This window comes from Photorhabdus kayaii (genome assembly GCF_025384895.1).
Classification (GTDB): Bacteria; Pseudomonadota; Gammaproteobacteria; order Enterobacterales; family Enterobacteriaceae; genus Photorhabdus; species Photorhabdus kayaii.
Window position 1 is genome coordinate 1 of the sequence record NZ_JAJAFZ010000013.1, and the last position, 88,472, is coordinate 88,472.

The 88,472-nt window shown below is 44.9% G+C and carries 97 protein-coding genes and 5 pseudogenes; 38 read left to right on the forward strand and 64 right to left on the reverse strand.

What is annotated here, in order from left to right; all coding sequences use genetic code 11:
* Nucleotides 1–33 precede the first annotated feature (33 nt).
* Complete coding sequence (gene murI, locus LGZ98_RS07080) at nt 34–897, reverse strand: glutamate racemase (protein WP_112878932.1); 864 nt, start codon at nt 895–897, stop codon at nt 34–36.
* The gene (gene btuB, locus LGZ98_RS07085) at nt 842–2,701 is read right to left on the reverse strand and encodes a TonB-dependent vitamin B12 receptor BtuB (RefSeq protein WP_113042951.1); all 1,860 of its coding nucleotides are present in this window, start codon (nt 2,699–2,701) and stop codon (nt 842–844) included. Before btuB ends, murI begins: the two co-directional genes overlap by 56 nt.
* Before the next feature lie 183 nt (nt 2,702–2,884).
* On the opposite strand from btuB, the gene trmA reads away from it, so the two are divergent.
* On the forward strand, nt 2,885–3,985 hold the full coding sequence (gene trmA, locus LGZ98_RS07090; RefSeq protein WP_223121506.1) for a tRNA (uridine(54)-C5)-methyltransferase TrmA: 1,101 nt from the start codon (nt 2,885–2,887) through the stop codon (nt 3,983–3,985).
* A gap of 62 nt (nt 3,986–4,047) precedes the next feature.
* Here trmA and LGZ98_RS07095 read toward each other — a convergent pair whose 3' ends face one another.
* Nucleotides 4,048–4,419, reverse strand: coding sequence for a YijD family membrane protein (locus LGZ98_RS07095; protein ID WP_113043069.1), 372 nt, complete (start codon nt 4,417–4,419; stop codon nt 4,048–4,050).
* 23 nt (nt 4,420–4,442) lie between these two features.
* Nucleotides 4,443–5,087: an HTH-type transcriptional repressor FabR gene (gene fabR, locus LGZ98_RS07100; protein ID WP_011148806.1), complete on the reverse strand. Its 645-nt coding sequence runs from the start codon at nt 5,085–5,087 to the stop codon at nt 4,443–4,445.
* Between the two features lie 374 nt (nt 5,088–5,461).
* Between fabR and sthA the strand changes: the two genes are divergently transcribed.
* On the forward strand, nt 5,462–6,859 hold the full coding sequence (sthA, locus tag LGZ98_RS07105) for a Si-specific NAD(P)(+) transhydrogenase (protein ID WP_113042952.1): 1,398 nt from the start codon (nt 5,462–5,464) through the stop codon (nt 6,857–6,859).
* Here sthA and oxyR read toward each other — a convergent pair.
* The 5 genes from oxyR to argC form a co-directional block, all read right to left on the reverse strand.
* Nucleotides 6,851–7,756 carry a DNA-binding transcriptional regulator OxyR gene (oxyR, locus tag LGZ98_RS07110; RefSeq protein ID WP_113042954.1) on the reverse strand — a complete coding sequence of 302 codons (906 nt, stop codon included), beginning with the start codon at nt 7,754–7,756 and terminating at the stop codon, nt 6,851–6,853. The two genes, sthA and oxyR, sit on opposite strands and share 9 nt — an antisense overlap.
* Nucleotides 7,757–7,911: 155 nt before the next feature.
* The gene (argH, locus tag LGZ98_RS07115; protein ID WP_228900143.1) at nt 7,912–9,291 is read right to left on the reverse strand and encodes an argininosuccinate lyase; all 1,380 of its coding nucleotides are present in this window, start codon (nt 9,289–9,291) and stop codon (nt 7,912–7,914) included.
* 152 nt (nt 9,292–9,443) lie between these two features.
* Nucleotides 9,444–10,658, reverse strand: a complete 1,215-nt coding sequence (locus LGZ98_RS07120; RefSeq protein WP_113042958.1) for an argininosuccinate synthase — start codon at nt 10,656–10,658, stop codon at nt 9,444–9,446.
* Nucleotides 10,659–10,726: 68 nt separating this feature from the next.
* Nucleotides 10,727–11,500 carry an acetylglutamate kinase gene (argB, locus tag LGZ98_RS07125; protein WP_113042960.1) on the reverse strand — a complete coding sequence of 258 codons (774 nt, stop codon included), beginning with the start codon at nt 11,498–11,500 and terminating at the stop codon, nt 10,727–10,729.
* A 25-nt stretch (nt 11,501–11,525) separates the two neighbouring features.
* Nucleotides 11,526–12,530 (reverse strand): N-acetyl-gamma-glutamyl-phosphate reductase, encoded by a 1,005-nt coding sequence (gene argC, locus LGZ98_RS07130; RefSeq protein WP_113042962.1) that lies wholly within the window; start codon nt 12,528–12,530, stop codon nt 11,526–11,528.
* Between the two features lie 102 nt (nt 12,531–12,632).
* Here argC and argE point away from each other — a divergent pair, with 102 nt between their 5' ends.
* From argE to LGZ98_RS07145, 3 genes are all read left to right on the forward strand, one after another.
* Nucleotides 12,633–13,790, forward strand: a complete 1,158-nt coding sequence (gene argE / locus LGZ98_RS07135; RefSeq protein WP_113042964.1) for an acetylornithine deacetylase — start codon at nt 12,633–12,635, stop codon at nt 13,788–13,790.
* A gap of 282 nt (nt 13,791–14,072) precedes the next feature.
* Nucleotides 14,073–16,709, forward strand: a complete 2,637-nt coding sequence (ppc, locus tag LGZ98_RS07140) for a phosphoenolpyruvate carboxylase (RefSeq protein WP_262977868.1) — start codon at nt 14,073–14,075, stop codon at nt 16,707–16,709.
* A 306-nt stretch (nt 16,710–17,015) separates the two neighbouring features.
* The gene (locus LGZ98_RS07145; protein WP_262977869.1) at nt 17,016–17,597 is read left to right on the forward strand and encodes a YolA family protein; all 582 of its coding nucleotides are present in this window, start codon (nt 17,016–17,018) and stop codon (nt 17,595–17,597) included.
* Nucleotides 17,598–17,902: 305 nt separating this feature from the next.
* Here LGZ98_RS07145 and LGZ98_RS07150 read toward each other — a convergent pair whose 3' ends face one another.
* Both LGZ98_RS07150 and LGZ98_RS07155 read right to left on the reverse strand, forming a co-directional pair.
* Nucleotides 17,903–18,298, reverse strand: coding sequence for a type III secretion system chaperone (locus LGZ98_RS07150; protein WP_228900137.1), 396 nt, complete (start codon nt 18,296–18,298; stop codon nt 17,903–17,905).
* An 11-nt stretch (nt 18,299–18,309) separates the two neighbouring features.
* Nucleotides 18,310–18,984, reverse strand: coding sequence for a hypothetical protein (locus LGZ98_RS07155; protein WP_262977870.1), 675 nt, complete (start codon nt 18,982–18,984; stop codon nt 18,310–18,312).
* A 582-nt stretch (nt 18,985–19,566) separates the two neighbouring features.
* On the opposite strand from LGZ98_RS07155, the gene LGZ98_RS07160 reads away from it, so the two are divergent.
* Entirely contained in the window at nt 19,567–19,836 is a 270-nt protein-coding gene (locus LGZ98_RS07160; RefSeq protein ID WP_158536575.1) for a type II toxin-antitoxin system TacA family antitoxin, read from the forward strand.
* A gap of 179 nt (nt 19,837–20,015) precedes the next feature.
* Here the strand turns inward: LGZ98_RS07160 and metF are convergent, their stop codons facing one another.
* The 3 genes from metF to metB form a co-directional block, all read right to left on the reverse strand.
* The gene (gene metF, locus LGZ98_RS07165; RefSeq protein ID WP_113043071.1) at nt 20,016–20,900 is read right to left on the reverse strand and encodes a methylenetetrahydrofolate reductase; all 885 of its coding nucleotides are present in this window, start codon (nt 20,898–20,900) and stop codon (nt 20,016–20,018) included.
* Between the two features lie 322 nt (nt 20,901–21,222).
* Entirely contained in the window at nt 21,223–23,658 is a 2,436-nt protein-coding gene (locus tag LGZ98_RS07170; RefSeq protein ID WP_262977871.1) for a bifunctional aspartate kinase/homoserine dehydrogenase II, read from the reverse strand.
* A gap of 2 nt (nt 23,659–23,660) precedes the next feature.
* Nucleotides 23,661–24,821, reverse strand: a complete 1,161-nt coding sequence (metB, locus tag LGZ98_RS07175; RefSeq protein ID WP_113042978.1) for a cystathionine gamma-synthase — start codon at nt 24,819–24,821, stop codon at nt 23,661–23,663.
* Nucleotides 24,822–25,108: 287 nt separating this feature from the next.
* Here metB and metJ point away from each other — a divergent pair, with 287 nt between their 5' ends.
* Nucleotides 25,109–25,426, forward strand: coding sequence for a met regulon transcriptional regulator MetJ (metJ, locus tag LGZ98_RS07180; RefSeq protein ID WP_113042979.1), 318 nt, complete (start codon nt 25,109–25,111; stop codon nt 25,424–25,426).
* A 129-nt stretch (nt 25,427–25,555) separates the two neighbouring features.
* On the opposite strand, the gene rpmE is transcribed toward metJ, so the two are convergent.
* The gene (rpmE, locus tag LGZ98_RS07185) at nt 25,556–25,771 is read right to left on the reverse strand and encodes a 50S ribosomal protein L31 (RefSeq protein WP_112878949.1); all 216 of its coding nucleotides are present in this window, start codon (nt 25,769–25,771) and stop codon (nt 25,556–25,558) included.
* 220 nt (nt 25,772–25,991) lie between these two features.
* On the opposite strand from rpmE, the gene priA reads away from it, so the two are divergent.
* The 7 genes from priA (at nt 25,992) to rraA (ending at nt 34,227) form a co-directional block, all read left to right on the forward strand.
* On the forward strand, nt 25,992–28,190 hold the full coding sequence (priA, locus tag LGZ98_RS07190; protein WP_113042981.1) for a primosomal protein N': 2,199 nt from the start codon (nt 25,992–25,994) through the stop codon (nt 28,188–28,190).
* 326 nt (nt 28,191–28,516) lie between these two features.
* A complete protein-coding gene (gene cytR, locus LGZ98_RS07195; protein ID WP_113042982.1) occupies nt 28,517–29,545 on the forward strand; it encodes a DNA-binding transcriptional regulator CytR in 1,029 nt (342 codons plus the stop codon).
* Between the two features lie 69 nt (nt 29,546–29,614).
* Nucleotides 29,615–30,436, forward strand: a complete 822-nt coding sequence (gene ftsN / locus LGZ98_RS07200; RefSeq protein WP_113042984.1) for a cell division protein FtsN — start codon at nt 29,615–29,617, stop codon at nt 30,434–30,436.
* Between the two features lie 124 nt (nt 30,437–30,560).
* Entirely contained in the window at nt 30,561–31,091 is a 531-nt protein-coding gene (gene hslV, locus LGZ98_RS07205) for an ATP-dependent protease subunit HslV (RefSeq protein WP_036780122.1), read from the forward strand.
* Nucleotides 31,092–31,102: 11 nt separating this feature from the next.
* Complete coding sequence (gene hslU, locus LGZ98_RS07210) at nt 31,103–32,434, forward strand: ATP-dependent protease ATPase subunit HslU (RefSeq protein ID WP_113042985.1); 1,332 nt, start codon at nt 31,103–31,105, stop codon at nt 32,432–32,434.
* Between the two features lie 219 nt (nt 32,435–32,653).
* On the forward strand, nt 32,654–33,571 hold the full coding sequence (locus LGZ98_RS07215; protein WP_262977872.1) for a 1,4-dihydroxy-2-naphthoate polyprenyltransferase: 918 nt from the start codon (nt 32,654–32,656) through the stop codon (nt 33,569–33,571).
* 149 nt (nt 33,572–33,720) lie between these two features.
* Nucleotides 33,721–34,227 (forward strand): ribonuclease E activity regulator RraA, encoded by a 507-nt coding sequence (gene rraA / locus LGZ98_RS07220; RefSeq protein ID WP_113042989.1) that lies wholly within the window; start codon nt 33,721–33,723, stop codon nt 34,225–34,227.
* 68 nt (nt 34,228–34,295) lie between these two features.
* Here rraA and zapB read toward each other — a convergent pair whose 3' ends face one another.
* Nucleotides 34,296–34,538, reverse strand: a complete 243-nt coding sequence (gene zapB / locus LGZ98_RS07225; protein WP_113042990.1) for a cell division protein ZapB — start codon at nt 34,536–34,538, stop codon at nt 34,296–34,298.
* Between the two features lie 304 nt (nt 34,539–34,842).
* Between zapB and LGZ98_RS07230 the strand changes: the two genes are divergently transcribed.
* Together LGZ98_RS07230 and glpK are read left to right on the forward strand one after the other, a co-directional pair.
* Nucleotides 34,843–35,673, forward strand: coding sequence for an MIP/aquaporin family protein (locus LGZ98_RS07230; RefSeq protein WP_113042991.1), 831 nt, complete (start codon nt 34,843–34,845; stop codon nt 35,671–35,673).
* Between the two features lie 30 nt (nt 35,674–35,703).
* Entirely contained in the window at nt 35,704–37,227 is a 1,524-nt protein-coding gene (gene glpK, locus LGZ98_RS07235) for a glycerol kinase GlpK (protein WP_112895294.1), read from the forward strand.
* Nucleotides 37,228–37,289: 62 nt separating this feature from the next.
* Here glpK and LGZ98_RS07240 read toward each other — a convergent pair whose 3' ends face one another.
* A complete protein-coding gene (locus LGZ98_RS07240; RefSeq protein WP_146748101.1) occupies nt 37,290–37,499 on the reverse strand; it encodes a hypothetical protein in 210 nt (69 codons plus the stop codon).
* 211 nt (nt 37,500–37,710) lie between these two features.
* Here LGZ98_RS07240 and fpr point away from each other — a divergent pair, with 211 nt between their 5' ends.
* The gene (gene fpr / locus LGZ98_RS07245; RefSeq protein ID WP_113042993.1) at nt 37,711–38,457 is read left to right on the forward strand and encodes a ferredoxin--NADP(+) reductase; all 747 of its coding nucleotides are present in this window, start codon (nt 37,711–37,713) and stop codon (nt 38,455–38,457) included.
* A gap of 2 nt (nt 38,458–38,459) precedes the next feature.
* On the opposite strand, the gene LGZ98_RS07250 is transcribed toward fpr, so the two are convergent.
* Nucleotides 38,460–38,894, reverse strand: coding sequence for a DUF805 domain-containing protein (locus LGZ98_RS07250; protein ID WP_112878960.1), 435 nt, complete (start codon nt 38,892–38,894; stop codon nt 38,460–38,462).
* Nucleotides 38,895–38,961: 67 nt separating this feature from the next.
* On the opposite strand from LGZ98_RS07250, the gene LGZ98_RS07255 reads away from it, so the two are divergent.
* Together LGZ98_RS07255 and tpiA are read left to right on the forward strand one after the other, a co-directional pair.
* Nucleotides 38,962–39,564, forward strand: a complete 603-nt coding sequence (locus LGZ98_RS07255; protein WP_387491436.1) for a YiiQ family protein — start codon at nt 38,962–38,964, stop codon at nt 39,562–39,564.
* Nucleotides 39,565–39,698: 134 nt separating this feature from the next.
* Nucleotides 39,699–40,466, forward strand: a complete 768-nt coding sequence (gene tpiA / locus LGZ98_RS07260; protein ID WP_113042996.1) for a triose-phosphate isomerase — start codon at nt 39,699–39,701, stop codon at nt 40,464–40,466.
* A gap of 52 nt (nt 40,467–40,518) precedes the next feature.
* Here tpiA and LGZ98_RS07265 read toward each other — a convergent pair whose 3' ends face one another.
* The 7 genes and pseudogenes from LGZ98_RS07265 to LGZ98_RS07295 all read right to left on the reverse strand — a co-directional run bounded on the left by LGZ98_RS07265 (nt 40,519) and on the right by LGZ98_RS07295 (nt 46,742).
* Nucleotides 40,519–41,514, reverse strand: coding sequence for a sulfate ABC transporter substrate-binding protein (locus tag LGZ98_RS07265; RefSeq protein ID WP_113042998.1), 996 nt, complete (start codon nt 41,512–41,514; stop codon nt 40,519–40,521).
* Nucleotides 41,515–41,685: 171 nt separating this feature from the next.
* On the reverse strand, nt 41,686–42,657 hold the full coding sequence (pfkA, locus tag LGZ98_RS07270) for a 6-phosphofructokinase (RefSeq protein WP_113042999.1): 972 nt from the start codon (nt 42,655–42,657) through the stop codon (nt 41,686–41,688).
* Between the two features lie 465 nt (nt 42,658–43,122).
* A pseudogene (locus LGZ98_RS07275) lies at nt 43,123–43,278 on the reverse strand (plasmid stabilization protein); the annotation flags it as partial.
* A gap of 178 nt (nt 43,279–43,456) precedes the next feature.
* Complete coding sequence (locus tag LGZ98_RS07280; RefSeq protein ID WP_191214902.1) at nt 43,457–44,401, reverse strand: phosphatidate cytidylyltransferase; 945 nt, start codon at nt 44,399–44,401, stop codon at nt 43,457–43,459.
* Nucleotides 44,398–45,000 carry a lysophospholipid acyltransferase family protein gene (locus LGZ98_RS07285; RefSeq protein ID WP_113043072.1) on the reverse strand — a complete coding sequence of 201 codons (603 nt, stop codon included), beginning with the start codon at nt 44,998–45,000 and terminating at the stop codon, nt 44,398–44,400. The genes LGZ98_RS07280 and LGZ98_RS07285 overlap by 4 nt, the downstream gene beginning before the upstream one ends.
* A gap of 1,156 nt (nt 45,001–46,156) precedes the next feature.
* On the reverse strand, nt 46,157–46,462 hold the full coding sequence (locus LGZ98_RS07290; protein ID WP_113043002.1) for a type II toxin-antitoxin system RelE/ParE family toxin: 306 nt from the start codon (nt 46,460–46,462) through the stop codon (nt 46,157–46,159).
* 1 nt (nt 46,463) lies between these two features.
* A complete protein-coding gene (locus tag LGZ98_RS07295; protein WP_113043004.1) occupies nt 46,464–46,742 on the reverse strand; it encodes a damage-inducible protein J in 279 nt (92 codons plus the stop codon).
* 27 nt (nt 46,743–46,769) lie between these two features.
* On the opposite strand from LGZ98_RS07295, the pseudogene LGZ98_RS07300 reads away from it, so the two are divergent.
* The 6 genes and pseudogenes from LGZ98_RS07300 to LGZ98_RS07325 form a co-directional block, all read left to right on the forward strand.
* Nucleotides 46,770–47,012: pseudogene (locus LGZ98_RS07300) on the forward strand (transposase); the annotation flags it as partial.
* 205 nt (nt 47,013–47,217) lie between these two features.
* Entirely contained in the window at nt 47,218–47,460 is a 243-nt protein-coding gene (locus tag LGZ98_RS07305; protein WP_113043006.1) for a type II toxin-antitoxin system ParD family antitoxin, read from the forward strand.
* Entirely contained in the window at nt 47,453–47,737 is a 285-nt protein-coding gene (locus LGZ98_RS07310) for a type II toxin-antitoxin system RelE/ParE family toxin (RefSeq protein WP_113043008.1), read from the forward strand. Before LGZ98_RS07305 ends, LGZ98_RS07310 begins: the two co-directional genes overlap by 8 nt.
* Nucleotides 47,738–47,754: 17 nt before the next feature.
* Complete coding sequence (locus tag LGZ98_RS07315; RefSeq protein ID WP_262977873.1) at nt 47,755–47,904, forward strand: hypothetical protein; 150 nt, start codon at nt 47,755–47,757, stop codon at nt 47,902–47,904.
* Nucleotides 47,905–47,930: 26 nt separating this feature from the next.
* A pseudogene (locus LGZ98_RS07320) lies at nt 47,931–48,145 on the forward strand (site-specific integrase); the annotation flags it as partial.
* 713 nt (nt 48,146–48,858) lie between these two features.
* Entirely contained in the window at nt 48,859–49,299 is a 441-nt protein-coding gene (locus LGZ98_RS07325) for a type II toxin-antitoxin system PemK/MazF family toxin (protein ID WP_262977874.1), read from the forward strand.
* 137 nt (nt 49,300–49,436) lie between these two features.
* Here LGZ98_RS07325 and LGZ98_RS07330 read toward each other — a convergent pair whose 3' ends face one another.
* Both LGZ98_RS07330 and mobC read right to left on the reverse strand, forming a co-directional pair.
* Nucleotides 49,437–49,682 carry a hypothetical protein gene (locus tag LGZ98_RS07330; RefSeq protein ID WP_036811429.1) on the reverse strand — a complete coding sequence of 82 codons (246 nt, stop codon included), beginning with the start codon at nt 49,680–49,682 and terminating at the stop codon, nt 49,437–49,439.
* Nucleotides 49,683–49,763: 81 nt separating this feature from the next.
* The gene (gene mobC, locus LGZ98_RS07335; RefSeq protein WP_262977875.1) at nt 49,764–50,489 is read right to left on the reverse strand and encodes a MobC family replication-relaxation protein; all 726 of its coding nucleotides are present in this window, start codon (nt 50,487–50,489) and stop codon (nt 49,764–49,766) included.
* A gap of 135 nt (nt 50,490–50,624) precedes the next feature.
* On the opposite strand from mobC, the pseudogene LGZ98_RS07340 reads away from it, so the two are divergent.
* Both LGZ98_RS07340 and LGZ98_RS07345 read left to right on the forward strand, forming a co-directional pair.
* A pseudogene (locus tag LGZ98_RS07340) lies at nt 50,625–50,930 on the forward strand (ISKra4 family transposase); the annotation flags it as partial.
* Between the two features lie 227 nt (nt 50,931–51,157).
* The gene (locus tag LGZ98_RS07345; RefSeq protein WP_113049739.1) at nt 51,158–51,433 is read left to right on the forward strand and encodes a helix-turn-helix domain-containing protein; all 276 of its coding nucleotides are present in this window, start codon (nt 51,158–51,160) and stop codon (nt 51,431–51,433) included.
* A 79-nt stretch (nt 51,434–51,512) separates the two neighbouring features.
* Here LGZ98_RS07345 and LGZ98_RS07350 read toward each other — a convergent pair whose 3' ends face one another.
* Nucleotides 51,513–51,728, reverse strand: coding sequence for a helix-turn-helix domain-containing protein (locus LGZ98_RS07350; RefSeq protein WP_113049738.1), 216 nt, complete (start codon nt 51,726–51,728; stop codon nt 51,513–51,515).
* 410 nt (nt 51,729–52,138) lie between these two features.
* Between LGZ98_RS07350 and LGZ98_RS07355 the strand changes: the two genes are divergently transcribed.
* The gene (locus tag LGZ98_RS07355) at nt 52,139–52,414 is read left to right on the forward strand and encodes a helix-turn-helix domain-containing protein (RefSeq protein WP_113049737.1); all 276 of its coding nucleotides are present in this window, start codon (nt 52,139–52,141) and stop codon (nt 52,412–52,414) included.
* A gap of 144 nt (nt 52,415–52,558) precedes the next feature.
* On the opposite strand, the gene LGZ98_RS07360 is transcribed toward LGZ98_RS07355, so the two are convergent.
* The 25 genes from LGZ98_RS07360 to LGZ98_RS07480 form a co-directional block, all read right to left on the reverse strand.
* Entirely contained in the window at nt 52,559–52,777 is a 219-nt protein-coding gene (locus tag LGZ98_RS07360) for an ogr/Delta-like zinc finger family protein (RefSeq protein WP_262977876.1), read from the reverse strand.
* A 54-nt stretch (nt 52,778–52,831) separates the two neighbouring features.
* Nucleotides 52,832–53,941 (reverse strand): phage late control D family protein, encoded by a 1,110-nt coding sequence (locus tag LGZ98_RS07365; protein WP_387491422.1) that lies wholly within the window; start codon nt 53,939–53,941, stop codon nt 52,832–52,834.
* Nucleotides 53,938–54,402 carry a phage tail protein gene (locus LGZ98_RS07370; RefSeq protein ID WP_262977877.1) on the reverse strand — a complete coding sequence of 155 codons (465 nt, stop codon included), beginning with the start codon at nt 54,400–54,402 and terminating at the stop codon, nt 53,938–53,940. Before LGZ98_RS07370 ends, LGZ98_RS07365 begins: the two co-directional genes overlap by 4 nt.
* Entirely contained in the window at nt 54,399–57,041 is a 2,643-nt protein-coding gene (locus LGZ98_RS07375; protein ID WP_262977878.1) for a phage tail tape measure protein, read from the reverse strand. Before LGZ98_RS07375 ends, LGZ98_RS07370 begins: the two co-directional genes overlap by 4 nt.
* The gene (locus LGZ98_RS07380; protein ID WP_051560792.1) at nt 57,034–57,153 is read right to left on the reverse strand and encodes a GpE family phage tail protein; all 120 of its coding nucleotides are present in this window, start codon (nt 57,151–57,153) and stop codon (nt 57,034–57,036) included. The genes LGZ98_RS07375 and LGZ98_RS07380 overlap by 8 nt, the downstream gene beginning before the upstream one ends.
* Nucleotides 57,154–57,167: 14 nt before the next feature.
* A complete protein-coding gene (locus tag LGZ98_RS07385; RefSeq protein WP_149616303.1) occupies nt 57,168–57,485 on the reverse strand; it encodes a phage tail assembly protein in 318 nt (105 codons plus the stop codon).
* Between the two features lie 45 nt (nt 57,486–57,530).
* Nucleotides 57,531–58,046, reverse strand: coding sequence for a phage major tail tube protein (locus LGZ98_RS07390; RefSeq protein ID WP_036811406.1), 516 nt, complete (start codon nt 58,044–58,046; stop codon nt 57,531–57,533).
* A gap of 10 nt (nt 58,047–58,056) precedes the next feature.
* Nucleotides 58,057–59,229 (reverse strand): phage tail sheath protein, encoded by a 1,173-nt coding sequence (locus tag LGZ98_RS07395; RefSeq protein ID WP_262977879.1) that lies wholly within the window; start codon nt 59,227–59,229, stop codon nt 58,057–58,059.
* A 313-nt stretch (nt 59,230–59,542) separates the two neighbouring features.
* Entirely contained in the window at nt 59,543–59,989 is a 447-nt protein-coding gene (locus LGZ98_RS07400) for a tail fiber assembly protein (protein ID WP_262977880.1), read from the reverse strand.
* Nucleotides 59,990–61,513 carry a phage tail protein gene (locus tag LGZ98_RS07405; protein WP_262977881.1) on the reverse strand — a complete coding sequence of 508 codons (1,524 nt, stop codon included), beginning with the start codon at nt 61,511–61,513 and terminating at the stop codon, nt 59,990–59,992.
* The gene (locus tag LGZ98_RS07410; RefSeq protein ID WP_262977882.1) at nt 61,510–62,118 is read right to left on the reverse strand and encodes a phage tail protein I; all 609 of its coding nucleotides are present in this window, start codon (nt 62,116–62,118) and stop codon (nt 61,510–61,512) included. The genes LGZ98_RS07405 and LGZ98_RS07410 overlap by 4 nt, the downstream gene beginning before the upstream one ends.
* On the reverse strand, nt 62,111–63,019 hold the full coding sequence (locus LGZ98_RS07415; protein ID WP_262977883.1) for a baseplate assembly protein: 909 nt from the start codon (nt 63,017–63,019) through the stop codon (nt 62,111–62,113). The genes LGZ98_RS07410 and LGZ98_RS07415 overlap by 8 nt, the downstream gene beginning before the upstream one ends.
* A 2-nt stretch (nt 63,020–63,021) precedes the next feature.
* Nucleotides 63,022–63,363 carry a GPW/gp25 family protein gene (locus tag LGZ98_RS07420; protein ID WP_214089435.1) on the reverse strand — a complete coding sequence of 114 codons (342 nt, stop codon included), beginning with the start codon at nt 63,361–63,363 and terminating at the stop codon, nt 63,022–63,024.
* Entirely contained in the window at nt 63,360–63,998 is a 639-nt protein-coding gene (locus tag LGZ98_RS07425) for a phage baseplate assembly protein V (protein ID WP_262977884.1), read from the reverse strand. Before LGZ98_RS07425 ends, LGZ98_RS07420 begins: the two co-directional genes overlap by 4 nt.
* A gap of 37 nt (nt 63,999–64,035) precedes the next feature.
* Nucleotides 64,036–64,701, reverse strand: a complete 666-nt coding sequence (locus tag LGZ98_RS07430) for a phage virion morphogenesis protein (RefSeq protein ID WP_046974474.1) — start codon at nt 64,699–64,701, stop codon at nt 64,036–64,038.
* 1 nt (nt 64,702) lies between these two features.
* Complete coding sequence (locus LGZ98_RS07435) at nt 64,703–65,119, reverse strand: phage tail protein (RefSeq protein ID WP_046974475.1); 417 nt, start codon at nt 65,117–65,119, stop codon at nt 64,703–64,705.
* A gap of 7 nt (nt 65,120–65,126) precedes the next feature.
* Nucleotides 65,127–65,288 (reverse strand): Rz1-like lysis system protein LysC, encoded by a 162-nt coding sequence (lysC, locus tag LGZ98_RS07440; protein WP_228939934.1) that lies wholly within the window; start codon nt 65,286–65,288, stop codon nt 65,127–65,129.
* Nucleotides 65,260–65,601 carry a DUF2570 family protein gene (locus LGZ98_RS07445; protein ID WP_262977885.1) on the reverse strand — a complete coding sequence of 114 codons (342 nt, stop codon included), beginning with the start codon at nt 65,599–65,601 and terminating at the stop codon, nt 65,260–65,262. Before LGZ98_RS07445 ends, lysC begins: the two co-directional genes overlap by 29 nt.
* A 31-nt stretch (nt 65,602–65,632) precedes the next feature.
* On the reverse strand, nt 65,633–66,028 hold the full coding sequence (locus LGZ98_RS07450; protein ID WP_262977886.1) for a structural protein: 396 nt from the start codon (nt 66,026–66,028) through the stop codon (nt 65,633–65,635).
* Nucleotides 66,021–66,344: a phage holin, lambda family gene (locus LGZ98_RS07455; protein ID WP_262977887.1), complete on the reverse strand. Its 324-nt coding sequence runs from the start codon at nt 66,342–66,344 to the stop codon at nt 66,021–66,023. The genes LGZ98_RS07450 and LGZ98_RS07455 overlap by 8 nt, the downstream gene beginning before the upstream one ends.
* A gap of 3 nt (nt 66,345–66,347) precedes the next feature.
* A complete protein-coding gene (locus LGZ98_RS07460) occupies nt 66,348–66,551 on the reverse strand; it encodes a tail protein X (protein WP_262977888.1) in 204 nt (67 codons plus the stop codon).
* Nucleotides 66,551–67,138, reverse strand: coding sequence for a head completion/stabilization protein (locus tag LGZ98_RS07465; RefSeq protein ID WP_262977889.1), 588 nt, complete (start codon nt 67,136–67,138; stop codon nt 66,551–66,553). The genes LGZ98_RS07460 and LGZ98_RS07465 overlap by 1 nt, the downstream gene beginning before the upstream one ends.
* The gene (gene gpM / locus LGZ98_RS07470; protein WP_262977890.1) at nt 67,098–67,763 is read right to left on the reverse strand and encodes a phage terminase small subunit; all 666 of its coding nucleotides are present in this window, start codon (nt 67,761–67,763) and stop codon (nt 67,098–67,100) included. The genes LGZ98_RS07465 and gpM overlap by 41 nt, the downstream gene beginning before the upstream one ends.
* Nucleotides 67,763–68,866 carry a phage major capsid protein, P2 family gene (locus LGZ98_RS07475; protein WP_262977891.1) on the reverse strand — a complete coding sequence of 368 codons (1,104 nt, stop codon included), beginning with the start codon at nt 68,864–68,866 and terminating at the stop codon, nt 67,763–67,765. The genes gpM and LGZ98_RS07475 overlap by 1 nt, the downstream gene beginning before the upstream one ends.
* Before the next feature lie 12 nt (nt 68,867–68,878).
* A complete protein-coding gene (locus LGZ98_RS07480) occupies nt 68,879–69,715 on the reverse strand; it encodes a GPO family capsid scaffolding protein (protein ID WP_262977892.1) in 837 nt (278 codons plus the stop codon).
* A 142-nt stretch (nt 69,716–69,857) separates the two neighbouring features.
* Here LGZ98_RS07480 and LGZ98_RS07485 point away from each other — a divergent pair, with 142 nt between their 5' ends.
* Both LGZ98_RS07485 and LGZ98_RS07490 read left to right on the forward strand, forming a co-directional pair.
* On the forward strand, nt 69,858–71,615 hold the full coding sequence (locus LGZ98_RS07485; RefSeq protein WP_262977893.1) for a terminase ATPase subunit family protein: 1,758 nt from the start codon (nt 69,858–69,860) through the stop codon (nt 71,613–71,615).
* The gene (locus tag LGZ98_RS07490; RefSeq protein ID WP_262977894.1) at nt 71,615–72,649 is read left to right on the forward strand and encodes a phage portal protein; all 1,035 of its coding nucleotides are present in this window, start codon (nt 71,615–71,617) and stop codon (nt 72,647–72,649) included. Before LGZ98_RS07485 ends, LGZ98_RS07490 begins: the two co-directional genes overlap by 1 nt.
* Before the next feature lie 315 nt (nt 72,650–72,964).
* On the opposite strand, the gene LGZ98_RS07495 is transcribed toward LGZ98_RS07490, so the two are convergent.
* The 10 genes and pseudogenes from LGZ98_RS07495 to LGZ98_RS07540 form a co-directional block, all read right to left on the reverse strand.
* Nucleotides 72,965–73,270: a helix-turn-helix domain-containing protein gene (locus LGZ98_RS07495; protein ID WP_051691050.1), complete on the reverse strand. Its 306-nt coding sequence runs from the start codon at nt 73,268–73,270 to the stop codon at nt 72,965–72,967.
* Between the two features lie 8 nt (nt 73,271–73,278).
* Nucleotides 73,279–73,614, reverse strand: a complete 336-nt coding sequence (locus LGZ98_RS07500) for a type II toxin-antitoxin system RelE/ParE family toxin (protein WP_036773962.1) — start codon at nt 73,612–73,614, stop codon at nt 73,279–73,281.
* 388 nt (nt 73,615–74,002) lie between these two features.
* Nucleotides 74,003–75,100, reverse strand: a pseudogene (locus tag LGZ98_RS07505) (DNA cytosine methyltransferase); the annotation flags it as partial.
* Complete coding sequence (locus LGZ98_RS07510; RefSeq protein WP_387491402.1) at nt 75,094–77,232, reverse strand: replication endonuclease; 2,139 nt, start codon at nt 77,230–77,232, stop codon at nt 75,094–75,096. The pseudogene LGZ98_RS07505 and the gene LGZ98_RS07510, both read right to left, overlap by 7 nt.
* Entirely contained in the window at nt 77,229–78,044 is an 816-nt protein-coding gene (locus tag LGZ98_RS07515; protein ID WP_315901987.1) for a DNA adenine methylase, read from the reverse strand. Before LGZ98_RS07515 ends, LGZ98_RS07510 begins: the two co-directional genes overlap by 4 nt.
* A gap of 4 nt (nt 78,045–78,048) precedes the next feature.
* A complete protein-coding gene (locus tag LGZ98_RS07520; RefSeq protein WP_262977896.1) occupies nt 78,049–78,270 on the reverse strand; it encodes a TraR/DksA C4-type zinc finger protein in 222 nt (73 codons plus the stop codon).
* Entirely contained in the window at nt 78,263–78,457 is a 195-nt protein-coding gene (locus tag LGZ98_RS07525; RefSeq protein ID WP_036773977.1) for a DUF2732 family protein, read from the reverse strand. The genes LGZ98_RS07520 and LGZ98_RS07525 overlap by 8 nt, the downstream gene beginning before the upstream one ends.
* 73 nt (nt 78,458–78,530) lie before the next feature.
* Complete coding sequence (locus LGZ98_RS07530; protein WP_149616323.1) at nt 78,531–78,890, reverse strand: DUF5347 family protein; 360 nt, start codon at nt 78,888–78,890, stop codon at nt 78,531–78,533.
* 122 nt (nt 78,891–79,012) lie between these two features.
* Nucleotides 79,013–79,240 (reverse strand): hypothetical protein, encoded by a 228-nt coding sequence (locus tag LGZ98_RS07535; protein ID WP_036811332.1) that lies wholly within the window; start codon nt 79,238–79,240, stop codon nt 79,013–79,015.
* Between the two features lie 10 nt (nt 79,241–79,250).
* Nucleotides 79,251–79,541 carry a Cox family DNA-binding protein gene (locus tag LGZ98_RS07540; RefSeq protein ID WP_036811329.1) on the reverse strand — a complete coding sequence of 97 codons (291 nt, stop codon included), beginning with the start codon at nt 79,539–79,541 and terminating at the stop codon, nt 79,251–79,253.
* A gap of 196 nt (nt 79,542–79,737) precedes the next feature.
* On the opposite strand from LGZ98_RS07540, the gene LGZ98_RS07545 reads away from it, so the two are divergent.
* Both LGZ98_RS07545 and LGZ98_RS07550 read left to right on the forward strand, forming a co-directional pair.
* Nucleotides 79,738–80,031 (forward strand): helix-turn-helix domain-containing protein, encoded by a 294-nt coding sequence (locus LGZ98_RS07545; protein WP_036773984.1) that lies wholly within the window; start codon nt 79,738–79,740, stop codon nt 80,029–80,031.
* Between the two features lie 66 nt (nt 80,032–80,097).
* A complete protein-coding gene (locus LGZ98_RS07550) occupies nt 80,098–81,066 on the forward strand; it encodes a phage integrase (protein WP_262977897.1) in 969 nt (322 codons plus the stop codon).
* A gap of 230 nt (nt 81,067–81,296) precedes the next feature.
* Here LGZ98_RS07550 and cpxP read toward each other — a convergent pair whose 3' ends face one another.
* Nucleotides 81,297–81,791, reverse strand: coding sequence for a cell-envelope stress modulator CpxP (gene cpxP / locus LGZ98_RS07555; protein WP_113043010.1), 495 nt, complete (start codon nt 81,789–81,791; stop codon nt 81,297–81,299).
* A gap of 157 nt (nt 81,792–81,948) precedes the next feature.
* Here cpxP and cpxR point away from each other — a divergent pair, with 157 nt between their 5' ends.
* The 6 genes from cpxR to LGZ98_RS07585 all read left to right on the forward strand — a co-directional run.
* On the forward strand, nt 81,949–82,644 hold the full coding sequence (gene cpxR, locus LGZ98_RS07560; RefSeq protein ID WP_112877772.1) for an envelope stress response regulator transcription factor CpxR: 696 nt from the start codon (nt 81,949–81,951) through the stop codon (nt 82,642–82,644).
* Nucleotides 82,641–84,011 carry an envelope stress sensor histidine kinase CpxA gene (gene cpxA / locus LGZ98_RS07565; RefSeq protein WP_228902739.1) on the forward strand — a complete coding sequence of 457 codons (1,371 nt, stop codon included), beginning with the start codon at nt 82,641–82,643 and terminating at the stop codon, nt 84,009–84,011. Before cpxR ends, cpxA begins: the two co-directional genes overlap by 4 nt.
* Nucleotides 84,012–84,411: 400 nt before the next feature.
* Entirely contained in the window at nt 84,412–85,722 is a 1,311-nt protein-coding gene (locus LGZ98_RS07570; RefSeq protein ID WP_262977898.1) for a nucleotide sugar dehydrogenase, read from the forward strand.
* 14 nt (nt 85,723–85,736) lie between these two features.
* Nucleotides 85,737–86,786 (forward strand): Gfo/Idh/MocA family protein, encoded by a 1,050-nt coding sequence (locus tag LGZ98_RS07575; protein WP_113043015.1) that lies wholly within the window; start codon nt 85,737–85,739, stop codon nt 86,784–86,786.
* Nucleotides 86,787–86,804: 18 nt separating this feature from the next.
* Nucleotides 86,805–87,392: an acyltransferase gene (locus LGZ98_RS07580; RefSeq protein ID WP_113043017.1), complete on the forward strand. Its 588-nt coding sequence runs from the start codon at nt 86,805–86,807 to the stop codon at nt 87,390–87,392.
* A gap of 14 nt (nt 87,393–87,406) precedes the next feature.
* A partial coding sequence (locus LGZ98_RS07585; protein ID WP_262977899.1) for a DegT/DnrJ/EryC1/StrS family aminotransferase occupies nt 87,407–88,472 on the forward strand: 1,066 nt, incomplete at its 3' end.

The following is an 88,472-nucleotide window of genomic DNA, read 5'->3' on the forward strand; positions in this document are numbered from 1 at the left end:
TTAACGACCGATGATTATTTCATCAAATTTAACTTAAGTTATCAATTTTTCTAGTTTTGAAAATCCATACTCCTGCAAAACGGGGATTAATGCATCAGTATCAGCATTCACTTTCATACAATAAGCAAGACTATCTGCTGAAGTGCAAACAAGATTATTCTGATGTTTAACCAACCAAGCCGTTCTTCGAGCAATAGCAACACCAGAATCAATTAAACGCGTGCCATCAGGTAATATCTGAACTAATTCTTCTGCTAATAGTGGAAAATGGGTACAACCCAATACCACTGTATCAGGTGGTTTTTTCATTCTAAGCCACGGTTTCAGTATCTTTTTTAAAATATCGGAAGAAACCTTACCACCATGCAGTTTAATTTCAGCTAATTCTACTAATTCAGAAGAACCTATAGATTCAATCCTGCAACCTGTCGCAAACTTTTCGATAAGTTCTTTTGTATAGGAACGATTAACTGTTGCTCTAGTCGCCAATAATCCAACGACACCATTACGAGTTAACTTTGCAGCAGGTTTTATCGCTGGAACCACACCAACAACCGGAAAGCTGAACCGCTCACGTAGAGCTGGCAAGCTGACTGTACTGGCAGTGTTACATGCAATAACCACTATTGTCAGAAGGTGTTTTTGCTGAACAGCACCAACAATTTGAACGACTCGTTCAACAATAAACTCTTCCGATTTTTCACCATAAGGGAATGCTTCGTTATCAAAAACATATATATAATGGAGATCTGGTAATAATTGTCGGATCTCTTGGTAAATAGATAAGCCGCCTACCCCAGAATCAAACACTAAAACTGTTGGGCGTGCGGCTTTATTTAAATCAGAAGTTATAGCTCCCAGTGAGGTAGTATTCACGTCCTGGAATGCGATAGCCATAAACTGTCTCGTAATCTTTATCAAGCAGGTTGGCTATTCTAGCACGAATTGTCAGATAAGAAGTGATTGGATATGAAACTGTTAAATCCCAAAAGCTGACGCCACCTAATTTCACACTCTTAGCCGGGAATGTACTGAAATCCTTGTCATAACGCCGCCCTAGATATTGATAAGTTAACCCCCAATCAAAATCATATAACTGCCAGTCAAGTTGATATTTCACTTGCTGCTTCGCACGACGAACTAAAATTTCATTAGTTTCACTATTACGGGGGTCAATATACTGTATTGTCAATTGATGCTGAAATATGCCAGTGTCTATTAAGCTAGTCCACTCAACACCTTTAATTTTTGCTTTACCAATATTGTAGTAGCGACTATTTGCATAATCGATCAATTGCTCAATCTCATTGCGATATACAGTCAGACGCCAATTTAGCTGGCCTGTGACGCCTTCAATACCGCCTTCCCATTGTTTACTTTCTTCCGGCTTCAAATCATGATTACCACCAAAACCATACATCTGGCTAAGCGTTGGAGCCTTAAATGCCGTACCATAAGAAGCGATCAAGCGATAATCTTTAATAAACTCCCAACCTAAACTGGCTTGCCATGTAGTATTCCAGCCAGCTTCTGAATGTTTATCTGAACGAATTGCACCTTCTAAAATAAAATCTTTCAGCTGTTGCTGTGCTGTCAGATACATTCCTGTATTACGTACTGTTTTACTCTTCGGAATATAACTGGTTCCAGCTTCTATCGATTGTTCTTGGAAATCCACACCGGTACTGACCATGCCCTGATATAGCTGAAAAGTATTCCCCCATTGCAAGTTATATTGTTCAGAATCATTAAGGCTAGCAGACTTATCATAGCGTCCATATTGAGGATCAAAGTTATAATCTTTTGTATGACTATAACTGGTAATTAACTGGGATGAGTAGATCCCTTGGTTAAATCTGACTCCCATGTCATAGTGGCGACTATAAAGTTCACGAGTATCAGGTCTGGCATATGGATAGCTCCAATTAATATCCGCATCATAAGATGTTCTATTGTTATAGCCATAAGCTCGAACAAATCCACTGACTTGCTCATTAAATTTTTGATCGACTCCCAACCAAAGCATTTTGCTCATGAAGCCATCACGATCAGGTTGTCTAAAACCACCGGTATTACCATCAGCAACAACATCGTATCCTTTGGTATAAGTATAGTTGGCTGCTGCTGTCAGAACTGTATTTTCAGCTATCGTTTGTTGAGTTGCACCATCATAAGTTTGATAACCATGTGAGCCGATACCTACATTAAGGCTGGTTCCTAGTTTCTCTCTAGTAGTGATGATATTAATAACACCACCAATAGCATCAGAACCATAAACAGCGGAACGTGGCCCACGGATATATTCAATTTTCTGAACCAATGATACAGGTATTTGGCTTAAATCAGAGGAGCCACTGATGCCCGCTTGATTCAAACGTATTCCATCTATCAGTACCAATACATGACTAGCATGAGTACCACGTATAAACAAAGAGCTTAACTGCCCAATACCTCCATGCCGCGCAATATCAACACCGGGTAGACGACGCAAAATATCGGCTACACTATTTGACTGCCAACGATCAATTTCATCCCGTGTTACAACAGTATAAGCAGCCAGTATGCTTGATACCGGCTGTTTAAAACGACTCGCCGTCACAACCAATGAATCCTGCGACTCCACCGCAACAGAGGCTTGATTCCAACCAGAAATTACCATGATTGAAACAGTGGATAATAATAACCGCTTTTTATTTATCATGAGAGAAAACATCCCACAATTTATTGTTAGAAGGACACGCTACGATGAAGCGTTGAACCTATTCATAATAGTAAGCATAGACAGGATCGTGTATGAGTAATAAGAAAACTGGACATTCTTTGCTCTTCCCCTACAATTTTGCACGAAAATTTTTCTTACTACAGATATAAGAGAACAAACATAATGCAAAATCTCCTGCCAACGGAAAGCTATGAACAGCAACTGACGGAGAAAGTCAGCCGTTTAAAAAACATGATGGCGCCTTTCCAACCCCCGGGGCCAGAGGTTTTCCGCTCACCGCTATCTCATTACAGAATGCGAGCAGAATTTCGAATCTGGCATGAGCAGGATGATTTGTACCATATTATGTTCGATCAACAGACGAAACAGCGTATTCGCCTTGTTCAATTCCCTGTCGCCAGTAAGTTAATCAACAAAATGATGGTAGTATTAATTGACTCCATTAGATCTGAACAGATCTTGCGTCATAAGCTATTTCAAATTGATTATCTGTCTACTTGCAGTAATAAAATCCTTGTTTCTCTGCTTTATCACAAAAAATTGGGTGATGAATGGACACAACAGGCATTAAGACTGCGTGAAGCGTTAAGAAATAAAGGATTTGACGTTGAGTTAATTGGCAGAGCCGCTAAAACCAAAATCACATTGGATCATGACTATATTGATGAGGTTTTACCTGTTGCAGGCCGAAAAATGATTTATCGCCAAGTGGAAAACAGCTTCACCCAACCAAATGCTAGCGTCAATATTCATATGCTTGAATGGGCAATTAATATTACCAAAGATTCAAAAGGTGATTTACTTGAGCTCTATTGTGGTAATGGCAATTTCTCTCTGGCATTAGCTCAAAATTTTGAACGAGTATTGGCAACAGAAATTGCCAAGCCATCCGTTGCTGCCGCTCAATACAACATTGCAGCCAACGGTATTGATAATGTACAAATTATCCGAATGTCAGCAGAGGAGTTCACCCAAGCAATGAATGGTGAACGCGAATTTAATCGCCTTCAGGGAATCAATTTAAAAAGCTATCAATGTGAGACTATCTTTGTCGATCCGCCACGTAGCGGCCTTGATGAAAAAACGCTTGAGATGGTCCAAACATATCCACGGATTCTTTATATTTCCTGTAACCCGGAAACCCTTTGCCATAATCTGGAAACATTAACCCAAACGCATAAAATTAGCCATCTGGCTCTGTTTGATCAGTTTCCTTATACTCATCATATGGAATGCGGCGTGCTTCTGGAAAAATTAAACTGATACTTGACGAACATATAAAACAAAAACGCCGGCAGATAGATCTCTCCGGCGTTTTTCATCAATTAATGGCAATTTTCTGTAATTGCTTTGTTTTTACGAATTTTTACCTTTCTGTAAATCCAAAATACCAGTACGGTACCCATTACTGCGGGCAGAAAATTAGAGCCAATTTCAGGGTATTCAACTCTGATAATCGCACTATAACTAAATAATCCTAAGAGGAAACAGGCGACAACCAACTTAGGCATCCCATCTGGCATTGAGTAATTCAAATAGCGCTGGTGGATACAATAAATTGATAAAATCAATGTTATCAATGGGAAAACTGAAAAAGAAACAACTGAGCTAAAAACTGCTGAAAACGTTCCATTCGTTGCTAATCCGACAATAAAAGCGAGTAACAATGTACTTTTGTCCTGGCGATATTGTTCCATCATTTCGTTCTCCTCCTTCATAGTTATTTAAGTTTAGGGTTCGGTGGGTTCATTTCTTTGCGATACCAATAATATGCACCTTTAGCAATCATCCGTAGCTGCAAGACTAAACGTTCTTCTAAACGCTGTCTTTTCTCCAAATCAATATCCAGTGCTTCTGCACCTGCACTGAATACTATTGTTACCATTGCCTCTGCCTGCACTTCAGTAAAATGCCTCGGCATACAGCTTTCCTGTTCTAAATAGTCTGCCAGCTCAGCAATAAAATGTTGTATTTCCCGTGCGACAGCGGCACGAAATTCAGCAGAAGTCCCTGAACGTTCACGTAATAATAATCGGAATGCATTTGGGTTATTACCGATAAATTCCATAAAAGTTGAAACAGACGTACGGATGACACTGCCACCTTTAGCAATACGTTGCCGGGCTTGCCTCATTAACTGACGTAACATCAAACCACTTTCATCCACCATAGTGAGCCCAAGCTCATCAACATCGCGGAAATGACGATAAAATGAAGTAGGTGCAATACCTGCTTCACGGGCGACTTCACGCAAGCTAAGGCTGGTAAAACTCCTTTCGGCACTCAACTGGCTGAAAGCAGCTTCAATCAGTGAACGACGAGTTTTTTCTTTCTGTTTCGCTCTGATGCCGATAATGTTACTCACACGAATCCTGACTCTTTATCTGAACTACATGTTAGGAAATATACCAAATTTTAACGCGTTTGCCGTAATGATATGCTTGTCATGTCATTTATAATGATCCATGTCATTTTCTCAGCGCATTTTCTTATTAGATATTAAGATGATAAAAGTGACTACGCGTAGTCAGAAAATCATTAAGGGAGCATTCCCCCTTTGTTAATTCGATCGTTAGATAATTATTTTTTTTCCAAAAACTTCATGGTATTAGCATAGCGAGTAAAACTATGTTCAATTCACCCTAAACGATGACATAAACTCCTTATGAGGATTGGGTTATTAAGTCAACCGATGTTAATATAGCGTTGTAATTTTGTGTAAAAACAGGTATTTCCTCTATGCAACATATTCATTTTGACGCCATTGTCATTGGTTCTGGTCCCGGTGGAGAAGGAGCAGCAATGGGATTGGTGAAACAGGGTAAAAGCGTTGCTGTTATTGAACGCTATAATAATGTCGGCGGTGGTTGTACTCATTGGGGTACCATCCCGTCGAAAGCCCTCCGCCACGCCGTCAGTCGTATTATTGAATTTAACCAAAACCCTCTGTACAGTGATAATTCCCGCATTCTTCGCTCTTCATTTGCTGAAATCTTACGCCGTGCTGAAATGGTAATTAATCAGCAAACTAGAATGCGTCAAGGATTTTACGAACGTAATGGGTGTCGTATGTTTTCCGGGGAAGCAACATTCATTGATGACCACCGGGTGAGTGTGCGCTATGCCGACGATAACCACGATATTTTAAGCGCAGATAAAATTATTATCGCAACGGGTTCTCGCCCATATTGTCCGCCAGATGTCGATTTCACTCATTCCCGTATTTATAACAGCGATTCCATTCTGAAACTGGATCATGAACCACGGCATGTCATTATTTACGGTGCCGGAGTGATTGGTTGCGAATATGCTTCAATCTTCCGTGGATTAGGCGTAAAAGTTGATTTGATTAACACGCGTAATCACTTACTCGCTTTCCTTGATCAAGAGATGTCAGATGCACTTTCTTACCATTTCTGGAATAGCGGTATAGTGATCCGCCACAATGAAGAATATTCTAAAATTGAAGGTGTTGATGATGGTGTTATCGTTCACCTTAAATCCGGTAAAAAAGTCAAAGCTGACTGTCTGCTTTATGCTAATGGTCGAACAGGTAATACGGATACTTTAGGACTAAAAAACGTTGGTCTAGAAGCAGATAGCCGCGGTTTACTGAAAGTTAATAAGATCTATCAAACTAGCAACGAAAATATTTACGCTGTAGGAGATGTTATCGGCTATCCAAGCCTGGCCTCAGCTGCTTATGATCAAGGTCGAATTGCCGCCCAAGCGATGACGAAAGGAAACGCCGAAGTTCATCTGATTGAAGATATTCCAACGGGTATCTATACCATTCCTGAAATTAGCTCTGTAGGTAAAACCGAACAACAATTAACAGCAATGAAAGTGCCTTATGAAGTTGGACGCGCGCAATTTAAACATCTTGCGCGCGCGCAAATTGCGGGGATGAACGTAGGAAGTTTGAAAATACTGTTCCACCGGGAAACAAAAGAGATTCTTGGCATTCATTGTTTCGGGGAACGTGCGGCTGAAATTATTCATATCGGCCAAGCGATTATGGAACAGAAAGGTGAAAGTAATACTATCGAATATTTCGTCAATACTACTTTCAACTATCCAACTATGGCTGAAGCCTATCGTGTCGCGGCTTTAAACGGGCTTAACCGGCTATTTTGATTGCCCGTAATAAGTGCCCATTTTAGCTCTAATAGCCTCTGCTAGTTGCTCATAGCGACCACGCAGAGGTGAACCAGGACGATAAATCAAAACAACAGACCGCTTAGGTTCAGGGCTGCTACACTCCAGATAACAGACGCCATCACGTTTTTTCTCTTGTGGCACTGCCAGATCAGGCAATAAGGTTATTCCACTACCGGCAGCAACCATATTACGCAGGGTTTCCAAACTGGTTGCACGAAAATGGGTATCTTCCTTCGCGCCCGCCTGAAAACAGAACCCCATTGCCTGATCACGCAAGCAATGACCATCTTCTAACATCAACAATTTTTCACCTGCCAATTCATCCATAGCGATTTTTTTACGCTCTGCCCAAGGATGACCATCATAGATAGCTAGTTTCATGGGTTCTTCAAACAATGGCACTTCAATGAAAGCTCTTGTCTCCTTAACCATTGCCAGAATCGCACAGTCCAATTTTCCACTATCCAACTGGGCTAACAGACTTTGAGTCTGGGCTTCATATAGATACATTTCCAACTTAGGAAACAAACTATGAAGCCCAGGGATAATATGAGGCAACAGATATGGACCAACCGTCGGGATCAAACCAATATGCAGAGGACCAGACATGTTTTCCCCTTGAAGTGACGCCATTTCCTGCAAAATCCTCACCTCGCGGAGAACTGTTCTGGCTTGTTCTACTAATAACATCCCTTGTTGCGTGAACAAAACTTTACGGCTGGTGCGCTCCAATAACATGACACCCAGATCATCCTCAAGCTTACGAATTTGCCCGCTTAACGTAGGCTGGCTAACGTGGCAAGAATCAGCAGCATGGCGGAAGTGCCGATGCTCCGCAAGCGCCACAAGATATTCCAGATCGCGGATATTCATTCCCACCTCAACATATTTAATATAAATGATAGAAACTACCAATAGATAATTATATCAATGTGAGGAAAAGACTATCAGATAATCCTTAAGAACTTATATATAAAGCTCTCATTTATTTTATAGGGGATAAATTAATCCCCCTACTATTATGATGACTAACTTAATTTTAGCCTCTGTTTAGCCTCTGCAATCGCTTTCATAACCTGTTTTTGCGACACTCCCCCCTTTGCAAGGCGTTTGTCCAGACAAGATTGCAAAGACAAAATATCATATACATCTTCAGTAATTGCACTACTGAACTTCTGCAACTCTGCCAATGACAACGCTTCCAATGCCTGCCCCTGGGCAAGCGCCATAATCACAATTTCCCCAACAATATGGTGAGCTTCTCGGAATGGAACACCTTTTGCAACCAAATAATCAGCTAATTCGGTCGCGTTAGCATAGCCCTGTTTAGCTGCTTCCGCACAACGTGAACGCCTGACCTGAATACCATCTAACACCAACGCGGACATATGTAAACAATCCAGCCAAGTATCCAGCGCATCGAATAGCCCTTCTTTATCCTCCTGCATATCTTTATTGTAGGCTAGCGGCAAACCTTTCAAGGTCATCATCATACCGGTCAATGCCCCCTGCACCCGGCCACATTTCCCACGAATTAACTCCAGTGCATCCGGGTTTTTCTTCTGTGGCATCAGAGAAGAACCGGAAGTGACTCGATCTGACAGTTCAATAAACCCGGCTTCACCGCTATTAAAGAAAATTAGGTCTTCCGCAAAACGGGAAAGATGGATCATACTGATACTGGCATTAGATAGCAGTTCCAATACATGGTCACGATCTGAAACGCTATCCAAACTGTTACGCGTCGCTGAAACAAAACCTAGCCATGATGCTAGTTGTTCGCGGTCAATATCATAAGCGGCTCCAGCCAATGCACCACACCCAAGCGGGCTGGTATCCAGCCGTTTCAAAGTATCCTGTAACCGACTTTCATCTCGGACCAACATTTCTACATATGCCAAGCACCAGTGAGCAAATGTGATAGGCTGCGCTCTTTGCAGATGGGTATAGCCCGGCATCACTGCATCCTGATTATTCTCCGCAGTAATCACCAATGCCTGCTGTAACTCCACAATTGCCTGATGGAGATGTGATATGTATTCTTTACACCAAAGTTTGAGATCTGTTGCCACCTGATCGTTACGGCTACGACCAGTGTGGAGCTTCTTACCCAAATCGCCAACTTTACTGATCAACTGCCCTTCTACCCAACTATGGATATCTTCTGCACCACTTTGCAAGATGGCTTGTGGGTTAGCCTGAACCTCATTCAACAATTCATTTAATGCCAGCTCCAGTCTTTGTTGTTCTTCAACGGTCAGCACACCAACCGTTATCAACGCTTTCGACCATGCAACTGAACCGGTAATGTCCTGTTCCGCCAACCGATAATCAAAGCGAAGTGAATCGTTAAATTGTTTAAACCGTTGATCTGCTTTCTGACTGAAACGCCCGCCCCAGAGTGCCATATTTTCGTTCCTGATTATCTGATGTCTGAGTGATTGATTACCTTTCATAAACAGCAATTTCATTCGCAACATGGAGATAATAGACTCGATAAATCAAATACAAGGATGAATTCACGATCTGGTCATTACCTCCATAACTACGAACGATGAAATTACTCTTTACTATTTAATGCTCGAATGCGCGAAGGGAGAGAATACAGACGGATAAATCCTGCTGCATGGCTGTGATCGTAAACCTCATCTTCACCAAACGTTGCAAACGCTTCAGAATAAAGGCTATTTGTTGATCTTTTCTGGATCGCTGTTACCTGACCTTTATAGAGTTTCAGTACTACTTCACCGCTGACATCCGCAGCCAACGTCTCAGCCGCGGCCTGAATAGATTGACGTAGCGGGGCAAACCAACGTCCGTCATAAACGACATAAGACATTTCTAGCCCAAGCTGCTGACGCCATTTAAAGCTATCACGGTCCAGAACCAGTTGTTCAACACCACGCAACGCAGCCATCATGATGGTTCCTCCCGGCGTCTCATAACAACCACGAGATTTCATTCCCACCAGCCGGTTTTCCACGATATCGATACGGCCGATACCATGTTTTACGCCCAGAATGTTCAGCGCTTCAAGGCATTGATATGGAGACATCACCTTGCCGCTAACCCCAACAACCTCGCCTTTCTCAATAGTGACACTGACCAATTCAGCTTCATCTGGTGCCTCTTCTGGATCGACTGTCCACACCCAACAATCTTTATTAGATGCATTCCAAGTACTTTCCAGTACGCCACCTTCGGTAGAGATATGCCACGCATTCTCATCACGGCTGTAAATTTTCTCCAATGTTGCGGTGGTTGGAATATCTCGCGCTTTCAGATAATCCAGCAACGCTTCACGGGAACGCAAATCCCACTCTCTCCACGGTGCAACTACTTTTAGCTGGGGGGCTAATGCCGTATAAGTGCTTTCAAACCGAACCTGATCGTTACCCTTACCTGTTGCACCATGAGCAAGTGCATCTGCTCCCACTTTCAGTGCCAATTCAACCTGTGCTTTAGCAATAATGGGGCGTGCCATTGAAGTGCCCAACAAATAGCTACCTTCATACAGAGCACCGGTTTTCAGTACCGGATAAACATAATCTTTAATGAATTCCTCACGCAGATCCACAACGTGACATTCTGATGCGCCAGAACGCAAAGCTTTCTGCTCCACGCCTTCCAAATCTTCACGGCTTTGCCCCACATCGGCAACAAACGCAACAACTTCACAGTTGCCATAATGTTCCTTCAGCCAAGGAATAATGGCAGAAGTATCCAGACCACCAGAATAAGCAAGAACGATTTTTTTAATATCTTTAGTATGCATGAAGTTACCCTTTGAAATTCCGTTGTTATTTATCAGCAAAGATTTGCCGAAAATTAATCAAACTTAATTTAAGCCAGAATACGAGTACCGACGGGAACACCGTTAAATAGATCGGTCAGTTGATCTGCATGACGCCAACTGGCGATATCTACCGGACGATCTAATGTTCTAGCTGCATCTAGAGCGGCATTCACCTTCACAATCATGCCGTCAGTAATGATGCCGTGAGCAATAAGTTGTTCTGCTTTCTCAACATTTATGTCAGGGATTCTCTGCCCTTTACCATCCAAAATACCACTAACATCAGAGAGCAATATCAAATCAGCACCTAGTGTCTGAGCTATCGCCGTTGCTGCCTGATCGGCATTCACATTCATCAGCTCCCCTTTATCCGTTACACCAATCGAGCTGATAATAGGCATATAACCCGCATCCAATAACATTTTCAGCAACTTAGCATCGCCCGGCATCGCTTTCCCCACATGCCCCAACTCTTCACTCAGTTGGGAAACCATGACCACATTACCATCTCCTAAATATAATCCAACTGATGCAAGTTGATATTTAGTCGCCCACGACAACAAGGTCTTATTGGCGATACCAGCCAATGCGCCAGTGATAATCCCAATCTGATCAGCGGGTGTTACTCGTAATCCTTGTTCCTTCACTATCGGTAGCTGCAACTTTTCCATCAGCTCATCCACCAGATACCCCCCCCCATGAACAATAACCAACTGGCGTTCGTGTGTTTGCCGATATTCCTGTAATGCAGTAAACACACGTTCCAATGCTTCTTCATTGTCCAGTAACACGCCACCTAACTTTATGACTAAAGGTTCCATCTGCTCTACTCCTTCACGTCAATAATTAAAATAATGCCTGAGTTTCTTCAAACCCAAAACGTATATTCATACACTGAACTGCCTGAGCTGCCGCGCCCTTCAAAAGATTATCCTCAGTACCCACAATAATCAGATGGTCACCCTGTACAACAAAACCGATATCACAGAACGGTAACCCAACAACGGATTTCAATGCTGGCACTCCTTTGCTATAAAGCCTTACCAATGGCTTATCTTTGTATGCTTGACGATACACCTCATCTATCTGTCCTACGGTAACACCCGGCTTCAACTTACAGGTAATTGTGGCAAGAATACCCCGCGCGAAATTGCCAAGATGTGGAGTAAAAACCACTTTGGTTCCCAGATGTTCCTCAATCTCCGGTTGATGACGATGGGTAAATATTCCATAAGGTTGCAAACTGATTTCGCAGAAACTGTTGGTCATGCTGGCTTTCCGGCCTGCTCCACTTACACCACTAGTAGCATTAATCACCGGCCAATGGCTGGTATCCAGCAAACTATTTTCCAACAACGGTTTTAGGGAGAGTTGAGAAACTGTTGGGTAACATCCCGGTACAGCAACTAATTGGGCCTGTTTGATTTTTTCAGCCTGCCATTCGGCAAGTCCATATACTGCTTGTGCTAACCATTCAGTATGCTTATGTTTGAATCCGTAGTATTGTTGATAAATCTGAGCATTTTGTACGCGGTAGGCACCGGAGAGATCGAATACAATGCAACCTGCTGCCAGAAATAACGGCGCAATGTCATGACTAACTTCATGGGCGGTGGCAAGGAAAACCACATCAATCCCTTTAGCAGCATTAATAATATCAGTCAGCGGTTGCAGCGGTAGATCAACAATGCCTTTATACTGTGGATGTAAATCTGAGAAGCATTTATCTGCATCAACGCTCTGAGCAGAAACCATGAGTCTAATCAGATTCGTATGCGGATGACGATGCAGATATGCTGCCAGTTCTGCTCCGGTGTAACCACTTGCACCAACAACCAACGTATTCAACATAGGATATCTTTACCTTATGCTCAGTATTCAAACGGGATAATGTATTTTTATTCAAAAAAAATGCATGAATATTGATACTATCATGAATAAAGGCTGTCAACAGTGAATATTAAATTACCTCCATTTATTGAGCTATTTCGGCAATTAATCGCGACGCCATCTATCAGCGCCACCGATGTCAGTATTGACCAAAGTAACGAGTCTCTCATCAACCTATTGGCAAGTTGGCTGAAAGAAATTGGTTTCGAGATTGAGATACAGCCCGTCCCCGAAGCCCTCGGAAAATACAATCTACTAGCAACATTGGGGCGTGGCCTAGGTGGATTACTATTGTGTGGACACACTGATACCGTACCCTTTGACGAAGGGCTCTGGACTAAAGATCCGTTCACCCTGACAGAACGCGATAACAAACTGTACGGTTTAGGTACAGCAGACATGAAAGGCTTTTTCGCCTTTATTATTGATGCGTTGCGGGACATTGATGTCAGTAAAATAACCCGTCCGCTGTACATTCTGGCAACCGCAGATGAAGAGACGACAATGGCGGGAGCCCGCTATTTTGCTGCAAGTACCACTATCCGCCCAGATTTCGCTATTATTGGTGAACCCACTTCATTGCATCCTATCTGTGCACACAAAGGACATTTATCGAACGCTATCCGCATTGTTGGCCAATCCGGGCACTCCAGTGATCCAGACCGTGGTATAAACGCCATTGACTTGATGCACGAATCTATTGGTCACCTGATTGAACTACGCAATACGCTAAAAGAGCGTTACAACAACCCGGCATTTACCATTCCACACCCAACCATGAACTTCGGCTATATTCATGGAGGTGACGCAGTAAACCGTATTTGTGCCCATTGTGAATTGCATATGGATATTCGCCCGTTACCGGGACTAACGTTACAGGATCTGAACGGACTGCTAAATGAAGCACTGGAACCAGTGAAGCAACGCTGGCCTGGCCGCTTAACTATCGATGAATTACATTCCCCTATTCCCGGTTATGAATGCCCAACTGATCACAAGATGGTTGACGTGATTGAGAAACTGCTAGGCCGCAAAGCTGAAACGGTCAACTACTGTACCGAAGCACCATTCATTCAGAAAGTATGCCCAACTTTAGTCCTTGGCCCTGGTTCTATTGAACAGGCACATCAACCGGATGAGTTCATTGATATGTCATTTATTAAACCCACCAGAAAGATAATTTCTCAGTTAATAGATCATTTTTGTCTAAGCAATGATTAATTGTTTTACTCGTCCCCCAAAAGTCAGGGGGACTCAAGCATCATAACAATTAACAAAAGTACTCTTCCCAAGCTTCCTGATACATAAGTAATACTTATAGACCATGACCTACCATTAAATTTTAGAAATTTCGCCCAAACTGATTATTTTCTGATATGAATATGAGGGCTTAGGGTCAATGCAACACTGTGGCGCCACAAAAAATAACTTCCCGCCACTTAAATAAAATTTTTCTACAGGAACAGAATCAACATTCTGCCAGCAATAAAGGCTAAGAGTCACATGAACCAACAATATTCTGCAATGCGTAGTAATGTCAGCATGCTAGGTAAGCTGCTCGGAGACACGATCAAAGAAGCTTTAGGGGAAGATATTCTCGATAAAGTTGAGACTATCCGCAAATTATCCAAATCGTCCCGCGCAGGTAATGAAGCACACCGCCAGCAGCTATTATCTACATTGCAAAACCTATCTAATAATGAATTGCTACCCGTTGCCCGTGCTTTCAATCAATTTCTCAACCTGACAAACGTCGCAGAACAATATCACAGTATCTCCCCGCATGGTGAAGCTGCCAGCAACCCCGTTGCGTTAGCGAAATTATTCACCCGCTTAAAAGAAAAAAATTTCAATAATGACGATCTGAAAAAAGCGGTAAATGAACTGTCTATTGAACTGGTTCTCACCGCTCACCCAACTGAAATCGCTCGTCGTACATTGATCCATAAACTGGTAGCCGTTAACACCTGTCTATCGCAACTCGATCACGATGATCTGGCGGATTATGAGCGTAATAACATTATGCGCCGCCTGCGCCAGTTAATTGCCCAATCATGGCATACCGATGAAATCCGCAAAATCCGTCCTACCCCAATTGATGAAGCGAAGTGGGGGTTTGCTATGGTGGAAAACAGCTTGTGGGAGGCTGTGCCAGCATTCCTGCGTGAATTCAATGAACAACTGGAAGAGTCAATTGATTACAGCCTGCCAGTTGAAGCGGTACCTGTCCGCTTTACTTCCTGGATGGGCGGCGACCGAGACGGCAACCCGAATGTCACCTCTGAAGTCACTCGTCATGTATTACTGCTTAGCCGCTGGAAAGCAGCCGATCTATTCCTAAAAGACATTCAGGTTCTGGTTTCTGAGCTATCCATGTCTGAATGTACACCAGAAGTTCGTAAATTAGCAGGTGGTGATGAAATTCTAGAACCTTACCGAGAAATTGCTAAAAAGTTGCGGACACAACTCAGCAATACATTGACCTATTTGGAGAAACAACTGAAAGGAGAACAAGTTCTGCCACCAACTGATTTGCTGGTGGATAACGAACAGCTTTGGCAACCACTTTACGCCTGTTATCAGTCACTAAAAACCTGCGGGATGGAAATCATCGCCAACGGTCAATTATTAGATATCTTACGCCGTATCCGTTGTTTCGGCTTATCGCTGGTACGTATTGATGTACGCCAAGAAAGCACTCGCCATACAACTGCCGCTTCTGAACTGACGCAATACCTAGAATTAGGTGACTACGCCAGTTGGTCAGAAGAAGAAAAACAGGCTTTCCTACTGTATGAACTGCACTCCAAACGTCCATTGATCCCACATAACTGGCAACCAAGCGCTGAAACGCAAGAGGTTTTCGCAACCTGTAAAGTCATTGCCGAGTCACCTCAAGACGCTATCGCCGCTTACGTTATCTCAATGGCTAAAGTACCTTCTGATGTATTAGCGGTTCACTTGCTACTGAAAGAAGCCGGTTGTCCGTTCACTTTACCCGTTGCCCCATTGTTCGAAACCCTTGATGACCTGAATAATGCCGAAAATGTCATTCAGCAATTAATGAATATTAAATGGTATCGCACTCTGATTCAGGACAAACAGATGGTGATGATTGGCTACTCTGACTCGGCAAAAGATGCCGGGGTGATGGCTGCGGGATGGGCGCAATACCGCGCACAAGATGCACTAATCAAAGCTTGTGAAAAAGAAGGCGTCACGCTGACCTTGTTCCACGGTCGCGGCGGTACCATTGGCCGTGGCGGCGCACCAGCACATGCTGCTCTGCTTTCCCAACCACCGGGAAGCCTGAAAGGTGGCCTGCGCGTGACTGAACAGGGTGAAATGATCCGCTTTAAATTCGGTCTGCCACAGGTCACTATCAGTAGCTTAGCCTTATATGCCAGTGCGATTCTGGAAGCAAACCTCCTACCACCGCCGGAGCCTAAACCAGAATGGCATCAGGTGATGGATACCCTGTCTGATGTTTCCTGCAAGATGTATCGCGATTATGTACGTGAACAGCCCGATTTTGTACCTTATTTCCGTGCGGCAACACCAGAACAGGAATTAGCTAAACTGCCTTTAGGTTCTCGTCCAGCCAAACGTCATCCGGCGGGTGGAGTAGAAAGTTTACGCGCTATCCCGTGGATTTTCGCCTGGACACAGAATCGCCTAATGTTGCCAGCCTGGTTAGGTGCAGGCACCGCGCTACAACAAGTTATAAATGATGGGAAACAGGATGTATTAGCAGAAATGTGCCGTGATTGGCCTTTTTTTACCACTCGGATTGGTATGTTGGAAATGGTCTTCGCCAAAGCTGATTTGTGGCTAGCGGAATATTATGATCATCGTCTGGTAGATAAGAACTTATGGCCGTTAGGTCAGAAACTGCGCGAGCAACTTTCCGCAGATATTAAGACGGTATTAACCATTTCTAAAGATGAACACCTGATGGCAGATCTACCATGGATTGCAGAATCAATCGCCCTACGTAATGTTTACACTGATCCACTCAACGTCTTACAGGCAGAACTATTACTGCGTTCCCGTCAGCAGCAACATCCCGATCCTCAGGTTGAACAAGCGTTGATGGTCACCATTGCCGGTATCGCAGCAGGAATGCGAAATACAGGTTAGTTGCTGTCAGGAGGAAACAACCTCCACGCGATTATAGTGACACTATTGAGCACAGTACTGGAATCTTTCCCAAACAACCCAGCACAAAATGTGCTCAATAGACAACGAAAAAGGAGTTATTTCTCACCAGGCGAAGCAATTAAAGAAAAACTCCTTATTATTTGTCCACCTTTGTTCCTCAGTGAGATAAGCAAGCAAACAATAACCCCCGCAAAAATTTCGATCATTACATAAATAAAATTTAATAATGTGATTTTCGCCCACTTCCCTAGAATTGTGCTTTTCCATTTCTAAGAGGATTCAGTCGTGAAGAAAAATAAACTTGCCATGTTGTTATCTCTTGCTTCCTTGTTTGGCGTTAATGCCTATGCCCAAACAGAGCAACCGAAGGAGGTCCCTACTGCTCAAAATGCCTTGGCAGCTCAACCTCAGCTACTGCCTAACCCTGAGAGCCCTATCCGGGCTGAAGAAGAGAAAAAGCTCGACGCTAAATCTGGGGTAGCTTACGTCGCCGCACCTCCGCTAACCAATATGTGGGTCTATGCCGTTGGCTCAACGAATTGCGGATGGGAATACACTTCCAACTTGCCGGTGACAAACTGCAATCACGGAGGACAACAGCTCCGCGCCGCCGTTCTGGAAATTGGCTACGGCTACAATTCCTTTGCTTGGATGAACGGCGCTACACTGCCATACTCACTGTACTCTTCTACACCAGTTTGCATTACAAACGGGCACTACAATTGGCCATGTGCTGCGGGCCAAATTGTGGTTGGCTTCCTGAAAGAATACAGCCTCGATGGCTACCAGAATGGTATCTTCAGTTACCAGAACACTTCTGCTAATTGGCCTCGAAATACCATGTCAACGCAGATCAGCATTCTTTGACCTGCTAAAACCCATTTAGGCGTCTATTAAGAGGGGCGGGAAACCGCCCTTGTTTATTTTTACGTACAGGTATCGACGCCGATGGTTTAGCCTCGTAATTAGGCAAATATATAAAATTAATTTAAAAGTTTACCTAGGTGAATTTCTCACAAATTATTTCCGTTAGGCTCCCTCTGTAGGAGTGCCTGTACCCAGTAATAAAGTCATTAATCAACGAATGGTATAACGAATGCACAAAATAATATCGCTCGTGGCTTGCAATAATACACCTGATTAATCTCTTAAAGCTTCTTAAGGTTTTTCACCTAAACTTTGTGCCACGAACTCCCTTGAATACTTAACGGCGGCCACTCTTGGCTTTCAGTGATAGGCGCCGTAGCCGTAAGGTCCCTGGCTTGCTGTAACATCCGCTCGACCAAGTTGGTCAACAGCTCAGCATCCAGCCTCTCCAACCATTCACGGCTCCAAAGCAGAGTCTCTCCCTCACCACTACGGCTCAGTTGCAATGTTGGCCAATCGGCCAGTGTAGCCAACGAACAAAGTTCGACATCACCTAGTGGAATAAACAAAGTTACCAACTCATCGCGTTGGCGGATATGCAAACTAAAAGGGCCGAGAGGTAGATCGAGCCCCTCCGAATGCAGAGACTCTTCGGTCTGCCCAAGGCGTCGGCACAGTTCCGATAATAAGGCATTGAACATAGTTACCCTGGTTACCTTTTATGGTTGTCAAACACAGATTCAGTCGGCGGCCACAGGTTAGCGATCGGAGGATTACTCGACGTGCCTTGCAGTTTACCACCTATGGTCGCAGCCCAAGGATCGATGACATATGCCTGGGAGCCCCAAGTTTCGGGTTTGCTGAGCTCACTATTGGGATCACGACCGACCACCACGAAGCAGTGGGTCTGGCTATGCCCCTTGGCGCCACGATGAGCGACTACCTCAATGCGCTGCTGGTCATCTTGATTGTGCTTCATCAGTTCGGCTGCCGCAGAGTAGGCTAAAGTGGTGCAACAACCAGCCTGAGCTTGAGCGACCCGGGCGGCGATAGATTGCAGTTGGTTGAAACTGACGTTGCCTTGTCTAGCGGCGATAGCCGCCATGTTGGACATCATATTGGCCTGGCTGTTACCCCTCAGGCGGTCCGGGTTGTCATTGAATAACCTCAATCTCTCCATGATTTGCTGATAATGAGGATTCTGCTTGCTAACGAAAGTGCCGGCATCAGTGCATGCGTAAGTTCCCATCTTCTGTAAAGCTGGCATAGCCTGCTGCAACATCGCTTGGGGACCGGCCGTCATCACCTTTGGCTGGAGAGTGCGCACCACAGCGCCTTGTTCTGCCAGAGCCTGTTTAAGCTCGGTAAGGCGGGAGCTACGGGCCACCACCTCTTTAGGGTGGTGGTTCTCCCAGTGCTGGATAGCATCCTGCACCCGTTGGGCTTGCGCACTGTTGGGAGCACTCTGCAATTGGCGCAGTTCGGTGATCAAATGCTTGAGATCCGAACTCTGGAAATGCAAAGGACCTCGCCGAACAGACTGTTCGAACAAGCGGTTACCTTGTTCGAGTAGAGGAGAAGATGCCGTGTGCTGAGGAGCTTGCGTTTGGCTAAGCGGTGTATGGCCGCCAATATGCTGAATATGCATTATTCTTTCCAAAATAGGTTGAGTTGATTAAGAGTATCTTAGTATTTCTCCTACCCTGCTTATGTAAAAAAGTGACCCGATTTTTATCTATTTTAGGTGTCAGAAGAGAAGGGTTATCCGGGGATAGATGCCCAGAATTATTGAACCACAACAGTTCATACTGGACGAAGGATTATGGCGAACTTTACTTATTAAACCGAGATGATCTAACAATGATAATGTAGTGTGGGGATACAAACTCAATATTAAAACTTGCTTACTCAATTTTTATACAGAAAAATACCGTATACGTTAATTTGCCGTATTTAAAGAGGAATGATAATGACTGCTATCGCTCGATTTGATTTAAAGATGGACACAGATGAAAAGGAAGTTATTTCTCGCGCCGCAGCTTTAATGGGCACAACAATGGCTGCATTCGTGCGCACAGCAGCTAAAGAGAAAGCACGTGAGCTATTAGATAGAGACTCTCGCATAACAATGACAGTCCAGGATTTTCAGGCATTCACAACCGCTTTGAATGACGCTTTCGCTCCCAATGCTGCTTTACAAAACGCAATAAATGCTGCGCGCAAGGTGAAACGTGTTTGAAAAGCAATTCCTTGATCCAAGCTAAGTAAATCAGTAAATTTTATGCAATAATGTATTAATTTCAACTTATTTTAATTAATTTATCCGGTAGATTCACATAATAAGAATTCACTCTTTATAACAATACTGCGAAAAAAATATGCTCTTACTAAGCAACATTTCTTAATAAGAGCCAATGATTAAGGACGAACACCCAAAGTATGACAAATTGCATAACTCAGTTCTGCACGGTTTAAGGTATAAAAATGAAAATCCTTCACACCTTCGCGGCTTAAAATCTTCACCATATCCATTGCGATAGAAGCACCAACTAAATTTGCGCTTTCAGGATCATCATCCAGTCCATCAAACATTCTGGTCATCCAACTTGGAATACGCACATTGGTCATTACAGCAAAACGTTTAAGCTGACGGAAATTGGATACCGGCAAAATTCCCGGTACAATTTCCACATCAATCCCGGCAGTCACACAGCGGTCACGAAAACGTAGGTAACTTTCCACATCAAAGAAGAATTGAGTAATAGCACGGTTCGCCCCCGCATCAATTTTTCGTTTCAGGCTAATCAGGTCAGCCTGAGAACTTTTTGCCTCAGGATGCACCTCAGGGTAAGCCGCAACGGAAATATCAAAATCAGCTTCTTTCTTAAGTAATTCAACCAGATCAACTCCATACATTTTAGGTTTTTCACCGTTTTCCGGTAAATCACCCCGCAAAGCCACAATATGGCGAATACCATTTTTCCAATAATCACGGGCAATTTCGCACAATTCATCGCGACTGGCATCAATACAAGTAAGGTGCGGAGCCGCTTCAAGGCCGGTTTTTTCTTTTATTCCCTTGATTATGCTATGGGTACGATCACGCTCGCCAGAGTTAGCACCATAAGTAACAGAAACAAATTTAGGCTTGAGGGTGCTCAGACGACCAATGGATTTCCACAGGGTTTTTTCCATCTCGGCTGTACGCGGTGGAAAGAATTCAAATGAAACACGGATCTGTCCTTCCAGTTCAGCCAGATTCTGATTCAGCGCCTCGCGCTGATTTGCGTGAAAAAAACTCATATCCTGCACCTCGTTAACAAACGGAATAATTTCCCATCTTAATAATTTGCCAGTTACTTTTATTTGCACATCTAAACACCTATACGTTTAGACGTCTAAATAAAATGAGGGATCGGCATTTTTTAGTCAACAACAAAGTTGAGTTAAATCGGTGAGGAATATTCACCCTGAATCGGAAAAAAATTCATCGAGGAATCTTTAGTAGATCGATGCCTAAAACAGCAATGAGGAAAGATGCCCTGTTCAGAGCATCCACCCTCTCGTTACCTCAAATATCAAGCGAAGGAAATCACATTTGATCAATCAGTGGAGGCTAGAAAGCTTAAAGCAGTTGTGACAAGCGGTTAAGATCAGACTGAATCGCTCCGGCGGTCACGTCACGACCAGCCCCCGGCCCACGGATCACTAACGGATTATCACGATACCAACGGCTCTCAATCGCAAACACGTTGTCGCACGGTAGCAAAGACGCCAATGGGTGATCAGGACGTACCGCCTCAACACCCACCTTTGCCTTACCATTCGCATTAAAACGGGCAACATAACGCAGCACCATGCCCATTTCCTGCGCCGCGGCTAATCGCTGCACCATCTGCTCATTGATAGCACCGCTATTATCAAAGAATTGTTCAATAGAGCCTGACTCTGCGTCTTTCGGCACCAGTGACTCAACACGCACTTGCTCTGGCTCAATCTCATACCCTGCTTCACGGGCAAGGATAATCAATTTACGCATCACATCCTGACCAGACAAATCAATGCGCGGATCAGGTTCTGTCAATCCCTGTTGCCACGCCTGTTCAACTAAATCACTAAACGGTACTGAACCATCAAATTGCAGAAACAGCCAAGATAATGTGCCGGAGAAAATGCCACTAATGGACAAAATGGTATCACCACTCTCCCGTAAGTCCCTTACGGTATGATTGATAGGTAAGCCAGCGCCAACTGTTGCATTGTAAAACCAATGGCGACCTGTTTTGGTAAATGCATCACGAATGAAACGATAATCACTGCTATTGGAAGCACCCGCAATTTTATTGGCACTGATAACATGGAAACCATAGCTGGCGAAATCGCTGTAACATCGAGCTAGTTCTTCACTCGCCGTCACATCTAGGATCACCAAATCGTCATAAGGATGCGCTCGCATCCACAGAAATAATCCATCAACATCATATTCTGTCGCTTCGTCATCAAAAAAAGCTAATACTCGACTAGCATCAATCCCTTGATAGTCGAGTAAACTCCGGCGACTATCCGCCACACCGGCCAGAACAAATTCAAAATCACTGCGAGCCGAAATGTTTTTCTGCTCACGAGCGAATAACTCCAACCAACGAGAGCCAATATTTCCTTTACCAAACAAAATCAGACCAATCCGCTTTTCAGCCCGGAACAAACTCTGATGCAACCCCTGAATCACATGTTCAGTCTGATTAGTCCGCAACACAGCGACAAGACTGATACCATCCTCCGCATGCCAGATAAATTCTACCGGCTGATCTTTAAGTTGCTGATAAAAACGGTGGCAATGTAATGGGTTCTTGCATACACCAGCTCCAACCAGTGCCACCAGCGCCAAACCTTCTCTAAGGGAAAGTCTCCCCGGAAGCGTAGCATCTTCCAGCACACCCAATGCACTATTCACCACTTCGGAAGTGTAACAGAGCTGAATCAAATTACAGTCTAGATGGATACCTGTCGCCAATGGACGAATTTGTTCTCGCTTTAGCAACAGATCAATATCTTTGTATATCTGTTTAAAATCATGATGAGCGGCCACATGCAACTCAATTAGGCAAACATCATCATGACTAGTAACAATTTTTGCGCCAGTCCCAGAAGCCAAAACCCTTTCAATACGCGTTGATCCTTGCTCCGGTTGGTAGCTGCAACGTAGTAGCAAATCAATATCACTGAAGGAAACAGGCTGTAAGGTACGAGCATGCAACACGGGTGCGGCAAGACGAGCAAGTTCGCTAGCTTCATCTAAGCGTAATAATGGTAACAAACAGGCATCTTTGACTTTTCTCGGATCAGCACTGTAGACACCAGCAACATCACTCCAGATGGTTACCCGCCTCGCCCCTGCCAAAGCCCCAACCTGAGTTGCGGAGTAGTCACTGCCATTTCGCCCCAATAACACCGTTTCTCCATCATGATTACTGGAGATAAAACCGGTCACCACCAGTCGTTTATTTAGGTTTTGTGTTAGCAACTGATTTAGCAATGGTTGGGAAAGGGTAACATCAATTTGCGGCTGAGCTGCCCGTTCCGCGCGTAAAAACTGGCGAGCATCCACCCAAGCGCTAGGAATACCCTGAACTTCAAGCACAGCCGACATCAAACGCGCGGACCAGATCTCTCCGTGCCCCACCACTTCTGCATAAGTCACATCACTAACGGGTTTATCCAGTAATGCACTTAGCTTTTCAAGATCGGCAATAAAACGCTTCACCAACTCTTCAGCAACAGTTTCAGGTAGCAAACCTCTAATCAGATCCTGCTGATAACGGCGCAGAACCTGCTGTACCTGATGGGCAGAAATACGGTCGCTCTGGCTAAGTTTAAGCCAATTAATTAACTGGTTAGTCGTGCTGCCTGCCGCGGATACCACCATTAAATCACCGGGTTGGCTGTAATTAGCCATAATCTTGGCCACCCGTTGATAACATTTCACATCCGCGAGACTACTTCCACCAAACTTATGTAATTGGCGGTCATTTTCCGCCGTTGCAACTACCAGTGTACTCATGGTCACTCCTTTACTACTGCCTGAAATGCATTTTCCAAATCAGCGATTAAATCCTGACTATCTTCAATACCCACAGAAACACGCAATAGTGAATCCGTAATCCCCGCTTCCGCCCTTGCCTGTGCTGACATGCCAGCGTGAGTCATGGTAGCCGTATGAGAAATTAAGGTTTCCACACCGCCCAGTGATTCCGCCAAAGTAAATAACTTTAACTCAGACAGAAAACGGCGTATCGCCTGTTCACCACCATCGAATTCAAAGCTTATCATTGCACCAAAACCAAATTGTTGCTTACGAGCAATTTCATGCCCAGGATGATCTTTCAAAGCAGGATAAAAAAGTTTTTTCACTAACGGTTGCTGTTGAAGATAATTGACGATCTCCAATGCATTCTTTTGCTGTAACAGGACCCGTGGCGATAAAGTGCGCATGCCGCGCAACAGCAGGTAGCTATCAAACGCCGCACCGGTCACACCAATATTATTCGCCCACCAAGCGAGTTCCGTTGCAACCTCTTCATCTTTTGCAATAATAGCTCCGGCAATCACATCAGAATGTCCATTAAGATATTTAGTACAGGAATGCACAACCAGATCTGCCCCCAATTCCAACGGCTTCTGTAGTACAGGGCTCAGGAAAGTGTTATCAACAATGACTGTCGCCCCTACCTCATGGGAAAGCTGGCATATATGAGCAATATCGACAATACGCAATAAAGGATTACTGGGCGTTTCAATCAATACCAACTTTGGTTTTTTGGACAAGACTTGCTTTAATGCCTGTTCATCACTCTGATCGACAAAAACCACGTCATAAGCACCGCGTTTAGTCTGGCTGTCAAATAAACGGTAACTGCCACCATAACAATCATGAGGCGCAACCAACAGATCGCCAGGTTGAAGGAAAACCGTGCATAACAGGTGAATGGCTGACATTCCACTGCTGGTCATGATAGCACCCGCTCCCCCCTCCAGCTCAGCTAATGCCTGTTGCACCATATCTCGACCCGGATTACTCCTGCGGGAATAATCATGTGTCCTTGGCTGATTAAAATCAGTAAAATTATATGTGCTGGAAAGATATATAGGCGGAACAACACAACCATACTGTTCATCATTATTCAGCCCATTGCGAACTGCTATTGTTGCCGGCTTGCGTGTCATATCAGCTACCACTATCTGTCATAAATTAAGTCAGGGAAGAATATCCGCTACCACAGTAGACGTCAATACATCTAGACATCCAAACCTCTTTACGGTTAGATTAGACAATGGGATAATTATTCATCATAACTAATGGTGCTTTATTTATTAGTAGCCATTAGTTTATCGCATATACTATAACTGTATAATTGATAAGGAAATCACGATAAAATGGCAATATGTCACAACGAAAGCTGGTGCTGTTATCTGGCTTAATTTTATGATTTTACGACTATTTAAGGTACCCCATGGCTGAGTGGAACGGTGAATATGTCAGCCCTTATGCTGAACATGGCAAAAAAAGCGAGCAAGTGAAGAAAATCACAGTTTCAATTCCTTTGAAAGTGTTGAGAATCCTCACTGATGAACGCACTCGTCGCCAGGTCAATAACCTGCGTCATGCAACTAATAGTGAATTGCTGTGCGAAGCATTCCTGCATGCATTTACTGGACAGCCGCTGCCCGATGATGCTGATTTACGTAAAGAGCGTAATGATGAAATCCCAGAGGTAGCCAAAAAAATCATGCGGGAATTAGGTATTGATCCTGATACCTGGGAATATTGATAGTAGCGAAAAAAACTCCTGTAAAAATTCAGGGATTTTTTATTTTGGCTAAAATGCAAAACGCCCGATGCAAAACACCGGGCGTTAGTACCAGTCGGCCTGTCATCATGGACAGGCTCAATTCTGCAACTATTTGCTGACACCTGGAACATTGAAACGTTTCTTAAAGCGATCAACACGACCACCAGTAGCAACATCACGTTGTTTACCCGTATAGAATGGGTGGCATTGGCCGCATACGTCTAGGTTCAAAGCGTGACCAGCGGTAGATCTGACTTGTATTACATTACCGCAAGAGCAGGTTGCAGTAATTTCTTCATATTTAGGATGAATACCTTTTTTCATGGGATAACCTCTGTTAAGGCCGTGTCGCTATCCAGCCCTGTTGCCGCCAGACACCACACGTCGTGTTGATAAAATGAGTTTGGTATCTTCCATACCAAAGGCGGCGGATCATACAGAAGATCTGCCTATCTCGCAATGAAATCCACTCAACACCTATGGTACTCTGTAATCAATTTTTGATTACATTCTAATTTACCCATTGATTTTACGGAATAATTTTATGGTTGTTATTCAGGTTGCTCTGCCTGTCCCTCTTACCCGCTCTTTTGACTATCTGCTACCCGCAGAAAGTCAATTACCCGTTGCAGGAATGCGGGTAACAGTCCCTTTTGGCAAACGTAAAGCGATTGGTATCATCACTGGGATAACTGACAACAGTGATATTCCGGCAGAACAACTGAAAACCATAGAATCTATTCTCGATACTCACTCTTTATTTCCAGAAAACCTTTGGCAATTATTGCTCTGGGCATCCAATTATTACCATTACCCCATCGGTGAAGTCCTGTTCCATGCATTGCCGGTGCTGCTTCGTCAAGGAAAACCCGCGGAATCAACTCCACTATGGCAATGGCAAGTCACGCCAACAGGCGCTGAATTACCGCTAGCGCAACTGAAACGCTCGCCAAAACAGCAGCAAGTACTGGCAACCCTACGCCGTAAAGCAATATATCGCCATCAGATTACAGAACTGGAACTGAGCGAAAGCGCTTTCCAATCGCTCAAAAAGAAGTCACTTATCGATTTATACCCTGTGCAACCTGAATCTGAGAACTGGCGAAATCACTTCCAAATCACCGGCGAACGCCTGAAATTGAATACCGAACAAGCCACAGCAGTTGGTGCTATCCGTGCAGAAGACCAGCAATTCTCTCCCTGGTTACTGGCGGGCATCACCGGATCAGGTAAAACAGAAGTTTATCTCAGTGTGTTGGAAAATATTCTGGAGCAAGGTAAACAAGCGCTGATACTTGTACCGGAAATTGGCCTGACACCACAGACCATCCGTCGCTTCCGTGAACGTTTCAACGCACCGGTTGATGTTCTTCATTCAGCCCTGAATGACAGTGAACGTCTTGCTGTATGGCTACGAGCGCGACAAGGTGAAAACGCCATTGTCATCGGTACACGCTCAGCCCTATTTACCCCTTTCGCCTGCCTTGGCATCATCATTATTGATGAAGAACATGACAGCTCTTATAAGCAACAGGAGGGCTGGCGTTATCATGCCCGTGATTTAGCGGTATTCAGAGCAAAAAAAGAGAATATCCCGGTGATCATGGGCTCTGCGACCCCAGCACTAGAAACACTTTACAATGTGCAACAAGGCAAATACCGTACGCTAACATTGTCCAAACGGGCAGGTTATGCTCAGCCAGCGACTCAGCATCTGTTGGACTTAAAAGGCTTACCACTCAAAATCGGGTTATCTCAACCACTAATAAAACGTATTGAAGAACATCTACAAGCCAATAATCAGGTCATACTTTTCCTTAACCGCCGCGGTTACTCACCTGCCCTACTCTGCCATGAATGTGGCTGGATTGCAGAATGCCAACGCTGTGACCATTATTACACGCTGCATCAATACCATCGTCAGTTACGTTGCCATCATTGTGACAGCCAGCGCCCCGTTCCCCGTCAGTGCCCGCAATGCGGTTCTACTCATCTTCAACCTGTTGGCCTTGGCACAGAACAGCTTGAAGACGGTATTTCAGCCCTATTCCCTAATGTACCCGTTACCCGCATTGACAGGGATACCACTAGCCGCAAAGGAACACTGGAACAACAACTGGCTGACATTCACGCCGGAAATGCCCGTATACTGATTGGCACCCAAATGCTGGCAAAAGGTCACCATTTTCCTGATGTCACACTGGTCGCGTTACTCGATGTTGATGGTGCCTTGTTTTCAGCAGATTTTCGGGCAGCAGAACGTTTCGCACAACTTTATACACAAGTTTCTGGTCGGGCTGGTCGGGCTGGTAAACGAGGAGAAGTGGTTCTTCAGACTCATCATCCTGACCATCCATTACTGCAAATTTTGCTCAATAAAGGCTACGATGCTTTCGCTATTCAAGCTATGGATGAACGTAAGAGTGTGTTTTTACCACCATTTACCAGCCATATTATCTTGCGGTCAGAAGATCACGATAATCAGCAAGCACCTGCTTTTTTACAACAACTGCGCCTGCTTTTTGAACACCACCCTTTGCGGGATGATAACTTATGGATCATGGGCCCGGTTCCTGCATTACAGTCAAAAAGAAGTGGTCGTTATCGTTGGCAACTATTAATTCAACATCCATCCAGAACTGTTTTACAAAAAATCATGGCACTGGTTTATCCACAGATAACAGCTTTACCGCAAACCCGAAAAGTGAAATGGAATATCGATGTTGATCCAACAGACAGTTAGTAATTAATCGCCTCTATTTTAAAACACATAACCTGAGCAGATTAAACATACTCTTATTTGCTATTTAAAAAATCACACCCAACAATCCGTAACCAATGAAAAATTACTCACTAATTTGCGAGCCATATCGAATAAATGATTTATATCACACTTTTTTACAAACTAAGGAATAAATGAATTTGCCAAACTGTTTAGAATGATCCCTTAATAACATTGTCATAACCTTAAACCGCATGTCGTTACTTTCCTTAAAGTCACTGACGGTTTCCCGGCAACCAGAAAATGACAATCATTTAACTAATCAGTCAGGAAATGAGGAGTGAGTTTTGGAGCAGAAAAAGAATGGCACCTCCGCAACAATGAAAGATGTCGCTGAAGTGGCTGGCGTTTCTACCGCAACAGTATCGAGAACACTCATGAATCCAGAAAAGGTTTCTTCCCAGACCCGACAAAAAGTGGAACAAGCTGTACTGGCTGTGGGCTATTACCCAAATAATTTATCCCGTAATCTTAAACGCGGTGAGTCAAAAACTATTTTAGTGATAGTGCCAAATATCAGCGATCCCTTTTTCACTGATGTGATTTGCGGCATTGAAGAGACAGCGGAACAACATGGCTATCTGGTTTTAATCGGTGATTGCCAACATCAGCAAAAACAGGAACACGCGTTTCTCAACCTGATTGTCACCAAACAAATTGATGGTCTGTTGCTACTGGGTTCGAATATCCCGTTTGATGCCAGCAAAGAAGAACAAAAAAACCTACCGCCAATGGTAATGGCAAACGAATTTGCACCAGAGCTAGAACTGCCGACTATTCATATTGATAACCTGACCGCCGCATTCAATGCGACTCATTATCTGCAAACATTGGGACATAAACGCATTGCCTGCCTCTCCGGTCCAGAAAATATACCGATTTGCCGCTATCGCCGTCAGGGATATATCCAAGCATTGCGTCGCTCTGGTGGGACAATTCGTGAAGATTATATTGTCCAAGGTCACTTTACCCATGAAAGCGGCGCAAAGCTGACTGAACAGTTGCTCTCTCTGCTGGATCCCCCTACAGCCATCTTCTGCCACAGCGATGTTATGGCAATTGGCGTGATGTGGCAGGCTAAAAGAATGGGCTTAAAAATACCGGAAGATTTATCAATCATTGGGTTTGATAACTTAAGTCTCGCCACGTACAGCGATCCGCCGTTGACAACCGTTGGACAGCCCAGTTATCAAATTGGTCACAAGGCAATGTTACTGTTGCTAGATCAAATCCAGGGTCACACAACTTCAGGCGGTTCTCAGTTACTGGAATCGGAATTAATTATTCGGCAAAGCACCTGTTCGCCTAAAAGCTAGGCAAATAACCGCAGGTTAAGTAACATATCGTTTATTTTCTTTTATTTAAATTACTCAGCGAATTAGACAGTGGCACAACGAGATTATGTGAGTCGCGGGCGTTCAAACACCCGCCGTAAAAATACCGATAAGAAAAAACACCAAGCCCAGGGGCTGCCAAAAGCAACGCTGGTCATCGCGATAGCCTTAGTCGTTATCTTTATTGGTGGCCTTTACTTTATTACCCACAATAAACAGAAAAGCGAACCAGAAATACTGCCAAAACATTCTCAGCAAAACAATGGATTACCACCAAAACCAGAAGAACGTTGGCGCTATATCAAAGAATTGGAAAATCGCCCCGTTGGCATCGAGACACCACGTGATCCCTCATCCGGGGGGCAAAGCAATTCACAAACTCAGCTGACCGCAGAGCAACGGCAGTTACTTGAACAAATGCAGGCGGATATGCGCCAACCGGCGACTTCACTACCAGAAGTGCCATACAATGGCGTTCAAGTGCCGCGTTCACAAGTGATCATCAAGCCATCAACGGAAACACAAAAACCGCTGGAAACAAGGCCACAACCTCAACAAACGTTACCACAACAACCCATGCAGACTCAGCCAGTTCAGCCACAAACTCTACCACCGGCTGAAACCAGTAAACCTAAGCCCGTAGAAAAGGCACAGCGTATGATTTTACAATGTGGTTCATTCCGCAATATGGACCAAGCTGAATCAGTACGTGCCAATCTGGCATTTGCGGGTATTGAAAGCCAGATCACAACGGGAGACGGCTGGCATCGTGTTGTTCTTGGTCCCTACAGTAAAAACACCGCAGAAAAAATGCGGGAACGTCTGAAAGGCGCTGGCGTATCAGGTTGCATTCTCCGTGTTACTGGGGGTTGAAAAATGATAATTCTCCCCCATCTATACTGCTAACACCGTGCACACGGTATTTTCGATAGCCGTATACCCTATGGGAAAGTACCATGCGTCACATTTATCTATTTTTGTAACCAAGGGCTTACTCGTGACTACAATCGTAAGTGTTCGCCGTAATGGCCAAGTCGTAATCGGTGGTGATGGACAGGCAACGATGGGTAATACCGTCATGAAAGGCAATGTCCGTAAAGTTCGCCGCCTCTATAATGACAAAGTAATCGCGGGTTTTGCCGGCGGTACAGCAGACGCTTTTACTCTGTTTGAACTGTTTGAACGTAAACTTGAAATGCACCAAGGGCATCTGACCAAAGCAGCGGTTGAGCTTGCTAAAGACTGGCGCACTGATCGCATGCTACGCAAACTGGAAGCTCTGCTGGCAGTCGCAGATGAAAATACCTCCCTGATCATTACAGGTAACGGCGATGTCATTCAGCCAGAAAATGACCTCATTGCCATTGGTTCCGGTGGCCCATACGCCCAATCTGCCGCACGAGCAATGCTGGAGAATACCGATCTCAGCGCCAGACAAATTGCAGAGAAAGCGTTAACCATTGCCGGTGATATCTGCATTTATACCAACCATAATCACAACTTCGAAGAACTTCCTTCAAAAGCGTAAGGGTAGATAGTATGTCTGAAATGACTCCACGCGAAATTGTCAGCGAACTTGACAAACACATTATTGGTCAGGACAAAGCGAAACGCGCTGTAGCTATCGCACTCCGTAACCGCTGGCGTCGTATGCAGCTAGATGAAACGCTGCGCTACGAAGTAACACCTAAAAATATCCTGATGATTGGTCCGACTGGGGTAGGTAAAACCGAAATCGCCCGTCGCCTGGCAAAACTGGCAAATGCGCCGTTTATCAAAGTCGAAGCGACAAAATTCACCGAAGTTGGCTATGTTGGTAAAGAAGTCGATTCTATCATCCGTGATCTGACCGATGCCGCGGTTAAAATGGTCCGCCTGCAATCCATCGAAAAAAACCGTTATCGGGCAGAAGAATTGGCAGAAGAGCGTATTCTGGATGTCCTGATCCCACCAGCCAAAAATAACTGGGGACAAACGGAGACGCAAGTCGAGCCATCAGCCGCACGCCAGGCATTCCGTAAGAAACTACGTGAAGGTCAACTTGATGATAAAGAAATCGAGATTGATGTTGCTACCACACCTGTGGGCGTCGAGATCATGGCGCCTCCGGGTATGGAAGAGATGACAAATCAGTTGCAATCTATGTTCCAGAACCTTGCCGGTCAGAAACACAAATCTCGTAAGCTAAAAATCAAGGATGCTTTCAAGCTACTGATCGAAGAAGAAGCCTCTAAACTAGTTAACCCGGAAGAATTGAAACAACAGGCTATTGATTCCGTTGAACAACACGGTATTGTCTTCATTGATGAAATCGACAAAATCTGCAAACGAGGCCAGACTTCAGGCCCTGATGTTTCCCGTGAAGGTGTTCAGCGTGACCTGTTACCATTGGTGGAAGGTTGTACAGTATCCACTAAACACGGCATGGTAAAAACAGACCACATCCTGTTTATCGCCTCAGGTGCATTCCAGGTTGCCAGTCCTTCCGATCTGATCCCTGAATTACAAGGGCGTCTGCCAATCCGAGTGGAGTTACAGGCACTCACTACAAAAGATTTTGAGCGTATTCTGACTGAACCGAGTGCATCCCTGACGGAACAGTACAAAGCACTGATGGAAACGGAAGGTATGATCATCAGTTTCACGGATGATGGCATTAGCAAAATTGCAGAATCCGCATGGCAGGTAAATGAATCGACCGAAAATATCGGGGCCCGTCGCCTACATACTGTGCTTGAGCGGCTGATAGAAGATATCTCCTTCGAAGCCAGTGAACGTCGTGGTCAGTCAGTTGATATTGATGCCGACTATGTTAAAAAGCATCTAGATGAATTGGTTGCAGATGAAGATCTGAGCCGCTTTATCCTATAATCGGTATATACGATTTCTGATCCGCTATACCCTATGGATTTCAAGATGCATCGCGACGGCAAGGGAGCGAATCCCCGGGAGCATAGATAACGATGTGACCGGGGTGAGTGAGTGCAGCCAACAAAGAGGCAACTTGAAAGATAACGGGTATATAATGAATGATGGGAGGCATGCCTCCCATCATTCATTATAAATTTACAGGAATAAGTGAACTCAGAAATGAACTCATCAACTTCCATCAGTCAAACTCAAGCATGGCTGGAAAGTTTGCGTCCTAAAACGCTACCACTCGCCCTTGCCGCCATTATTACTGGCTCAGCCCTTGCTGCCTGGACAGGGCATTTCAAGCTACCGGTCGCCTTACTAGCACTATTAACAGCAGCCATACTGCAAATTCTGTCCAATCTCGCCAATGATTACGGTGATGTTATCAAAGGCAGTGATACTGAAAAGCGTATCGGGCCACTACGTGGTATGCAAAAAGGCATTATTACCATCTCACAGATGAAAAAAGTGCTGAAGATTATTGTCCTGCTAACTTGTCTGTCTGGTAGCGCCTTGATTGCCGTTGCCTGTGAAGAACCTAGCGATATATTCGGTTTTTTGGCACTTGGCCTGCTAGCAATTATTGCCGCAATTACCTATACAGTCGGTACAAAGCCTTATGGCTATATGGGACTTGGCGATATTTCAGTACTGATTTTCTTTGGCTGGTTAAGTGTTGCCGGTACTTATTATCTTCAAGCAGGTTTTTTTGACTCAGTTGTCATACTCCCGGCGACAGCCTGTGGTCTTCTCTCTGCTGCTGTTCTGAATATCAATAACTTGCGTGATATTGAAGATGACAAACGGCATGGCAAAAATACCCTGGCAGTCCGTCTCGGCCCTAAAAAAGCCCGTTATTATCATGGATGTTTAATAATCACAGCAATACTCTGCTTGGTATTATTCACCATACAAAACCCGTCTGGCTGGTCAAGCTGGTTGTTCTTGCTCGCTCTGCCTTGGTTGTTCAAACATATGTGGTATGTACTTAATGAACCCACACCGGAAGGAATGCGACCAATGTTGGGACAGATGGTTAAGACGGCATTATTGACTAATATTCTATTTTCAGTTGGTCTTATTTTTAATTAGACAATATTTGTGCTGTTTTTCCGAAGGTGTTGTAACTTAATCATTCTGGATACCTGTTAACAATATCAATTTAATAATTGATGATTTTGCTAACATCGGCCTGAAAGGGATATACTGACTGTTCCATACCTTAACCAGACGTAAATCCTATGAAATATGATACTTCCGAGCTTTGTGACATCTATCAAGAAGAAGTAAATGTGGTAGAGCCTATGTTCTCCAATTTTGGCGGGCGTACTTCATTTGGTGGTCAAATCATCACGGTTAAATGCTTTGAAGACAACGGATTACTTTACGACCTGCTTGAAGACAACGGTCATGGACGCATTTTACTGGTAGATGGTGGTGGTTCTGTACGCCAAGCATTAATTAACGCTGAACTGGCACAACTCGCTGTGCAAAATGGATGGGAGGGTATTGTTGTTTACGGTGCTGTACGTCAGGTTGACCAGTTAGCAGAGTTCGACCTCGGCATTCAAGCTATAGCCGCTATTCCTGCTGGCTGTCGTGATGAAGGGACCGGCGCAAGCGATATCCGGGTGAATTTTGGTGGTGTCACCTTCTTCTCTGGCGATTATTTGTATGCCGATAACACCGGTATCATTTTGTCTGAAGAACCACTGGGACTTGATGATGAAGAAGATGAGATCATCTGATGATAATGTATGATAAAACTAAGGGCGATTTTTCAGATCGCCCTTCTTTTGTCTGTTGGAAATTTTAATTACTGAACATCTTCCATTTTGCCTAACAAGGCACGCAAACGTTCTTGCCATACTTGCTGCTCTTGTTTTAATTGCTCATTCTCATGAGCCAGAGACTCACGGCCGCTGGTTGCATTCTGGATCTCCTGAGACAAAGCTCGATTTTTTTCTTTTAATTCTTCAATTTCCATTTGTAGCAGGGTAATAGTATCAATCGCCTGCTGAACCTTGGCTTCCAGCTTTTCAAAAACTTCAAATGACATTCTCGGTTCCCCCTTATAAGCAATTGTCTGATTGTATGTAGCCAAAGCTCCCCTGTCTAGCAACATCCCCAACACATGAAAAATAACTACCAAATAAAAAGCTCAAAATGTCTCCCACTTTAATTTTTAGCAAAATAGCGGATAAATGCGGATTCGCTCATTTTGTTGACACAACACACACATTTTAATTTCGCTATTTCTCGTTTCCGCTCATTAACGATAAATTTACATAATCTCCTTTTCAATTTCTGAAAGGTGACAATAATAATTACGCCTCTAAAATCTTCTTTGTAGGATAGAACATATGAGCCAAACCACTAGCACGACATTAACCGGACAATGTATCTCTGAGTTTCTTGGTACCGCACTATTGGTTTTCCTTGGAGTAGGCTGTGTTGCCGCTGCACGTATTGCCGGCGCACAATTAGGCTTATGGGAAATCAGTATTATTTGGGGTATGAGCGTTGCGTTGGCTGTTTATCTCACCGCAGGTGTTTCCGGTGCTCACCTTAACCCAGCAGTGACGATTGCCTTATGGTTGTTTGCCCGCTTTGATGGCAAAAAGGTTATCCCTTTCATTATTGCCCAAATGATTGGTGGCTTCATCGCTGCCGTTCTCATTTACATGATGTACTACAGCGTATTCCTTGATTACGAACAAGTACACAATATCATTCGTGGCACGCCTGAAAGCCTGTTTACAGCAGGTGTATTCTCTACTTACCCAATGGCGCCACTGTCCATTTCTCAGGCTTTTATGATAGAAGTTATCATTGCCGCCATTCTGCTCTGTTTGATTCTATCGCTGACTGACGACGGTAACGGTATTCCCCGCGGTCCTCTGGCCCCGTTACTGATTGGTATTGTGATTGCCGTTATCGGCGGTGCATTTGGCCCATTAACCGGTTTCGCGCTGAACCCGGCCCGTGACTTTGGTCCCAAATTAGTTGCTTATCTGGCCGGTTGGGGAGATATTGCCCTGACGGGTGGGCGTGAAATCCCTTACTGTCTGGTTACTCTGACCGCCCCCATTATCGGCGGTATTGTGGGAGCATTTGGCTACCGCAAACTTATTGGTCGTAATTTACCATCTGATGTTCATAAGACTGAAGATCAGAAGAAAAAGAAAGCCTAAAGTAGAGCATTACCAGAACAGGTTATTATCATGACAACAGAAAATATGATTGAGAAAAAGTATATTGTCGCTCTTGATCAGGGAACCACCAGTTCCCGAGCAATAATTCTTGATCACGACGCCAATATTATCTCAATTTCCCAAAGAGAGTTTACGCAAATTTATCCTAAACCGGGTTGGGTAGAACACGATCCAATGGAAATCTGGGCAACCCAAAGCTCAACTTTAGTAGAAGTATTGGCGAAAGCGGATATTAGTTCTGATCAGATTGCCGGTATTGGGATTACCAACCAACGTGAAACAACGATTATTTGGGAAAAAGAAACCGGTAAACCTATTTACAATGCCATCGTTTGGCAATGTCGCCGTACCGCAGACGCGTGTACTAAACTCAAACAAAAAGAGGGATTAGAAGAATATATTCGCCAGAATACAGGGTTGGTAGTAGACCCTTATTTCTCCGGCACCAAAGTAAAATGGATCTTAGATAACGTCGCAGGCGCCCGTGAACGAGCTGAAAAGGGTGAGCTCCTATTCGGTACTGTGGATACTTGGCTGGTATGGAAAATGACTCAAGGCCGTGTCCACGTTACCGATTTCACAAACGCCTCCCGAACGATGCTGTTCAATATTCACAATCTGGAGTGGGATCAACATATTCTTGATGAGTTACAAATCCCGCGATCCCTACTGCCTAGCGTTCATTCATCTTCTGAGATTTATGGTCAGACCAACATCGGCGGTAAAGGCGGCACCCGGATCCCTATCTCAGGTATCGCAGGTGATCAGCAAGCTGCTCTATATGGTCAACTTTGTGTCCAACCGGGTATGGCGAAAAACACCTACGGGACAGGCTGTTTCCTACTGATGAACACGGGTACAGATGCCGTACGCTCCAATCACGGCCTACTAACAACCATTGCCTGTGGTCCTCGCGGCGAAGTGAACTATGCACTTGAAGGTGCGGTTTTCGTTGGTGGTGCCTCTATTCAGTGGTTGCGTGATGAACTGAAACTTATTGCAGATGCGGCTGACTCCGAATATTTTGCCACTAAAGTTAAAAATAGTAACGGCGTGTATGTGATCCCTGCTTTTACCGGCCTTGGTGCCCCCTATTGGGACCCCTACGCCCGAGGGTCAATTTTCGGCCTAACCCGCGGCACCAACAGTAATCACATCATTCGTGCGACGCTGGAATCTATCGCCTATCAGACCCGTGATGTACTGGACGCTATGCAAGCTGATGCAGGCACCCGGTTGCAAGCACTACGGGTAGATGGCGGAGCCGTTGCCAATAACTTCCTGATGCAATTCCAATCAGATATTCTTGGCACCCGTGTAGAACGCCCTGTGGTGCGTGAAAGCACTGCATTGGGCGCAGCATTCCTCGCAGGATTGGCAGTTGGCTACTGGAAAGACCTGGATGAAGTGAAAAGTAAAGCCACCATTGAAAAAGAATTCCGTCCAAGCATTGAAACCACTGAACGTAATTACAAATACAATGGCTGGAAAAAAGCAGTTGCCCGTGCGCAGGATTGGGAAGATAAAGGTTAATTAATATAAAGAAAGGGTGAAATTACCACCCTTTCTTTACTATATGATTAAACGACATATCCCTAGCGTTGCATTCTATACCCGTTATCTTTCAAGTTGCCTCTTTGTTGGCTGCACTCACTCACCCCGGTCTCATAGTTACCTATGCTCCCGGGGATTCGCTCCCTTGCCGTCGCGATGCATCTTGAAATCCATAGGGTATATGTGCCAATGGTAACCAACAAAGCAAGATCAAAACTGACGTAAAGAACATATTCCTGCACCAAAGACAAAAGTAGTGCATAATTTTATTTTCAGAAAAAATTGCAGTCAATTACGCCATATATGACAACAAATATGCACATATAAACCAAATATTAATAAAATTATGGTTAATTTTTCTATGACACAGAATCGATAATGGTATTTATCCCTATAGGACTAAAATAGCGACGTAAAAACAAACTGTTCGGAGATTTCTTTCGGGATAGGAGATAAATTCCAATGGCAAACTGGGTTACAGGAAAAGTTACACAAGTTATTCACTGGACGAATACCTTATTCAGCATCAGGATACATGCACCGGTTGAAGAATTTACTGCGGGTCAGTTTGCAAAACTGGCGATGGAAATAGATGATGAACGGGTGCAACGGGCCTACTCTTATGTTAATGCCCCGATAGATAATAATCTTGAATTCTACTTAGTCACGGTTCCAGAAGGCAAACTCAGCCCACGGTTAGCAGCTCTGCAACCGGGTGATGATCTCTTAGTAACAGAACAAGCCGCAGGCTTTTTTATTCTTGATGAAATACCTGATTGTGAAACATTATGGATGCTTTCAACAGGGACTGCCATTGGCCCTTATCTGTCAATCCTCCAGCAAGGAGATCATCTGGATAGATTCAAGAACATCGTATTGGTGCATGCAGTCAGACTAACACAAGATTTAAGCTATCTGCCCTTAATGCAGCAATTAGTTGAACGTCTCAATGGCAAGTTACGAATTCAGACTATCGTCAGTCGTGAACAAAACCCCGGCTCATTGACTGGTCGTATCCCAGCATTGATCGAGAACGGCGAACTTGAGTCCGCTGCCGGACTTACGATGAACAGTGACAACAGCCATATTATGTTATGCGGTAACCCTCAAATGGTGAAAGATACCCAGCAACTGCTAAAAGAGCGGCGTGGAATGACAAAACACTTACGCCGCAAACCGGGGCATATCACCAGTGAGCAATATTGGTAGTTTCAATCATCTTTGACAGAAATAAAATCCACTTTCTCTGTCGCCTCACCAAACCGGTTTGGCCCATCCGTACCACGGAATACACCGCAATCAAGCACCATCATTACAATGATCAATGTGGGGATAAAACGGCCAATCCCCCATTGCCAGAACGGTGCCATGCCACCCCAGTCAACAGCAATCAACAGCCCTGCCAGTAATAAAAGCAGCGACCAGCCTCCCCGCTTATTTCGATCATGCAGACGCTTAACCATCATTGCCGCTACGGGATACATCACCAAGACAAGTGCAAAAACAGCATAGTGCATGGTCAAAGAATTCATTCCCTGAATAGTCAAGATAACAAACATCAAAGCCAAGCAAACACCAATGCCAATCCAGAATTCACACCGCCCAATTCGTCCTTTGAATGAAAAACCCCATTGTTGTAATGTCATCTATTCTTTTCCAATCGTGTATTCTGTTTCTCTGCGCAGTTTAACCTAAGCGAGCGGCAACATGAAAATGGACGTTAATAAATTTCTAGCCATAATATTAGCGGCAAACAGCGTCGGTTTGCCATTGGTAGCCCATGCTGATAAATCCACAACCACAGAACCCACAGTACAAGCGACCTATCTTCTGCCGAATGCCCCCTCTTTCGATGAAACTATCCCGCGATTTCGCGAAAAATATAATCGCCACAACCCGACATTGCCACTACGCGAGTATCGGGTAATCATAAGTAAAAACATTTATCCGCCACTGACACGAGCTGCCAGTAAAATCAATGAAAAACTCTATTCTTCCGCCGTACTTGAGCGAGGAAGCGAAAAAATCAAAAGCCTGCAACTGACATTACTACCATCAGAAAATACCGCTGAAACTCAGCAAAACCAAATGCTGGCAGAGCAGTACATGATCGCCCTAATGCGCCACTTTAACCCAACGCTTTCACAGGAACAAAGCAAAGAGAATATTGATAACTTACTCATAAACAGCAAAAAATCGCCATTTTACAGCCACAACATCGGCGCTATTCGCTATATTGTGGTAAATAGTAGCGAAAAAACGCTTACTTTCGCTATTGAACCGATTAAGCTATGGTTATTTGAACCCGATAACTAATCAAATTTAGCAATAAAAAAAAGCTATTGTCGGCAATGATCACTATACTGTGGAGCGCCGATCTACCGAATCGATCTTAAGAATGAATTTCATTCAACTCACTACTTAAACATTCTCTGGTTGGAGGAAAAAACATGCGACATCCATTAGTTATGGGTAACTGGAAATTGAATGGCAGCACCCATATGGTTAACGAACTCATCACTGGCCTGCGTCAAGAATTAAGCAGTGTTACCGGCTGTGACGTCGCTATCGCGCCACCAGCGCTTTATCTCTCTCAGGCTAAACAAGCACTGGCTGGCAGCCGCATTGCTCTAGGTGCACAGGACGTTGACGTTAACCTGTCTGGTGCATTTACCGGTGAAACTTCCGCCACAATGTTGAAAGACATTGGCGCAGAATACATTATTATCGGCCACTCTGAACGCCGTACTTACCACCAAGAAAGTGATGAATTCATTGTGAAAAAATTTTCCATTCTTAAACAACAAGGTCTAATCCCTGTTTTGTGCATCGGCGAAACTGAACAGGAAAATGAAGCCGGCCAAACTGAAAGCGTATGTGCAAGGCAAATTGATGCGGTTCTGAACATATTGGGAGTAGAAGCATTCCAAAATGCGGTCATTGCTTACGAACCTGTTTGGGCAATTGGTACAGGCAAATCAGCAACACCGGCACAAGCTCAGGCTGTGCATAAATTCATCCGTGATCATATTGCGCAGAAAGATACAGCAATCGCACAACAAGTCATTATCCAGTACGGTGGCTCTGTGAACGCAGATAATGCCGCTGAACTATTCGCTCAACCAGACATTGACGGTGCATTAGTTGGCGGTGCATCTCTAAAAGCGAATGCTTTCGCTGTTATCGTAAAAGCCGCAGCCACTGCGAAAAAAGCCTAATTCATATTTCAACGATAATTGACCGCCGTACACCTACGGCGGTTACTCATTTTTATCGCTGAATAATCTCATCAAACACACCGCCAGTCGCAAAATGCACTTTTTGAGCTTCACCCCAACCGCCGAATATCTTATCGACAGTAAATAATTCCAACGCAGGAAAAGAGGAGCGGTACTTATCAGCAACCGCTTTATCACGTGGTCGATAATAGTTTTTAGCCGCTATCTCCTGCCCAACTGGCGAGTAAAGGTATTGCAGATATTCTGTTGCTAGCTCACGGCTATGACGTTTATCAACAACCTTATCAACAACAGAAACCGTCGGCTCAGCCAGAATTGACAGACTAGGTGTCACAATTTCGAATTTATCTTTATCAAGCACATTAATCGCTAATAATGCCTCATTCTCCCAGGCAATTAATACATCACCGATTCCACGCTCGACAAAAGTACTGGTCGCTCCTCTTGCGCCAGAATCGAGCACTTCAACATTCTGGTAAAGGGCTTTAACAAACGCTTTCGCTTTGTCCTGTTCCTGATTGTTATGAATCAACCCATAACCCCATGCAGCCAAATAATTCCAGCGTGCACCGCCCGATGTTTTTGGATTAGGTGTCACAACAGATACTCCTGGACGAACTAAATCTGACCAGTCTTTAATTTGCTTTGGATTACCTTTCCGCACTAAAAAAACAATGGTTGAAGTATAGGGGGCAGAATTCTCTGGCAAACGCTTAATCCATGCTTTCGCTATCCGGCCACGTTCCGCAATGGCATCCACATCATAGGCCAAAGCCAGTGTCACCACATCCGCCTCAAGGCCGTTGATAACAGAAGTTGCCTGTTTACCCGAACCACCATGAGATTGCCGGATTATCACTTTATCCCCTGTCTTCTGTTGCCAATAATCGCTAAAAGCCTGATTATACTGCTGATATAACTCACGGGTTGGATCATAGGAAACATTAAGAAGTTGAAGATCTTTTGCCCAGACGCTGCTATTGGTAATCAATAGTAACGCCAATGCCACACGCCATCTGACTTTCATTTGAATCTCTCCACAAGCTGTTTTAACTGTTATGAAATTCAAGGCTGACAGAAAGCGTTATCACTCAGAAATAATTAAAAGCATTTATTTATATGTGAAAGGAATATCTAAAGATAAATTACAGCCTCCAACGAGGCTGCAACGGATTTAGATTTGCCGGTATTGACGTGATCAATACAACTTTTTCGCGGTTTCCAACCAATCCTGTTTAAACACACGTTTCATATTTTGCACTGCATCAATGATGTCATGATGAACAAGTTTCTCGTTTTGAATACCAACACAACGACCACCATAACCTTCCAACAGCAATTGAATGGAATATGCCCCCATACGGGAAGCCAGAATACGATCATAGGCAACCGGGGAACCACCACGCTGAACATGGCCTAAGACTGTGGCACGGGTTTCATGATGCGTCTCTTTTTCGATATGTCTCGCAAGTTCATAAACATCACAAACATGTTCGGTAATTGCAACGATGGCATGGCGTTTGCCTTTATCGATACCCGCTTTAATTTCCGCTACGAGCTCATCACAACTAAATGAGACTTCCGGTAGAACAATAAACTCACAACCACCTGCAATAGCGGCTGACAAAGTGAGATCACCACAATAACGTCCCATGACTTCAACAATGGAAATACGTTTGTGGGAAGTCGAGGTATCACGCAGACGGTCAATCGCTTCAACCACAGTTTCCAGCGCCGTGAAATAGCCGATGGTATAGTCGGTACCCGCCACATCATTATCAATAGTGCCCGGTAGACCAATGCAGGGGAAACCCGCTTCTGTCAGTTTTTTCGCACCAAGATAGGAACCGTCACCGCCGATAACGACCAGAGCATCAAGACCGTTTTTTCTCATGTTCTCAATAGCGACAGTACGAACCTTCTCATCCCTGAACTCTGGGAAACGGGCTGAGCCTAGAAAAGTACCACCACGGTTAATCATGTCGGACACACTAAAACGGTCAAGTTTCTTCATGCGGTTTTCATACAAGCCAAGATAGCCATCATAAATACCGAAAACTTCCAACCCTTCGGTTAATCCCGCACGAACCACACCACGAATAGCTGCATTCATACCCGGCGCATCACCGCCACTCGTTAAGACACCGATTCTTTTGATCTCATTGCTCATGACGACCTCTGACTTGTAGATGTAATAATTGCAAACCCGCTAACGGCGGACTCCGTATGCGATCACTTTGCCTGAGAAATCTGCCTTTTTAACCTGCTACCACCCGGCGTACTGAAACAATCAAGCTGAATTGATTCAACTTTTCATATAATACGGTAAAAAACCAAGTCTGCATTAACAATAAGTCCCTTTTTGAGATCAAGTTGGCTAAAAAACCATTTAATTATGCTCCTATAGCTCTTAAGGTCATCAACCAACCTCCGAGAAATCCTATCCTTATATCCCCGCTCGCACTGGACAACTGTCTTGAGCGACAATTTATAAACCAAATCTCCGGCCCGTTTACCAATAGCAATGACGAGCAAGATAATCTCATTGTCGTTCACCTCATAAACCAAGTGGTAGCCAGAAGACCGCACCGGTTAACTCGACCACTTAGTCTTGCTGACGGCACATGAGGGGATAGTAAGCGAATAATTCAGGCGGCACACAATAAAACGCTGGTTCATTTCGGTTTAGGATTACGATAGCCTCACCTTTTCCCTGTAAATATGTTCCCATAGGGTTACGTTTCAGATCGGTAATACTCGCCGCTGTGTTTGTTAAGATTTGATATGCCATACACCACCTCATACAATTATATAATTCAACACTAGATCATTTATACTCAAGATACTTCAAAGTGCATGTTTGAAAAACGATTATGTTGTTGAATTTAAATGTTTTTATATCTGACAACTCAAGCATCTTGAAGTTCATTCGGTATAAGAGCACTACAAAATGATCTTTTATTTAATCTTTATGTATAAAAATAACGTGTCAGATGGAAAAAGACTGGGGCGGCAAAACACAACGAATCGATCCTATCTAACATGCCGCCATGACCTTCAATCATTTCACCGAAATCTTTAATGCCACTATCACGTTTTATCGCCGACATACACAAGCCACCAATAAAGCCCATCAGCGTAATCGCTAATGACATCAAACCTGCCTCCCACGGAGAAAATGGCGTTACCCAATAAAGTGACATTCCTAATAACACTGAAACCAAAATGCCACCAACAAAACCTTCAACTGTTTTATTTGGACTCAATTTAGGCACAATAGGATGTTTGCCAAATAATTTACCAAACACATATTGCAAGACATCTGACATCTGCACCACAATCATTAAAAACAACAATAACTCGACATTCTCCCCCTCATAACCTGGAATATCTAACATCAATAAAGCGGGGGCATGGCTAATACAAAATACAGCAACTAACATACCCCACTGTATTTTGGCTGTCCGTTCCAGAAAGTTCGTTGTATCTCCAGCCAATGCAATACGAGCAGGTAAAAACAGGAAAACATAAACAGGAATGAAAATAGAAAACACGCCATACCACTCAATACCAACGGCAACGTATTGCAATGGCATGAAAATAAAGAAACACCAGAACATGGCCTCATGGTCACTTCGTCGTGTTGGTGTCAAAGTGAAAAATTCCCGCAAAGCGAAAAATGACATACTCGCAAATAATAACACCGAACCGATTGGCCCAATAATCACCGACAACACACAAATAATACACATCCCCCACCAGCCACGGATGCGGGCATTCAGATTATCGATTGTCGCATTACTGTTATCCCTTGAATATTTGGAGGAAAGTATTGCACCAACAATACTGGCAATAATTAACGGCACGAACATACCTCCCAACAACAGGAGTAGTTTATTATTAAGCATAGTCATAATATTAACGCCTCCAATGCCTGACGAGCTCTCTGTAAAAAGTCAGCTTTTTCCTCTTTTGCACCTAACTTTTCCAAAGGTTGTCCAAATGTTGCCGAGCAAATAACAGGAACAACAAGTGCCGAGCCTTTTGGCAAAACCCTGTTTAAATTTTCCAGATAAACTGGAATAAGCTCAATATCAGGATATTTCTTCGCTAAATAATATAGCCCCCCTTTAAACTTATTGATTTGTTCCCCACTCCCTCGCGTTCCCTCCGGGAACAAAATTAAAGATTCCCCTCGTTTTAATACATCCTCCATGGGTGTCAGGGTATTTCCCTTTAAACAATCCTCTCCTTTACGATCAATAAGCACAGCCCGAAAAACTTTATTAATAAAATATCTGCGCAGATAAGTTTTACTCCAATAATCACGTGCAGCAACTGGATGCACCCGAGAACGTAACACCCGAGGAAATCCAGCCCAAATAACTAATCCATCCAGATGACTGCTATGATTAGCATAATAAATTCGGGAAACTACCGATGGCTTACACCCAATCCAACGAATTCTCACTCCTGTTAATAAACGGCAAAGCCCAGACAGAAACGAACCCATACCTTTACTTACCAATGTCACTTCTTGTGGTTTATACCCTATGGATTTCAAGATGGATCGCGACGGCAAGGGAGTGAATCCCCGGGAGCATAGGTAACTATGTGACCGGGGTGAGCGAGTGCAGCCAACAAAGAGGCAACTTGAAAGATGACGGGTATATTCATTACAAGCATCCTTCTCTTGTAATTCATTCAATATGACTCTGGTTCGCCGAACACATGTCCAAAGACAACCCAATGTGATAACGACTAATACCGCCAATAAAAGATACTGGCTCCATAACTGAGGTAAAAAAGCGGCAACAATTGAACTAACGGTAATTAATGCCATCCGATGCTGTTTCGCCATCGGACCGAGGAAACGCTGAGATAAACCACAAGTCCCACCTAACAAACGAATATAAGCGGTCAAAACAGCTAATAATGCAGCAATACAGCCAAGAGAAATCGCAAATGGAAAAAGCGTTAAACCATACCCTACCCCAATCAGAATAAAAGAATCAGCAATACGATCAGGAAGATCATTAAAAACAGTACCGGTAGCCGTCTTCAATCCCCCCTCAACAGCAACCATGCCATCCAATAAATTACACATTAGTCGGCCTTGAATAAGCAAGGCACCAATAATCAATAAAACTGAAGTCAACCAAGAAGACTCGACTAAAAAACATACGGCAAAACACACGCCAGCTAATACAGCAAAAACAACGCTGGCAACAGATATGCCATTTGGTGTCGCCCCTTTATATTGCAACCATTTAGCCATCTTACTGGCCCACACTGCATTGCGTGTCTTGATCGGACGCCGATCTTTTACCTCGTTACCAGACATACCTTTTCCCTTTTTGAGCACAAATGAACAATCAAATCTACTTAAGTTAAATGAAATAAGATAAACAGGATTGGTTAGAATAACAACAATAAAAAAACCTGCCGGTGGGAAGCGGGAAAACGAAGATGGCGTTCATTTTTACAACGCAATACTATGTAATAAAAGGATTTAAAAACAAAAATGTCCACACCGTGACCACATCGATATATAAAAAAGCCCTTCGCATGCCGAGGAGCTTTTTTATAATTCAGTTTACTGTCAGACAAAGAAATGCTCCCAGTTATCTGGCTGGAATATTTTTGAGATTCACCTCAAAGTTTTTTACTTAAAAAAGCCCGGTTATTCTTCTGGAGGTGTGCAATATTCTGAGAATTTTTATATTTTCTATATCCTCATCGTAACGGTAGAACATGATGAAAGGAAAATGAGGGACAACGAGTTTTCTATAACGTTCATCTGGGCCGTTACGAGCCTTTATGCCTGCATATGGGCTAACTTTCAGAAGTTCAGCCATTTCCGAAAATTTTGTATCAACTTTATCAGCCAATAACAGCCCAGCCTGTTCAAAGAAATAGAGATAAATTTGCTCCCGGTCAGTTTGGGCGGTTTCTTCCCATGAAATACGTATCACTTTATCCCCTGCTCAGCTTATTACGCAGTAGAGCCATCCGACGATGACTTTCAGAATCATCGATAAAATGAGCCAAGCCGTTTTCACATCGGTCAATTGCTTTCTCAATTTCCGCTTCTAACCAGTGAGCATGGGTATTTTTTTGATACTCACGTTCTTCATTCGCCAACTCTTCGGCTTTTTGTCTCATTAACTTTGTTAAGTCTGTCTGATGGCGTTTGGCAGCTTGCATGGCTAAGCGTTTGGTTTCTTCATCAATACGAAAATGAATCGTCTCCATTCACCCTCCTTCGTTCACTATTGCCTCAAAGCGTGTTGTCATTTGTGTTGTCATACTAGCACAATAGCCTATAACAACAATGTTGTTTTCAAAGAAAACAAAAAAATGATAACCCGCCATATCTGGGAGGCCAGTAAAGAGCAGGCCAGAGAAAACCGATTAACCCTATGGGGAAAAAAGATCTACAAACGACGAAAGGAGGCGATAGAGCGCGGTTTTGCGGATGCGAAGCAACATCACGGACACCGTTATACCCGTTTTCGTGAGTTGCACGAGAAATGAAAATAACGCCCTGGCGGGGGATTAGACCGGGTTAATGAGGAAAATGGAGACATTAGAAACAAACAAACCCCGTTATTTTCAACGAGGTTTGTCAGCGGTCTGAGCCCCGATTTTTTCGGGGCTTCAGAACGTTGGTAATGCGGCCTGATTTGCCGTACACTTGATGTATTAACTATTAATACATTGGTGAGATATGAGAAAAATTACTACTGTCAGTATGGGCGAACAGCTTGACAGGTTCGTACAGAATATGATTGAAAGTGGCCGTTATGGAAATGCCAGTGAAGTTATGCGTTCGGCGCTGCGTTTGCTGGAGCAACAAGAAGCTTACGATGAGATTGTACGCAAGGCGGTTATTGCTGGCTTGGAAAGTGGGGAAAGCTCGCTGACCCTACGGGATATAGCGGAACAACGGAAACGCAGACATAATGTATAAGCTCACGGATCAGGCTGCTGAAGATTTTGCTGGGATTTATGATTATACACTTTTGCAGTTCGGTGAAGCTCAGGCTGACCACTATACGGAGGCACTGGAAGCATTTTTTGACACGCTAGCTGAAATGCCACATATAGGGAGGGAATGCTCATCTGTCCCAGGTGTCATGCGGGTTGAGTTTCACCGCCACACGGTTTTCTATACTATCCGGGATACCGATATTCTGATTGCGCGTATCCTTCATCAACAGATGAATCACCCCCGTTATCTTCTTTAAGCGGGCGGGGGGCTACGTTGTGCTGTGCATCAAGCCAGCGTAGCTATCTCGTCCTGCGAGCTGCCATTGCTAATCGCAATGCTTTGTTGTTTTTATTTCTGGAGAACAAGCATTTTATTGCAGGAGAAGTGAAAATAACGCCCTGGCGGGGGATTAGACCGGGTTAATGAGGAGTTATAAGCCCTTTGCGGGAGAAATTTTTAACAAAACCCTCATGGGAAATTCCCCAAGCAAGCTGTTCAATGTTGACTACATAAATTTCTGCAAGATCTTACATGTAGTAAAGCCCGACTTACCAAAGGGCACGCCAGCATAATCCAAACAATGGTCTATGCCCACCTTGCCCCGGACTATTTGCAACATGCCATTACATTAAACCCTCTTAAGGGTGGGATAGAAGTAGAATAAAGCTAGAGAGTGTGGCGAACGTCCAACAAGCGTCCACACTCAAAAACTTTTGTATACATTCCAACCCCTTTATACTTTTTTATGTTGTTGTTTTACAAAGAAATACGTTGTAAGTGACTGAAAAAAAAGGCCCTAAAAAGGGCCTGAAAGACAGGGATGGTGTTTGTTTTTCAAACATAACACATTGTAATAAAAGGATTTATTTAAGTAAGTGTCCACACCTTGACCACATCGACATAAGCCCCGATTTTTTTCGGGGCTTTCATCCCCCCACTATATCTTTCTAACCACAACAATATGAAACTACCCAGACAATAATTCTTTTGAACTCATTAATGAGAAATCGTTAAAAATAAAGTTATCACCCCCTACCTTGTTTATAATGAAGATGCACAGAATATAAAAAGGTGTGGGCCAGACCGTAAACTTTAACTTTGGCTGATGAAAGCTAGCCATCCTTTTCGCCAACCCCGGTTCACTATTGAACATAGTGCTGGATGAAAAACAAGCACATCGTCAATAATCTGAATTATAGGCAATAAAAATATCTATCAACTATAATTTCCCATAAGTAGCATGTTATGATAGGATATCTTTATCGAACACTAGTAACGAACTATTGACCGTTAAAATTGTTCGTTTACACTGTTAGATATCTGACCTAACACATATACTAGGGTAGGAACTATTATTTTAGAGGGCTAATTAATTAAATGGCTATTAGATATCGCCCGCGTATCGGTGAAATATTAGAATGTGACTTTGGTTTACCGGCACAACCAGACCATTTTAATGGTCGCATCCCACCTGAGATGGTAAAAAAAAGAATGGTTGTAATCATGAATGCCCGTTTGTGTAGCAATGGTTATCTCGTTGTTCCGATTTCTTCAACTCTGAACAACGATGGTATTGCTCGTGGTTATCATGTCGAATTAGATCAATCTATTTTTCAAATAACTAATTTTTACGATCGCCGTAAACGCTGGGCGTTAGTTCATCATATGCAGATAATAAACACAAACAGACTCTTTAAATTAAGAGATAATAAACAAACATTTCAGCAATATTTGACGCGTGAAGATGTTGAAAAGATACAACGTTCAATAATCAAAATCATCGGCGCATCAAGTCTTATGAGTAAATCTGAAAGTTGACTTTTTGGATTCTATCAACTAAAGTATGATTATTCCCCATGAGGGCTTTGTTAAAAATTTCTCCCGCAAAGGGCTTAAAACCCCTCATACATGTATGAGGGGTTTTTGATTTAGTAGTCTACATCCACCTTATACGATTATGTACAGCTTGATAATTTTCCCATCAAAATAAGCTCGCCATCAACTGACAACTCGTGTAGTTTACTAGCGACGTCAATGAGACAACGACTAAGTGGCAAAAGTAAGAGCTGGGAAGACTGAACAAAATCTTCTTCATCTGGAAAAAGACAGAAAAATATGTCGAATGCTTCTGCAACTTCTATAACTCGCTCGATTAATTCTGCTAATTCCCGTCCAGTTATGGTACTATTTTTAATAGTCATATAAACACTTCCTCAAAGTGCTGTTTATGTGATCAGAGGGCACAGCGCTTGCCCGCGTTGTGTCCCTCGCCTGCTTTTTATTTATAAGGTGTTTTTCAACTCCTCATATGTAAAAAATTTAATAAAATTCCATGTCTGCTCATCAATCGTGATAGTCTCATTCCCAACTATCACACTGTTAATAGATTTATAAATTTTCTCAACTCTATTTTTCAAATTAACATCAGGTAATAAGTAATATACTTGGTCAAATTGCTTGTTTTGCTGCTGTTCGATGTACTGCCCTAATATTTTACGATAGTGTTCAAGGCTCTTAATTGTACGTTCAACTTTGACCGCAATTTTATTGACGGATTTAGATGTAATAATATAACCATCGAAAGCTTCGGGCTTTTTCTTTTTAGTACTATATATCGATAACCATTGATGACCCTTCGTCTCAACAACTATCCGAATCAACTGTATATCAAGTTTATGCCTAAGAACTGAGATTGTAGTCTTAGATGGATGGAATATATGAATGTCTGCAATATTATCGTTCTCATTCATGGCAAGCCCTGCCCCATGTGGTGTCAAACCGTATATGTTGATTTTGCCCGTGCCAAGATCACAGGAATATACACAAATTACACCTTCGGCTACTAGTTTCCTCAACAAAGTATAAACAGGGCTGATTGTTTTGAATTTTAACACACCTTTTAAAACATCCGCTGTAGTGAACGTTTCTGATTTGAGAAAACAAAGTACATCATTTATTTTCTTGTTTTTTCTTTGATTTCTAAGCGTGTAATCATTAATCAAATTCATAATTAGGCCGTTACTCAGTCAGTAATCTAACAGTATAAACGAACAATTTTAACGGTCAATAGTTCGTTACTAGTGTTCGATAAAGATAGCCTATCATAACATGATACTTATGGGAAATTATAGTTAGCAGGTCTGAATTGCAGCCTGATTTGTGATAACGACGATCTTCGATATGAAAATCATAAATTTCTTTTAAAACAGATAGATGAGATGTATATCTACATTAGAAATAATAGGGCAATGATCCTAAATTATGGGGAAATGTACCGATACGGAGAACCTATTTCTTCCGCATTCGTTGAATCCACGATCAATGAAGTCATATCTAAGCGCATGGTGAAAAAGTAGCAAATGCAATGAAGCCAACGGAGCACTCATTATTTACTACAGACTCGAACAGAGGTATTAAATGGTGATTTAAAAGCCAAATTTGAGCTTTGATATTCGGGTATAAAATTCGGGGATGACCATAGATTTTATGCTATCTTAAGTGTACGTAATGTGGTACTTACCTGACAAACTTTTTAGTAATGTTATTAAACACTATAATATCTTTGTTAGTGTCGTTAACACTATATGATTTTTGTTAAGTAAATTTTAACAAAAAAAGCACTAAGAAATGTTAAATATATCGCCAGCTACATTTCCAATAACTGACGGTTAACTTTATGATTAACAAACGCTTAAAATCCGCTCGCTTACGTGCAAATATCACACAAGAAAAACTCGGAATTGCGGCTGGCATAGATGAAAAGTCAGCACGAGCGAGAGTATCACAGTATGAAAACGGAACTCATCAACCAACCTTCGAAATAATGTGTGCATTTTCCAAAGTATTAAACGTTCCTGAGTGCTATTTTTATATTGTAGATGATGATTTTTCTGATGTTGTTTTGGCTATTCATCAGATTTTAGTGGATTATAAACACTCTCCTAAAGATTGAATACTGTTTGAGACAACTCTGATACCTAATAATGGCGCTAAAACTGTATTCAGCGCCATTCGCTTGAATTCACCTTTTTCTACCTTCCACGTGATGGCCAAATATCAGATGGATGTAAACCTAATTCGGTGGCAATCAGATTTTCTCCTTTTGGCCACGGACGATATAGCGCGTTACTTAATGTGGATGATGCTAATCCCGCTTTACGTGAAACGGCTGAAAGATTTGTTCCTTGTTTTCTTAGAGCGGCAATAATGTCTGCTGGATGCCAGTCATCAGAGATTTTTTTATGCATGATAGACTTCCTTTTAATTAATTTGATTTTTTTGCTAAGAATTCCTTAACAACATGTATGTTAAGGAATACTAAACATATCGTCAACATTCTTAAAGAAAATATAATGTGACTATCGTTAAAAATTTGGCTTTACATGTTAATAGCGAAAATTAAGGTATAAAAACACCCAAGACATTCGTTTTTATTAGCTGATATTTATGCCGCTTCACCTTGCCAAAAAATTTTTATGCGGTCTAAATCCATATTAAACTGCCAACTTAAGTAAGATATATGGCAATTAATTTCATATATGGCATAAAATAACAAATCAAACATTAAGATTCTTGTTAAGTGAATTTTGACAAAAAAAGCACTAAGAAATGTTAAATATATCGTTAACTATATTTTTAATAACTGACGGTTAAGTTTATGATTAACAAACGCTTAAAATCCGCTCGTTTACGTGCAAAGATCACACAAGAAAAATTAGGGATTGCGGCTGGCATAGATGTAAAATCGGCACGAGCGAGAGTGTCACAGTATGAAAATGGAACGCATCAGCCAACCTTTGAAATAATGTGCGCATTTTCCAAAGTGTTAAACGTTCCTGAATGTTATTTTTATATTGTAGATGATGATTTTTCTGATGCTGTTTTAGCTATCCATCAGATTTTAGTGAATTACAGACACACACCTGAAAATTGAATATAGTTTAAGGCGGCTATGGGATAAATCCTGTCCTCACCACACCGAAGCCCCTCAGAAAAAATATTTTTCACATAAAAAAAGCGCCCCACGATAAATAATGGAACGCTTTTTTTAATTATTTACTCATCGACAACTATTCGTTCAGAATACCAGCACGGTCTGCTGTCCACTATCAGGATGCGGCAGGACCGCTTCAATCAATGTCGGCTTGGTGACGAACCGAACAAAGGTTTCATGACTAACAAACGTTGAGCCACAATTAATATTTTGGCACTGGTTGTAACGTTCCTTAGTTTGGGTTGTGTGTTCAAAACTGCTGCGAGTGTGGGCGGCGTGGCCGCATAAGGGGCATCTCATCATAACGCGAGTACCTCAACAAACAGGTTGCCATAGCTGAAACTGGCACTAAAGCAACTATATCATATCTGAATCAGAAATTTTCACTTCCAATTGCAAGGATGACGTTAATCCACTGTCATTCAGTGTGTGTGTGACAGTCACCAGCGTCCAGTCTGCCGTGTCGATTTCGGGCTTAAAGCCGCTCACCCTGACTTTCATTTCAGGGAACAACTCTGGCCGCCCCTTTGCCAGTTGGATTGAGAACGAAGCAACACCGCACTGAATTTTCTCCCATTCTGCTTTAGCTGCACGTTCGGCATTGGCCTTGTTAGCATAGATGTGCTTCATCACAAAAACGTTGCCCTCACTGCCAACCAGATAATGGTCCTGTTTTTTCTCTTCTTGCTGCTGATTGGTCTTACTTCGCTTGCGTTTGACAGTGATATTCTCTTTTTGCTTCGGGTTACGGATATTAAGCCAACTGGCGGAAACGCCGGTGTAAGCGCCCCGGTCAGCCAGTGAAAAACGGTGACCGTCTCCAGACTGCCGGGTAATGATAACCGAAGGCAGGGACTGTCCGCTGGCGGCTTTGTTCTGCCCCTGTCGGATAAAAAGCAAATAGCCATTCTTGATCATGGCAATGGCACCCTCCTGTTTTGCCAACCGGGTTAGAAAATTGCCGTCGGATTCGCTGGTCTGGTCAATATGACTGAGGGTGATGTTGGCTAGCATTTTGTCCACTTTCGGCGTCAAATCGTTACGCACGGCAATAGTGTGCACAATATCGTTGATCGTTTTCTGGTGATAAGCCACCTCGCGATTGATATTAAGCGTCGCCCGAAAATCTGCACTACGGGCACGGATGATTATCTTGTCCGGCGCACCACTGTATTCGATTTCATCCACAATAAATTTACCTTTGTGGATCAGTGATTCCCCCTGCCAGCCCAGATGCAGAGATAACTCCGTCCCACGACGAGGCAGAGATAACAGACCATCGCTATCATTCAGTTCAATATCCAACTGGTCAGCCTCAAAACCCCGATTGTCGGTTAGATTCAGGGAAATTAACCGTGACTGAATGCGGGCATTGACATTTTTGTCACCAGCACTGAGAACATACACAGGTGTATTAGTTTTGCCGGTTACCCAATCTAGTTTTAGCATATCAGGTAAAGAAATCATGAAAATAGCCCGCCCAATTTGTGTGTGACACGGGTTTTCAAGTCAGTCATTTGGGTGCGAAGGTCGCCGAACATCTCCCCTAAATTGTCATCCACACGGCGCAACGTGACGGTAAAGTCAATTTTACGAGCGGTACCGTCGATAAAAAATTCACTTTTGGTCTGGTCGATACTTTCAATAATAAACATGCCGTAAATCGTGCCGCTGCCATCCAGAAATGACCATGCCTTGCCACTCTCAGCCATCAATTGCAGGGCCAGCAAGGACAACCGGCCTCCGGTGATTTCAGGGTACAGGGTACCGGACAGTATAATAGTATCGTTATTTGGCCCCATAAACTGGAAAGCAGGACGGGCATCCACCCGATTGTTAAATCCATAGCGCCATGATTGTTGGTGTTGCAAGCTCTGGTATGGCGTGGTTTTCAGCATAAAGACAAATAAACCCAATGCGGCCATCATGAATAAAAGTCCTCTCTATCAGAAAATGAGCTACGGGCGCGGGCGCGTTGTTGTTGCTCACGGCGATCCAGTTCACGAGCCACCGCCTGAGCAATATCCTGTGCGGATTGTGCGGGAACGGCGTGTATATGAATTTCATAAATGGATCGTCTGTTGTCCTGGATCTGGTTAGCAACTGAAACAACCGATGTCTGATACTGTGACGCGGGCAAACTGTATGGATGCAACGGAGCATTTTGGGCGCTGACTGGCGAGACTGCCCCTACAGATAGGGCCGCGATTGTCGCCAATGCAGCCGTTTGACGGCGACTGGTGACGCGGGCGGGGCCATTGATGATCTCCGGGCCATATTCCCCCACGATACCAATCTTGCCCGTCGGGATGTAACCACCTTTATCGAATCCACCCGCCAGTATGCCGCCAATCGGACCGGTAGCTTCCTTATAAGCATTCAATGCCGCCTTTTGCTTGGGATCTTGGTTTTCTTCCTGCATAAAGTCAGGAGTCAAGGCGTCTTTAACCATCTTGCCCAGTTCGGAGAATTTCTTTTTCAGGGATTCCCATTTTTCCTCAATGCCTGCCTTAAGATTTTCAACAAACTCACCGCCAATCTTCTTAAATTCGGACGGAATTTTTTTCGTGTCAGCGACCAGCTCATTCCATTTGGCTAATGCCCGCTGTTTGATGTTTTCCCATGTGGTGGAAACATAGTTCGAAATGTTGTTCCATAAGTTCTGGAACCACGGGCCGAGTTTGTCCCAATATTGCCAGATCAGGTAAGCGCCCACAGCAATCAAACCGATAACCGCTAAAATGGGGTTTGTCCACATAACATGCCCCAGCCACATCGCCATTTTCCCAATATAGGAAAACACGTTACCAAGACGTAGCATTGAACCTGCTCCCTTGATACCCAACACTGACAGGCCAAATTTAACGATTGCCAGTGGTCCCAACAGAGCAACCAATGCCAGCATAATCGCACCAAAAACCGTCAAAATAATACCCAGCCCGATACTCACCATTGTTAACGTTTTGGTCAGTTCAGGGTTGGCCTTCATCCACTCACCCGTTTTACTGATAATTTTGGTGATACGCTGGGTGATCCCACGCAAAGGACTGTTCACACCGCCAAAAATTTGAATACCGATATCTTCCCACGCCGATGACAGACTTTTCAGGTCGCCGTCAAGGTTATTAGTCATAGTATCGGCGACTTTCCTTGCCTCACCTTGGGCGTTCTTCAATTCTTTGATGAATTTCTGCAATTCCCCCGTACCGGCTCTTTCAGCCAATACCGACAGAGCGGAAAAGGCTTCTTCCCCGGCAATGGCTTTGAAAATGCCGGCACGCTGAGCGTTACCCATTTTAGTCGTTTTCTTGTCCAGCTCAGTCAGGATATCCGGCAAGGCACGGAGATTACCCTTGGCATCCTTAGTCTGAATGTTCAGTTTTGCCAACGCTTTCGCGGCAGCAGCAGGCGGTTCAGCCAGTCGTCCTAAAATGGATCTTAGGGAGGTACCCGCCATACTACCCTGAATACCGGCATCACCGAGCTTACCCGTCGCTGCAGCGGCGGTTTCAATATCAACCCCTAATCCTGCCGCTACAGGGGCGACATACTTCATGGTGTCACCCAGCATCATCAGATTAGTGTTAGAACGAGTAAAAGCACCCACTAGTACGTCACTCACCCGCCCCATTTCTTCGGATTTCAGCTTAAAACCCGTCAGGATATTGGAACCAATGTCCGCCGTCGCGGCTAAATCGGTATCACCCGCCAATGACATCGCCAATGTACTAGGCATGGCTGATCGTATCTGGTCTGGAGTAAAGCCGGCCATTGCATAAAAACTCTGTCCCTGCGCGACCTGATTGGCGGTGAATGCCGTTGTTGCGCCTAAATGCCGCGCCTGCTCCTGCAATTTTTTTAGTTCAGGAGAATGCTTATCCAGACGGGTCAGCGCTTGCACCTTCGACATCCCCACGTCAAAGTCATAACCCGGCATCATCACCCGTTTAGCACCATAGAGCGCACCAACACCCGCTGCCGTTGCCGCAGCACCGGTTGCCGTCATTTGGTTATGCACATCTTTCATTTTTTGGTAGCGAGAGCGGGCATTAGCCAACCGTTGTTCTTGCTGTCTCAAACGCCCAAGCTGCTGCTCCTGTTGCTGGAGCATATTGGTTGTGTGGTTGATGTCCGCGTTTATCCGTCTCTGCGCCTGTCCAAGCTGGTTAGTTGAGATACCGCTGGCGCGCAAGGCATCACGCTGACGTTGCAGGGACTGACTCAGGGATTGATTTTTTTCCTCGAACTGCCTGGCTGCGTTTTTTGCCCGCTGTAGCTGGTTGATTTGGGCCTGTGTCGGGTTCTGACTGGCGTTAATTTCACGGTTCAGTGCTGCCACGCGTTCGGTAGCGCTGCGGTAAACCTGCCGGGTTTCTAGCAATTGGTGCTTTACCTTGCGAAAACCATCGATCCGTCCGGCCTGCTGGTTCAGTTCCCGGAGTTGCTGGCGCGACTGGCGAAGGGTTTCAGCCAGCCGTTTGTTAGAAGCCTGCGCACTCTTGAAAGGACGGGTAATTTTATCAACGGCATTCAGGATAACTTGCAGGCGTAAGTTTCGGTCACTCATTATCGGCCCCACTCCGTTTCATGGCCCGGTAACGCCATGCCAACAATTCAGGCAGGCCCATCTCAGTTGTCACAGCAGGCGGCCAATGAAACACGGTGGCAATATCTGCCACCAGTTCATCAACGGTTATTGATGCTGGAAATCGGACTTCACCGACTTCGGCAACAAAAAATTAACCACCTCAATGCAGAGGTTAATCAGATCGCCGGGCGACATCAGCAACAAATCATTTTTAGTCAGTACCGGCGCGGTGACACGAGGCAAAACCAACATCATAGAATCGACGTCCATTTCCATCAGGGCCTGCAAACGGGCACCACGCAGTGCGCCACTGTTGGGCTTACGCACAACGACATCGCTGATGGTGGTTGCACCACGGGTAATAGGTTCTTCCAATGTCACTGTAGCGTGTTCCGGCTGGGCAACAGGGGTTTGTTCAATCATGGTGAATGTTCCTATGGTGATTTATAGATGATAAGCGTTCAATTGTTACAAACCGATGGCGCGTCGGTGGGCTTCCAGACGGTCAACACCACCAACGATTTCCACCATATTAACGGTGTCGATTTCGATCAGGACTTCTCCATCCCACGTTAGTTTAAAGTAGGTATTTTTGGCGCTGACTTTGGTCTGGCTGTTGTCGCCCTGTTTGTAGCTGCCGTGGTCAAATTCCGAAAAGCGGCCACGCATCACGACTTCGACCGCAATCACTTCCCCGGTATCATCACGCTGAAAGGAGCCGTTAAAGCGCAGAGAAACACCGTCCACTTTCTCAATACCCCACTGTCGGTAAAGTTGGGACTCGACACCACCGAGAGAAAATTCGGCATCTAGTGCGCCATCATCCAGCCCCAAGTCCACCGAGGCAGTGCCATTCATACCACCGCCGCGATAGGCTTCAAGCTTACGGCTCAGTTTAGGAAGCGTCATTTCTTCTACAACACCGATGTAATTGTTGCCGTCATTGAACAAATTCAGGTATTTGAGTTTACGAGGTAATGCCACGAGTAGCCCCTTAGCTGTTAATGCCGTTGGCGAAATTCATCAGGTACTGGTCAGTGATGCGCTGGCGCAACAGCAGGTTTTCCAATGGCGGGATCGGCGTGTAGTTGTAATCAATGAACAGTTTGCCTGCTTTCAGGGTGTCCTTGGTGTTAACACTGTCGTCATACCAGCACTGACCGTCGATCAGGTAACCATTGGATTTCAGTTCGCGCAGCTTGGCATTAATACCTTCGATAATGTCGCGTACCAGCGAAGGTGTCAGTGGCTTGTCAATCGCCCACATATGCGCATCAGCCATCGTGTCGGCCAGTACCTGCGCCGTGCGTGTGTAACTTTCGAACTGAAACAGTGGATCATCCGAACAGGTGCGGGAACCCCAGAAGCGAAAATCGTCCTTGCGGATCAAGGTCGTAACGGCGCTCTGGTTAAGTAGGTTGGCATCGGTGGCAACATCTTGCAAATCCCAAAAAACATCGGCAGAAATCCCTGTCACACCATTAACACCAACGTTGGACAGGGTTTTATGCCAGCCGGTTTCCTCGTCGATTTTGGCACGCAGGCCCAACGCACGAGCCGTTGCGTATGCAATAGACCCGCTATTTTTGACCGTATCCCAACTGAGGAAATCCGGCCAAATCAACATCAGTTCGCGCTGGTTAAAGTTGTTGCGGTAGTTGATAGCCTCTGAGATGGTCTTGCAGCCATAGGCGTTGACATAAGCCATTGCCCGCAATTTCTGGGCAATACCCGCGAGAGCCGCCGCAACAGGTTGGGTATCGTGACCGGGTATACCTAGAATGCGTGGTTTAACACCGAGCTGACCTTGTGCCGCAAGCAGCGCCTGCATTCCCGTTTTTTTACCATCGTCGGTAACGCCGCCAATGATATTCGACGTGGTTTCGACTTCGGTTTCCCCTTGAGCCACACGCACAACAACAGTCACGGGTTTGGACTGGTCGGCAATTGCTCGCAGAGCATGGGACAGTGTGCCCGTTTTTCCAGCCTTACTACTGGCAGTCAGAACGTCGGTTAACAAGACAGGTGTGTTCAAGGGAAAAGTTTTGGTGTCAGCATCATCCGCTGTGCAGACTAGCCCGACAATAGCGGTGCTGACAGTGGTAATGGTGCGCGTGCCCTCGTTGATTTCCTGCACGCGGACGCCATGATGATAATCTTGTGCCATAGCGAAAGACTCCCGTAATGATGATTTCGCTATGGTGATCGCTGTGACAATAAAATTCAGTTGATTGGGTAAGTATCAGGGATAGCACAAAGTGGAGGATATCAAAAAAGTCACAAGGACATTTACCCCCTGAGCAATTAATAAGAAGTCATCGAATTAAAAGATTCAGTCGTTACATTACGCACTATGAAACTTAAAATAGAAGAAGTTGCATAAATAGAGATGAGAAATAGGGTAGATACCTCACAGGCTCCCGATATCAAATAGTCAGAGCCGCTCAAATAAGAACTAAACTACTGCGGCTCTGATTCCATTATTCTGAGGGGTTTTCAGGCCAATGAATATCTGGTACTAAATTAACATCAACGCGGTTCAGTAATACCCGATATTTTTTCAAAGCGGCTAACAGCGATTTTTCCTCATCACTCGCCATCCCCAAATCTACCGCATCTTGTAACGGGGCTATCTGTTTACCTACCGTGAGCATAAGTTGCTGTTTCTTATGTTCTGCTTGTTGCTGCTGTTCCTGCCTAAGTTGTACCTTACCACTTTCTGATATTATCCATTTTTCACCATCATATTTATGATAAACGGACGGAGCACGTTCAATGAGTACTGGATAACCCTCTTTACTACTGACAATTGATAAACCGCGCGATTGCCCGGCGAGTAATTCATTGTGTTTTTCTGCTGTTATTTCAACGCATTCTTTATAAGCTTCATTATAAAAAGCGCCTTCTTTTCTGGAGAAATAAACCATTTATACCCCCCAAAATAATATATGTACAACTCTGTCTGGATTCTCATTATTGTTAGGAGTGCCAGCTTGATACTCAAATGTCGATAGTGTTGCATTACGTACTAATGTGTGACCCGTTGATGTATTGATACTCGACATACTGGCAATATAGCCAAAAAACTTATTTTTAAAAGAAATTGGATAATTGACTTTTACCCATGATTGTTGACTGGATGTAACTTTAACCCATTGAATAATTATCCCCGTATCCCCACATTGCCACCAACCATTTTCAGATTTTATCGCTGCATTTTGTAGCGCAAGAGTACCACTTCGCTCAGGTATTAGTATATTGTAACGCCGCCGATTGCTCGGATCGTTAGAATAGATATGCAACAATTTTCCTTCTGAGCCGTTAATTCCTACCACATACCCATCTTTCGATTTGAAACGCAATTCAGGAAAGGGCGTTTTGCTATCAATCAGTAAACTACCAACGGTGGCGCTTTTATCGCTAGAAATACGCAAGAAAGTATTATCATTCTCTGCTCGCGTATATGCTCCCACATCTCCAGCACTCAAACTTAGATCCCCTGTCAACGCCTTACCGTTGATTTTCCGGTTGCTCGGTACTGCTCCTTTAGCCAACACTACCGTTTCCAACAAATTGAGATTTTTCACAAAAACATTTTTGTCAGGAATGTCAGCGCCATTCTCTTTCCTGGACAATCGACTATTTGCATTATCATTAGCATCGGTCGCATTCTGGTTTACCGTGTTTGCCAGTATGCTGATTTCATTCACACGAGAATCAATTTCCCCTTTGGTATACGCCCCAATATCCCCCGCATTCAGTGAAATATCAGAGGAAAGCGCCTTCCCGTTCACCTTACGACTAGCAGGCACACGGCCATTAGCGTTATTGTCCGCGACATTTGCCAAGTCATACGCCGCCTTAACCGCCTTCGGGGTTGCCGCGTGGATTTCGCTACTACTGTCTACCGCACTACTCAAAACAACGACACCTTTATCTTTTAGCGTAGCGTCAGGGTGGTTAGGGTTCTTCACATGAGTTTGAATCGACTCGTCCACATATTCCCGCGTTGCCAGCACCACGGAGGGATCAACTTTCAATGTTACTGTGTCAGTGCTGCTGACAATCAAGACCATACGAATAGTCTGTGTACGCCCAGCGCCTTCCTGTAACTGCGGTTTGTAAGTCTCCGCGCAGTTTCCGACGGCAATCAAAATGCCGTCTTTATCAAACAAGCCAATTTCCCGTATCCACCAACCGCCCTCGTTTTCGGGGATTACCTGCTCGGCAATAATCTGGTTAGTATTCTTGGGATCAACATTTAACTCATTAATCGCCGCACGACGGCGTTCGTTAACCAGTTTAGTCTGTGCAGTATCTGGTGTCGGCAAGCTTCCGCCACCATCACCAACAGCCATATGGGTGATTTCAATCTTGGTACCCAACGCGGCGGCATTTGCCAGCTTATCCGCGCCCAATTGAGTTAACAGGGCAAAATATTTGGTCCTCATGATTCAATCCTCACATCATCAATAATATGCACTCCAACCCCTACTACATCAGAGCCAATGGCGGTAATTAATTCCGAGATATAGGGGTAAACGGTTAATACATCACCGCTGTAACTGGCGACAGCGCAATAATTTTCGCCACTGGTCTCCAACTGAATAGACATACCGACCAAATGCCGTGAAGCGGGTTTGGCATCAAAAATCAACCGTTCTAGTTCTTGATAGGTGGTCTCGGTGATACCGGTTTCCATGACGCCAATATCCAACCGGAAAGTGCCGGGGGCATCATTTGTTTGCCACCATTCGATAACACGGATGAGATAACCGAATGGTTCCACTATTCGCCGGATTGCGCCAATGGTTCCCTTATGTTTATGAACAAACATCGACGCCTTAATTGACTCGCGTTTAGTATTCTCCGGCCAGTCCATGTCCCAGCGGTCAACCGACCACGCCCACGCCAGATAGGGTAAAAACTGCACTGGACACCGCTCAGGACTCCACAAGTCACGCAGGGGAACCGGCACATTTGACAGACTGGCGAGGGCTTCAGCGGCGGCCACTTCCAGCAGTGATGATCCAACAGGTAACAAACGGTTATTCATCCGCTCCCCCAATCACTACCTGCACACGTGTGCAAAAACTCGCTTGAGTTTTATCCAGAATCACATCCTGAGCCGGAGCTTTCAGGTGAACACGCTGAACACCGGGCATATGCAAGACAGCAAAAATGGCACTGCGCACGATATCGCGGCCAATCCGGTGTTGCTCGGCAGTGTAACGCGCCAGCCGTTCACGCACAGCCTGCAATATCGGCTCATATTCCGGGGTTGGGTACAGGTACAGCACGGCATCAATTTGATAATCGACAATCTCCGCAGACCGAACAGTCAGGCGATCCGCCACGGGGCGAACATCCTCATCATTCAAGGCAGTATTCACGACCGCAATCAATTCATCACTGGCCGCGCCGTTCCCCTCACGTGACAAAATACTGACTGTGACACAGGCAGGCGCTGGGCTTATCACCGATGCATCGGCAACCCGTCCGTCAGCACTGCACGCATGGTATTCATAGGATGCCACAGGGCCGGCGACGCTTAACCCCTCGAACGCTTGAGGAATGCGTACCCGAAAATCAGCGTCAGATTCCAGCACCGCAGAGATCGGCGGTATGGCGAGATTGTCAGCGGGCTGTAATACCAAACGCTGTACATTGTTATTCGCCCCCAGTTGGTCTAAGTCGCTGCCTGTGGCATACACTACCATCGCCGCCCGCGCTGCCTCATTAACGCGCTGACGCAAGAGCAATTCCCGATAGGCGTTTTCCTGCAACAGTTTGGTGATGGGTTCGGATTCCAGCGCCAACGTGCGGGTGATAGCACCGCGATGCTCTGGCGGATACAGTGAAATCAGTTTTTCTTTTCGCTCGGCCAGCAGGGTTTCGAAATCCAGCAGTTCGACAACCTCCGGCGTCGGTAACTGGCTAAGGTCGATGGTCGGCATGGTCACCCCACAGGCACAGAAAAAGCAACCGGGGCATTGGATAGCTGATACTGGCCGCTGATATCAACAGTCATGTGTCCGGCTTCACCTTGATTGATAGTGATAGCGGCCAGGGTAATGCGGGGTTCCCATCGCTGGATGGCGGTATAGCACGCAGCCATAATTTGCAGACGTAAAGCAGGATTTTGGGGCGCATCAATCAATTCAGATAACAACGAACCATATTGGCGGCGAGTAATACGGCTACCCATCGGCGTTAGCAAGATATCGCTGACTGACTGGCGAACATGGGCGATATCGCTGATAGCCTCACCCGTCTGTCGATGCATACCAAGGTACATCATGATATGGGAACTCCCGATGTACTGTCACCGGAGCGCACACCGTGGTGTCGGTGCGAATCCACCACAACCCCGTTAGAACTGAATTCACCCCCTACATGAACGATATTGCCACGCATAGTGCCGCCTTTTTGCACTTCCAGACTGCCCGTAGTCAGATGGTGGGTGCAAATGACGGTGGGTGTATCCAATGTGATCTGATTGTCGGCCATACAAGTGATTTCTGGTGCAATAACATGCACGGAAGCCGACGCGGTAATCGTGGCGGTCTTAATACCTGTGACAGTTAACGCGCTGATCTGTGGTTCGTATTCCATCACGGCACCATCAGGAAAAGCGATACACACCGCTTCTGGTGATGCCGAAGGGGCTGGAAACTCATCAGAAAAGATCGCAGGCAGTATAAAGGCCGTGGTCAAGTCACCACCAAGGGATAACAATAAAACCTGCTCATCAACACTGGGCGCCCACCATGTTCGGGAACTTCCCGCTCTGGATGTCAACCAATGCAACCAGTCAGTTTCAAGATTGCCTGTCATAACCCGGCACATTCCCCGTGTAGTATCTACCTGGGTAATAACACCGATTCGGATCAGGTTGCGCAATCGGCGCAACAATTCAGTTAATTGTGTGTTCATGCAGACAACAATGTCACCCCAAACCCTCACCTGCACGTCATGAGGTTTGTGTACTGACTGGCACACATCCGTGGATGAGATGGGAAAATATCTGGTCTTCGATATGTTGAATATCGCTCTGTGTCAGTCCCAAAAGTCGCCGCGATGGATATTTGGCTTCAATGTTTTTCCCTCTCATACGTTCCTTTAATCCGAACTGATGCACACGAGCAACCGCAGTGACTTTCGATGCGAAAAAGATAATGGCTTCCCGCTCACTGGCGGACAGACGTAAGTAACGCGCAGTAGCCAGTTTCTTAAACATGCGGGACTTTTTATTGGATTTTCGGGTACTTATCCGGTCGGTTTTGACGTCCAGAAAACGTTGGATATCGCGTTTGTAAAAAGTACGCTGCCCTTTACGCTCAGCATCATAACCGGTAATCGTTTCACCCTTCTTGCCCTTGCGGATTTGCCAATTTTTCAAGGTGCGAGGTTCACCGCGCCAGATAAATTTTATACCATGCTGTACAGTGCGGGTTTGTGCCTTGCGTTGGGTAAAACGGCTGCCGTCAGGGTTACGCTGGGATCGGATACGTTGCATTTGGCTCTGTCGTAAGTCCCGTGCGATATCACGGGCTAGCTGCTTTCGACTGGCGGGAGAAAGTTGATTCAACAGGGCGGTTAGTGCGGTATCCAAAGGCTGCAATGCGTCACCGTTCATCTCACCACCTGTCAAACGGGTTTTCAGGCTCAGGAACGGCGCACACCGTGCTAACCTGCCCTTGCTGGGTGACCAGTACACGCTCGGTCAGTTTCAGATCGATACTGATATCAGCGGTGTCATCATTGAGAATATTCACGTCAAAAGTAAAGCCGCTGCGGCGATTGTCAGGATGAGCGAAAATATCTGGCTGGTGCTCGCGTATCCAGTGCACGATAACCACCATGAGCACATCCTGATCATCGGGATAGGCTTCAATAATCAGGTTTAGCGTGTATTCATATTCGTAAGACAAGGAGAGTGCCATTGTCGCCAAAACGACGCCATCTTCAACAAACAAATGCAGGTATTCAGGGTTGTCGCGCAAGTAGGGGATCTTTTCTGTCAGGACTTTCCGCAAAGCGTTAGGCTTATTCATGTGTCACCTATCTAATCTGTTCTATTTGTCGAATGGCCTGTTTATCCAGATTGCACTGTTCAATAACCGCCAGTAACTGTGCATTCAGCAACAAGCTATCACCCCATGTCATTGTGTCGGATATGACCGGGGGCAGACAGTCAGCGAGCAGATGCATCGGAATCGGCATCAACGGTACCTGAACGTATTCGGTTCGCGTGCTGCTGCAACCGGACAACAGCCCTATCAGGAGCAGCACGACGGGCGCAATCATTACCGACAACAACAGTGTTGATAGCCGCCTGAATTTGTGCAGCATCCACGGCTGATCGCTTCCGATTTTCGTTATTAACCCGTGAGATATCATTGATTATCCTGATGGTCTGGAATGCGTTATCGGTAATGGTTTGCTGTTGCTCATACCGCTGGTTCAGCGTTTGGTATTCATCGCTTTTTTGCTGATACTCACCGTAATAGAACCAGAGCAGGCCAGACACTGCCACCAGCGTACTCAAGGTGAATATAGATTAAACCTCATAACAGCGCAAACGCCCGTTTAATGATCATATCGGCATATGGTTGCTGTCCGTTCTCCATTTGAATGATGGCGCAAACCAATCGGGTCATGATCACCGGATTATCAACATCAATCACCGCATTACAGGGAATACCAACCGCCCGGCTCATATATGCAATGTAATTTTCGGTATCATTTTCATTCGGGGGTGCCCAACGAGAAATTATCTGCCGGATACTGTTCAATCCGTATTTTCGTTCATAATTGCGGATAATCTTGATAATGGCCCGTATGCCATATTCTGGTGATACAAATTGACAAAATGACGGGTCTGTTTGTGTGTCGTGTAATCCCAGCCATTTATCACCGTGGCGGATATTGCCCGGATTATGGTTGCGAACACCTCTAGTCATGTGATTTGTCTCCTAAACGTTTATTGATTGCGCGAAGGGCAAATTCACGCAGTTTTTCAACACCAATAAAACCAATGGCGCCCCCCAAAGCCGGTGAAACACTGCCGGGAATGCCAAACAGTTCCAGCCCGCTGGAAACACCCCACGACAACCCGCCACATAGCAACGGTTCAACCCAGCATTTTTTTCGCTCTACACCGTCATAAATCAGGCGACCATAACAGATCAGTACAGCCAGTAAGGAGCCGGATATCTGCGGCCATGAATTTTTCAGGCCATTCAATAAATCGGCCCATAAATCCGGTTGCTTGCTCATTTTCTAATCCCATAATTGAATGATGGGCGTTACAGCAGCAGGCGTGATTTCAGGCAGTTCAATCTCGGTACCCTGCGGCAAGATGGCCCCAATATCAGCCAAACCGGGATTGGCTGCTAATACCCGTTCGGTGACTCCCTGTGTTCGTCCATAGTGGCGCCAGCATAAGGAATCCACGGTGTCATACTGTTGTGCCCTTACCCGCATTAGATCAACGCCACAATGACATGATCCCGCCCCTGTATCCGGCGCATCGCCCATTGCGCATCCCGCCACAGGTCGTCAATGGTGATTTCCATTGCCTCAGCCTTTTTACTGCCGGTCTGAGTCGTGTCGATATCGCGGTAACGCTCGATCAGATTCGCCTTAGTCAGGCAAAACACCGCTCGACGATAGAGATAAACCAACTCACTCTCGCCATTGAGAGTGCCGGCGGGAATATCGGCCAGTGATGAGTATCCCTCATCAATATGGCTCAGCCGCCAATGGTTCAGCTCGCGATTAACCTCAACAATGGCGTTGGAAATTGCTTGATGTAATCTCGGCGCGGTGACCGTACCATCTGTGCGCATCTCGTCACGGTAACGACTGATCTCAATAGCAGGAAAAAACGGGGCACTGGTCATGGTGGCCTGTTTATCCGTTGCGGGTGCGGTTGAAATAAAATCCATATTGCCCCCTGAATAGGTGGGCGGTGAACAGGGCGTTGAGACTTCGCCACCCCGTGCCGCCCCGGCGCGTTGGCACGTTCGGTTATGTGTTGTCGTGTTTCTGACTGCGGAGCGCTCTGGCAAGTTGCTCTAAGTCTTTTTTCACGCCAACATGATTGTTCAGTTCTAAAGCCCTGCTCAGCGAACAATAGGCAGGCTGCGGCTGATTGTTATCCCGCTGGCTGTAACCGAGCCATTTATATAACTCCGCCCTCACCTTATCGGGCATATCCTGATCGTGGGTGAGATTGGCCGCCCGTTCCAGCGTGGCAAGAGGCACCGGAGATTTAGCGGTATAGCAACGCTGGGCTGCTTCGGCGATCTCTTCTGTAACGGCACAGCCCGTTGTCCGCTCATGATTTTCAGGCATAGCAAGTCGGTGCTGTAACGCATACTCGGCGATATCCAGCGCACCATCATAATCACCGGCATCAATGCGCCACAGCAGGACATACATCAGCACATCATCTTGATGACCTATGCCCCCCTGTAATACCCCAGTAATCCACGGCGCATATTTAGGCAAGATCTGCCTTTTGTGCTGCGCTTTGCGCTCCATAGACTGGATTTTTTTAAGATGACGGCGGTCTTGCTCCAGCATCAGCAGCATCTGGTTATAACCGCCGTGATTTTGCAGCGCGGGGCGACTCAGTTGAGCAGCCTCGGTCGCCTGTAATCGCATTCGGTGACGCTGCCACAGGCTAGCCATTATGGTTCCTCAGTGTCGGCATTGTGCTCAGGTACGGCATTATCTGGCTGCAACGACGCTGCTTTTTTGCTGGCTGCCAACATCTCGATATTTTCAATCAGGGCCACACCGCGATAGTCTTCAACGACATACGCCTCATTGACTGATTCGTAGTTTTCAATGCGATCACGTTTGGGGTTATCCAGCACAGAACGTCGGCGGGTGCCTTCCTGATAATAGATAGACAGATTATCCAGACGGCTAATTAGCAAGGCTTTGGGCGGGAAATACGGTACACGCACTGCGGGCAAATTACCGATACGTTTCTGGCTGATAATCACATCGGCCGCCATTTTTTCGGTGTTGGGCTGCGACTGATTGACCAACGGGAAATATTTGTCAGCCAGCAGTTCACGGCCACAGATGACCACCAGTTCCGTATCATCCTGATATTCTGGGTCGATAGCATTGTTGACGGTATCTATCACCAATGCGTCAAGATTATTGAAATCGCCGCCTTCTCCTACACGGATGGTTTCAGATATAACCTTACCGGCTTCGTCAGTGATATTGCTCATGACATGATCCGGTGCACCCTGTCGGATTTTTTCCAACCAGCCGATATTTACATCCTGCAATAGTGGATATTGAACGCGGTTTGAAGTTTTGGCGCGTTTAACCCCATTCCAGCCGATCATAATGCGGTCCAATGCCTGACGACGGATAATGGCGTTACGGATACGTAACTGGAAATCTTGAAATTTCGCCCACAAGTCAAGTTTTTTGTAAGGAATGCTAGTGTCAAAGTTGGTTTGTTCGCATTTATACTCAATAGCGTTGAGTCGGGTCGGATCGGAAGTTTCTCGCTCCTTACTGTCGGTGTCTGTCGTCCCTGCAATAGTCGAACCGGCACCTAGCCCAATCGCTTCGCCCGACTGCTCGCTGACGGGAACCATGTTAATTTTTTGCAGAAAATCGGCACTTTGCTGGATTTCCTCTTCCAACGTCTGGGCAACTGATGGATTGACTTCTACCTTGCCTGTAAATGCCGTGGCGTCCACACCGTAAATTTCACCCAGACGCATCAGAAAGGCGTTAAATTTAAATCGAGTTTCGTTCTTCATGGGGTTGTTCCATTAACAGTTGGTCAGATGTTTACTGACTGGAGTGTCGGCGTTCGGCGATCCCAGCGAAACAGGTCGGTGTGTTTTCTGGCTGTCTTGCTGACTCAACTGAGTTTTTAAGTCACTAAGCTGGGTTTCAAGTTCGGTTTGCTTCTGTTTGATAGCAGTTATTTTGCCTATTTGTTGAGAAAGTGTGTTTACGATTTCCACCGTGGCCTGCTGCTCTTGGGCACACAGTTCGACGGCCCGATGGATATCGGTAAAACGAGTATCATCACTCTGCTGCTTTTTCTGGAAGAACGTCTGTACACAGGAAAAGAGAGAGATTTTTTCGGTTTCCTCTAACAAATCAATAAATTCGAGCAAAGTTTCTTCCGTGGCAGTAAAAACATTGTTCGGATGCTGCTTGCGCGAATTCAGCGGATTATTGGTCGCATTAGCGCTAAACTGCAACATTTCAGTGCCAAGGCTCGCCGGACTGTCAGTAACGGCCAATCCCACCAGATACGCCCCGCCGAAGTCAGCAAAATCCAGGTTGATTTCGGCGGAGGTGTAAACCTTTTGACGCTTACGGTTCATTTCCACCAGATCATCGGTGGGTAAAAGTATCCCATACAGCCCCAGCTTGCCCGCCAGCGCACCGTCCTTGATTTCTTCGGTAAAAACCGATTCCACATCGCCAAAGCGCGGACTCCACGAAAAATTGTAATGTTCCATGTTGATACGTGCACCGTAGGTCTGCGGGTCATAGTTGGCGGCAATCTGTGTCAGCCATTCACGCTGAACCTTGCGCCCGTCTGTGGTTGCACCTTCCACACAGATTCGAAAAGGTTTGGATTTCTTCGGCATTGCAAGCCCCGATTATCAATGAATCAGTCATGGCCTACTAGTTTGTATCGTCATGTCGAGGAAACAATAAAATGCGGTTGTGTCTGGGCTGGCACACAGGGCAGACACAGAGAAATGACGGACGGGTCTGTAGTCTGGCAGCATGAAAACAACGCCCGATTTTGATCCCCGTAAGCACGCAATGCACCTGTATTTTAACGGGTACCGGATCGCACGGATTGCGGAAATGCTCAACGAGAAAGCATCAACTATCCATAGCTGGAAACGTCGCGACAAATGGGATGAGGTGACCTCGTTTGAACGAGTCGAGTTATCTCTTGAAGCACGGTTATGTCAGCTTATCGCCAAGGAGCAAAAAGAAGGCAAGGACTTTAAGGAAATTGACCTGCTGCACCGTCAGTTAGAACGACAAGCGCGGATCAGGAAATACAGCCGCGGCGGTAATGAAGCCGATCTGAACCCCAAAATTGCTAACCGCAACAAAGGTGAGCGCCGGCCACCGGAAAAGAACGTGTTCAGTGAAGAACAAGTCAAAAAGCTGGAAGACATTTTCCGCTCGACCCTGTTCGATTATCAACATGATTGGTATCACGCCGGATTAGCGCATCGTATCCGCAATATCCTGAAATCCCGTCAAATTGGTGCGACATTCTTTTTTGCCCGTGAAGCCCTGATCGATGCGTTGACTACCGGACGCAATCAGATATTTCTCTCTGCCAGTAAAGCGCAGGCCCACGTATTCAAGCAGTACATCCTGGAAATGGCGCGGGAAGTGGACGCCGAACTAAAAGGCGACCCGATCACCCTGAATAATGGCGCCACCCTGTATTTTCTCGGCACCAATGCCCGCACCGCGCAAAGCTATCACGGCAATCTCTATCTGGATGAATATTTCTGGATTCCGAAATTTCAGGAACTGCGTAAAGTAGCATCCGGTATGGCGATGCACAAAAAATGGCGCCAGACTTACTTTTCTACACCGTCCAGCTTAACCCACGGCGCGTACCCGTATTGGTCAGGCAAACTGTTTAACCGTGGCCGCGCCAAGGCCAATCGCATTGACATTGATATTAGCCATCAAGCATTAGCCAGCGGCCTACGATGTGCCGATGGTCAGTGGCGGCAGATTGTCACGGTTGAAGATGCAGTCAGAGGCGGCTGTAACCTGTTTGATATTGACCAGTTACGGCTGGAATATAGCCCGGACGAGTACCAGAACCTGCTGATGTGTGAGTTTATGGACGATATCGAATCCATTTTCTCACTGCAACTGATGCAGGGTTGCATGGTCGATAGCTGGGAAATCTGGGACGATGTGCAACCCCTGATGCTACGCCCCTATGGTTATCACCCTGTCTGGATCGGTTATGATCCCGCCAAAGGTGGCGAGAATGGCGACAGTGCCGGTTGTGTCGTAGTCGCTCCACCGCGGGTACCGGGTGGCAAATTCCGCATCCTTGAACGTCATCAGTGGCGTGGCATGAACTTTCGCGCTCAATCTGACGCCATCAAACGACTGACGGAACAGTACAACGTCGAATATATCGGCATTGACTCGACCGGCGTCGGGCATGGGGTTTACCAAAACGTCAAAGAATTTTTCCCGTCCGTGCGGGAATTTGTCTATAACCCCGCCGTTAAAAACGCGCTGGTACTTAAGGCATGGGACATTATCAACCATCGTCGGCTGGAGTTTGACGCCGGCCAGACCGACATTGCACAAAGTTTTATGGCGATCCGCCGTTCTACCACCGCCAGCGGCAACCGCCCGACCTATCAAGCCAGCCGCAGCGAGGAAGCCAGTCACGCAGATCTGGCATGGGCCACCATGCACGCCCTGTTTAATGAACCGATTACCGGTGACACTCCCCACCATAGAAATATTGTTGAGGTTTACTGATGAGCCGTAAAAACAGAAAACGCAGCCCGGCGGTGAAAACCACGGCCAGCCCATCAATTGAAGCATTCACCTTTGGCGATCCAATCCCCGTCCTTGACCGGCGCGAGGTGTTTGATTATTTGGAATGTGTGCTAGTCGATAATTGGTATGAACCCCCAATCAGTTTTAACGGGCTGGCGCTGTCGTTTCGCTCGGCACCGCACCACAGCAGCGCGGTTTATGTCAAACGCAACATCCTGACCAGTACCTTTATCCCACATCGGCTACTTAGCCGACAGGCATTCGATTCATGGGCGCTGGACTTTATGCTATTTGGCAATGCTTATCTTGAACAACGCAATAATCGCCTCGGCCAGCCTTTGAAGCTGCATCATTGCCCAGCCAAGTTCACCCGACGCGGTGAAGACCTGGAAACCTACTGGTTTGTGAAATATGGCTACAACAGCCAGCCATACCCGTTCCCGACTGGGCAAGTATTTCATCTGATTGAACCCGATATTAATCAGGAACTGTACGGATTGCCGGAGTATTTAGCTGCTTTGCCGTCGGCATTGCTAAATGAATCGGCTACGCTTTTTCGCCGCAAGTATTACCTGAACGGCAGCCACGCAGGTTATATCCTGTATATCAGCGATGCCTCACAAAACCTATCCGACATCGACAATATCCGCGATGCGCTGAAAAATTCCAAGGGGCCAGGTAATTTCCGCAATCTATTTTTATATGCGCCGGGCGGTAAAAAAGACGGTATCCAGACTATTCCACTGTCTGAAGCCGCAGCTAAAGACGAATTTTTAAATATCAAGAATGCCAGCCGTGACGACATATTGGCCGCACATCGCGTACCACCGCAGATGATGGGGATTATTCCACAGAATACAGGCGGTTTTGGTGATGTGGAGAAGGCGGCTAAGGTGTTTGTACGTAATGAGCTAATGCCATTGCAAAGCAAAATGAAACAGTTAAATGACTGGATTGGTGAGGAGGTAATTCGGTTTGAACGGTATTCGTTGGATATGGACGAGGACGAATAGCCCGCATTATTGATCGAGAGGCCGCCTACTGAGTGGCCTTTTTTTGTCTGGAAGAAATATAGTTTCAATACAGAATGATTACATCCTGAAATTTGAGACCAACAAAGCTACCAGACGCTACCACGCGCAGTCGTGACCCCGCCGCGCCTGCTCACTAAATACAGTGCTTTTTATGCACCAGCAAGAGATCATCTCAAAGGCACCAGTATTGGCGCTTTGTGGGGCATGAGATCCTTTTTTGATCTTGCGGATTGGTGCGGGGAATGGGGGGTTATGCCCCCTTATGCGCACCCGCAACAAAAGAATAAAAAACGATCACTTTATTAATGATAAGGATATTTTGATATCGTTAACACCACAGGCACGCGCATAGCGACTGAGTGTATCAATGGATGCCTTAACGATATTTCTTTCTATTTTTGATACAGTCGGTGGTTTGATACCCATTTTTTCAGCAACCTGAGCGCTGGTCAGCCCAGCATGTTTCCGCCATTCAGTCAGCATATTCTGCATCTCAATCGCGAACTCAAGCTCTTTCTCCTCTTCCGCTAACGTGGCTTTAAATCGGGGGTTTTCTTTGGTTCTTTCCTCAATGTAGAGGTCTAAGTCATCACGCATCATATTTCCTCTTAATCTCTTGATGGTTCTGTCAGTTCATTTTTTCGCGCAATCGCTATCCTGAGTTCATTCAGGGGAGTGGCATTAGTTTTTTTCACAAAGCATCTTAACAGATAGATTTTCTTCCCTGCGGCATAACAAAAAAAACTTCTGGCTATTCCGTCTTTGGCTTTTGCTCTCAGCTCAAACAGCCCTTTATATCCCTCTATCGGTTTTGAATGCGGCTCTCTCAGGCTGGTTGGGTTTTCCCTCAAACGCTTAATTAACGCGACCATGCGCAATTCCAGCGAATCAGGCAGTGATTTTAATTCTTCCTTAAAAGCATCATGAAACTTAATTTCAAACATTCGACAATCCCCTATTGATACCTAAATAATAGCCCCTGAGCTAAATTAGCGCAAGAGCTAAGTTAGCCCTTGCACTAATAATATCTAGCATCGACACATAGCAATAACCCGCTTTGAAAGCGGGTTTAGTGATAATCGCGTGACATGTCACACAATCACAACTGCAATTTTAGTTCATGCCAGCCCGACGTATTCCAACAGGCAGCCTCGCCAAAGAAGCAGCATTCCGTCACCGGATGCGGATCAGCAACGCCAGATATTCAACCACCTCATAGGGATCGTGCCCTGGTCGTTTCAGTGAACAATTTCGATTTAACGAGGTAATTCATCATTTCCTAGAGTGATACTCCGTTGTAACGCATCATTATTTATTCCTTGCTTGCATTAAAATTCGTTTCCCAATCCATGCCATTACAGGCACAGCCATTGAATTTCCGATTGCCCGGTAACGGTGACCATCAGGACAATCAGCCGAAGCCTTGCCATTCCACGGAATTTGGGTGTGATTATCGGGAAAACCCTGCAACCGCTCGCACTCAACAGGCGTCAAACGGCGCACGACACCCCGCATTGCGATCAGGTCAGTGGCACTTTTATCGTCTCTGGCTCTCAGGGTTGAGGAAATATCATCCGTTCGGTACTCACCAAACGAAAGCAACCGATACGTAGATACCAATCCACTGCCTCTCTGAGAAAATATCTCCTGATTGCTCATGCCAATACCGCCTGAGTTTAATGTCGGATGCGGGTTTAACCCTGAATCCCAGTGACTACCGATAACAACACGGCTTCCAGCATTTTTGGTAATTGCTTTCCCCTCCGTTCCGCGCGATTCAAAATGCCGACGCACGCTGCTTGGCTCAAAAAGTATTTTTGCGGGACAGATGTCTGTTCTAGCACTTGCGACAACAAACACACGGCGACGTCGTTGGGCCACTCCGAAATATTGAGCGTCCAGCACCCGCCACGCAACAGCTCTTTGTGGTCCAGACACATAACCTGAGTTCGTCCATTTCTTCCTTGACAGCTGCAATGGTTCATCTTCTCCGGTAAGTCCCGCAAGAAAACAACCAAAGGCATTATCCTTACTGGATAGAACTCCGGGGACATTTTCCCAAACGATAATTGAAGGCTGTTCTCCGTTTGCTGCTCTGACTGAATCAATGACATTTGCCAACTCCACGAATGATAATGTTAGTTTTCCCCGCTCATCGTCCAACCCATTACGCCGACCTGCAATGCTGAACGCCTGACAGGGTGTACCACCAACCAAAATATCCGGCGCATCGGCCTGATTTTCGGTAATCATGGCGGGGATTTCAGTCATATCCCCCAGATTTCGGACATCAGGCCAGTGATATTGCAGTACCGCGCTGGGGAATTTCTCAATTTCACTGAACCATGCCGGAGACATACCCAGCGGTTCCCATGCCACACTGGCTGCTTCAATACCGGAACAAACCGAACCGAAACGCATATTCACGATAGGTTTTTCCTCATTTCACCAATATTCTTAATCCGCTGCCACAACAAATCGCGACGTGCTTCTTTCTGACATTCCGTCTCTATCGGAATAAAACTGCCATCCGTCCATAACTTGAACGACTGTTCACCTATGTTGATTTTTCCTCCGATGATTAATGACTTCGCCATAGCCCGGCTAAAATCCATGCCGATTGAATCCGCATAATCGATAACTTTTTCCACTAACAGATCACCGCCTCTGGCCGCACTGTTACACCCCGTACAGTTATTGACAGAACTCCAAGAGGCGGCAGAGCCGCCAGAAAACCCCAAACCCACGCCTTTAACATCAGCGTTAAATTTAGGAACAATGTTCCATTTAACAGTACGGGTAATAAAAGAAGAGGAATCGCCCAAACGGGGCGAGTAGACACCGGAAATACGCAACACATTTTCGCCGTAAGCATTGCCCTGTTCGGTGATTTCATAGGACAACCGCACGGTTAAATCTTTCCGTGCAACCAGAGGCCCACCCTGGAACTCGGTATAGGCGAACCAGTCCCCCACATCCGCAGCAAATCGAACATTATCCATATCTACATCAGACAAGATTTGCTCATCACCACTCAAACGACGCAATTCGCGCCAGACGGAAACGGGCGCACCACCGATCTGCTGAAACTGCCGGATACGCCAACGACTGGCCCAAGCAGAGACAGATCGTGACATATCCTTAAGAAGTTGGCCTGTTTCCCCATCCTTTTCGCCATCCAGCGCGTAACCGTCAATATTCTTGGAAATGTACTTAGCGATATAGCCCGTAGCCGAACCTTTCGCCTTATCGATGGGCTTCACATGGAATCGTGCTTTTAGTGCTTTCTGCCCCTGTAATTCTTCTGAATCTTCCAACCGGGCGTAATAACACATAATGTCACGCATTTCATCGACATGTTCAGGACGCATAAACAGCAACATATGCCAATGCGGCGTACCATCATGGTGAGGTTCAACTACACGAAAACCGAAGGCGCTGATCCCCGCACGGGAATAAGCCGCCCTGATTTTCGCCCAGACGTTGCACAGATATTTTTGTGTATCACGGGGACTAGCTCCATTCCAATTTGAAACAAAGCCACCGACACTGTGGACAGCGTGATACTTTGATGGCGCGGTGATGGTATAAAACTCACCAACATAGCCGAGTTCGTCAGCCAGATTTTCAAAACCGCGCATTCTCACCATCAATTCACTACGGCGGACGGCGGGATTAGCCACACTACCGAGTACCATATCTTCCAGCGGTACCCTGTCGCCCTGTTCATTCTCAACATCAAACTGTTTGATAAAATCCCAATTACGGCGCTTCTGCTCTAACCATTCACGCAGCGTACTACGGGAAACATAGGGAGAGGCTGATTTCTGCACTTGACCTACCGCAATAGCCATATGCTCAGCGCGAATATCACGCATTCTTTTCAAGCGGGCATACCACCATTTATCCGACATCATGCGCAGGAGGCCGGCACACAATTGATCGACTGTGGCACCTTCCCTGCCTTTGGTGAACTGCTGCCAGTAAGGAGCTGTTGTGCCAGCTTGTTGAGTCAGTTTTGCCAGTAACTCATAGATACGGATCAAACGTTCTCTGGCGTCTTGTTCGCTCACAGGTTGTTGATTGACATACTGAGCCGATGTATTTTCGTAGTTCTCGGCCATAAAATGGGAAATTCCCCAGGCAAGCTGTTTGATATCCTTACGCTCCAACGTAACCAATCGCTCTAACTGCTCAATAAAGGGGAACGGGGTAACGCCGGATACCTGATGCTTGAATTGATAGCGTTCAGTGACTTTATTCAGCCGTGGTAATACGTTCTCGCCAAACTGACGCAAAAACGTATTAGCACGACGGCGATCACCCCCCGATTGGGTAAATATTTTTTTGTACCGGGTAGCAAAATAGAGCGCCAAAAAATCGGGCATATCACCGATAATTTTATGACGCCAGTCATAATCATCAGGGTTTGCCTGCCACATGATCTGTTCAGCTAACGTTGACTCGCCGGGCAAACCGGGCTTGAACATCTCATATTGCAGGCGTTTTGACTGCTGGTAATCGCTGTTGTGCTCCTGCAACAAGTCGATTAACTCACTCATGCACCCGCCTCTAGCGTCGCGATAATTTCTATTACTGGCTGACGATTGCCATTGGCGGCAATGGTGCGTGGTGCTTCGATTTCATGGATAGTGAACCCCAGATCGGCATAAAGTTCTTTGGCTTCAATGGAGTTGGACACTGTGACAGGAACGCCCAATAACTCATTAAGCTGTTTCAGAGAAGTCGCCAGCTCCTGATGGTCATTATGAAGAAAGCCAGTTTTGCAATACTGCGTGAAATTAACACCGTTGGTGAAATAAGGCGGATCGCAATAAACCACATCCCCAAAATCAACCATTTTCAGTATTTCGCGCCAATCGGCACAATGAATAGAGGCAATCTTAGATTTCGCAGCAAACGCCAATATTTCTACTTCGGGAAAGTAAGGTTTTTTACCGTTCCCAAAAGGCACATTGAATTCACCTTTTGAGTTATAACGACACAGGCCATTAAAGCAATGCCGGTTTAGAAATAAAAATACCGATGCGTGCCATATCTGTGATTTATATTTTTTATCATCAGAATTAAATAAAGCTCTCAGACAATAAAACCCATGCTCGCTATTAAAATACGAAAACCAGTCTTGCGCAGCATTTATAAACCCATCACAATTCACTTTGATGCACTGATACATATCAATTAAATCGCTGTTAGCACCTGCAATTAAATACGCATCATATTGCGTATTCATCATTACAGAACATGAACCTGCGAACGGTTCAACCAACCGTTGACCTGCTGGCAGATGGGGCAGCAATTTATCCATAATGCGAATTTTAGAACCTGCCCATTTCAAGATAGTTTTATTCACCAATTCATATACTCCGATAATGCTTCTGTTTCAGTTCAAAAACTGCCTGACATGCGACGCAGCGGATGACTCCGGCCATACTCATCCGGCGTTCCACGGGGATAGGTTGGTCGCACTCTTCACATTCAAACGCAGAGACACCGACGGAGCGGTTTACATGCTCTGATATTCTGCGCTCTAGCGTTTTCTCAGCATGTTGGCAAGCATGGTCGATTTCCCTAGACACTCTCCAGCTCCCGAGCTTCGAGTTCTATTTTCTCGGCTTCACTGTTCAACAATGCAGATGACGCGGCGTAATCCAATTTCTTTGCCACAATATGCGCCGCGATTTTTAACAGACGTGAAGAAGAACGTTCGGCTAATATCTTGCGTTCGTCTTCTCTATTTCTTTTAATTAATTGCTCTATATTCATTTTTTATTTCCTATTTTTAGGCAATAAAAACCCCTGCGAATTTACGCATTAATTTCTTAGATTATGCTTTAAATTAATATTGGGTTGATTTTGGCAATGCCAATTTATCTGGCAATATAGATGCCACAGCCCGAAGTTGATTAATTGCCAATATTAATGAGCGCCGCTCCTCTATTGTTAATTCCTTAAACTTGACGTGATAACGCTCTTTATCAAAACCTGCCAAGTGAAAAATCAAATGCAAAACCCGTTCATTATTTCTAACGCGATTATTTGTGCGATCGCGCATAGTTTCAATGAAATCGTCCAATTTGTTATTATTTTCTTTATCATCGAAAAAATACCGATTACGCGCCTCAGAGGCTTTATTGAGACCATCAATTTTTTCATCCAGTGTTAAGACAACAGCACGGCACGGCTCTGTATTTGCCATTTTGTCACCTGTAAATAAAAACTAATAACGGGGTTAATATCACAGTTGCCAAACCAATTACCGAAACTACAAAATATCTGTAATGATCCATCTTTTTGAAATCATCACCCGTTAATTTATATTTATGCGGAATTTTCGTTAACTCGTTCATTTATTTTTCTCCCGTAAAGCTGCCTTGCAAAACTGATAGCCTGCTTTTTTGAATCGAATCGGCCATAAGAATATTCACCATCACTGACCTGATATTGAGTAATCTGAACTATGGCGTTCTTGCGTAAAGGTCGAATAAGTAATTTTCCAAATTTTACCCGTCCCTTTCTATATTCCTCTAGTGCCGGTATTTGAGTCATTGCACTCACCTTACAATCCAACCCACAATAACCACGCATCACGTAATTCTTTAGGACGGTTCAAATATGCGTCACGCATTCCTCTATTAAACTCAGGTAAATAAACCCAGTTTTCTCCACGAGTTTTTACTCCCTCTGGCGCCTCTGGTATCTGCCACGGAATAATTGGTAATTTACTCTTGTCAATCATTCCCTTAACAGCACTCGGAGTTTTTCCTATCAGTTCAGCAAACTTCTGATAGGGCACTGCATCAACTGGATAATAAACCTGCATGTACCCATCTGAATTTTTTTCCATCACTCATCAATTTCCTTTCTATAACACTCAGTAGTGGTCAATTAAGAACCTCGTAATTTCCCAACTCGTTTGCTAATCTGGCTAGACCAAACGCCTATAGTTGCTTCTAAGGGCATCTTTAGGGGTTTTTGCGCCTTAAAAGGTCTTAAATATGGTACCTTTTGAGGGAGTTTAGTCTTAGAAATGGAACCTGTCAACTATGGACATGTCACAAAAAATTCGGGCTATACGTAAAGCCGAAGGACTTACACAGATGAAGTTTAGTGAATTAACAGGCATTGCCTTAAGCACTCTCAAAAACTACGAAGGTGAACACACCGCACCTGGATTAAGCACCGTCCTACAAATTACCAATCACCCCAAATTTGAAAAATACACACTCTGGCTAATGACGGGAAAGATTGCCCCAGAATCTGGGCAAATTAGCCCAACTCTCTCCCCTGATGGTGTAGACATCAAAACGTCACACCACTCAGACCGGAAAACTGGCTAACACTACATGAGGAATTAATCGACTGGATCGACAGTCAATCAATTTGTTGCATCGGAGGGCTTCACTATGCCAATTAAGAAGCTCGATGATGGTCGTTATATGGTGGACATTAGACCTCTTGGGCGACAAGGAAATCGCATCAGGAGAACATTCAACAAGAAGACAGAAGCTATTGCTTTCGAACGTCATTCAATGGCAAATGCTCAAAAACTCAGTGCAAGGACTAGTAGACGAGACCTTAGCGATTTACTGAACTTATGGTGGCTATATCACGGACAAACCGCAGAGAACGGCACTATAGAAAAACGACAACTGATGAAGACAATCAGGCAGTTAAATGATCCATCGATAAACCGTCTTAACAAACATGTTTTACTGGAACACCGCAGTAATCGCCTAGCTGATGGGATCAAAGCGTCAACGATAAATCGGGATATGTATCGTCTATCAGGAATGATAACGACATTGCAAAAACTTGAAGTTTTTAGCGGTAGCAACCCACTGAATGGATTACCCCCGTTAAAGGAAAAACAGCCAGAAATGACCTTTTTAACAAAAGAAGAGGTCAAAACTCTGTTATCAGTACTATCAGGGGATGAAAGAAAAATTGCGCTGCTATGTCTCAGCACAGGTGCTAGATGGGGAGAAGCATCAACCTTAAAAAGCGCCCAAGTAAAGAGTTGCCGAGTGACATTTTTAAAAACCAAAAATGGCAAGCAAAGAACTATTCCGATATCAAAAGAGTTAGAAAAGGAAATCAAACAGAAGTCAGGGGAATTATTTGACGTTGATTACGAAAGCTTTCGTACAAAGTTAAAATCAATAAAACCTGATTTACCAGAAGGACAAGCAACACACGTTCTACGCCACACATTCGCGAGTCATTTTGTGATGAAAGGTGGAAACATTGTTGCACTGCAACAAATACTCGGTCATGCCAATATACAACAAACTATGGCGTATGCTCATCTGGCACCCGACTATTTGCAATTTGCAATCACGTTAAACCCACTGAATGGCGGCATGGAAATTTAGCAATCCTAAGCAACCGTAGCACTCAAAAGTGTCCACACTAGTGTCCACACTTGAAAATTTCCACGCTACTTACAGTTGCTTGTAAAACTTTTATCTGGTTGATTTTAAAGTGAATTAATCTTAGCCAGATAAAAAAATCCCGCCATAAGGCGGGGGAAAAGACAGGGATGGTGTCTATGGCAAGGAAAAATTCTCGTTTGCTACTACTTTGCTTCTATGGGTACTACAAATCAGTTCGGTAACTGAGACATACGCTGCCGATAATGTTGTTCCAATTGTGCTTGTTGCTCAGGTGTCAACAGCTGGTACATCTGGTGATGGATTCGTGCCATTTCAACCTGGTGTTCCACATTACATCTGACCATCCTTTCAATCAGAGCCTTTACTGCCACTCCATCAAACTCCTTCGCAGTGACCAGCTTACGCATCTCTTCTCGCTCTGTCGGACTCATTGACATCGATGAGCGCGGTTGATGTTTCTGCCCTACCAAATCACGCATCTGTTGACGCTGTTGCTCAGTTAAAGTGATACCGCTAAACATATGGTCGTTATCACCAATATCGTTATTATTACGATAATGATAACTTCCTACATTTTTATACTCACAAGGTGCACAATGACCAGGTACCGTAGCAGCGTGCATTGTACTTGCTGTTCCAGCTAAAGATGCAGCCGAGCTAAGAACAAATATTGACGCTAAAACTAACGCTGCTATGTTACGCATTAAACAATTCCTCGTTTCCCCGAACGATGCTATTAGGTCCAATGTGGACAACTATACCTACGTGGCTGCAAACTAGCGTCAAAGGCTTGTAAAAGAACGTAAAGTCGTGGAATAGCAAAGTTTGTTATCGTATTTTTGCTCTTGGAGGAAGTAATCAATGCATAAAATCCTATTAGTTGATGATGACCGTGAACTGACATCACTATTAAAAGAATTACTTGAAATGGAAGGATTTAACGTTGTTGTCGCTCATGACGGAGAGCAGGCATTAAAATTCCTTGACGATTCTATCGACTTATTACTACTCGATATTATGATGCCGCGTAAAAATGGCATTACGACATTAAAGGAGCTTCGTCTACACCATCAAACTCCAGTCATCATGCTGACAGCGCGAGGAAGTGATTTGGATCGTGTTCTGGGACTAGAATTAGGGGCAGATGACTATCTTGCTAAACCATTTAATGATCGTGAGCTAGTGGCACGTATACGTGCTATTCTTCGCCGCTCAAACTGGAGTGAACAACAGCAAACCGACAATGGCCCACCCACGCTTCAAGTCGATAACCTACAATTGAACCCTGGCCGACAGGAAGCCAACTTTGCTAATCAAATTCTCGATTTAACCGGTACCGAATTTACTTTACTCTATCTATTAGCTCAACATTTAGGTCAAGTTGTCTCCCGTGAACATTTGAGTCAGGAAGTATTAGGTAAACGGCTCACGCCATTTGACCGCGCAATTGATATGCATATCTCTAACCTACGCCGTAAATTGCCTGAGCGGGAAGATGGACTCCCCTGGTTTAAGACCTTACGTGGCCGAGGATATTTAATGGTTTCTGCGACATGATAAACAGTTTGACGGCACGCATCTTCGCAATTTTCTGGTTTACTCTGGCGTTAGTCCTAATGTTGGTATTAATGGTGCCGAAACTGGATTCCAGACAACTGACCTCTCTGCTGGAAAATGAATACCGGCAGGGAGTCATGCTGGAACAACATATCGAAGCTGAATTAGCTCAAGATCCCGCTAACGATTTACTTTGGTGGCGCCGTTTATTTCGCGCGATTGAAAAATGGGCCCCCCCAAGTCAGCGCCTAATACTGGTCACCAGCGAAGGGCGCGTTATTGGCGCACAAAGAAGTGAAATGCAAGTTGTCCGTAACTTTATTGGACAATCAGATAACGCTGATCATCCTAAAAAGAAAAAATATGGCCGCTCTGAAATGCTAGGGCCCTTTTCCATTCGAGATGGAGAAGATCATTATCAACTTTATTTAGTTCGTCCAGCGAATAGCCCACAATCGGATTTTATTAATTTGATGTTTGACCGGCCACTATTATTATTAACTGCCACCATGTTAATCAGTGCGCCACTCCTATTATGGCTGGCATGGAGTTTGGCTAAACCTGCCCGTAAATTAAAAAATGCCGCAGACGATGTTGCTAAAGGTAATTTACGCCAGCATCCAGAACTGGAAGCCGGCCCACAAGAATTTCTGGCCGCCGGTAACAGCTTCAACCAGATGATCAGTGTATTGGAAAGAATGGTCACCGCACAACAACGGTTAATTTCCGATATCTCCCATGAACTACGCACGCCTCTCACCCGCTTACAACTTGCAACAGCATTACTTCGCCGCCGTCATGGTGAAAATAAAGAATTGGAAAGAATAGAGACAGAAGCCCAACGGCTAGACAGCATGATTAACGATCTGTTAGTCCTCTCCCGCAGTCAGCATAAAAATGAACTGTTGAGAGAAAACATCAAAATGACAGATTTATGGAACGATATTCTTGACAATGCCCGCTTCGAAGCTGAACAGATGGATAAAACCCTTGAAGCAACCTTACCACCGAGTTCCTGGGCAATTTACTGCAACCCATTAGCACTTGGCAGTGCTTTTGAAAATATCGTGCGTAATGCCTTACGCTACTCCCACCACCATATTGCGGTCGTATTTCACGCCGATAATCAAGGGATCACCATTACCGTTGATGATGACGGCCCGGGCGTCAACCCGGAAGACCGCGAACACATATTCCGCCCTTTCTACCGTACAGACGAAGCCCGCGATCGAGAATCCGGTGGCACTGGCCTTGGCTTAGCCATTGTTGAAACCGCGATTAACCAACACCGTGGTTGGGTTCGTGCTGAGGACAGCCCACTCGGCGGCTTACGCTTGGTTATTTGGCTACCACTTCATGGCCGGTAATACAGATTTCTGCTAAGCTTATTCTACAAATTTATTAAATAAATAAATTTTATTTATACTTGACCCAGCGAGTCTGACGGTTTAACCTCCCCCATTATTCATTAAAAAACCTTATATTTAATTGCTTTTCTATTACAGCAGACAAAAGCATTGAAAAATCAAAACAGTAGATAAAATTATAACGTTCTATGGAGTTCTGGGAGCCAATAACCTAGTGCGGTAGCTTTGTTATTACCTTATTTATTATTTCAGTAATATATCTTACAAAATCTATTTAAAAAACTTGTTAAACTTTCACCTGCCAAATAAAACTTATGGAAATAGATAGCACCCTATTAAAAACAAAATGTAATTTATTTTCACAATTTCATTTTTAAGTCATCATCTTAAAAGGCAAAATATGTCCTCACTCAACATTCTCACCGAGAAATTTAATAATAAAACCGCCACCATTGCCATTGTTGGCCTGGGTTATGTTGGCTTACCGCTAATGCTCAGGTATAACGATATTGGTTTTAAAGTGATTGGTTTCGATATCGATAAAGAAAAAACAGATAAACTCAATCAAGGCCAAAGTTACATTGAACATATTCCCTCCGCCAAAATCAGTCACGCGATAAAGACCGGTTTTAAAGCCACCACGGATTTCACCAACATCGCTCAATGCGATGCCATTATTCTTTGCGTCCCAACGCCGTTAAATAAATACCGTGAACCCGATATCAGTTTCGTGATTAACACCACCGATAGGGTAAAACCGTATTTAAGAGCCGGACAAGTCCTCTCGTTAGAAAGTACTACTTATCCGGGCACCACCGAAGAAGAGTTACTCCCCCGGGTTGAAGAAAATGGATTAAAAGTGGGTGAAGATATCTTTCTGGTCTATTCACCGGAACGAGAAGACCCCGGCAACCCTGATTTCGAAACCCGCACCATTCCTAAAGTCATCGGCGGCCACACGGAAAACTGCTTAAAAGCCGGTATCGCCGTGTATCAACACGCTATTGACCAGGTTGTTCCCGTCAGTTCAACTAAAGCGGCGGAGATGACAAAACTGCTGGAGAATATTCATCGGGCGGTCAATATCGGCTTAGTTAACGAAATGAAACTGGTTGCCGATAAAATGGGGATTGATATCCACGAAGTGATTAGAGCCGCGGCAACCAAACCTTTCGGCTTTGTTCCCTATTATCCCGGCCCCGGATTAGGCGGGCACTGTATTCCCATTGATCCCTTCTATTTAACCTGGAAAGCCCGAGAATATGGTATTAATACCCGCTTTATTGAACTCTCCGGCGAAGTCAATTCCTCCATGCCCGATTATGTGGTCACCAAAACCGTATTAGCGCTGAACAAAGCGAATAAATCCATTAATGGCAGCCGCATATTAATCCTCGGCATCGCTTATAAAAAGAATGTGGATGATATGCGAGAAAGCCCCTCAGTTCATATTATGGAAAAATTAAGCGAACTGGGCGCAAATATCGAATATTCAGATCCACATGTCCCGGTCTTTCCGAAAATGCGGGAACACCATTTTAATTTAATCAGCCACCCTGTGACTGAAAATAGTCTCAAAACCTTCGACTGCGTTATTTTAGCCACCGATCACGATAAATTTGATTATGAATTAATTATCAATCACGCCAAATTAGTCGTCGATACTCGTGGTAAATACTCTCCCAATCACACAAACATTATCAAAGCTTAACTTAGGATAAGATTATGCTGAGCACGATCAACGACAGAAAGATAAGATTTGCTTTAGTCGGTTGTGGACGGATCGCTAAAAATCATTTCAATTCTCTGGAAATACATCAAGAAGCGGCCGAATTAGTCGCCGTCTGTGATAACGATCAAGACGCATTAAACGCAGCAGTAGAAAAAACCGGCGTCCCGGGTTTCAGCGACTTAAACACGATGCTGGATAACATCACGGCCGATATCATTATCCTGACCACCCCATCCGGCCTTCACCCAGCACAGGCGATAGCCTGTTTTGATAAAGGCTTTCACGTCGTCACCGAAAAGCCGATGGCCACCCGATTAGCTGATGGAGAAAACATGGTTAAGGCGGCGGATAAAGCCGAAAAACACCTCTTTGTCGTCAAACAAAACCGCTTAAATGCCACCCTGCAATTACTGAAACGGGCAGTCAGCGAAAAACGATTTGGCAAAATCCACCTGGTCCACCTGAATGTTTTCTGGACCCGTCCCCAGGCTTATTACGATCAAGCCGCCTGGCGGGGCACCTGGGAATTTGATGGCGGTGCCTTCATGAATCAGGCGAGCCACTATGTTGATTTAATTGAATGGCTAATCGGCCCGGTCAAAGATGTTCAGGCCATGACCTCGACCCACTTAGATATCGAAACGGAAGATACCGGGGTACTTAATATCCGCTGGCGGGATGGCACATTAGGCTCGATGGCTGTCACCATGTGCACTTATCCGCAAAATCTCGAAGGTTCAATCACCATCTTGGGGGAAAAAGGTACAGTCAGAGTGGGAGGTTTAGCCGTTAATGAAATCCAGGAATGGCATTTCGCTGACGAAAAAGAGTATGACCAACAAGTTAAAGCCGCCAACTACGAAACCACTTCCGTTTATGGCTTTGGTCACCCGCTTTATTATAAAAATGTCATTGAGGTGATGAAAGGCGACGCCAAACCGATAACCGATGGCCGGGAAGGCTTAAAATCCTTAGAACTGCTTATTGCCGCCTATTTATCCGCCAGAGATAATAAAACCATTTCTTTACCTTTAACCTATTAAATCAATGGAATCGGTCTCATGTCAGCAGAACACGTAATGATACATTCCAGTGCCATTGTTGATGAAGGAGCGCAAATCGGGAAAAACAGCCGTATCTGGCATTTCACCCATATCTGTTCTGGCGCGCAAATTGGCGAAGGTTGTTCCTTAGGACAAAATGTCTTTATTGGCAATAAAGTCACCATCGGCAATCACTGCAAAATACAAAATAATGTCTCGGTTTATGACAATGTTCATTTGGAAGATGGGGTATTTTGTGGCCCCAGCATGGTGTTCACCAATGTCTATAATCCCCGTTCATTAATTGAAAGAAAAAGTGAATATCGAAATACGCGGGTAAAAAAAGGCGCCACCTTAGGCGCCAACTGTACCATTATTTGCGGCACGACCATTGGCGCTTATGCCTTTATTGGCGCCGGCGCGGTAGTGAATAAAGATGTCCCTGATTATGCCCTGATGGTAGGTGTGCCGGCCAAACAAATTGGCTGGATGAGTGAATTTGGTGAACAACTCGATTTACCGCTGCACGGACAAGCTACCGCCATTTGTCCACACACTCAGCATATTTATCAACTCAATAACCATATTGTCGTGCGAATTAAATAAGCAAGGATAAAAGCATGCAATTTACCGATCTGGCAGCACAGCAACTTAAAATTAAAGATAAAATTGACGCGAATATCCAGAAAGTATTAACACACGGAAAATATATTTTAGGCCCCGAAGTCGACGAATTAGAAGCAAAGCTGATTGCCTACACCGGCGCGCCATATTGTATTACCTGCGCCAATGGCACCGATGCCTTGCAAATAGCCTTAATGGCGATTGGCATTAAACCCGGTGACGAAGTGATTACCCCCGGCTTTACCTACATTGCCACCGCTGAAACCGTTGCACTACTGGGCGGGGTGCCGGTTTATGTTGACGTCAAGCCTGCGACGTATAATTTAGATCCGGCGCAACTCGAAGCCGCAATTACCCCGAAAACCAAAGCGATTATTCCGGTTTCCTTATTTGGTCAATGTGCCGATTTTGACGAAATTAATGCCATCGCAGCAAAACATAACCTGATCGTAATAGAAGACGCGGCCCAAAGTTTTGGCGCGACTTATAAAGGCAAACGTTCCTGTAACTTAACGACCATCTCATGTACCAGTTTCTTCCCTAGCAAACCGTTGGGATGTTACGGCGATGGCGGCGCTATTTTCACCCGTGATGAAGAACTGGCGAAAATTATTCGTCAAATTGCCCGTCATGGACAAGACCGACGATACCACCATATCCGGATCGGAATTAATAGCCGCTTAGATACCCTGCAAGCAGCTATCCTGTTACCCAAACTGGAGATATTCGATGAAGAAATGGCATTACGTCAGCAGGTGGCAGAAAACTACAATAACGCATTGAACGGCATCGGTATCACGACCACGCCCTATATTGAGCCACACAATCTTTCGGCCTATGCGCAATATACTCTCCGCATTAAAAACCGTGATGAATTACAACGCAGATTAAAAGAACAGGGTATTCCCACCGCCATTCATTACCCGATCCCGCTAAATAAACAACCCGCGGTGGCCAGCAATATTGCTCTGCCTATAGGAGACGAAATCGCACAAGAAGTCATTAGCTTGCCGATGCATCCTTATTTATCCATAGATACAATTAATAAAATTGCCAGTTCAA

Excerpts from the sequence above, each read along its gene's own strand:
- murI (WP_112878932.1), bottom strand. The coding sequence starts at position 897 with ATGGCTATCGCATTCCAGGACGTGAATACTACCTCACTGGGAGCTATA.
- btuB (WP_113042951.1), bottom strand. The coding sequence starts at position 2,701 with ATGATAAATAAAAAGCGGTTATTATTATCCACTGTTTCAATCATGGTA.
- trmA (WP_223121506.1), top strand. The coding sequence starts at position 2,885 with ATGCAAAATCTCCTGCCAACGGAAAGCTATGAACAGCAACTGACGGAG.
- LGZ98_RS07095 (WP_113043069.1), bottom strand. The coding sequence starts at position 4,419 with ATGGAACAATATCGCCAGGACAAAAGTACATTGTTACTCGCTTTTATT.
- sthA (WP_113042952.1), top strand. The coding sequence starts at position 5,462 with ATGCAACATATTCATTTTGACGCCATTGTCATTGGTTCTGGTCCCGGT.
- oxyR (WP_113042954.1), bottom strand. The coding sequence starts at position 7,756 with ATGAATATCCGCGATCTGGAATATCTTGTGGCGCTTGCGGAGCATCGG.
- argH (WP_228900143.1), bottom strand. The coding sequence starts at position 9,291 with ATGGCACTCTGGGGCGGGCGTTTCAGTCAGAAAGCAGATCAACGGTTT.
- LGZ98_RS07120 (WP_113042958.1), bottom strand. The coding sequence starts at position 10,658 with ATGCATACTAAAGATATTAAAAAAATCGTTCTTGCTTATTCTGGTGGT.
- argB (WP_113042960.1), bottom strand. The coding sequence starts at position 11,500 with ATGGAACCTTTAGTCATAAAGTTAGGTGGCGTGTTACTGGACAATGAA.
- argC (WP_113042962.1), bottom strand. The coding sequence starts at position 12,530 with ATGTTGAATACGTTGGTTGTTGGTGCAAGTGGTTACACCGGAGCAGAA.
- ppc (WP_262977868.1), top strand. The coding sequence starts at position 14,073 with ATGAACCAACAATATTCTGCAATGCGTAGTAATGTCAGCATGCTAGGT.
- LGZ98_RS07150 (WP_228900137.1), bottom strand. The coding sequence starts at position 18,298 with ATGTTCAATGCCTTATTATCGGAACTGTGCCGACGCCTTGGGCAGACC.
- LGZ98_RS07160 (WP_158536575.1), top strand. The coding sequence starts at position 19,567 with ATGACTGCTATCGCTCGATTTGATTTAAAGATGGACACAGATGAAAAG.
- metF (WP_113043071.1), bottom strand. The coding sequence starts at position 20,900 with ATGAGTTTTTTTCACGCAAATCAGCGCGAGGCGCTGAATCAGAATCTG.
- LGZ98_RS07170 (WP_262977871.1), bottom strand. The coding sequence starts at position 23,658 with ATGAGTACACTGGTAGTTGCAACGGCGGAAAATGACCGCCAATTACAT.
- metB (WP_113042978.1), bottom strand. The coding sequence starts at position 24,821 with ATGACACGCAAGCCGGCAACAATAGCAGTTCGCAATGGGCTGAATAAT.
- metJ (WP_113042979.1), top strand. The coding sequence starts at position 25,109 with ATGGCTGAGTGGAACGGTGAATATGTCAGCCCTTATGCTGAACATGGC.
- rpmE (WP_112878949.1), bottom strand. The coding sequence starts at position 25,771 with ATGAAAAAAGGTATTCATCCTAAATATGAAGAAATTACTGCAACCTGC.
- priA (WP_113042981.1), top strand. The coding sequence starts at position 25,992 with ATGGTTGTTATTCAGGTTGCTCTGCCTGTCCCTCTTACCCGCTCTTTT.
- hslU (WP_113042985.1), top strand. The coding sequence starts at position 31,103 with ATGTCTGAAATGACTCCACGCGAAATTGTCAGCGAACTTGACAAACAC.
- LGZ98_RS07215 (WP_262977872.1), top strand. The coding sequence starts at position 32,654 with ATGAACTCATCAACTTCCATCAGTCAAACTCAAGCATGGCTGGAAAGT.
- rraA (WP_113042989.1), top strand. The coding sequence starts at position 33,721 with ATGAAATATGATACTTCCGAGCTTTGTGACATCTATCAAGAAGAAGTA.
- zapB (WP_113042990.1), bottom strand. The coding sequence starts at position 34,538 with ATGTCATTTGAAGTTTTTGAAAAGCTGGAAGCCAAGGTTCAGCAGGCG.
- LGZ98_RS07230 (WP_113042991.1), top strand. The coding sequence starts at position 34,843 with ATGAGCCAAACCACTAGCACGACATTAACCGGACAATGTATCTCTGAG.
- glpK (WP_112895294.1), top strand. The coding sequence starts at position 35,704 with ATGACAACAGAAAATATGATTGAGAAAAAGTATATTGTCGCTCTTGAT.
- fpr (WP_113042993.1), top strand. The coding sequence starts at position 37,711 with ATGGCAAACTGGGTTACAGGAAAAGTTACACAAGTTATTCACTGGACG.
- LGZ98_RS07250 (WP_112878960.1), bottom strand. The coding sequence starts at position 38,894 with ATGACATTACAACAATGGGGTTTTTCATTCAAAGGACGAATTGGGCGG.
- LGZ98_RS07255 (WP_387491436.1), top strand. The coding sequence starts at position 38,962 with ATGGACGTTAATAAATTTCTAGCCATAATATTAGCGGCAAACAGCGTC.
- tpiA (WP_113042996.1), top strand. The coding sequence starts at position 39,699 with ATGCGACATCCATTAGTTATGGGTAACTGGAAATTGAATGGCAGCACC.
- LGZ98_RS07265 (WP_113042998.1), bottom strand. The coding sequence starts at position 41,514 with ATGAAAGTCAGATGGCGTGTGGCATTGGCGTTACTATTGATTACCAAT.
- pfkA (WP_113042999.1), bottom strand. The coding sequence starts at position 42,657 with ATGAGCAATGAGATCAAAAGAATCGGTGTCTTAACGAGTGGCGGTGAT.
- LGZ98_RS07280 (WP_191214902.1), bottom strand. The coding sequence starts at position 44,401 with ATGACTATGCTTAATAATAAACTACTCCTGTTGTTGGGAGGTATGTTC.
- LGZ98_RS07285 (WP_113043072.1), bottom strand. The coding sequence starts at position 45,000 with ATGGGTTCGTTTCTGTCTGGGCTTTGCCGTTTATTAACAGGAGTGAGA.
- LGZ98_RS07295 (WP_113043004.1), bottom strand. The coding sequence starts at position 46,742 with ATGGAGACGATTCATTTTCGTATTGATGAAGAAACCAAACGCTTAGCC.
- LGZ98_RS07305 (WP_113043006.1), top strand. The coding sequence starts at position 47,218 with ATGAGAAAAATTACTACTGTCAGTATGGGCGAACAGCTTGACAGGTTC.
- LGZ98_RS07310 (WP_113043008.1), top strand. The coding sequence starts at position 47,453 with ATGTATAAGCTCACGGATCAGGCTGCTGAAGATTTTGCTGGGATTTAT.
- LGZ98_RS07325 (WP_262977874.1), top strand. The coding sequence starts at position 48,859 with ATGGCTATTAGATATCGCCCGCGTATCGGTGAAATATTAGAATGTGAC.
- LGZ98_RS07330 (WP_036811429.1), bottom strand. The coding sequence starts at position 49,682 with ATGACTATTAAAAATAGTACCATAACTGGACGGGAATTAGCAGAATTA.
- mobC (WP_262977875.1), bottom strand. The coding sequence starts at position 50,489 with ATGAATTTGATTAATGATTACACGCTTAGAAATCAAAGAAAAAACAAG.
- LGZ98_RS07345 (WP_113049739.1), top strand. The coding sequence starts at position 51,158 with ATGATTAACAAACGCTTAAAATCCGCTCGCTTACGTGCAAATATCACA.
- LGZ98_RS07350 (WP_113049738.1), bottom strand. The coding sequence starts at position 51,728 with ATGCATAAAAAAATCTCTGATGACTGGCATCCAGCAGACATTATTGCC.
- LGZ98_RS07355 (WP_113049737.1), top strand. The coding sequence starts at position 52,139 with ATGATTAACAAACGCTTAAAATCCGCTCGTTTACGTGCAAAGATCACA.
- LGZ98_RS07360 (WP_262977876.1), bottom strand. The coding sequence starts at position 52,777 with ATGATGAGATGCCCCTTATGCGGCCACGCCGCCCACACTCGCAGCAGT.
- LGZ98_RS07365 (WP_387491422.1), bottom strand. The coding sequence starts at position 53,941 with ATGATTTCTTTACCTGATATGCTAAAACTAGATTGGGTAACCGGCAAA.
- LGZ98_RS07370 (WP_262977877.1), bottom strand. The coding sequence starts at position 54,402 with ATGATGGCCGCATTGGGTTTATTTGTCTTTATGCTGAAAACCACGCCA.
- LGZ98_RS07375 (WP_262977878.1), bottom strand. The coding sequence starts at position 57,041 with ATGAGTGACCGAAACTTACGCCTGCAAGTTATCCTGAATGCCGTTGAT.
- LGZ98_RS07385 (WP_149616303.1), bottom strand. The coding sequence starts at position 57,485 with ATGATTGAACAAACCCCTGTTGCCCAGCCGGAACACGCTACAGTGACA.
- LGZ98_RS07395 (WP_262977879.1), bottom strand. The coding sequence starts at position 59,229 with ATGGCACAAGATTATCATCATGGCGTCCGCGTGCAGGAAATCAACGAG.
- LGZ98_RS07400 (WP_262977880.1), bottom strand. The coding sequence starts at position 59,989 with ATGGTTTATTTCTCCAGAAAAGAAGGCGCTTTTTATAATGAAGCTTAT.
- LGZ98_RS07405 (WP_262977881.1), bottom strand. The coding sequence starts at position 61,513 with ATGAGGACCAAATATTTTGCCCTGTTAACTCAATTGGGCGCGGATAAG.
- LGZ98_RS07410 (WP_262977882.1), bottom strand. The coding sequence starts at position 62,118 with ATGAATAACCGTTTGTTACCTGTTGGATCATCACTGCTGGAAGTGGCC.
- LGZ98_RS07415 (WP_262977883.1), bottom strand. The coding sequence starts at position 63,019 with ATGCCGACCATCGACCTTAGCCAGTTACCGACGCCGGAGGTTGTCGAA.
- LGZ98_RS07420 (WP_214089435.1), bottom strand. The coding sequence starts at position 63,363 with ATGATGTACCTTGGTATGCATCGACAGACGGGTGAGGCTATCAGCGAT.
- LGZ98_RS07425 (WP_262977884.1), bottom strand. The coding sequence starts at position 63,998 with ATGAACACACAATTAACTGAATTGTTGCGCCGATTGCGCAACCTGATC.
- LGZ98_RS07430 (WP_046974474.1), bottom strand. The coding sequence starts at position 64,701 with ATGAACGGTGACGCATTGCAGCCTTTGGATACCGCACTAACCGCCCTG.
- LGZ98_RS07435 (WP_046974475.1), bottom strand. The coding sequence starts at position 65,119 with ATGAATAAGCCTAACGCTTTGCGGAAAGTCCTGACAGAAAAGATCCCC.
- lysC (WP_228939934.1), bottom strand. The coding sequence starts at position 65,288 with ATGCCGATTCCGATGCATCTGCTCGCTGACTGTCTGCCCCCGGTCATA.
- LGZ98_RS07450 (WP_262977886.1), bottom strand. The coding sequence starts at position 66,028 with ATGACTAGAGGTGTTCGCAACCATAATCCGGGCAATATCCGCCACGGT.
- LGZ98_RS07455 (WP_262977887.1), bottom strand. The coding sequence starts at position 66,344 with ATGAGCAAGCAACCGGATTTATGGGCCGATTTATTGAATGGCCTGAAA.
- LGZ98_RS07460 (WP_262977888.1), bottom strand. The coding sequence starts at position 66,551 with ATGCGGGTAAGGGCACAACAGTATGACACCGTGGATTCCTTATGCTGG.
- gpM (WP_262977890.1), bottom strand. The coding sequence starts at position 67,763 with ATGGCTAGCCTGTGGCAGCGTCACCGAATGCGATTACAGGCGACCGAG.
- LGZ98_RS07475 (WP_262977891.1), bottom strand. The coding sequence starts at position 68,866 with ATGAAGAACGAAACTCGATTTAAATTTAACGCCTTTCTGATGCGTCTG.
- LGZ98_RS07480 (WP_262977892.1), bottom strand. The coding sequence starts at position 69,715 with ATGCCGAAGAAATCCAAACCTTTTCGAATCTGTGTGGAAGGTGCAACC.
- LGZ98_RS07485 (WP_262977893.1), top strand. The coding sequence starts at position 69,858 with ATGAAAACAACGCCCGATTTTGATCCCCGTAAGCACGCAATGCACCTG.
- LGZ98_RS07490 (WP_262977894.1), top strand. The coding sequence starts at position 71,615 with ATGAGCCGTAAAAACAGAAAACGCAGCCCGGCGGTGAAAACCACGGCC.
- LGZ98_RS07495 (WP_051691050.1), bottom strand. The coding sequence starts at position 73,270 with ATGATGCGTGATGACTTAGACCTCTACATTGAGGAAAGAACCAAAGAA.
- LGZ98_RS07500 (WP_036773962.1), bottom strand. The coding sequence starts at position 73,614 with ATGTTTGAAATTAAGTTTCATGATGCTTTTAAGGAAGAATTAAAATCA.
- LGZ98_RS07510 (WP_387491402.1), bottom strand. The coding sequence starts at position 77,232 with ATGAGTGAGTTAATCGACTTGTTGCAGGAGCACAACAGCGATTACCAG.
- LGZ98_RS07525 (WP_036773977.1), bottom strand. The coding sequence starts at position 78,457 with ATGAATATAGAGCAATTAATTAAAAGAAATAGAGAAGACGAACGCAAG.
- LGZ98_RS07530 (WP_149616323.1), bottom strand. The coding sequence starts at position 78,890 with ATGGCAAATACAGAGCCGTGCCGTGCTGTTGTCTTAACACTGGATGAA.
- LGZ98_RS07535 (WP_036811332.1), bottom strand. The coding sequence starts at position 79,240 with ATGACTCAAATACCGGCACTAGAGGAATATAGAAAGGGACGGGTAAAA.
- LGZ98_RS07545 (WP_036773984.1), top strand. The coding sequence starts at position 79,738 with ATGGACATGTCACAAAAAATTCGGGCTATACGTAAAGCCGAAGGACTT.
- LGZ98_RS07550 (WP_262977897.1), top strand. The coding sequence starts at position 80,098 with ATGCCAATTAAGAAGCTCGATGATGGTCGTTATATGGTGGACATTAGA.
- cpxP (WP_113043010.1), bottom strand. The coding sequence starts at position 81,791 with ATGCGTAACATAGCAGCGTTAGTTTTAGCGTCAATATTTGTTCTTAGC.
- cpxR (WP_112877772.1), top strand. The coding sequence starts at position 81,949 with ATGCATAAAATCCTATTAGTTGATGATGACCGTGAACTGACATCACTA.
- cpxA (WP_228902739.1), top strand. The coding sequence starts at position 82,641 with ATGATAAACAGTTTGACGGCACGCATCTTCGCAATTTTCTGGTTTACT.
- LGZ98_RS07570 (WP_262977898.1), top strand. The coding sequence starts at position 84,412 with ATGTCCTCACTCAACATTCTCACCGAGAAATTTAATAATAAAACCGCC.
- LGZ98_RS07575 (WP_113043015.1), top strand. The coding sequence starts at position 85,737 with ATGCTGAGCACGATCAACGACAGAAAGATAAGATTTGCTTTAGTCGGT.
- LGZ98_RS07580 (WP_113043017.1), top strand. The coding sequence starts at position 86,805 with ATGTCAGCAGAACACGTAATGATACATTCCAGTGCCATTGTTGATGAA.